Annotated in this window: 94 protein-coding genes, 1 tRNA gene and 2 pseudogenes; 59 read left to right on the forward strand and 38 right to left on the reverse strand. The window is 71.3% G+C overall.

Annotated features, from left to right (window positions below):
* Positions 1–86: 86 nt before the first annotated feature.
* A pseudogene (locus ACZ7N4_RS32905) lies at positions 87–434 on the forward strand (site-specific integrase); the annotation flags it as partial.
* Between the two features lie 878 nt (positions 435–1,312).
* Here ACZ7N4_RS32905 and ACZ7N4_RS32910 read toward each other — a convergent pair.
* Positions 1,313–1,384, reverse strand: a tRNA-Arg gene (locus tag ACZ7N4_RS32910).
* A 166-nt stretch (positions 1,385–1,550) separates the two neighbouring features.
* Here ACZ7N4_RS32910 and ACZ7N4_RS32915 point away from each other — a divergent pair.
* The 25 genes from ACZ7N4_RS32915 (at position 1,551) to ACZ7N4_RS33035 (ending at position 28,490) form a co-directional block, all read left to right on the forward strand.
* Positions 1,551–2,075 (forward strand): response regulator, encoded by a 525-nt coding sequence (locus ACZ7N4_RS32915; RefSeq protein WP_471365895.1) that lies wholly within the window; start codon positions 1,551–1,553, stop codon positions 2,073–2,075.
* Positions 2,076–2,598: 523 nt separating this feature from the next.
* Complete coding sequence (gene nrtL, locus ACZ7N4_RS32920; RefSeq protein WP_471365898.1) at positions 2,599–3,576, forward strand: ArgS-related anticodon-binding protein NrtL; 978 nt, start codon at positions 2,599–2,601, stop codon at positions 3,574–3,576.
* A 52-nt stretch (positions 3,577–3,628) separates the two neighbouring features.
* Positions 3,629–5,020, forward strand: coding sequence for a diaminopimelate decarboxylase (gene lysA, locus ACZ7N4_RS32925; protein WP_471365901.1), 1,392 nt, complete (start codon positions 3,629–3,631; stop codon positions 5,018–5,020).
* A 170-nt stretch (positions 5,021–5,190) separates the two neighbouring features.
* Complete coding sequence (locus ACZ7N4_RS32930; protein WP_471366157.1) at positions 5,191–6,480, forward strand: homoserine dehydrogenase; 1,290 nt, start codon at positions 5,191–5,193, stop codon at positions 6,478–6,480.
* Positions 6,481–6,486: 6 nt separating this feature from the next.
* Positions 6,487–7,545: a threonine synthase gene (thrC, locus tag ACZ7N4_RS32935; RefSeq protein ID WP_471365904.1), complete on the forward strand. Its 1,059-nt coding sequence runs from the start codon at positions 6,487–6,489 to the stop codon at positions 7,543–7,545.
* 237 nt (positions 7,546–7,782) lie between these two features.
* A complete protein-coding gene (thrB, locus tag ACZ7N4_RS32940) occupies positions 7,783–8,712 on the forward strand; it encodes a homoserine kinase (RefSeq protein ID WP_471365906.1) in 930 nt (309 codons plus the stop codon).
* A gap of 406 nt (positions 8,713–9,118) precedes the next feature.
* Positions 9,119–11,110, forward strand: a complete 1,992-nt coding sequence (gene rho / locus ACZ7N4_RS32945; RefSeq protein ID WP_471365908.1) for a transcription termination factor Rho — start codon at positions 9,119–9,121, stop codon at positions 11,108–11,110.
* Positions 11,111–11,509: 399 nt separating this feature from the next.
* A complete protein-coding gene (locus tag ACZ7N4_RS32950) occupies positions 11,510–12,637 on the forward strand; it encodes an LCP family protein (protein WP_471365911.1) in 1,128 nt (375 codons plus the stop codon).
* A 254-nt stretch (positions 12,638–12,891) separates the two neighbouring features.
* Positions 12,892–13,113: a 50S ribosomal protein L31 gene (rpmE, locus tag ACZ7N4_RS32955; protein WP_015657814.1), complete on the forward strand. Its 222-nt coding sequence runs from the start codon at positions 12,892–12,894 to the stop codon at positions 13,111–13,113.
* A 105-nt stretch (positions 13,114–13,218) separates the two neighbouring features.
* Positions 13,219–14,286 (forward strand): peptide chain release factor 1, encoded by a 1,068-nt coding sequence (gene prfA, locus ACZ7N4_RS32960; RefSeq protein WP_471365914.1) that lies wholly within the window; start codon positions 13,219–13,221, stop codon positions 14,284–14,286.
* Between the two features lie 57 nt (positions 14,287–14,343).
* Complete coding sequence (prmC, locus tag ACZ7N4_RS32965) at positions 14,344–15,189, forward strand: peptide chain release factor N(5)-glutamine methyltransferase (RefSeq protein WP_030992246.1); 846 nt, start codon at positions 14,344–14,346, stop codon at positions 15,187–15,189.
* A 52-nt stretch (positions 15,190–15,241) separates the two neighbouring features.
* Positions 15,242–15,889 carry an L-threonylcarbamoyladenylate synthase gene (locus ACZ7N4_RS32970; protein ID WP_471365918.1) on the forward strand — a complete coding sequence of 216 codons (648 nt, stop codon included), beginning with the start codon at positions 15,242–15,244 and terminating at the stop codon, positions 15,887–15,889.
* Between the two features lie 52 nt (positions 15,890–15,941).
* The gene (locus tag ACZ7N4_RS32975; protein WP_467931192.1) at positions 15,942–16,601 is read left to right on the forward strand and encodes an arsenate reductase/protein-tyrosine-phosphatase family protein; all 660 of its coding nucleotides are present in this window, start codon (positions 15,942–15,944) and stop codon (positions 16,599–16,601) included.
* Between the two features lie 100 nt (positions 16,602–16,701).
* A complete protein-coding gene (locus ACZ7N4_RS32980) occupies positions 16,702–17,940 on the forward strand; it encodes a serine hydroxymethyltransferase (RefSeq protein WP_471365922.1) in 1,239 nt (412 codons plus the stop codon).
* Between the two features lie 140 nt (positions 17,941–18,080).
* The gene (locus ACZ7N4_RS32985) at positions 18,081–19,436 is read left to right on the forward strand and encodes an MraY family glycosyltransferase (protein WP_471365925.1); all 1,356 of its coding nucleotides are present in this window, start codon (positions 18,081–18,083) and stop codon (positions 19,434–19,436) included.
* Between the two features lie 665 nt (positions 19,437–20,101).
* Complete coding sequence (locus tag ACZ7N4_RS32990; RefSeq protein WP_471365930.1) at positions 20,102–20,539, forward strand: hypothetical protein; 438 nt, start codon at positions 20,102–20,104, stop codon at positions 20,537–20,539.
* A 273-nt stretch (positions 20,540–20,812) separates the two neighbouring features.
* Entirely contained in the window at positions 20,813–21,583 is a 771-nt protein-coding gene (gene atpB / locus ACZ7N4_RS32995) for a F0F1 ATP synthase subunit A (protein WP_471365934.1), read from the forward strand.
* A 76-nt stretch (positions 21,584–21,659) separates the two neighbouring features.
* Positions 21,660–21,899 (forward strand): ATP synthase F0 subunit C, encoded by a 240-nt coding sequence (atpE, locus tag ACZ7N4_RS33000; protein WP_009190636.1) that lies wholly within the window; start codon positions 21,660–21,662, stop codon positions 21,897–21,899.
* Between the two features lie 39 nt (positions 21,900–21,938).
* The gene (locus ACZ7N4_RS33005; protein WP_471365937.1) at positions 21,939–22,490 is read left to right on the forward strand and encodes a F0F1 ATP synthase subunit B; all 552 of its coding nucleotides are present in this window, start codon (positions 21,939–21,941) and stop codon (positions 22,488–22,490) included.
* Complete coding sequence (locus ACZ7N4_RS33010; protein ID WP_471365940.1) at positions 22,487–23,302, forward strand: F0F1 ATP synthase subunit delta; 816 nt, start codon at positions 22,487–22,489, stop codon at positions 23,300–23,302. Before ACZ7N4_RS33005 ends, ACZ7N4_RS33010 begins: the two co-directional genes overlap by 4 nt.
* Positions 23,303–23,460: 158 nt before the next feature.
* Positions 23,461–25,053 (forward strand): F0F1 ATP synthase subunit alpha, encoded by a 1,593-nt coding sequence (atpA, locus tag ACZ7N4_RS33015; protein ID WP_471365948.1) that lies wholly within the window; start codon positions 23,461–23,463, stop codon positions 25,051–25,053.
* A 21-nt stretch (positions 25,054–25,074) separates the two neighbouring features.
* Positions 25,075–25,992 (forward strand): F0F1 ATP synthase subunit gamma, encoded by a 918-nt coding sequence (locus tag ACZ7N4_RS33020; protein WP_053708321.1) that lies wholly within the window; start codon positions 25,075–25,077, stop codon positions 25,990–25,992.
* Positions 25,992–27,428, forward strand: coding sequence for a F0F1 ATP synthase subunit beta (atpD, locus tag ACZ7N4_RS33025; protein ID WP_471365953.1), 1,437 nt, complete (start codon positions 25,992–25,994; stop codon positions 27,426–27,428). The genes ACZ7N4_RS33020 and atpD overlap by 1 nt, the downstream gene beginning before the upstream one ends.
* 110 nt (positions 27,429–27,538) lie before the next feature.
* Positions 27,539–27,913 (forward strand): F0F1 ATP synthase subunit epsilon, encoded by a 375-nt coding sequence (locus ACZ7N4_RS33030; protein ID WP_471365958.1) that lies wholly within the window; start codon positions 27,539–27,541, stop codon positions 27,911–27,913.
* Positions 27,914–28,043: 130 nt separating this feature from the next.
* The gene (locus ACZ7N4_RS33035) at positions 28,044–28,490 is read left to right on the forward strand and encodes a DUF2550 domain-containing protein (RefSeq protein ID WP_471365962.1); all 447 of its coding nucleotides are present in this window, start codon (positions 28,044–28,046) and stop codon (positions 28,488–28,490) included.
* Between the two features lie 8 nt (positions 28,491–28,498).
* Here ACZ7N4_RS33035 and ACZ7N4_RS33040 read toward each other — a convergent pair whose 3' ends face one another.
* From ACZ7N4_RS33040 to ACZ7N4_RS33050, 3 genes are all read right to left on the reverse strand, one after another.
* The gene (locus tag ACZ7N4_RS33040; RefSeq protein WP_471365965.1) at positions 28,499–30,319 is read right to left on the reverse strand and encodes a glycosyl hydrolase family 18 protein; all 1,821 of its coding nucleotides are present in this window, start codon (positions 30,317–30,319) and stop codon (positions 28,499–28,501) included.
* A gap of 125 nt (positions 30,320–30,444) precedes the next feature.
* Entirely contained in the window at positions 30,445–31,086 is a 642-nt protein-coding gene (locus tag ACZ7N4_RS33045; RefSeq protein WP_471365968.1) for a response regulator, read from the reverse strand.
* Entirely contained in the window at positions 31,083–32,255 is a 1,173-nt protein-coding gene (locus tag ACZ7N4_RS33050) for a sensor histidine kinase (RefSeq protein ID WP_471365970.1), read from the reverse strand. Before ACZ7N4_RS33050 ends, ACZ7N4_RS33045 begins: the two co-directional genes overlap by 4 nt.
* Before the next feature lie 151 nt (positions 32,256–32,406).
* Between ACZ7N4_RS33050 and ACZ7N4_RS33055 the strand changes: the two genes are divergently transcribed.
* On the forward strand, positions 32,407–33,033 hold the full coding sequence (locus ACZ7N4_RS33055; RefSeq protein ID WP_471365973.1) for a hypothetical protein: 627 nt from the start codon (positions 32,407–32,409) through the stop codon (positions 33,031–33,033).
* A complete protein-coding gene (locus tag ACZ7N4_RS33060) occupies positions 33,030–33,533 on the forward strand; it encodes a DinB family protein (protein ID WP_471365975.1) in 504 nt (167 codons plus the stop codon). The genes ACZ7N4_RS33055 and ACZ7N4_RS33060 overlap by 4 nt, the downstream gene beginning before the upstream one ends.
* A gap of 62 nt (positions 33,534–33,595) precedes the next feature.
* On the opposite strand, the gene ACZ7N4_RS33065 is transcribed toward ACZ7N4_RS33060, so the two are convergent.
* Genes ACZ7N4_RS33065 through ACZ7N4_RS33075 form a run of 3 tightly spaced genes read right to left on the reverse strand, consistent with a single transcriptional unit; the run spans position 33,596 to position 35,745 of the window.
* Positions 33,596–34,168, reverse strand: coding sequence for a cob(I)yrinic acid a,c-diamide adenosyltransferase (locus ACZ7N4_RS33065; protein ID WP_471365978.1), 573 nt, complete (start codon positions 34,166–34,168; stop codon positions 33,596–33,598).
* Positions 34,169–34,181: 13 nt separating this feature from the next.
* Positions 34,182–34,931 (reverse strand): ABC transporter permease, encoded by a 750-nt coding sequence (locus ACZ7N4_RS33070; RefSeq protein WP_471365981.1) that lies wholly within the window; start codon positions 34,929–34,931, stop codon positions 34,182–34,184.
* A 28-nt stretch (positions 34,932–34,959) separates the two neighbouring features.
* A complete protein-coding gene (locus ACZ7N4_RS33075; RefSeq protein WP_471365984.1) occupies positions 34,960–35,745 on the reverse strand; it encodes an ABC transporter ATP-binding protein in 786 nt (261 codons plus the stop codon).
* 79 nt (positions 35,746–35,824) lie between these two features.
* Here ACZ7N4_RS33075 and ACZ7N4_RS33080 point away from each other — a divergent pair, with 79 nt between their 5' ends.
* The 4 genes from ACZ7N4_RS33080 (at position 35,825) to ACZ7N4_RS33095 (ending at position 40,766) form a co-directional block, all read left to right on the forward strand.
* Entirely contained in the window at positions 35,825–36,466 is a 642-nt protein-coding gene (locus ACZ7N4_RS33080; protein WP_471365987.1) for a TetR/AcrR family transcriptional regulator, read from the forward strand.
* Between the two features lie 124 nt (positions 36,467–36,590).
* Positions 36,591–37,439: a 3-hydroxyacyl-CoA dehydrogenase family protein gene (locus tag ACZ7N4_RS33085; protein ID WP_471365990.1), complete on the forward strand. Its 849-nt coding sequence runs from the start codon at positions 36,591–36,593 to the stop codon at positions 37,437–37,439.
* Between the two features lie 158 nt (positions 37,440–37,597).
* On the forward strand, positions 37,598–37,921 hold the full coding sequence (locus ACZ7N4_RS33090; RefSeq protein ID WP_014675024.1) for an STAS domain-containing protein: 324 nt from the start codon (positions 37,598–37,600) through the stop codon (positions 37,919–37,921).
* Between the two features lie 229 nt (positions 37,922–38,150).
* On the forward strand, positions 38,151–40,766 hold the full coding sequence (locus tag ACZ7N4_RS33095; protein ID WP_471365993.1) for an ATP-binding protein: 2,616 nt from the start codon (positions 38,151–38,153) through the stop codon (positions 40,764–40,766).
* Between the two features lie 180 nt (positions 40,767–40,946).
* On the opposite strand, the gene nucS is transcribed toward ACZ7N4_RS33095, so the two are convergent.
* Positions 40,947–41,618, reverse strand: coding sequence for an endonuclease NucS (nucS, locus tag ACZ7N4_RS33100; protein ID WP_471365997.1), 672 nt, complete (start codon positions 41,616–41,618; stop codon positions 40,947–40,949).
* 276 nt (positions 41,619–41,894) lie between these two features.
* Here nucS and ACZ7N4_RS33105 point away from each other — a divergent pair, with 276 nt between their 5' ends.
* Positions 41,895–42,287 carry an SCO5389 family protein gene (locus ACZ7N4_RS33105; protein WP_190013271.1) on the forward strand — a complete coding sequence of 131 codons (393 nt, stop codon included), beginning with the start codon at positions 41,895–41,897 and terminating at the stop codon, positions 42,285–42,287.
* Between the two features lie 115 nt (positions 42,288–42,402).
* On the opposite strand, the gene ACZ7N4_RS33110 is transcribed toward ACZ7N4_RS33105, so the two are convergent.
* Positions 42,403–43,431, reverse strand: coding sequence for an LLM class flavin-dependent oxidoreductase (locus ACZ7N4_RS33110; protein ID WP_471366002.1), 1,029 nt, complete (start codon positions 43,429–43,431; stop codon positions 42,403–42,405).
* A 233-nt stretch (positions 43,432–43,664) separates the two neighbouring features.
* Between ACZ7N4_RS33110 and ACZ7N4_RS33115 the strand changes: the two genes are divergently transcribed.
* The gene (locus ACZ7N4_RS33115; RefSeq protein ID WP_471366006.1) at positions 43,665–43,997 is read left to right on the forward strand and encodes an ATP/GTP-binding protein; all 333 of its coding nucleotides are present in this window, start codon (positions 43,665–43,667) and stop codon (positions 43,995–43,997) included.
* A gap of 25 nt (positions 43,998–44,022) precedes the next feature.
* Here ACZ7N4_RS33115 and ACZ7N4_RS33120 read toward each other — a convergent pair whose 3' ends face one another.
* The 7 genes from ACZ7N4_RS33120 to mce form a co-directional block, all read right to left on the reverse strand.
* Positions 44,023–44,907, reverse strand: a complete 885-nt coding sequence (locus tag ACZ7N4_RS33120) for an ABC transporter permease (RefSeq protein WP_471366010.1) — start codon at positions 44,905–44,907, stop codon at positions 44,023–44,025.
* On the reverse strand, positions 44,904–46,286 hold the full coding sequence (locus ACZ7N4_RS33125; protein ID WP_471366015.1) for an ABC transporter ATP-binding protein: 1,383 nt from the start codon (positions 46,284–46,286) through the stop codon (positions 44,904–44,906). Before ACZ7N4_RS33125 ends, ACZ7N4_RS33120 begins: the two co-directional genes overlap by 4 nt.
* A 131-nt stretch (positions 46,287–46,417) precedes the next feature.
* Complete coding sequence (locus ACZ7N4_RS33130) at positions 46,418–47,191, reverse strand: ABC transporter permease (protein WP_471366019.1); 774 nt, start codon at positions 47,189–47,191, stop codon at positions 46,418–46,420.
* A 5-nt stretch (positions 47,192–47,196) separates the two neighbouring features.
* Positions 47,197–48,150 carry an ABC transporter ATP-binding protein gene (locus ACZ7N4_RS33135; protein WP_471366024.1) on the reverse strand — a complete coding sequence of 318 codons (954 nt, stop codon included), beginning with the start codon at positions 48,148–48,150 and terminating at the stop codon, positions 47,197–47,199.
* 671 nt (positions 48,151–48,821) lie between these two features.
* Positions 48,822–49,757 carry a cellulose-binding protein gene (locus ACZ7N4_RS33140; protein WP_471366027.1) on the reverse strand — a complete coding sequence of 312 codons (936 nt, stop codon included), beginning with the start codon at positions 49,755–49,757 and terminating at the stop codon, positions 48,822–48,824.
* A gap of 187 nt (positions 49,758–49,944) precedes the next feature.
* Positions 49,945–54,045, reverse strand: a complete 4,101-nt coding sequence (gene scy / locus ACZ7N4_RS33145) for a polarized growth protein Scy (RefSeq protein WP_471366031.1) — start codon at positions 54,043–54,045, stop codon at positions 49,945–49,947.
* A 205-nt stretch (positions 54,046–54,250) separates the two neighbouring features.
* Positions 54,251–54,691, reverse strand: a complete 441-nt coding sequence (mce, locus tag ACZ7N4_RS33150) for a methylmalonyl-CoA epimerase (RefSeq protein ID WP_471366035.1) — start codon at positions 54,689–54,691, stop codon at positions 54,251–54,253.
* Positions 54,692–54,841: 150 nt separating this feature from the next.
* Here mce and ACZ7N4_RS33155 point away from each other — a divergent pair, with 150 nt between their 5' ends.
* The 3 genes and pseudogenes from ACZ7N4_RS33155 to ACZ7N4_RS33165 all read left to right on the forward strand — a co-directional run bounded on the left by ACZ7N4_RS33155 (position 54,842) and on the right by ACZ7N4_RS33165 (position 58,472).
* Positions 54,842–56,041: an acetyl-CoA C-acetyltransferase gene (locus tag ACZ7N4_RS33155; protein ID WP_471366038.1), complete on the forward strand. Its 1,200-nt coding sequence runs from the start codon at positions 54,842–54,844 to the stop codon at positions 56,039–56,041.
* A 69-nt stretch (positions 56,042–56,110) separates the two neighbouring features.
* Positions 56,111–57,067: a methylmalonyl Co-A mutase-associated GTPase MeaB gene (gene meaB, locus ACZ7N4_RS33160; protein WP_467931504.1), complete on the forward strand. Its 957-nt coding sequence runs from the start codon at positions 56,111–56,113 to the stop codon at positions 57,065–57,067.
* A 147-nt stretch (positions 57,068–57,214) separates the two neighbouring features.
* Positions 57,215–58,472: pseudogene (locus tag ACZ7N4_RS33165) on the forward strand (MFS transporter).
* Here the strand turns inward: ACZ7N4_RS33165 and ACZ7N4_RS33170 are convergent.
* The 4 genes from ACZ7N4_RS33170 to ACZ7N4_RS33185 form a co-directional block, all read right to left on the reverse strand.
* Positions 58,426–58,902 (reverse strand): MarR family winged helix-turn-helix transcriptional regulator, encoded by a 477-nt coding sequence (locus ACZ7N4_RS33170; RefSeq protein ID WP_471366043.1) that lies wholly within the window; start codon positions 58,900–58,902, stop codon positions 58,426–58,428. The pseudogene ACZ7N4_RS33165 and the gene ACZ7N4_RS33170 overlap by 47 nt on opposite strands.
* A 92-nt stretch (positions 58,903–58,994) precedes the next feature.
* Entirely contained in the window at positions 58,995–59,804 is an 810-nt protein-coding gene (locus tag ACZ7N4_RS33175) for an AIM24 family protein (RefSeq protein ID WP_471366046.1), read from the reverse strand.
* On the reverse strand, positions 59,801–60,451 hold the full coding sequence (locus ACZ7N4_RS33180) for an AIM24 family protein (RefSeq protein ID WP_471366049.1): 651 nt from the start codon (positions 60,449–60,451) through the stop codon (positions 59,801–59,803). Before ACZ7N4_RS33180 ends, ACZ7N4_RS33175 begins: the two co-directional genes overlap by 4 nt.
* Position 60,452: 1 nt before the next feature.
* The gene (locus ACZ7N4_RS33185) at positions 60,453–61,085 is read right to left on the reverse strand and encodes an AIM24 family protein (protein WP_471366159.1); all 633 of its coding nucleotides are present in this window, start codon (positions 61,083–61,085) and stop codon (positions 60,453–60,455) included.
* A 153-nt stretch (positions 61,086–61,238) separates the two neighbouring features.
* On the opposite strand from ACZ7N4_RS33185, the gene ACZ7N4_RS33190 reads away from it, so the two are divergent.
* From ACZ7N4_RS33190 to ACZ7N4_RS33225, 8 genes are all read left to right on the forward strand, one after another.
* Positions 61,239–61,589: a DUF3817 domain-containing protein gene (locus tag ACZ7N4_RS33190; protein ID WP_471366054.1), complete on the forward strand. Its 351-nt coding sequence runs from the start codon at positions 61,239–61,241 to the stop codon at positions 61,587–61,589.
* A complete protein-coding gene (locus tag ACZ7N4_RS33195; RefSeq protein WP_356154803.1) occupies positions 61,586–61,879 on the forward strand; it encodes an MTH1187 family thiamine-binding protein in 294 nt (97 codons plus the stop codon). The genes ACZ7N4_RS33190 and ACZ7N4_RS33195 overlap by 4 nt, the downstream gene beginning before the upstream one ends.
* Before the next feature lie 151 nt (positions 61,880–62,030).
* Entirely contained in the window at positions 62,031–62,816 is a 786-nt protein-coding gene (locus ACZ7N4_RS33200) for a hypothetical protein (RefSeq protein ID WP_471366059.1), read from the forward strand.
* A complete protein-coding gene (locus tag ACZ7N4_RS33205; protein ID WP_471366062.1) occupies positions 62,813–63,493 on the forward strand; it encodes a DUF4166 domain-containing protein in 681 nt (226 codons plus the stop codon). The genes ACZ7N4_RS33200 and ACZ7N4_RS33205 overlap by 4 nt, the downstream gene beginning before the upstream one ends.
* On the forward strand, positions 63,490–64,140 hold the full coding sequence (locus ACZ7N4_RS33210; protein ID WP_471366065.1) for a TetR/AcrR family transcriptional regulator: 651 nt from the start codon (positions 63,490–63,492) through the stop codon (positions 64,138–64,140). The genes ACZ7N4_RS33205 and ACZ7N4_RS33210 overlap by 4 nt, the downstream gene beginning before the upstream one ends.
* 102 nt (positions 64,141–64,242) lie before the next feature.
* Positions 64,243–64,752: a MarR family winged helix-turn-helix transcriptional regulator gene (locus tag ACZ7N4_RS33215; protein ID WP_467931492.1), complete on the forward strand. Its 510-nt coding sequence runs from the start codon at positions 64,243–64,245 to the stop codon at positions 64,750–64,752.
* A gap of 43 nt (positions 64,753–64,795) precedes the next feature.
* Positions 64,796–65,134, forward strand: coding sequence for a DUF3817 domain-containing protein (locus ACZ7N4_RS33220; RefSeq protein ID WP_471366069.1), 339 nt, complete (start codon positions 64,796–64,798; stop codon positions 65,132–65,134).
* Between the two features lie 72 nt (positions 65,135–65,206).
* On the forward strand, positions 65,207–66,907 hold the full coding sequence (locus ACZ7N4_RS33225) for an acyl-CoA mutase large subunit family protein (protein ID WP_471366072.1): 1,701 nt from the start codon (positions 65,207–65,209) through the stop codon (positions 66,905–66,907).
* Between the two features lie 115 nt (positions 66,908–67,022).
* Here ACZ7N4_RS33225 and ACZ7N4_RS33230 read toward each other — a convergent pair whose 3' ends face one another.
* Positions 67,023–67,649, reverse strand: a complete 627-nt coding sequence (locus ACZ7N4_RS33230) for a TetR/AcrR family transcriptional regulator (protein WP_471366075.1) — start codon at positions 67,647–67,649, stop codon at positions 67,023–67,025.
* A 208-nt stretch (positions 67,650–67,857) separates the two neighbouring features.
* Between ACZ7N4_RS33230 and ACZ7N4_RS33235 the strand changes: the two genes are divergently transcribed.
* The 4 genes from ACZ7N4_RS33235 to ACZ7N4_RS33250 all read left to right on the forward strand — a co-directional run bounded on the left by ACZ7N4_RS33235 (position 67,858) and on the right by ACZ7N4_RS33250 (position 72,208).
* Positions 67,858–68,829, forward strand: a complete 972-nt coding sequence (locus ACZ7N4_RS33235) for a tetratricopeptide repeat protein (RefSeq protein WP_471366077.1) — start codon at positions 67,858–67,860, stop codon at positions 68,827–68,829.
* A gap of 624 nt (positions 68,830–69,453) precedes the next feature.
* Entirely contained in the window at positions 69,454–70,092 is a 639-nt protein-coding gene (locus ACZ7N4_RS33240) for a DUF6230 family protein (RefSeq protein ID WP_471366080.1), read from the forward strand.
* Positions 70,093–70,209: 117 nt separating this feature from the next.
* A complete protein-coding gene (locus tag ACZ7N4_RS33245; protein WP_471366083.1) occupies positions 70,210–70,767 on the forward strand; it encodes a DUF6114 domain-containing protein in 558 nt (185 codons plus the stop codon).
* Positions 70,757–72,208: a hypothetical protein gene (locus ACZ7N4_RS33250; RefSeq protein ID WP_471366086.1), complete on the forward strand. Its 1,452-nt coding sequence runs from the start codon at positions 70,757–70,759 to the stop codon at positions 72,206–72,208. The genes ACZ7N4_RS33245 and ACZ7N4_RS33250 overlap by 11 nt, the downstream gene beginning before the upstream one ends.
* 97 nt (positions 72,209–72,305) lie before the next feature.
* Here ACZ7N4_RS33250 and pyk read toward each other — a convergent pair whose 3' ends face one another.
* From pyk to pta, 3 genes are all read right to left on the reverse strand, one after another.
* Positions 72,306–73,733 carry a pyruvate kinase gene (pyk, locus tag ACZ7N4_RS33255; RefSeq protein ID WP_471366087.1) on the reverse strand — a complete coding sequence of 476 codons (1,428 nt, stop codon included), beginning with the start codon at positions 73,731–73,733 and terminating at the stop codon, positions 72,306–72,308.
* 84 nt (positions 73,734–73,817) lie between these two features.
* Complete coding sequence (locus ACZ7N4_RS33260; protein ID WP_471366090.1) at positions 73,818–75,029, reverse strand: acetate kinase; 1,212 nt, start codon at positions 75,027–75,029, stop codon at positions 73,818–73,820.
* Positions 75,026–77,146, reverse strand: coding sequence for a phosphate acetyltransferase (pta, locus tag ACZ7N4_RS33265; RefSeq protein WP_471366094.1), 2,121 nt, complete (start codon positions 77,144–77,146; stop codon positions 75,026–75,028). The genes ACZ7N4_RS33260 and pta overlap by 4 nt, the downstream gene beginning before the upstream one ends.
* Positions 77,147–77,347: 201 nt before the next feature.
* Between pta and ACZ7N4_RS33270 the strand changes: the two genes are divergently transcribed.
* Positions 77,348–78,373 carry an ATP-dependent 6-phosphofructokinase gene (locus ACZ7N4_RS33270; protein ID WP_471366097.1) on the forward strand — a complete coding sequence of 342 codons (1,026 nt, stop codon included), beginning with the start codon at positions 77,348–77,350 and terminating at the stop codon, positions 78,371–78,373.
* A 21-nt stretch (positions 78,374–78,394) separates the two neighbouring features.
* Here ACZ7N4_RS33270 and ACZ7N4_RS33275 read toward each other — a convergent pair whose 3' ends face one another.
* The 6 genes from ACZ7N4_RS33275 to ACZ7N4_RS33300 form a co-directional block, all read right to left on the reverse strand.
* On the reverse strand, positions 78,395–79,081 hold the full coding sequence (locus ACZ7N4_RS33275; protein ID WP_471366101.1) for an XRE family transcriptional regulator: 687 nt from the start codon (positions 79,079–79,081) through the stop codon (positions 78,395–78,397).
* Between the two features lie 139 nt (positions 79,082–79,220).
* Positions 79,221–80,048, reverse strand: coding sequence for a carbohydrate ABC transporter permease (locus ACZ7N4_RS33280; protein WP_471366104.1), 828 nt, complete (start codon positions 80,046–80,048; stop codon positions 79,221–79,223).
* Positions 80,048–80,920: a carbohydrate ABC transporter permease gene (locus tag ACZ7N4_RS33285; protein ID WP_471366107.1), complete on the reverse strand. Its 873-nt coding sequence runs from the start codon at positions 80,918–80,920 to the stop codon at positions 80,048–80,050. Before ACZ7N4_RS33285 ends, ACZ7N4_RS33280 begins: the two co-directional genes overlap by 1 nt.
* Positions 80,917–82,284, reverse strand: coding sequence for an extracellular solute-binding protein (locus ACZ7N4_RS33290; RefSeq protein WP_471366110.1), 1,368 nt, complete (start codon positions 82,282–82,284; stop codon positions 80,917–80,919). The genes ACZ7N4_RS33285 and ACZ7N4_RS33290 overlap by 4 nt, the downstream gene beginning before the upstream one ends.
* Before the next feature lie 107 nt (positions 82,285–82,391).
* On the reverse strand, positions 82,392–82,583 hold the full coding sequence (locus tag ACZ7N4_RS33295; RefSeq protein ID WP_471366113.1) for a hypothetical protein: 192 nt from the start codon (positions 82,581–82,583) through the stop codon (positions 82,392–82,394).
* Positions 82,584–82,593: 10 nt separating this feature from the next.
* Positions 82,594–83,445, reverse strand: a complete 852-nt coding sequence (locus ACZ7N4_RS33300; protein WP_471366115.1) for a helix-turn-helix domain-containing protein — start codon at positions 83,443–83,445, stop codon at positions 82,594–82,596.
* Positions 83,446–83,726: 281 nt separating this feature from the next.
* Here ACZ7N4_RS33300 and ACZ7N4_RS33305 point away from each other — a divergent pair, with 281 nt between their 5' ends.
* Positions 83,727–84,227 (forward strand): ATP-binding protein, encoded by a 501-nt coding sequence (locus ACZ7N4_RS33305; protein ID WP_471366118.1) that lies wholly within the window; start codon positions 83,727–83,729, stop codon positions 84,225–84,227.
* Between the two features lie 10 nt (positions 84,228–84,237).
* Here the strand turns inward: ACZ7N4_RS33305 and ACZ7N4_RS33310 are convergent, their stop codons facing one another.
* Complete coding sequence (locus ACZ7N4_RS33310) at positions 84,238–86,163, reverse strand: tetratricopeptide repeat protein (RefSeq protein ID WP_471366162.1); 1,926 nt, start codon at positions 86,161–86,163, stop codon at positions 84,238–84,240.
* Positions 86,164–86,308: 145 nt separating this feature from the next.
* Positions 86,309–87,160 (reverse strand): 5'-methylthioadenosine/S-adenosylhomocysteine nucleosidase family protein, encoded by an 852-nt coding sequence (locus ACZ7N4_RS33315; protein ID WP_471366121.1) that lies wholly within the window; start codon positions 87,158–87,160, stop codon positions 86,309–86,311.
* A 27-nt stretch (positions 87,161–87,187) separates the two neighbouring features.
* Here ACZ7N4_RS33315 and ACZ7N4_RS33320 point away from each other — a divergent pair, with 27 nt between their 5' ends.
* Entirely contained in the window at positions 87,188–87,745 is a 558-nt protein-coding gene (locus ACZ7N4_RS33320; RefSeq protein ID WP_471366124.1) for a hypothetical protein, read from the forward strand.
* 134 nt (positions 87,746–87,879) lie between these two features.
* Complete coding sequence (locus tag ACZ7N4_RS33325) at positions 87,880–89,928, forward strand: tetratricopeptide repeat protein (RefSeq protein ID WP_471366128.1); 2,049 nt, start codon at positions 87,880–87,882, stop codon at positions 89,926–89,928.
* Here the strand turns inward: ACZ7N4_RS33325 and ACZ7N4_RS33330 are convergent.
* Together ACZ7N4_RS33330 and ACZ7N4_RS33335 are read right to left on the reverse strand one after the other, a co-directional pair.
* Positions 89,810–90,502, reverse strand: coding sequence for a response regulator (locus ACZ7N4_RS33330; protein WP_471366131.1), 693 nt, complete (start codon positions 90,500–90,502; stop codon positions 89,810–89,812). The two genes, ACZ7N4_RS33325 and ACZ7N4_RS33330, sit on opposite strands and share 119 nt — an antisense overlap.
* Positions 90,499–92,127, reverse strand: a complete 1,629-nt coding sequence (locus tag ACZ7N4_RS33335) for an ATP-binding protein (RefSeq protein WP_471366134.1) — start codon at positions 92,125–92,127, stop codon at positions 90,499–90,501. The genes ACZ7N4_RS33330 and ACZ7N4_RS33335 overlap by 4 nt, the downstream gene beginning before the upstream one ends.
* A gap of 154 nt (positions 92,128–92,281) precedes the next feature.
* Between ACZ7N4_RS33335 and ACZ7N4_RS33340 the strand changes: the two genes are divergently transcribed.
* Entirely contained in the window at positions 92,282–93,667 is a 1,386-nt protein-coding gene (locus ACZ7N4_RS33340; RefSeq protein ID WP_471366136.1) for a cation:dicarboxylate symporter family transporter, read from the forward strand.
* Positions 93,668–93,794: 127 nt separating this feature from the next.
* Here the strand turns inward: ACZ7N4_RS33340 and ACZ7N4_RS33345 are convergent, their stop codons facing one another.
* Positions 93,795–94,409 carry a TetR/AcrR family transcriptional regulator gene (locus ACZ7N4_RS33345; protein WP_471366138.1) on the reverse strand — a complete coding sequence of 205 codons (615 nt, stop codon included), beginning with the start codon at positions 94,407–94,409 and terminating at the stop codon, positions 93,795–93,797.
* 147 nt (positions 94,410–94,556) lie between these two features.
* Between ACZ7N4_RS33345 and ACZ7N4_RS33350 the strand changes: the two genes are divergently transcribed.
* The 5 genes from ACZ7N4_RS33350 (at position 94,557) to ACZ7N4_RS33370 (ending at position 100,638) form a co-directional block, all read left to right on the forward strand.
* Positions 94,557–96,233, forward strand: coding sequence for an MFS transporter (locus ACZ7N4_RS33350; protein ID WP_471366141.1), 1,677 nt, complete (start codon positions 94,557–94,559; stop codon positions 96,231–96,233).
* Positions 96,234–96,432: 199 nt separating this feature from the next.
* Entirely contained in the window at positions 96,433–97,200 is a 768-nt protein-coding gene (locus ACZ7N4_RS33355) for a DUF2127 domain-containing protein (protein WP_471366145.1), read from the forward strand.
* A 267-nt stretch (positions 97,201–97,467) separates the two neighbouring features.
* Complete coding sequence (locus ACZ7N4_RS33360; protein ID WP_467931455.1) at positions 97,468–97,896, forward strand: MerR family transcriptional regulator; 429 nt, start codon at positions 97,468–97,470, stop codon at positions 97,894–97,896.
* Entirely contained in the window at positions 97,893–98,225 is a 333-nt protein-coding gene (gene trxA, locus ACZ7N4_RS33365; RefSeq protein ID WP_189306060.1) for a thioredoxin, read from the forward strand. The genes ACZ7N4_RS33360 and trxA overlap by 4 nt, the downstream gene beginning before the upstream one ends.
* A 133-nt stretch (positions 98,226–98,358) precedes the next feature.
* Positions 98,359–100,638: a HelD family protein gene (locus tag ACZ7N4_RS33370; protein WP_471366164.1), complete on the forward strand. Its 2,280-nt coding sequence runs from the start codon at positions 98,359–98,361 to the stop codon at positions 100,636–100,638.
* A gap of 198 nt (positions 100,639–100,836) precedes the next feature.
* Here the strand turns inward: ACZ7N4_RS33370 and glgB are convergent, their stop codons facing one another.
* From glgB to ACZ7N4_RS33385, 3 genes are all read right to left on the reverse strand, one after another.
* Positions 100,837–103,092, reverse strand: a complete 2,256-nt coding sequence (gene glgB / locus ACZ7N4_RS33375; RefSeq protein WP_471366149.1) for a 1,4-alpha-glucan branching enzyme — start codon at positions 103,090–103,092, stop codon at positions 100,837–100,839.
* The gene (locus ACZ7N4_RS33380; RefSeq protein ID WP_471366152.1) at positions 103,089–104,483 is read right to left on the reverse strand and encodes a maltokinase N-terminal cap-like domain-containing protein; all 1,395 of its coding nucleotides are present in this window, start codon (positions 104,481–104,483) and stop codon (positions 103,089–103,091) included. Before ACZ7N4_RS33380 ends, glgB begins: the two co-directional genes overlap by 4 nt.
* Before the next feature lie 92 nt (positions 104,484–104,575).
* Positions 104,576–105,091 (reverse strand): alpha-glucosidase C-terminal domain-containing protein (locus ACZ7N4_RS33385; protein ID WP_471366154.1); only part of this gene is annotated, 516 nt, incomplete at its 5' end.

Below are 105,091 nucleotides of genomic sequence, written 5' to 3' on the forward strand. Positions count from 1 at the left end.
GTAGATGTCGCAATCCACACCGAACCCAGAAGGCCCTCACCTGTTCAAGCACCCAGCACGCGTGTCACCAACGTTCCGGGACAACACACCTAGAGGAGTTCGGTACGGCGGAGGACGGGCGGCTCTTCTCCAGTGAGCGGGGCAACGTGGTCGCCGCCTCGTCGTACTCCCGGGCGTGGAAGCAGGCTCGGGAACTCGCGCTCGTGCCCGATCAGGTGGCCACAGTCCTGGCCTTCCGCCCGTACGACCTCCGGCACGCCGGCGTCTCCCAGTGGCTCAGCTCCGGAGTGCCGGCGCCGGAGGTCGCCGCCCGCGCGGGCCACTCGGTGGACGTCCTGCTGAAGATTTACGCCAAGTGCATCGACGGCCAGGAAGAAGAGATGAATGACCGGATCATGCAGGGGCTGAGGGAGGAGGAGTACCGCACGGACTGAGACAAGCACATGATCGTCGAACGGGAGCCCCGGACAGCCTCCTAGACCGGGGCTTCGGTCTGTCCACTCTTCTGCGGGCGGCGCTACATGACCCCCATCCCGCGCTTGGCAAGACGTTTGAATTCCTGGGTGTATGTCTCGATAAGTTCCTTAGTGTCTTGGTGCAGCTCACGTATGGCTGCCTGTACTTCGGGGAGAAGGAGCTCAGCTGAGCGGGACTGGTGAAGTCGTATTTCGTCGTCAACGTAGTCGGCCTTGCGGCGCACGATCCCGGGCATCTCCCACAGTCGAAGCGGATCCGCAACCATGGAGGTCCAGCGTGGTGCAGCCCGGGACATCTGGGGAGCTAAGTCCCGCCATGGCTCGGCGGGCGTCCGACCCGTGAGGGTCGGGGACAACTGGAGTCTCGCCTCGACGAATGGGGCACAGAACGTTGTCAGCTCGTCCTGAAGGCCGTCAACCTTCGCGACGAGCGCTGCCTGGACGCTGTGCCGTCCTGTAAGGCGACCTACCGCGACCGTGGCTGCTGCCCCGGTGATCGCGCCGCCCAAACCAATCAATGCCACTGGTATCTCTGACTGAGCCACCCGCCCCCCTCTGCGCGTGCCGCTGCAATCATGATTGTTCTGGCGGTGCAGCCGTGAATAGACCTTTGTTGAGCTACATCCGTCTTGGTGAGGCCACGCGGAACTCGGGAGTGTGCCGGGACGTCGGCGCAATGCCCGCTGACCTGCCGCTCAGCGCCTTAAGATCAACACGCTATTACAACGTGATCACTAGCAAACGGCTGCTTCCGGCGGCATCCACCTGCACATACGCCAAGACCCCGCACTCAGCGAACTCGCTGATGGCGGGGTCTTTGGGCACTCCGTGCGAAGTGCCCCCGGCAGGATTCGAACCTGCGCACACGGCTCCGGAGGCCGTTGCTCTATCCCCTGAGCTACGGGGGCGTGTCGGCTGCGGAGCTTCTCGCTCGCGGCGACGTGTAGAACATTAGCAGGTCCGCGGGGGTGATCAGGAACCCGTTTCCCGGGGTGTGGGTGGGCGGGTCCCCTGTAGGGGGTGGAAGTGGGGAAAACCCGGACGCGGTGGCCGGGCCGGACCTACTCTCGAGGTGTGCCAGGCGCTCCCGGCCGGGTGCTTGTTGTGGACGACAACAAGGTCATCCGGCAGCTGATCAGGGTCAACCTCGAACTGGAAGGGCTAGAGGTCGTGACCGCGGCCGATGGTGCCGAGTGTCTGGACGTGGTGCACCAGGTGCGGCCCGACGTCGTGACGCTCGACGTCGTCATGCCTCGGCTGGACGGGCTCGGCACCGCCGCCCGGCTCCGGGCCGATCCCCGTACGCGCCACCTGCCCCTCGCGATCATCAGCGCGTGTACGCAGTACGAGGTCGAGACCGGCCTCGATGCCGGTGTGGACGCCTTCCTCGCCAAGCCTTTCGAACCCGCCGAGCTGGTACGGCTGGTGAAGCACCTCATCGAGCGGCGGACCGGGCCGGAGGGGCGCGACGGAGACCAAGGAGAGGAAGACCGGAGCGGGGGAGATCGGAGTGGGGGTGGGGACGGGGACGGTGAGCCCGCTGGTCCAAGCCGTCCCCATGACGACGGCGTCCCCGGCGGCATGCCCTTCGGGGGGTAAGTCGGTCGCCTCCTCGGCCATCCCAGGCCGACACCCCTGGTGGGCCACCAGCCCCCACCGCGGCCCCCCAGTCGGCGTCCTGGTGGGCCAGCCCCCACTCGCGGCCCCCGGCCACCGCGAGCCGACGTCCTGGTGGGCCAGCCCCTACCCGCGGCCCCCGGCCGCCCCCGGCCACCGCGAGCCAGACGTCCTGGTGGGCCAGTTCCCACCCGCGGCCCCCGGCCGCCACCCCGGTCACCCCGAGCCGACGCCCTAGCGAGCCACCAGTTCCCGGGCCGCCCCCAGCCGTCACCACCCCTAGGCACACCACACCCACACCACATCCACCGCAGCCCCGAAGACACCTCAGCCCGATCCTCTACCCACACCCACCCCGGCTCCCGAAGAAACACCACCCCCAGGCACACCCCACCCCCACCGCAGCCCCCGAAGACACCCCAGCCCGCCCCCCACCCACCCCCACCCCACCCCCACCCCACAACCGACTGGCACCCCCACCCCCCACCTCCCCTACGCTTGTCCCGTGACCCCCGTCGAGTTGTCCCGCACCGTGCTGCGCGCGGTGCGTTGTGCTGTCGATGACGGGGAGCTGAGTGTGACCGTGCCCGAGCGGGTCGTGGTGAGGGAGCCGGGGCCCGGGGGGTGTGGGGACTTCGCCACCACCGTCGCGTTGCAGCTGGCCCGGGCGGCCGGGCAGCCGCCGCGGCGGGTCGCCGAGATTCTGCGGGGCCGTCTTGCCGGTGCCGAGGGGATCCGGGACGTCGTCGTCACGGGGGCGGGGTTCCTCAACATCAGTCTTGCGGGCCAGGTCGATCCCGTCGCGGGGCTCGTGCGGGAGATAGGGGAGAAGGGCGCCCGGTACGGGCACGGGGACGCGCTCGCCGGGCAGGTCGTCGCGCTTCGGGTGCCGTACGAGGTGCGGGCCGAGGTGGTCGCCGACGCCGTCGTGCGCCTGGTGGCGGCCCAGGGCGGGCGCGCCACCGTCGAGCACGGTGAGCCCGCCACCCTGCGGCCCGTGCCCGCGCCCGAGGATCCCGCGCCGCTCGGCGCCGATGCCGCCCGGTGGGCCCTGCTCCACCCCGCCCCGCACGACCGGCCCAGGATCACCGCCGATCACCTGGTCCAGCGGGAGGGCAATCCGCTGTTCCGGGTGCGGTACGCGCACGCCCGCGTCCGCTCCGTCAGCCGTAACGCCGGCCGACTGGGGTTCGCCGCCGAGCCGGGGTCCTTGGGGGACGCGAAGACCTCCCTGTACACCCCGCTCGCCGATCACCCTCGCATCCTCGCCGGGGCCGCCATCCACCGTGCCCCGGACCGGCTCGCCCGGCATCTCGTCACCGTCGCCGATGCCGTGCTGCCCCTGCTGCCCTCCGTGCTTCCCGTCGGTGAGGAGAAACCCTCGGCCGCCCACCGGGCCCGGCTGGCGCTTGCCGAAGCCGCCGGGACGGTGCTGGCCGGTGGCCTGTCCCTGCTCGGCATCGACGCACCCGAACATCTCTGAGCGCCCGTGCAGACGCGCCCCGGAGAGAGACAGAGAGTCTGAGAGCCACGTCATGAGCCGTTCCGCCCATCCCGCCGGGCCCCGCCACGCCGACGTCCTGCCCGAGGGGCACTACTCCGCTCCGCCCGCCGACCTCAACGCCCTGGACCCGAAGGTGTGGGCGCAGACCGTCACGCGCGGCGAGGACGGCGCGGTCACGGTCGGCGGGATCCCCGTCGGCCGGCTCGCCGAGGAGTACGGCACCCCCGCCTACATCCTCGACGAGACCGACTTCCGCGCCCGTGCGCGTGCCTGGCGCACCGCGTTCGGTCCGGACGCCGATGTCTTCTACGCGGGCAAGGCCTTCCTCTCCCGGGCCGTCGTGCGGTGGCTGGACGAGGAGGGGCTGAACCTGGACGTCTGCTCCGGTGGTGAACTGGCCACCGCGCTGTCCGCCGGGATGTCCGCCGACCGCATCGCCTTCCACGGCAACAACAAGTCCGCCGAGGAGATCACCCGGGCCGTCGAGGCCGGTGTCGGGCGGATCGTCCTCGACTCCTTCCAGGAGATCGTGCGGGTGGCCCATGCGGCGCAGTCGCTCGGGAAGCGGCAGCGGGTCCAGATCCGGGTCACCGTGGGCGTGGAGGCGCACACCCACGAGTTCATCGCCACCGCCCACGAGGACCAGAAGTTCGGCATCCCGCTCGCCGGCGGGCAGGCCGCCGAGGCCGTGCGGCGGGCCCTGCAGCTCGACGGGCTGGAGCTGATCGGGATCCACTCCCACATCGGGTCGCAGATCTTCGACATGTCCGGCTTCGAGGTCGCCGCCCACCGGGTCGTGGGGCTGCTGAAGGACATCCGGGACGAGCACGGGGTCGAGCTGCCCGAGATCGACCTCGGGGGCGGGCTCGGTATCGCCTACACCAGCGACGACGATCCCCGTGAGCCGCACGAGATCGCCAAGGCGCTCACCGAGATCGTCACGCGCGAGTGCGAGGCCGCCCGGCTGCGGACGCCCCGGATCTCCGTCGAGCCCGGACGCGCCGTCGTCGGGCCGACGGCCTTCACGCTGTACGAGGTCGGCACCGTCAAGCCGCTCGACGGGCTGCGCACCTACGTCTCCGTCGACGGCGGCATGTCGGACAACATCCGCACCGCGCTGTACGACGCCGAGTACAGCGTCGCCCTGGTGTCCCGGACGTCCGACGCCGCGCCCATGCTCGCGCGGGTCGTCGGCAAGCACTGCGAGAGCGGGGACATCGTGGTCAAGGACGCCTTCCTGCCCGCGGACCTGGCACCGGGTGACCTCGTCGCCGTACCGGCCACGGGTGCCTACTGCCGGTCGATGGCCAGCAACTACAACCATGTGCTCCGGCCGCCCGTCGTCGCCGTACGCGACGGCGAGGCCCGGGTGATCGTCCGGCGTGAGACGGAGGAGGATCTGCTGCGTCTCGACGTGGGGTGACCCCCACCTGCCGGAACTCCGGGCGGCGGAAGAGCAGAGTGGAAGATCTGCGGCTTCCGCCCCCGCGGAAATGAAATTGATGTCTCACAATCCGGACGTAGGGTAGAAACTCCCGTCCGGTGAGTGAGACTGGTCCAACCGCAGACGGTATGAGGAAACGAGGTCGGATGATGCGTACGCGTCCGCTGAAGGTGGCGCTGCTGGGCTGTGGGGTTGTCGGCTCAGAGGTGGCGCGCATCATGACGACGCACGCCGACGACCTCGCGGCCCGGATCGGCGCCCCGGTCGAGCTGGCCGGGGTCGCCGTGCGGCGGCCCGGCAAGGTGCGCGAGGGCATCGACCCGAGCCTGGTCACCACCGACGCCACCGCCCTCGTCAAACGGGGGGACATCGACGTCGTCGTCGAGGTCATCGGGGGGATCGAGCCGGCCCGGACGCTCATCACCACCGCCTTCGAGCACGGCGCCTCCGTCGTCTCCGCCAACAAGGCCCTGCTCGCCCAGGACGGGGCCGCCCTGCACGCCGCGGCGGAGCGCAACGGCAAGGACCTCTACTACGAGGCCGCCGTCGCCGGTGCCATCCCGCTGATCCGGCCGCTGCGCGAGTCGCTCGCCGGCGACAAGGTCAACCGGGTGCTCGGCATCGTCAACGGCACCACCAACTTCATCCTCGACAAGATGGACTCCACCGGCGCCGGGTACCAGGAGGCCCTCGACGAGGCCACCGCCCTGGGGTACGCCGAGGCCGACCCGACCGCCGACGTCGAGGGCTTCGACGCCGCCGCCAAGGCCGCCATCCTCGCCGGGATCGCCTTCCACACGCGCGTGCGCCTCGACGACGTCTACCGCGAGGGCATGACCGAGGTCACCGCCGCCGACTTCGCCTCCGCCAAGGAGATGGGCTGCACCATCAAGCTGCTCGCCATCTGCGAGCGGTCGAAGGACGGCACGTCGGTCACCGCGCGGGTGCATCCCGCGATGATCCCGCTCACCCACCCGCTCGCCTCCGTGCGCGGCGCGTACAACGCCGTCTTCGTGGAGAGCGACGCCGCCGGGCAGCTGATGTTCTACGGCCCCGGCGCCGGCGGTTCGCCCACCGCCTCCGCCGTCCTCGGTGACCTCGTCGCCGTCTGCCGCAACCGGCGGGGCGGTGCCACCGGGCCCGGCGAGTCGGCGTACGCCGACCTGACCGTCTCCCCGATGGGCGAGGTCGTCACCCGGTACCACATCAGCCTCGACGTTGCCGACAAACCGGGCGTGCTCGCCCAGGTCGCCACCGTCTTCGCCGAACACGGCGTGTCGATCGACACGGTTCGGCAGCAGGGCAAGGACGGCGAGGCCTCCCTCGTCGTCGTCACCCACCGGGCCTCGGACGCCTCCCTCTCCGGGACCGTCGAGGCACTGCGCAAGCTCGACACCGTGCGGGGTGTCGCCAGCATCATGCGGGTTGAAGGAGAGTAACCAGCAATGACCCACCAGTGGCGCGGAATCATCGAGGAGTACCGGGACAGGCTGCCGGTATCCGACACCACGCCGGTCGTGACGCTCCGCGAGGGCGGCACGCCCCTCGTGCCCGCGCAGGTGCTCTCCGAGCGCACGGGCTGCGAGGTCCACCTGAAGGTGGAGGGCGCGAATCCGACCGGGTCCTTCAAGGACCGCGGTATGACCATGGCCATCAGCAAGGCCAAGGAGGAGGGCGCGAAGGCCGTCATCTGCGCCTCCACCGGCAACACCTCCGCCTCCGCCGCCGCATACGCGGTGCGCGCGGGCATGGTGTCGGCCGTCCTGGTGCCGCAGGGCAAGATCGCCCTCGGCAAGATGGGCCAGGCCCTCGTGCACGGTGCGAAGATCCTCCAGGTCGACGGCAACTTCGACGACTGCCTCACCCTGGCGCGGGGCCTGAGCGAGAACTACCCCGTCGCGCTGGTGAATTCGGTCAACCCGGTGCGGATCGAGGGTCAGAAGACGGCCGCCTTCGAGATCGTGGACATGCTCGGCGACGCGCCCGACATCCACGTCCTCCCGGTCGGCAACGCGGGCAACATCACGGCCTACTGGAAGGGCTACCAGGAGTACGCCGCCGACGGCGTCGCCGGCAGGACCCCCCGCATGTGGGGCTTCCAGGCGTCCGGCAGTGCTCCGATCGTGCGCGGCGAGGTCGTCAAGGACCCCTCCACCATCGCCACCGCCATCCGCATCGGCAACCCGGCCTCCTGGCAGTACGCCCTCCAGGCCCGCGACGAGTCCGGCGGTGCCATCGACGAGGTGACGGACCGTGAGATCCTGCGCGCCTACCGCCTGTTGGCCGCGCAGGAGGGCGTCTTCGTGGAGCCCGCCTCCGCCGCCTCCGTGGCCGGTCTGCTCAAGGCCGCCGAGCAGGGCAAGGTCGACCCGGGCCAGCGCATCGTGTGCACCGTCACCGGCAACGGCCTGAAGGACCCGGACTGGGCCGTCGCCGGCGCCCCGCAGCCGGTCACCGTCCCGGTCGACGCGGCCACCGCGGCCGAGCGTCTGGGTCTCGCCTGAGCGCCCGGCATCGGGGTTCTCCCTGACAGGGAGCACAGGGGGCTTGCGACACGCATCGTGCGCCTCCTGTGCGCCCTATGTCGTCACAGAACCTTCCTTCGATAGGCTGTATCGAAACCCGCCCGCCGCATATGCCCTCGCACGCGGGCGGCACCGCGCCCTCTGCGCGGCCTGAGGGTCTTTCGTACGTATCGAGTGTCTTCGACAGTCACGCAGCTCAAGGAGAGTCAACGAGCGATGGCCGGTCCAGCGTTCCGAGCCGCCGCCGTCCGGGTGCGCGTTCCCGCCACCAGCGCCAACCTCGGTCCGGGCTTCGACGCCCTGGGCCTCGCGCTGGGGCTCTACGACGACGTGGTCGTCCGGGTGGCCGACTCCGGGCTGCACATCGACATCGCGGGCGAGGGCAGCGAGACCCTGCCGCGGGACGAGAGCCACCTCCTCGTCCGTTCCCTGCGCACGGCCTTCGACCTGCTGGGCGGTCAGCCCCGCGGCCTGGAGATCGTCTGCGCCAACCGCATCCCGCACGGCCGGGGCCTCGGTTCCTCCTCGGCCGCCATCTGCGCCGGCATCGTCGCCGCCCGCGCGGTGACCATAGGCGGCGAGGCCCGTCTGGACGACGCCGCCCTGCTGGAACTGGCCACCGAGATCGAGGGTCACCCGGACAACGTGGCCGCCTGTCTGCTCGGCGGCTTCACCCTGTCCTGGATGGAGGCCGGCACCGCCCGGGCCATCAGGATGGAGCCGCACGATTCCATCGTTCCGGTGGTTTTCGTGCCCGGAAAGCCGGTTCTGACCGAGACCGCGCGCGGCCTGCTCCCGCGCACCGTGCCGCACGTCGACGCCGCCGCCAACGCCGGCCGTGCCGCCCTGCTCGTCGAGGCCCTGACCAGGCGTCCCGAGCTGCTGCTGCCGGCCACCGAGGACCGCCTGCACCAGGAGTACCGCGCCCCGGCCATGCCGGACAGCGCCGCGCTGGTGGAGCGGCTGCGCGCCGACGGTATCCCGGCCGTGATCTCGGGCGCCGGGCCGACCGTCATGGCCCTCGCCGACGCCGAAAGCGCCGACAAGGTCTCCCACCTCGCGGGTGAGGGCTGGGCCGCCAACCGGCTGGACATGGACGTCCTGGGAGCGAGCGTGCTGCCGCTCGCGACCCCCACCGTTGATTGACTCCGTACGGTTGCCGGATTTGGAGAGGGGGAATGTTTGTTGGATCCGGTAGTGTTAATCTCAAGTCTGCACCCGACCCCACCATGGCGAGGTGCCTCGTGTCCCCGTCCGGGACAGACATTCTTCCGGGAGCCTCCCGCGCCACTCCGTGTTCCGTACGTCGTACCTGGGCAGTACGTCGTATGCGAGTACTGAGCGGGCCGCCGGGCACGCTTCGGAATCGGTGCGACCACGCCACGTGACACTGGGTGCCACGACTCGCGGAAGCGCCATCACCGCACATTTCTTCCGCCGCTTTGGCGGACCACCGCCCCGGCACGGTTCACAGAAGACAGGACCGTAGCCGGACAGCACAACCGGTCGCCGAGCCAGACAGGCCGACGTCCGCTCCAGGGAAGGACCCTTCGTGAGCGACACCACCGATCTGATGGGCGCACGTGTCGAGGAGACCGCTGCCGCGCCCTCCACGGACGCCTCCGCGCCTGCCACCGGTGCCGGCTCCCGGCGGCGCCGCGGTACCGGCCTCGAGGGCATGGTGCTGGCCGAGCTGCAGCAGGTCGCCTCGGGCCTCGGGATCAGGGGCACCGCGCGGATGCGCAAGAGCCAGCTGATCGAGGTCATCAAGGAGGCGCAGGCCACCGGGGGAGCCCCCGCCGCCAAGGCCGACACCGCCGCCGAGACCAAGCCGAAGCGCCGGGCCACCTCCAAGGCCCGCACCGGCGACGACGCCGAGAAGAAGGCGCCGAAGGCGGCCGAGGCCCCCGCCGAGAAGGCCGTGGCCCAGCAGCAGATCGAGATCCCCGGCCAGCCCGCCTCCGACGACGCCCCCGCCGAGCGCCGTCGCCGCCGCGCCACCGCCGAGGCGGGCAGCCCGGCCGCGGGCAGCGCCGAGACCGTCGCCGCCGAGGCCAAGGCCGAGCCCAAGGCCGAGACGCCCGCACAGCAGCAGTCGCAGCAGCAGGGCGAGGCCAGGGGCGACGCCGGTGACGGCGAGGGCCGTGGCCGCCGGGACCGCCGCGAGCGCGGCCGGGACCGCGACCGCCGCAACAAGGGCGACGACCAGCAGGGCCAGGGCGGCGGCCGCCAGGACCGGCAGCAGCAGGGCCAGCAGCAGGGCGGCGGCCGTCAGGACCGCAACACCGGCCCGCAGGACGACGACGACTTCGAGGGCGGCCGTCGTGGCCGTCGCGGCCGCTACCGCGACCGCCGTGGCCGCCGTGGCCGTGACGAGATCGCCGAGCCGCAGGTCGCCGACGACGACGTCCTGATCCCGGTCGCGGGCATCCTGGACATCCTCGACAACTACGCCTTCATCCGGACCTCCGGCTACCTGCCCGGTCCGAACGACGTGTACGTCTCCCTCGCCCAGGTGCGCAAGAACGGCCTGCGCAAGGGTGACCACGTCACCGGCGCGGTCCGCCAGCCGAAGGAGGGCGAGCGCCGCGAGAAGTTCAACGCGCTGGTCCGCCTCGACTCGGTCAACGGCATGGCCCCCGAACACGGCCGTGGCCGCCCGGAGTTCAACAAGCTGACCCCGCTCTACCCGCAGGACCGCCTCCGCCTGGAGACGGACCCGGGCGTGCTCACCACCCGCATCATCGACCTCGTGTCGCCGATCGGTAAGGGCCAGCGTGGTCTGATCGTGGCCCCGCCGAAGACCGGCAAGACCATGATCATGCAGGCGATCGCCAACGCGATCACCCACAACAACCCCGAGTGCCACCTGATGGTCGTCCTCGTCGACGAGCGTCCGGAAGAGGTCACCGACATGCAGCGGTCGGTCAAGGGCGAGGTCATCTCCTCGACCTTCGACCGTCCGGCCGAGGACCACACGACCGTCGCCGAGCTGGCCATCGAGCGGGCCAAGCGACTGGTCGAGCTGGGCCACGACGTGGTCGTGCTGCTCGACTCGATCACGCGTCTGGGCCGTGCCTACAACCTGGCCGCCCCCGCCTCCGGCCGCATCCTGTCCGGTGGTGTCGACTCCACCGCCCTCTACCCGCCGAAGCGGTTCTTCGGTGCGGCGCGGAACATCGAGGACGGCGGCTCGCTGACCATCCTCGCCACCGCCCTGGTGGACACCGGGTCCCGCATGGACGAGGTGATCTTCGAGGAGTTCAAGGGCACCGGCAACATGGAGCTGAAGCTCGACCGCAAGCTCGCCGACAAGCGCATCTTCCCGGCGGTGGACGTGGACGCGTCCGGCACCCGTAAGGAAGAGATCCTGCTCGGCAACGAGGAGCTGGCCGTCGTCTGGAAGCTCCGCCGCGTCCTGCACGCGCTGGACCAGCAGCAGGCGATCGAGCTGCTTCTCGACAAGATGAAGCAGACCAAGTCGAACGTCGAGTTCCTGATGCAGATCCAGAAGACGACGCCGACGCCCGGCAACGGCGACTGACGTCCGTCCCGGCCCCAGGCACCGGAAGGCCGCCCCCCGTCTCCCCGCGGACGAGGGGCGGCCTTCCGGCTTCCGGCTGAGGGATGGCCTGTACGGGCGTGCCGCCAAGGTCACAGGGACAAGCGGGCCGCAAAGGCCACAAGCGAGAGCTTTGCCACAAGCGCCCGCGCCGGCACCGGTTTCCAGACGTACCACCCGGGGGTGCGAAACCGCAGGTGAGAGCGGTCCGCGCGCACCGGCCGACCACGCACCGTGCGCATCGCCGCACGCGGTGGGCACGGCGCGTCGTGCAACCCTTTTCCGAGTTTCTCCGTCTGACCAGGCGGAGCGACGATGGAGGGTGACGACCGCCCGACCCTGACCACAGGGGGTACCCGACCGCCGAGACCTAGGAGCGATGTGGCCGCCGAGAGCACTCAGCCCGCCATACCCGAGCCGGGCACGGCCCCGCGCCGCCGGGGCAAGGGCCGCCGACGCAAGACCCCCAGCACCGGCCGCAAGGCGCTGCGTGCGACGGCCTGGACGGCCGTGGGCGTGGTCGTCCTCGGTGGAGCCGGCGCCGGGTACCTGTACTTCAAGCTCAACGGCAACCTGCACAGCGTCGACATCAACCAGGCCCTCGGCGCCGACCGGCCCACGAAGATCGACAACGGCTCCGAGAACATCCTGGTCCTCGGCTCGGACACCCGCTCCGGCAAGAACAGGAAGCTCGGCGGCGGCACGGACGACGGCAGCGCCCGCTCGGACACCGCGATGATCGTCCACGTGTACAAGGGCCACAAGCGGGCCAGCGTGGTCTCCATCCCCCGGGACACCCTGGTGGACCGCCCCCTGTGCACGGACACCAAGGGCACCGCCCACCCCGCCGCGTCCGGCGTGATGTTCAACGAGGCGTACTCCACCGGTGGCGCGGCCTGCGCGGTGAAGACCGTCGAGTCGATCACCGGCATCCGCATGGACCATTACCTGGAGGTCGACTTCGAGGGCTTCCAGAGGCTCATCGACGACCTCGGCGGGGTCGAGGTCACGACGACCAAGAGCATCGAGGACCCGCAGAGCCACCTGGACCTGAAGGCCGGCACCCACACGCTCGACGGCGAGCAGGCCCTCGGCCTGGTCCGCACCCGGCACGGCGTGGGCGACGGCTCCGACCTCGGCCGCATCCAGCTCCAGCAGGCCTTCATCAAGGCACTGATCGACCAGGTCAAGCACGTCGGAGTCTTCACGAACCCGAAGAAGCTGTACGACCTCGCCGACACCGCCACCAAGGCCGTCACCACCGACTCCGACCTCGGCTCGGTCAACTCCCTGATCGACTTCGCCGACGGCCTCAAGGGCATCAGCTCGTCCCACATGAAGATGGTCACGATGCCCGTCCAGTACGACCCGGCCAACCCCAACCGCGTTCTGCTGGAGAAGGCCAAGGCCCAGCAGGTCTGGGACGCCCTGAAGAACGACAGGCCGATCCCGAAGTCGGCCACGAAGGGCACGGCCACGGGCGAGGCCAAGGGCGTCGTGACGGGCTGACCGGCTGAACGGCCGACCGGCTGACCGGCTGAACTGCTGACCGGCCGACCGGCCCGAGGGTCGCCGCCGCGCCCCTGACCGAGGGGACCCCCGTACCCCCGCCCGGGCGGCGCCCCGCACCCCGGGAATAGAACAACCGCACCCCCGGTTTGGGAGGATGGCGCCAGTCCTGGCAGACTGGTACGTCGGCTCCGGTTCACGCTCCCGCACCCCGCGGCGGCGACCCGGCGCCCTCCCGGAACCTAGGAGACACCTTGAAGCGCGACATCCACCCCGAGTACGTCGAGACGCAGGTCAGCTGCACCTGTGGCGCGTCGTTCACCACCCGTAGCACCATCGAGTCCGGCACCATCCGGGCCGAGGTCTGCTCCGAGTGCCACCCGTTCTACACGGGCAAGCAGAAGATCCTCGACACCGGTGGCCGTGTGGCCCGCTTCGAGGCCCGCTTCGGCAAGGCTGCCGGCTCCAAGAAGTAGCGAGCCCCAATTCGCCGGTCCACGGCCACGCCCGCCACGGGTGTGCCCGGGACCGGCGTTTTTGGTCGCCCCTCCTTCCCCTCACCGCAGTACAGGAGCCGAAAGATGTTCGAGGCCGTCGAGGAACTCGTCGCCGAGCACGCCGATCTGGAGAAGAAGCTCGCCGACCCGTCGGTCCACGCCGACCAGGCGAACGCGCGCAAGCTGAACAAGCGCTACGCCGAGCTGACCCCGATCGTCGCCACGTACCGCTCCTGGAAGCAGACCGGCGACGACATCGAGACCGCGCGCGAGTTCGCCGCCGACGACTCGGACTTCGCCGCCGAGGTCAAGGACCTGGAGAAGCAGCGCGAGGAGCTGACCGAGAAGCTCCGCCTCCTGCTGGTCCCGCGCGACCCGAGTGACGACAAGGACGTCATCCTGGAGATCAAGGCGGGCGCGGGCGGCGACGAGTCGGCGCTGTTCGCCGGCGACCTGCTGCGCATGTACCTGCGCTACGCCGAGCGCGTCGGCTGGAAGACCGAGATCATCGACGCCACCGAGTCCGAGCTGGGCGGCTACAAGGACGTCCAGGTCGCGGTGAAGACCCGCGGGCAGACCGAGCCCGGCCAGGGCGTCTGGGCCCGGCTGAAGTACGAGGGCGGGGTGCACCGGGTGCAGCGCGTCCCGGCCACCGAGTCCCAGGGCCGTATCCACACCTCCGCCGCCGGTGTCCTCGTCACCCCCGAGGCCGAGGAGGTGGACGTGGAGATCAACCCCAACGACCTCCGCATCGACGTCTACCGCTCCTCCGGCCCGGGCGGCCAGTCCGTCAACACCACCGACTCCGCCGTGCGCATCACGCACATCCCGACCGGAGTCGTCGCCTCCTGCCAGAACGAGAAGAGCCAGCTCCAGAACAAGGAGCAGGCCCTGCGCATCCTGCGCTCCAGGCTGCTCGCCATGGCGCAGGAGGAGGCGGAGCGGGAGGCCGCCGACGCCCGCCGCAGCCAGGTCCGCACCGTCGACCGCTCCGAGAAGATCCGCACCTACAACTTCCCGGAGAACCGCATCTCGGACCACCGGGTCGGCTTCAAGGCGTACAACCTGGACCAGGTCCTGGACGGCGACCTCGACGCGGTCATCCAGGCCTGCGTCGACGCCGACTCGGCGGCGAAGCTCGCCGCCGCGTAAGACACGTACGCACGTACGGGCTCAAGCACGAGCACGAGTACGACACGGAGGACTCGCGTGAACCTGCTGCTCGCGGAGGTGGCCCAGGCCACCCAGCGGCTGGCCGACGCCGGCGTGCCCTCGCCGCGCACCGACGCGGAGGAGCTGGCCGCGTTCGTGCACGGCGTGAAGCGTGGTGAACTGCACTCCGTGAAGGACGCCGACTTCGACGCCCGGTACTGGGAGGTCATCGCCCGGCGCGAGCAGCGCGAGCCGCTGCAGCACATCACCGGGCGGGCCTACTTCCGCTACCTGGAACTGCAGGTCGGCCCCGGGGTGTTCGTGCCCCGGCCGGAGACCGAGTCCGTGGTGGGCTGGGCCATAGACGCCGTACGCGCCATGGACGTGGTCGAGCCCTGCATCGTCGACCTGTGCACCGGCTCCGGCGCCATCGCGCTCGCCCTCGCCCAGGAGGTCCCGCGCTCCCGGGTGCACGCCGTGGAGCTGTCCGAGGACGCCCTGGTGTGGACCCGTAAGAACGTGGCCGGCTCCCGGGTCGACCTGCGCCAGGGCGACGCGCTGACCGCGTTCCCTGACCTCGACGGCCAGGTCGACCTGGTCATCTCCAACCCGCCGTACATCCCGCTCACCGAGTGGGAGTACGTCGCCCCCGAGGCCCGCGACTACGACCCGGAGATGGCGCTGTTCTCCGGCGAGGACGGACTCGACCTCATCCGGGGCATCGAACGCACCGCGCACCGGCTGCTGCGCCCGGGAGGCGTCGTCGTGATCGAGCACGCCGACACCCAGGGCGGCCAGGTGCCGTGGATCTTCACCGAGGAGCGGGGCTGGGCCGACGCGGCCGATCATCCGGACCTCAACAACCGCCCGCGGTTCGCCACCGCCCGCAAGGCGCTGCCGTGAGCACCCCACAGACGTCCACCCCGCAGCACGTGTACGAGGAGGCCAGCTAGTTATGGCACGGCGATACGACACCAACGACGCGACCGACCGCGTGACGGGTCTGCGCGAAGCCGCGTCCGCCGTCCGCCGGGGCGAGCTGGTGGTGCTGCCGACCGACACGGTGTACGGCATCGGCGCCGACGCGTTCTCCTCCGAGGCCGTCACCGAGCTGCTCGACGCCAAGGGCCGGGGCCGCACCATGCCCACCCCCGTCCTCATCGGCTCCCCGAACACCCTGCACGGTCTCGTCACGGACTTCTCCGAGATGGCCTGGGAACTGGTCGACGCGTTCTGGCCGGGCGCGCTGACGCTCGTCGCCAAGCACCAGCCGTCCCTGCAGTGGGACCTCGGCGACACCCGCGGTACGGTCGCCGTCCGCATGCCGCTGCACCCGGTCGCCATCGAGCTGCTCACCGAGGTCGGCCCGATGGCCGTCTCCTCGGCGAATCTCACCGGCCACCCCGCGCCCGAAGACTGCGACGCCGCCCAGGAGATGCTCGGCGACTCCGTCTCCGTCTACCTCGACGGCGGCCCCACCCCGGCCAACGTGCCGTCGTCCATCGTGGACGTCTCGCGCCAGGTGCCGGTGCTGCTGCGCGCCGGCGCGCTCTCCGCGGAGGAGCTGCGCAAGGTCGTACCCGACCTTGAGGTGGCGAATTGACGGCGCCTGAATCCTCCAAGCTCTCGGCTCTGCTCGAGCAGGGGGTGCCCCCATGCGTGGCATAGGCGGCGGGGGTTACAGCGCGGAGGAGACGACGACGTTCGGGTTCCCCCGCGACACCTTCCGCATCCTCCACGTCAGCACCGGCAACGTGTGCCGCTCGCCGATCACCGAGCGGCTGACCCGCCACTTCGTCGCGGAGCGGCTCGGTGTGCTCGGCGGCGGGCTGATCGTGGAGAGCGCCGGCACCTGGGGCCACGAGGGCGCGCCCATGGAGTCCCACGCGGAGACCGTGCTGGCCGAGTTCGGCGCGGACCCCACCGGGTTCACCGGCCGGGAGCTGCTGGACGAGCACGTGATCCGGGCCGACCTGGTGCTGACCGCGACCCGCGACCACCGCGCCCAGGTCATCTCCATGGGGCACTCGGCGGGCCTGCGCACCTTCACCCTGAAGGAGTTCACCCGGCTGGTCCGGGCGATAGATCCGGCCACGCTGCCGCCGCTGGAGGACGGCGTGGTCATGCGGGCCCGGGCGCTGGTGCGCGCGGCGGCGGCCCTGCGCGGCTGGCTGCTCGCCCCGACCGCCGAGGCGGACGAGGTGTACGACCCGTACGGCGCCCCGCTGACCTTCTTCCGGTCCATCGGTGACGAGATACGGGACGCGCTGGATCCGGTGGTGACGGCGCTGACCGGGGTACCGGCGCGCAGGTAACGCGTACGCGATCCGGTGGGAACGGGCGCAGCGACCGCGCGTGCGCCGCTGCCCGGGCCTACATTGGGGATACGTCACCGTCGACCGCCCGGAGCCCGCCATGTCGGTCACCCCCGCCCTCGAGACCGACGTCCTGCGGCGGCAGGACCCGGCGATGGCCGAGATCCTGCTCGGAGAGCTGACGCGGCAGTCGACCACACTCCAGCTGATCGCCGCCGAGAACTTCTGCTCACCGGCCGTGCTGGCGGCCCTCGGCTCCGCGCTCGCCAACAAGTACGCCGAGGGCTACCCCGGCGCCCGGCACCACGGCGGCTGCGAACTGGTCGACGTCGCCGAGCGTGCCGCCGTCGACCGCGCCAGGGCCCTGTTCGGCGCCGAGCACGCCAACGTCCAGGCCCACTCCGGCTCCTCCGCCGTCCTGGCCGCCTACGCCGCCCTGCTGCGCCCCGGGGACACCGTCCTCGCCCTCGGCCTGCCGCACGGCGGCCACCTCACGCACGGCTCCCCGGCGAACTTCTCCGGCCGCTGGTTCGACTTCGTCGGCTACGGCGTGGACGCGGAGACCGGGCTCATCGACCACGACCAGGTCCGCCACCTGGCGCGCAACCACCGGCCGAAGGCCATCGTGTGCGGCTCGATCGCCTACCCCCGCCACATCGACTACGCCTTCTTCCGCGAGGTCGCCGACGAGGTCGGGGCCTATCTGATCGCGGACGCGGCGCACCCGATCGGGCTGGTCGCCGGGGGCGCGGCCCCGAACCCGGTGCCGTACGCCGACATCGTGTGCGCGACCACTCACAAGGTGCTGCGCGGCCCGCGCGGCGGGATGATCCTGTGCGGCACCGAGCTGGCCGAGCGCGTCGACCGGGCCGTCTTTCCCTTCACCCAGGGCGGCGCCCAGATGCACACCATCGCCGCCAAGGCCGTCGCGTTCGGCGAGGCGGCGACGCCGGCGTTCACCGTGTACGCCCATCAGGTGGTCGCCAACGCCCGGGTGCTCGCCGGTCACCTGGCCGCCGAGGGGCTGGTCGTGACCACCGGCGGCACGGACACCCACCTGATCACCGCGGACCCGGCCCCGCTCGGGGTGGAGGGCCGTACCGCGCGCGGCCGGCTCCTCGCGGCCGGTCTGGTGCTGGACTGCTGCGCGCTGCCGCACGGCGACGGCCGCGGCCTGCGCCTGGGCACGGCCGCGGTGACCACCCAGGGCATGGGCGAGCCGGAGATGGTGCGGATCGCGGCGCTGCTTGCGGCCGTGCTGCGCGGCGAGCGGGAGCCGGCCGCGGCGCGGGAGGAGGTGCGCGCACTGACCGGCCAGTTTCCGCCCTATCCCGGCTGAGCGGGGGTGGCCGACGGGGGTGCGCGGCGACGCGTACAGTCACGCGTGCAACCATCGTCGCTACCCGGCAGTCCTCATCCATATGCATCCGTCGCTAGGGTGTGGGGCTGTGATGGCCAGCGAGACCTGTGGGGAAGCCCGTGCGTGAATACCTGCTGACGCTCTGCATCACGGCCGCGGTGACGTATCTGCTGACAGGGCCGGTACGCAAGTTCGCGATCGTGGCCGGGGCGATGCCGGAGATCCGGGCCCGGGACGTGCACCGGGAACCCACTCCGCGTCTCGGCGGTATCGCGATGTTCTTCGGCCTGTGCGCCGGTCTGCTGGTCGCCGACCACCTGACCAACCTCAACGAGGTCTTCGCGAAGTCCAACGAACCGCGGGCACTGCTCTCCGGGGCCGCCCTGATTTGGCTGATCGGCGTCCTGGACGACAAGTTCGAGATCGACGCGCTGATCAAGCTGGGCGGTCAGATGATCGCCGCGGGCGTGATGGTCATGCAGGGTCTGACGATCCTGTGGCTGCCCATCCCGGGCGTCGGCAACGTCGCCCTGACCCAGTGGCAGGGCACGCTCCTGACGGTCGCCCTGGTGGTCATCACGATCAACGCGGTGAACTTCGTGGACGGCCTGGACGGCCTCGCGGCCGGCATGGTGTGCATCGCGGCGGGCGCGTTCTTCCTGTACGCCTACCGGATCTGGTACTCGTACGGCATCGAGGCCGCCGCCCCCGGCACGCTGTTCGCGGCCATCCTGATGGGCATGTGCCTGGGCTTCCTGCCGCACAACATGCACCCCGCCCGGATCTTCATGGGCGACTCGGGCTCGATGCTGATCGGCCTGGTGCTGTCGGCCGGCGCGATCTCGATCACCGGCCAGGTGGACCCGGACGCGCTGAACCTGTACGCGGGTTCGGAGAAGGCGGCGGTCCACCAGACAGTCCCGGTGTACATCCCCCTGCTGCTCCCGCTGACGATCATCGCCGTACCGGCCGCCGACCTGGTGCTGGCGATCGTCCGCCGCACCTGGCGCGGCCAGTCGCCGTTCGCCGCCGACCGCGGGCACCTGCACCACCGCCTGCTGGAGATCGGCCACTCGCACAGCCGGGCCGTGCTGATCATGTACTTCTGGTCGGCGCTGATCGGCTTCGGCGCGCTCGCCTACTCGGTCAACTCGGCGTCGATGTGGATCGTGCTCGGCGTGGTCTTCCTGAGCGCGGTCGGCTTGGTCCTGCTGCTGCTCCCGCGCTTCACCCCGCGCGTGCCGGTGTGGGCGCAGCGGTTCGTGCCGCCGCGGTACCGCAGGCGCGGCCTGGGCGCGGGGACCGCCGTGACGGCGGAGGCCGCCGGGGCTGCTGAGGCCGGAGAGGCCGCGCAGGCCCCGGACCGGGACGAGCGCACCCCCGTGCCGGCGGGCGCCCCGACCGTCAACGGGGCGACGGCGATCAGCGCTCGTTCGCGTTTCGTGGACCATCACGATGACCGGAGCTTCGGATGAGAACCGGGGCCTGGCCTTGCGCCGACCGTCCCCGCCGGGAAGTGGTTGCCACAACAGCCACTTGCCCATGGGCGGGACACGCGGCCGGAGGGCGCCCCACTGACACACGGAGGCCGTGGCCGCGCCGCAGCGGGCGTCGGTCTCCGACGCCCGGGGCCCTTGCACGCCGGTGAAGCCGGGCAAGTCGGCGCTGCTCGCTTCCATGCAGCCGTGGGTTGACTACGACAAGGTCGTGACCTGCTGATGGCGTTGCTCTCGGCGGCTCTCTGAGCCGTGCCCCTCGGCGCCCCCGTGAAGCCTGGACGAGGCCTCACGGGGGCGCCGTGCGTTGCCCGGTCGGGTGGAATGGGCGACGTCTCGCTGACGGGCAAGGTAAGAATCTGACTAGAGCATTGCCAAGTCGTGGGGGAACGAACTCCCCCAATACCAGACAAGTAGGCTCGGTTTTTGCGCAGACGGGCACTGTCACTCTCATGTGTGACAGCCAGCACACCAAGCAGGTAAAGACCTCATCAAATAGTTTGTGATACGGTTCACGAGAACCCCGGATAGAGCCGAAGGACCCCAGTGCGAGGGTCCGATGGTGTGAGGTCTCGATCACTCAGCCCGGGACTACGCTCGTCCATGACGACACCCTGCCCCCTTGTGAAAGCGGAGTTGCCGCCATGCCGTCCAATGACGCCCGGAACCTGCTGCAGATCGCTGTGCCCACAGCGGCTGCAGGTGCGATCGCCGTCGCTGTGAGCGCCGCGGTCGCGGGGGGCAAGGGTGCGCTCGGCGCGGCCGTCGGCACGGTGCTGGCCGTCCTGTTCATGGGGGTCGGCCTCTATGTGCTGCAGTGGACGGCGAAAACGCTCCCGCAGCTGTTTCAGGCGATGGGGCTGATGCTCTACGTCGCCCAGCTGCTGCTCCTCCTGATCTTCGTCGCTGTTTTCAAGGACACCTCTCTCTTCAACGCGAAGACGTTCGCCGTGTCGCTCGTCGTCGCGACCGTCGTGTGGATGGCCGCGCAGGCTCGCGCACATATGAAGGCCAAGATCTTCTACATCGATCCGGACTCCGAGAAGAGCGAGACGCCCGAGAAGACAGGGCCGAAGCCGTGAGGGGTAGGGGCGGGATAAAGGCTTGTGAGATCTCCTGCTATCGTCCGGTGCCAACTGCGGCATCGCGGGCGCGGGCATCTGAGCTGACGCCTGCTCGATCGCGAGGCTCGATGCCCCCCAGCCGCCCCCACATCCGTAACACCAGTCCGGTGCCGATCCGCGGCCGTGCGCCGCGCCGACACAACGAGGTTGCCGTACCCATGCGTCACGCCGAAGGAGCCCGCGGTGAGTGCTGACCAGACCCAGCTCGCCTTTGACTGGAGTTGTCGGATCATGTCCGACAACGGGTGCGGCTTCCCGGCTCCGGGCCTGCAGTCGTTCCTGTTCAAGCCGCTCGCCACGGTCGGGGGCGTCGAGTTCAACAAGGTGATGCTGCTCGCGCTCGTCACCACCCTGCTCGTCGTCCTGTTCTTCTCGGCCGCGTTCGGCAAGGCCAAGGTCGTCCCGGGCAAGCTGCAGATGATCGGCGAGGCCGGCTACGACTTCGTGCGCCGCGGCATCGTGTACGAGACCCTCGGCAAGCGCGAGGGCGAGAAGTGGGTGCCGCTCATGGTCTCCCTCTTCTTCTTCATCTGGATCATGAACATCTGGTCCGTGGTCCCGCTGGCCCAGTTCCCGGTCGCCTCGGTGTTCGCCTTCCCGGTCGTCCTGGCGGCGCTGGTGTGGCTCCTGTGGGTCGGCCTGACCTTCAAGCGGCACGGTTTCGTGGGCTTCTTCAAGAACGTCACGGGCTACGACAAGTCGCTGGGCGCGGTCCTGCCGCTGGTCATGGTCATCGAGTTCCTCTCGAACCTGATCGTCCGCCCGTTCACGCACGCGGTGCGACTCTTCGCCAACATGTTCGCCGGTCACCTGATGCTGGTGATGTTCACCGTCGCCTCCTGGTACCTGCTGAACAGCTGGATGATCCCGGCCGCCGGTGTCTCCTTCGTGATGACCATGGCCATGATCTGCTTCGAGCTTTTCGTTCAGGCCGTCCAGGCGTACGTCTTCGTACTGCTGGCCTGCTCCTACATTCAGGGCGCTCTCGCCGAGCACCACTGAGCCGAACCACCCGCCCCAACCCCCGTCGTCCGGTGGCCAACCCCCACCGGTCCGTAAAAGAGAAGGAAGAAACGGCATGTCCGCTGCCATCGACCTCGCCGCCGGCGTCTCCGGTTCCCTCGGTTCCATCGGCTACGGCCTCGCGGCCATCGGCCCCGGCATCGGCGTCGGCATCATCTTCGGTAACGGCACCCAGGCCCTGGCCCGTCAGCCCGAGGCCGCCGGTCTGATCCGCGCCAACCAGATCCTGGGCTTCGCCTTCTGTGAGGCGCTCGCCCTCATCGGCATCGTTATGCCGTTCGTGTTCGGTCGGTAATCAACCACTCACCGACACGTTACGACGAAAGGCACTGATGTGATCGCCAACCTGGTACAGCTGGCGGCCGAGGAGACGGAGCAGAACCCGCTCATTCCGGCCGGCCCCGAGCTGCTCGTCGGCACCATCGCCTTCGCCATCGTGTTCTTCTTCTTCTGGAAGAAGCTGCTTCCGAACATCAACAAGGTTCTGGAGGAGCGTCGCGCGGCGATCGAAGGCGGCATCGAAGAGGCCGAGGCCATGAAGGTCGAGGCCCAGAGCGTCCTTGACCAGTACAAGGCCCAGCTCGCCGAGGCCCGGCACGAGGCCGCGCGTCTGCGCCAGGAGGCGCAGGAGCAGGGTGCCGCGCTCATCGCCGAGATGCGGGCCGAGGGCCAGCGTCAGCGCGAGGAGATCGTCGCCGCCGGTCACGCTCAGATCGAGGCCGACCGCAAGGCCGCCGCGTCGGCGCTGCGTCAGGACGTCGGCAAGCTCGCCACCGACCTGGCCGGCAAGCTCGTCGGCGAGTCCCTCGAGGACCACGCCCGCCAGAGCCGTGTGATCGACCGCTTCCTCGACGAGCTTGAGGAGAAGGCCGAGGCCACGCGATGAACGGAGCGAGCCGCGAGGCCCTGGCAGCCGCACGTGAGCGTCTCGACGCGCTGACGGACTCCACGTCCGTGGACGCCGTCCGGCTCGCGGACGAGCTGGCGGCCGTCACCGCGCTGCTCGACCGCGAGGCCGGCCTGCGCCGGGTCCTCACCGACCCGGCGCAGCCCGGGGAGGCGAAGGCCCAGCTGGTGCAGCGCCTGATCGGCGGCCAGGTCAGCGGGACCACCGCCGACCTGGTGTCCGGGCTGGCCCGGTCCCGCTGGTCGCAGCCCCGCGACCTGGTGGACGCGCTGGAGGAGCTGGCCGACATCGCCGACCTGACGGCGGCGGAGAAGACCGGCACCCTGGACGACGTCGAGGACGAGCTGTTCCGGTTCGGCCGGATCGTCTCCTCCAGCACCGAGCTGCGCGCCGCGCTCACCGACCGTGCCGCCGGCACCTCGGCCAAGGCCGAGCTGCTGAACCGGCTCCTCGGCGGGCGGGCCAAGCCGGCCACCGAGCGTCTGGTGACGCGCCTCGTCACCGCGCCGCGTGGACGTAGCCTGGAGGCGGGACTGGAGTCCCTGTCCAAGCTCGCCGCCGAGCGCCGGGACCGCATGGTCGCCGTCGTCACCTCGGCGGTGCCGCTGAGCGACGGACAGAAGCAGCGCCTCGGCGCCGCCCTGACCAAGCTCTACGGGCGTCGGATGCACCTCAACCTCGACGTCGACCCGCAGGTCGTCGGCGGCATCCGGGTGCAGGTCGGCGACGAGGTCATCAACGGCTCCATCGCGGACCGGCTGGACGAGGCCGCCCGCCGCATGGCCAGCTAGCAGCAACTCGACAGACCGGTCTTTCGAGACAGTTCGAGAGACGCAGTACGTACTTACGGCCCTGGTTGGGCCGTGCAGAGGATTCACCTCATTCAGGGGGGAGTCCCCATCCCCCCAAAGTGAAACTTCGGGCCCAACAAGGAGAGCAGGGAACCCAGATGGCGGAGCTCACGATCCGGCCGGAGGAGATCCGGGACGCACTGGAGAACTTCGTCCAGTCGTACAAGCCGGACGCGGCCTCGCGCGAGGAGGTCGGTACGGTCACCCTTGCCGGCGACGGCATCGCGAAGGTCGAGGGCCTGCCCTCGGCCATGGCCAACGAACTGCTGAAGTTCGAGGACGGCACCCTCGGCCTCGCGCTGAACCTGGAAGAGCGCGAGATCGGCGCCATCGTCCTCGGTGAGTTCAGCGGCATCGAGGAGGGTCAGCCGGTCACGCGCACCGGTGAGGTCCTCTCCGTCGCGGTCGGCGAGGGCTACCTCGGCCGCGTCGTCGACCCGCTCGGCAACCCGATCGACGGTCTCGGCGAGATCGAGACGTCCGGCCGCCGCGCCCTCGAGCTGCAGGCCCCCACGGTCATGCAGCGCAAGTCGGTGCACGAGCCGATGGAGACCGGCTACAAGGCCGTCGACGCGATGACCCCGATCGGCCGTGGCCAGCGTCAGCTGATCATCGGCGACCGCCAGACCGGCAAGACCGCCCTGGCCGTCGACACGATCATCAACCAGCGCGACAACTGGCGCTCGGGCGACCCGAAGAAGCAGGTCCGCTGCATCTACGTCGCCATCGGCCAGAAGGGCTCCACCATCGCCGGCGTGCGCCGCGCGCTGGAGGAGAACGGCGCCCTGGAGTACACGACCATCGTCGCCGCCCCGGCGTCCGACCCGGCCGGCTTCAAGTACCTGGCGCCGTACACCGGTTCGGCCATCGGCCAGCAGTGGATGTACGAGGGCAAGCACGTCCTCATCATCTTCGACGACCTCTCGAAGCAGGCCGACGCCTACCGCGCCGTGTCCCTGCTGCTGCGCCGCCCGCCGGGCCGTGAAGCCTACCCGGGTGACGTCTTCTACCTGCACTCCCGGCTGCTGGAGCGCTGCGCCAAGCTCTCCGACGACATGGGCGCCGGCTCGATGACCGGTCTGCCGATCGTCGAGACCAAGGCCAACGACGTCTCGGCGTTCATCCCGACCAACGTCATCTCCATCACCGACGGCCAGTGCTTCCTGGAGTCGGACCTGTTCAACGCCGGTCAGCGTCCCGCGCTGAACGTCGGTATCTCCGTCTCGCGAGTCGGTGGTTCCGCCCAGCACAAGGCGATGCGCCAGGTCTCCGGCCGCCTCCGTGTGGACCTCGCCCAGTTCCGTGAGCTGGAGGCGTTCGCCGCCTTCGGTTCCGACCTGGACGCGGCCTCCAAGGCCCAGCTGGAGCGCGGTCAGCGCATGGTCGAGCTGCTGAAGCAGGACCAGTACCAGCCGATGGCCACCGAGGACCAGGTCGTCTCCGTCTGGGCCGGCACCAACGGCCGCATGGACGACGTCCCGGTCGCCGACATCCGCCGCTTCGAGAAGGAGCTGCTGGACTACCTGCACCGCAAGGAGCAGGGTCTGATGACCTCCATCCGCGAGGGCGCCAAGATGTCGAACGACACGATCCAGGCGATCGACGACGCGGTGGCGGAGTTCAAGAAGCAGTTCGAGACCTCGGACGGCAAGCTGCTCGGCGAGGACACTCCTGCCGCTGCCGCCAAGTGACGTAAGGAAGGGACCTGACTCATGGGAGCCCAGCTCCGGGTCTACAAGCGTCGCATCCGATCCGTCACCGCGACCAAGAAGATCACCAAGGCGATGGAGATGATCGCCGCCTCGCGCGTCGTCAAGGCGCAGCGCAAGGTGGCGGCCTCCACGCCGTACGCGACCGAGCTGACGCGCGCGGTCACGGCGGTGGGCACGGGTTCGAACACCAAGCACCCGCTCACCACCGAGGCGGAGAACCCGGCCCGTGCCGCGGTCCTGCTCCTCACGAGCGACCGCGGTCTGGCCGGTGCCTTCAACTCCAACGCCATCAAGGCCGCGGAGCAGCTGACCGAGCGCCTGGAGCGCGAGGGCAAGCAGGTCGACACGTACATCGTCGGCCGGCGCGGTGTGGCCCACTACAACTTCCGTGAGCGCAAGATCGCGGAGTCGTGGACGGGCTTCACCGACGAGCCGACGTACGCGGACGCCAAGAAGGTGGCGGCGCCTCTGATCGAGGCGATCGAGAAGGACACGGCCGAGGGTGGTGTGGACGAACTCCACATCGTCTTCACCGAGTTCGTCTCGATGATGACGCAGACGGCGCTCGACGCCCGGCTGCTGCCGCTGCGCCTCGAAGAGGTCGCCGAGGAGGCTCACCCGAAGGGCGAGATCCTCCCGCTGTACGACTTCGAGCCCTCGGCGGAGGACGTCCTCGACGCCCTGCTGCCGCGCTACGTGGAGAGCCGGATCTACAACGCGCTGCTCCAGTCGGCCGCTTCGAAGCACGCCGCCACGCGGCGCGCGATGAAGTCGGCCACCGACAACGCGGGCGAGCTGATCAACACGCTCTCCCGTCTTGCCAACGCGGCCCGCCAGGCCGAAATCACCCAGGAAATCAGCGAGATCGTCGGTGGCGCGAGCGCCCTGGCCGACGCGACCGCGGGGAGTGACCGATAATGACCACCACTGTTGAGACCGCGACGGCTACGGGCCGCGTCGCCCGGGTCATCGGCCCGGTCGTCGACGTGGAGTTCCCCGTCGACGCGATGCCGGAGATCTACAACGCCCTCCACGTCGAGGTCGCCGACCCGGCCAACGCGGGCGAGAAGAAGATCCTGACCCTGGAGGTCGCCCAGCACCTGGGTGACGGCCTGGTCCGCACCATCTCGATGCAGCCGACCGACGGTCTGGTCCGCCAGGCCCCGGTCACCGACACCGGCGACGGCATCACCGTCCCCGTCGGCGACTTCACCAAGGGCAAGGTGTTCAACACCCTCGGTGAGGTGCTGAACGTCGACGAGTCCTACGAGGGCGAGCGCTGGTCCATCCACCGCAAGGCCCCGAACTTCGACGAGCTCGAGTCGAAGACCGAGATGTTCGAGACCGGCGTCAAGGTCATCGACCTGCTGACCCCGTACGTCAAGGGCGGCAAGATCGGTCTGTTCGGCGGCGCCGGCGTCGGCAAGACGGTGCTCATCCAGGAGATGATCTACCGTGTCGCCAACAACCACGACGGTGTCTCCGTGTTCGCCGGTGTCGGCGAGCGCACCCGTGAGGGCAACGACCTGATCGAGGAGATGTCCGACTCGGGCGTCATCGACAAGACCGCGCTGGTCTTCGGTCAGATGGACGAGCCCCCGGGCACCCGTCTGCGCGTCGCGCTGGCCGGCCTCACCATGGCCGAGTACTTCCGTGACGTCCAGAAGCAGGACGTGCTGTTCTTCATCGACAACATCTTCCGCTTCACGCAGGCCGGCTCCGAGGTCTCCACGCTGCTCGGCCGCATGCCGTCCGCGGTGGGTTACCAGCCGAACCTGGCCGACGAGATGGGTCTCCTCCAGGAGCGCATCACCTCGACCCGCGGTCACTCGATCACCTCGATGCAGGCGATCTACGTCCCCGCCGACGACCTGACCGACCCGGCCCCGGCCACCACCTTCGCCCACCTCGACGCGACGACGGTTCTGTCCCGTCCGATCTCCGAGAAGGGCATCTACCCGGCCGTGGACCCGCTGGACTCCACGTCCCGGATCCTGGACCCGCGCTACATCACGCAGGAGCACTACAACGCGGCCATGCGCGTGAAGACGATCCTGCAGAAGTACAAGGACCTCCAGGACATCATCGCGATCCTCGGTATCGACGAGCTGGGCGAGGAGGACAAGCTCGTCGTCCACCGTGCCCGTCGTGTGGAGCGCTTCCTGTCCCAGAACACCCACGTCGCCAAGCAGTTCACCGGCGTGGACGGTTCGGACGTGCCCCTGGACGAGTCGATCGCCGCGTTCAACGCGATCTGCGACGGCGAGTACGACCACTTCCCGGAGCAGGCGTTCTTCATGTGCGGTGGTCTCGAGGACCTCAAGAAGAACGCGAAGGAGCTGGGCGTCTCCTGAGCCCCGTGCTCGTGTGAGGGGGCGGGTGCGTCCCGCCCCCTCACTCACGCCCTCTAGAATTGACCCCAACACCCGGCACCCCCGCCGGGTGGTGACCCGAGGAGCCACCCTTGGCTGCTGAGCTGCACGTCGAGCTGGTCGCCGCCGACCGCCAGGTCTGGTCCGGCGAGGCCACCCTGGTCGTCGCGCGCACCACGTCCGGCGACATCGGCGTCATGCCCGGTCACCAGCCGCTGCTCGGTGTGCTGGAGTCGGGCCCGGTGACCATCCGTACGAGTGAAGGTGGAACGGTCGTCGCCGCGGTGCACGGCGGTTTCATCTCGTTCGCGGACAACAAGCTCTCGCTGCTGGCCGAGATCGCCGAGCTGTCGGACGAGATCGACATCCAGCGCACGGAGCGGGAGCTGGAGCGCGCGAAGGCGGAGGGCGACGCCGCCGCCGAGCGTCGCGCGGACGTTCGACTGCGTGCCGCGGCGGGGCGCTAGACGCTGCGCGCGATGCGTTGACAGACCTCAGCCGCGGCTGGGACCGGAGCGATCCGGACCCAGCCGCGGCTGAGGCGAATGTGGGTGTTTTTTACGTTCCGTTACCTAGGAGACGAGGAGGTCGGTGCCGATGGTCCTCGCTCTGACTGTGTGCGGGATCGTGGTGGCGCTCGTAGTGGTGGGGCTGTTCCTGTTCGGTCTGCGCCGCAGGCTGATCCAGCGGTCCGGCGGCACCTTCGACTGCTCCCTGCGCTGGGACGTGCCCGAGAAACCGGACGGGGGCGGCAAGGGCTGGTCGTACGGCGTCGCCCGCTACAACGGTGACCGCATCGAGTGGTACCGGGTCTTCTCCTACGCCTTCCGCCCGCGCCGCACCCTGGAGCGGGCGCAGATCGAGGTGGCCGGCCGTCGGCTGCCCGCGGGCGAGGAGGAGCTGGCGCTGCTGTCCGACGCGGTGGTCCTCGCCTGTACCCATCGGGGCATCCGCCTCGAACTCGCCATGAGCGAAGACGCGCTGACCGGATTTCTCGCGTGGCTGGAAGCAGCCCCGCCCGGACAGCGCGTCAATGTCGCCTGAGGGATCTTCTACAGGTTGTCGCTGATCGCGCTCACCAGTTCACCGTTGCCGGTGTCGCCGCTGAACTCCCAGAAGAACGCGCCGCCGAGGCCCTGGCTGTTCGCCCAGGCCATCTTCGACTTGATGGTGGCGGGAGTGTCGTAGGACCACCAGTTGCCGCCGCAGTGCGCGTACGCCGTGCCCGCGACGGTGCCGGTGGCCGGGCAGGACGACTTCAGGACCTTGTAGTCCTCGATGCCCTGCTCGTAGGTGCCGGCCGCGGGTCCCGTGGCCGTGCCGCCCGGGGCGTCCTGGGTGACGCCGGTCCAGCCGCGGCCGTAGAAGCCGATGCCGATGAGCAGCTTCTTCGCGGGTACGCCGATCGCCTTGAACTTGGCCATCGCGTCGGCGGTGGTGAAGCCCGCCTTCGGGATGCCGTCGTACGAGGTGAGCGGGGAGTGCGGGGCCGTCGGGCCCTTGGCGTCCCAGGCACCGAAGAAGTCGTACGTCATCACGTTGTACCAGTCGACGGAGGCGGCGGCGCCCGCGTAGTCGGCGGCCTCGATCTTGCCGCCGGCCGAGCCGTCGGCGGTGACCGCGGCGGTGACCAGGTTGTTCGAACCGAACTTGGCGCGCAGCGCGGACATCAGGTTCTTGTACGCCGCCGCACCGGAGGTGTCACAGGTCAGACCGCAGGCGTTCGGGTACTCCCAGTCGATGTCGATGCCGTCGAAGACGTCGGCCCAGCGCGGGTCCTCGACCAGGTCGTAGCAGGACTGGGCGAAGGCGGCCGGGTTCTTCGCCGCGTCCGCGAAGCCGCCGGACCAGGTCCAGCCGCCGAAGGACCACAGCACCTTGATGTTCGGGTACTTGGCCTTCAGCTGGCGCAGCTGGTTGAAGTTGCCGCGCAGCGGCTGGTCCCAGGTGTCGGCGACGCCGCTGACCGACTGGTCGGCGGTGAAGGCCTTGTCGTAGTCGGCGTAGGAGTCGCCGATCGCGCACTTGCCGCCGGTGACGTTGCCGAAGGCGTAGTTGATGTGCGTGATCTTGGCGGCGGAGCCGGACGTCACCAGGTTCTTGACGTTGTAGTTCCGGCCGTAGATGCCCCACTCGGTGAAGTAGCCGAGCTTGACCTTGTCACCGGTGGGCGGGGGAGTGGTGCCGCCGCCGGTGGTGTGGACCTTGACCGCGCCGCTGACCGGTCCGGTCTGGTCGGCGGTGTCCCGGGCCCGCACGGTGTAGGAGTAGTCGGTGCCGGCGGTCAGACCGGTGTCGGTGTACGACGTGGTGGTGACGGTGGCGACCTTGGTGCCGTCGCGCAGCACGTCGTAGTTCTTGATCCCCTTGTCGTCGGTGGCCGCGCTCCAGCCGAGCTTCACCGAGGTGTCGGTGACGGAGGAGGCGGTGGGGGTGCCCGGGGCGGAGGGGGCCGCGTCTCCCGGGACCGTCGTGCCGTCGCAGCTGTCGCCGTTCAGCTTGCAGTGGGACGGGGCGCCGGGCCCGGAGCCGTTGAAGCCGAAGGAGACGGAGGCGCCGGGGGCGATGGTGCCGTTCCAGCCGACGTTCTTGGCGGTCCAGTGGTCGCCGGAGTTGGTGACCGTGGCGTCCCAGGCCGAGGTGACCTTGGTGCCGGAGGGGAAGTCCCACTCGACGGTCCAGGAGCTGATGGCGCTCGTGCCGGTGTTCTTGACGGTCCACTGGCCGCCGAAACCGCTGCCCCAGTCGCTGGTCTTGGTGAAGGTGGCCGTCGCGTTGGTCGCGGCCTGGGCGGGGCTCGCGAGACCGACCGCGCCGGCCATGGGGAGCAACAGGGTCGCGAATGCCGCCGCGGCTCTGTGTCTGAAGCGCATGCTGCGCCTCCCTCGTCATCGGGGGTGTCAGGGGCATGACTGAGCCTTCATGCCCACGGTGCTGCGAGGGTAGAAAGGTCTGGACCACAGGTCAATAGGTCTGGACCACTTCGGGGCAAGCGGGACTAGAGCCCCAACTCCCGCGCGAGGACCGCCGCTTGTACCCGGCTGCGCAGTTCCAGCTTGGCCAGCAACCGGCTGACGTGCGTCTTCACCGTGCCCTCCGCCATGTCCAGCCGGGCCGCGATCCGGGCGTTGGACAGGCCCTCGCCGACGCAGCCCAGCACCTCCCGCTCCCGACGGGTCAGCCCCTCCAGCACGTCCGGACCGTGCTCCCCGCCCCGCGCCGGGGCCGAGGCGAACTCGGCGATCAGCCGCCGGGTCACGGCCGGCGCGACGATGCCCTCCCCGCGTGCCACCGTCCGCACCGCCTCCAGCAGGTCCCGCGCCTCGGTGTTCTTCAGCAGGAACCCGGCCGCGCCCGCCCGCAGCGCCCCGAAGACGTACTCGTCGAGGTCGAAGGTGGTCAGCACCAGCACGTCGGCGAGCCGCTCCCCGACGATCCGCCGGGTCGCGGAGACCCCGTCCAGCCGGGGCATCTGCACGTCCATCAGCACCAGGTCCGGCCGCAGGCTCCGGGCCAGGGCGAGCGCCCGCTCGCCGTCCGCCGCCTCACCGACCACCTCGATGTCCGGGGCGCTGCCGAGGATCAGCACGAGCCCGGCGCGGACGGCGGACTGGTCCTCGGCGACCAGGACACGGATCATGCGGGATCTCCCTCGGTGAGCGGAAGCGTGGCGTGTACGGCCCACAGACCGTCCCGCGGACCGGCCCGGAAGGTGCCGCCGAGCAGCGCGGCCCGCTCCCGCATCCCGGTCAGGCCGGAGCCGGAGCCGGGCACGCGGGGCGTGTCGCCGGACCGGTAGGGGCTGGACACGCGGATGTCCAGCATCCCGTCGCGCTGCCGGAGGCAGACGCGGACGCGCCCCTTCGCCGCGTGCTTCAGGGCGTTGGTCAGCGACTCCTGCACGATCCGGTAGGCGGCCAGTTCCACCGGGGCCGGCACCGTGCCGTGGCCGGCGTCGAGCGTGACGTCGAGGCCGTTGGCCCGGGCGTTGTCGACCAGGGCGCCGAGGCCGTCCAGGGTGGGGGACGCGGCGGGCTCCCGGTCCCCGGAGCCGTCGCGCAGGATGCCGATCAGCCGGCGCATCTCGGCCAGCGCCTCCACGCTGTTCTCCCGGATGACGGCCAGCGAGTCCCGGGAGGTCCCCGGGTCGTCGAGGGAGAGCGCCGCCGTGGAGTGGATGGCGATGGCCGACAGGTGGCCCGCGACCATGTCGTGCAACTCGCGGGCCATGCGGGCGCGTTCGGTGGTGACGGCCTGGACGCGGTCCGCTTCGGCCAGCAGGGCGGTCTGTTCGGCGCGCAGCCGGGCGGCCTCGGCGGCGTCGCGGTGGTTGCGCACGAGCGCGCCGGTGGCGGCGGGCGCCAGCGCCACCACGCCGATGCCCACTCCGATCAGCAGGCCCTGCGGATCCCGCCAGAGCGCCGCCGGGACCACCCCGCCGAGGACCGTGAGCATCCCGGTGATCCACGGAACGCGGCGGGCGGAGGCCGGGGTGCCGTACAGGACGGCCGCGTACACCAGGTCGGTGTACAGCACGATCGTCACGATGCTGCCGAGCGTCACCGTGTCCCAGAACAGCGCGGCCGTGCCGATCAGCAGGCCGGTGCGCGGCCGGGTGCGGCGCAGCGGTTCGCACGCGGCGGTCACCGCCAGCGGCACCAGCGGCGCCCAGGGCGCGGACCACAGCACCAGCTCGTCCGAGGGCACGCGCGGGTGGATGCCGAGCGCCCACAGCAGCACCCCGCCGAGCAGCCCGCCCACGGCGATGTGCAGGTCGTCGCGGTGCGGGCGGCCGGGGGCGAGGGGCATGCCTCCATCCAACACGGCCGCGTGGCCGTGCGCCTGCACCCGGGGAAGGGGGCGGCACTGCGACTTTCGCTTACGCCGGTCTCCTCTGCGCCGACGACGACACGTGCGGCCCGGGCCGAGAAGCTGGAGGGGTGAGCGAGGGGAGCGAAGCGTGATCGTCGGACTGATCATCGCCTGTGAGGTGGCGTTCTGGGTGCTGCTGGCGGCCGGGCTGGCCTTCCGGTACGCGCTGCGGATGCCGCGCACCGGGCTGGCCCTGCTGTTGTGCGAGCCGCTGCTGGAGATCGTGCTGTTCGCCGTCACCGCGGTCGACCTGCGGAACGGCGCCGAACCCGACTGGCGGCACGGTCTCGCCGCGGTGTACATCGGCTTCACCGTGGGCCTCGGCCACTCCACCGTCAGGTGGGCGGACGCCCGGGTGGCCCACCGCTTCGCCGGCGGCCCGCCGCCCGTGAAGCCCCCCGGGTACGGCATCGCGCGCACCGTGCACGAGTGGCGGGTCGCGGGCCGCTGGATCCTGGCCTCGGTGGTGTCCCTCGCGTTGCTCCAGGGCGCGGTCTGGTACGTCGGCGACGCGGGGGACACCGGCTCGCTCCGGCAGTGGCAGCTGCGCATGCTCTGGCTGATCGGCATCAACGTGGTGATCGCCGCGAGCTACACCCTGTTCCCGAAGCGGGAGCCGCGGTCCGGCGGGGGGCCGGCCGGACCGCCGGTCGAGAACTCCGTCGAAAAGTCCGTCGACAGCGGGGCGGGACCCGGGACATCATCACGGCGATGACACGAACCGACACGCCTCCCGCCTGGGACGAGCGCACCCAGCTGACCACCTTCCTCACCTACGTCCGCGCCACCGCGCGCGCCAAGTGCGAGGAACTCTCCGACGAGGACGCCGTGAAGGCGGTCCTCCCCGGCTCACCGCTGATGACGCTGAGCGGGCTGATCAGCCATCTGCGCTGGGTCGAGTACTACTGGTTCCGGGTCGCCTTCCTGGGGGAGCCGGACGAGGGCCCCTGGACCGAGGAGGACCCCGACCGCGAGATGCGGATCGCCGTCGACATCCCGCTGTCCCGGCTGCTCGACGAGTACGCAGCGGACAGCGCCCGGTACGACGAACTCGTCGCCGCGCACGACCTGGACACCAAGGCACAGGTGAAGCGGGGCGACGGCGACCCGGTGGACCTGCGCTGGATCCTGCTCCACCTCATCGAGGAGACGGCCCGGCACAACGGCCACCTCGACATCCTGCGCGAGCTGATCGACGGCCGGACCGGCGACTAGGCGGAACCGGGCCAGGGCCTCTCTTTTTCGGGTCGACCCCGGCACGATCCGAAGGAGAGGCCCTAGCGCTCCCCGCCCGGCACCCACAGCACGTCACCGGTCTCCCGGTTGGCGCTGCGGGCCAGGATGAACAGCAGGTCGGAGAGGCGGTTGAGGTAGGTGGCGGTGAGCGGGTTCATCGTCTCGCCGTGCGCCTCCAGCGCCGCCCAGGTGGAGCGTTCGGCCCGGCGCACGACCGTGCACGCCTGGTGCAGCAGGGCGGCGCCCGGGGTGCCGCCCGGCAGGATGAAGGAGCGCAGCTTCTCCAGCCGCTCGTTGAAGCGGTCGCAGTCCGCCTCCAGCCGGTCGATGTAGAACTGCTCCACCCTCAGGGGCGGGAACCGCGGGTTCTCCACCACCGGCGTCGAGAGGTCCGCACCCACGTCGAACAGGTCGTTCTGGACGCGAGTGAGGACCGCGACGATCTCCCCGTCCAGACCGCCCAGCGCGATGGCGGTGCCGATCACCGCGTTCGCCTCGTTGGCGTCCGCGTAGGCGGAGATCCGGAGGTCCGTCTTGGGCACCCGGCTCATGTCGCCGAGGCTCGTGGTGCCCTGGTCGCCGGTCCTGGTGTAGATACGCGTCAGATTGACCATACCGCCAGCGTAGTTACGCCCCGGCGGTTCGGAAGACCCGTGTGCCCACCGTCACGGACAGCGCGGTGAAGGCGAGGGCCACCAGGGTGCCGTAGAGCATGTGCGGGGTCGTGTAGTGGCCGACGTACGCGTCCCGGACGGCGTCCACCAGGTAGCGGAACGGGACGAAGTGGGACAGCACGTCCAGCCAGGCGGGGGCCAGGGTCATCGGGAGCATCAGGCCGGACAGCAGCATGGAGGGCATCGACACCATGTTGATCAGCGGACCGAACTCCTGCGGGGTGCGGACCTTCATGCCGAGCGCGTACGACACCGAGGCCAGCGAGAGCGTGAGCAGCGCGACGAAGGCGAAGCCGATCAGGACGCCGGCCAGCGGTGCGCGCAGGCCCATCACCAGCGCGGCCAGCACCAGGAGCACCGCCTGGAAGACGAACACCGTGGCGTCCCGCAGTACCCGGCCGAGCAGCAGGGCGAGCCGGCTGACCGGCGTCACCCGCATCCGCTCCACCACCCCCTGCCCCTTCTCGACGATGACCGCGAACCCGGCGAACAGCGCCCCGAACAGGCCGAGCTGGAGCAGCAGTCCGGGTACCAGCACCTGCCAGGAGCTGCCCTGCCCGCCCAGCGGCAGTCCCGTGAGCAGCGGGCCGAAGAAGAGCAGGTAGAGCAGGGGCGTCAGCACGCCGAAGAGCAGGGCGAAACGGGAGCGCAGGGACTGGCGGAGGTAGCGGCCGTAGACGAGGGCCGTGTCGTGAAGCAGCATCGTGCGGGTCCTGAATCCTTGACGGGTGTCATACGGCGACGGGGGCGGGGCCGGCCGGGGAGGGCCCGTGGCCGGTGATGGCGAGGAAGGTGTCCTGGAGGGTCGCGTCGAGCGAGCCGCAGTGGCGGAGCCTGAGCGCGCTCGGGGTGCCCTCGGCGGCGACCGTCCCGCGGTCCACGATCACCAGCCGGTCGGCGAGGGCGTCGGCCTCGTCCAGGTAGTGGGTGGTCAGGAAGACGGTCGTACCGTGCTCGTCGCGCAGCCGGCGGACCAGCGTCCACAGGTCGGCGCGGCCGGCGGGGTCCAGGCCGGTGGTGGGCTCGTCCAGGAACAGCACCTTCGGGCGGTGGGTGAGCGCCATCGCGATGTCCAGGCGCCGGCGCTGACCGCCGGAGAGCGCGCCGGACTTCCGGTCCAGGAGTGCGGTGAGGTCCAGCTCCTCGGCCAGTTCGGCGGCGCGGGCGACCGCCTCCGCCTTCGGCAGGCGGTACAGCCGGCCCTGGGTGACCAGCTCCTCCCGCACGGTGATCTGCGGATCCACCCCGCCGGACTGGGCGACGTAGCCGCTGGCCCGGCGGACCCCGGCCGGATCGGTGGCGAGGTCGCACCCGGCGACGGTGGCCGCGCCGCCGGTCGGCCTCAGCAGGGTGGTGAGCATGCGCAGGGTGGTCGTCTTGCCGGCGCCGTTGGGGCCGAGGAAGCCGAGGATCTCCCCCTCGTGGACGGTGAGGTCGACGCACCGGACGGCGTCCACGGGTCCGGCTTTCGTCCGGAAGGTGCGGGCGAGGCCCGCCGTGCTGATGACTGCTGCCATGCCCCAAGAAAAACAGAGTCCCTGAAATTTTGCAACGACCCCAACTTTTCAGAGTGCCCAGCAAAGCTAGGATGCGGGCATGGCTGAGGGGCTCAGGGAGCGGAAGAAGAGGCAGACCCGGCAGTACATCTCCGATGTCGCCACCGGGCTGTTCCTGGAGCGCGGTTTCGAGGCGGTGACGGTCGCGGAGATCGCCGAGGCGGCGAACGTCTCGGTCAACACCGTCTACAACTACTTCCCCGCCAAGGAGGACCTCTTCTTCGACCGCTCGGAGGGCGTGACCGACCGGCTCGCCCGGTGGGTGCGGGGCCGGGACGCGGGGGAGTCCGCCGCGCGTGCCGTCCTGCGCGAACTGCGCGGCGAGGCCCAGGCCGTCTCGCCCCGCATCGGCCTGATGGAGGGCTACGACCGCTTCATGCGGGTCATCCGCGAGGCGCCGCCGCTGCGCTCCCGGCTGTGGAGCCTCCAGCAGGAGATGCACGACACCCTGGAGGCGGCCCTGCGCGAGGAGACCGGCGCCGCCGACGGCGACCCCCTCCCCGACCTGATGGCCGGTCAGATCTGCTGGATCCACCAGGCCGTCTTCGTCACCATCGGCCGCGAGATGCTCGCCGGACGCAAACCGGCCGAAGTGTCACGAGAGGTACTCGTCCTCCTGGACGACATCGAGGACCTGTTGAGCGAAAAGGTGCTCAACTACGCCGTCCGAGGCCCGGCGTGACCCCTGCCGGTGTGATGTCCGTCAAATGAGACGTGACGCGCGTTACTTACCGGTCACACAGCGGCGCCGGAGCGCTATGGTCCGCCGAGAGGCAGACCTTTCACCGCGTTCATAGGGAGTCGGAGTGGCACGGAAGCTCGCCGTCATCGGGGCCGGTCTCATGGGATCCGGTATCGCTCAGGTCGCCGCGCAGGCGGGCTGGGACGTGGTTCTGCGGGACGTCACCGACGAGGCACTGAAGCGCGGCACCGACGGCATCAAGGCCTCGTACGACAAGTTCGTCGGCAAGGGCAGGCTGGCGGCCGGGGACGCGGAGGCCGCGCTCGCGCGCATCACCCCGACCACCGACCTGGACGCCGCCGCCGACGCGGACATCGTGGTCGAGGCCGTCTTCGAGAAGCTGGAGGTCAAGCACGAGATCTTCCGCACGCTCGACAAGCTCGTGCGCGAGGACACCGTGCTCGCCTCCAACACCTCCGCCATCCCGATCACCAAGATCGCGGCCGCCACCGAGCACCCCGAGCGGGTCGTCGGCGTGCACTTCTTCTCGCCGGTGCCGATGATGCAGCTCGTCGAGCTGGTCCGCGGCTACAAGACCAGCGACGAAACCCTCGCCACCGCCCGGGAGTTCGCCGAGTCCGTCGGCAAGACCTGCATCGTCGTCAACCGGGACGTCGCCGGCTTCGTCACCACCCGGCTCATCTCCGCCCTCGTGGTCGAGGCGACCAAGCTCTACGAGTCCGGCGTGGCGACCGCCGAGGACATCGACCTCGCCTGCAAGCTCGGCTTCGGCCACGCCATGGGCCCGCTCGCCACCGCCGACCTGACCGGCGTGGACATCCTGCTGCACGCCACGAGCAACATCTACACCGAGTCCCAGGACGAGAAGTTCGCCCCGCCGGAGCTGATGCGCCGGATGGTGGACGCCGGTGACATCGGCCGCAAGAGCGGGCAGGGCTTCTACACCTACTGAGTCACCCCCTCCAGGCACGGACACCCCGGGAGTATCACTCCCGGGGGTGAATTCGGTATCGGTTCGCTTACAAGCAGCAACCGGACCGCCACCCGCACAGTCAGACCGTGCACAGCACCGTCACCGAATACGCCAACCGCACTCAACGGGGAGCGCATATGCACATCAGGGGCGACCACGCCGAGCTGGTCGTCGGGGGCCGCCTCGACGTCCGCAGCGCGGCGGACGCCCGTACGGCCCTGCACTCGGCCGTCGACACCGGAGTCGGCGACCTCGTGCTCGACCTGTCCGAACTGGACTCCTGGGACGCCACCGGACTCGGGGTGATCATGGGGGCCCACCGGCGGGCCGGCCGATGCGGGCGCCGCCTGGTGCTGCGGGGCGTGCCCCCGCAGATGCAGCGCCTGCTGGTCGCCACCCGGCTGCACCGCATCCTCGCCATCGAGGGCGGCATCGGGGTGGAGTCGCTGCCCCGGGTGTGAGGCACCCCTGCCGGGCCGCACGGGGCGCAATCCTCACGAGACCGTGACGTCTCGGACCGTACGCCACCCCGCCCTGTCGGAGATACTGAGCCACGGTTTAGGGTGCGGTCGCCCGCTGCCTCGCAACCCTCGACCCGGCGGGCCCGGACCAGAAGCGACAGCGCGGTGTGCGACAAGGCCGGGAGGGGCCGGAACACGGGCACACGACGCTTTTGGGGGGCTTGAACCCATGGACCCGATCGAGCCGATCGACCCGATCAACGCGGGACCCGAGGAGTACGGCACGGCGCACGGCCGCCGCCCGCCCCGGGACTCCCTCACCTCCGACTTCGCCCCGGGCGCGGCCGCGCCCGCCCGCATGGCCCAGCTCGTCGTGGGCGACCTCCAGCTGACCGTCAACCCCGTCGACGGCAGCGAGATAGAACCCTGCCCCCCGGCCGAACGCCCCGACAGGCCCCGCAAGCGCACCGCCGCCGAGCGCGCCGGGACCGAACGCGCCGCCCGGCCGCCCGTGCCGCCCGGCCCCGCCCAGCCGGTTCTGCCCCTGCTGGAACGCCAGGACGAACGCGAACGCCTGGTCCGCCTCCTCGCCCAGGGGCGCTCGGTCCGCCTCACCGGCCCCGCGGGCTCCGGCCGTACCGCCCTCCTCGACCTGGTCGCCGAGGACTGCCTGGACCTCGCCCCCGACGGCGTGGTCCGCCTCAACGGCCACCACCGCACCGCAGGCGACCTCCTGCACGACCTCTTCCACGCCGTCCACGACGCCCCCCACCACCGCCCCGACCGGGACGAACTGCTCGCCGCTGTCCGGGAGATCGGCGCGGTCGTCGTCCTGGACGACCTGGAGTTCGGCGGCGCCCCCCTGGACGAACTGCGCGACGCCACCCCCGAGTGCGCGTTCCTGTTCGCCGCCACCCCCGACGTGCCCGCGCCCTCCGCCGCGGCCGAGGTGGAGGAGGTCTTCCTGGCCGGCCTCGACCGCAACGCCGGCGTGGAGATCCTGGAGCGCACCGTCGGCCGGGTGCTCACCGAGGACGAGGCCAACTGGGCCGGCGACCTCTGGTTCGAGTCCGAGGGGTTGCCCCTGCGGTTCGTCCAGGCCGGCGCCCTGCTCCGGCAGCGCGACGAACTGCGGGCCAGCACGGGCGCGGTGGACGAGTACGGCGTCTTCGAGGACGTACGCCGGCCGGCGGACCCGCCCGCCGAGCCGGCGGACGACGTTCCGCTGCCCTCCCTCGGCGAGGCCGCGGCCCCCGCGCCGCTGCTCGCCTCCCGGCTCAGCGCCTCCGCCCGGGCCGCCCTCCGCTTCGCGGTCGCCCTCGGCGGCGAGCTGCCCCACCAGGCACACCTGCCCGCACTGGTCGGCGACACCCACGCGGACGCCGCCCTCGGCGAGCTGGCCGGCTGCGGCCTGGTCTCCCCGGTCGGCTCCCGCTACCGGCTCGCGGCCGGGGTGCAGACCCAGCTGGAGGCGGCCGGATACGCCGACGACGCCGACGGCCACGCCGACACCGCCGCCCGGCACTACGCGTGGTGGGCCGGCCACCCCTCGGTCACCCCCGAGCGGGTGTGCGCGGAGGCCGACGCGGTCCTGGCCGCGCTCGCCGCCGTCGTGCCGCGGACGGCCCAGGTCGCCGACGGCGAGGAGAGCAGCGCCGTACGGCTCGCCCGCACGGCCGCGCCCGCCTTCGCCGCGGGGCTCCACTGGAGTGCCTGGGAACGGGCCCTGCGGTCCGGCGCGGAGGCCTCGCGGCTGGCCGGCGATGTACCCGAACAAGCCTATTTCCACCACGAGTTGGGAATCCTCGCGCTCTGCTCCGGACAGCTCGACCGGGCCCGCGCCGAACTGGAGGCCTCGGGCGGGCTGCGCGGCGCCCTCGCCGACAAGCGCGGTGCGGTCGCCGGCCGCCGTGCGCTGGCCCTGCTCGCCGACCGGGCGGGCGAGGCGCCGGGGCTGCCGGGGCCGGCGGAGACACGGCACGAGGAGCCGGCACCGCGCCCGGCCCCGGCCCCGGCGCCCTCCGAGGACACCCTGGTCACGCAGCGGCTTCCGCGGCCGGCGGGCAGCGGCGCCGGCATCCGGCGGGTGGCCCGGCGCAACCTGGTGGCGGCCGGCTCCGGTGCGCTGCTCGCCGCGGTGCTCGGCACGGTCGTCACGCTCGGCATGACCTCCGACCCGGACGGCGACCGCAACCCGGCGGGCAAGGTGGAGGTCAACCCGTCGGCGACCCAGGGCCTGGAGGACGGCGGTCCGGCCTCGGACCCGACCGACACCGGCGACACCGGCTCGGCCGGCGGCCGTCCCACCTCGCCGGGTCCCGACGGCACGTACGGCACGGCGGACGACCCGGCACCGCCCGCCGCCCCCTCCCGCCCGTCGGAGAGCGTCAAGCCCTCCGAGCCCACCAGCCCGTCCGGCTCACCGTCGAAGTCCCCGACACCGGGCGGCTCGACGGGCGGCACGGGCGGTACGACCGGAGGTACGACGGGCGGCTCGTCCGGGGGCGGCACCACGGGCGGCTCGACCGGCGGCACCACGGGCGGCTCCACCACGGGCGGCGGCACGGGTGGGGGCGGCTCGACGGGCGGTACGACCGGCGGTACGACGGGCGGTTCGTCCGGGGGCGGCACCACGGGCGGCTCGACCGGCGGCACCGGCGGCTCGACCACGGGCGGCTCGACCACGGGCGGTTCCACCACGGGAGGCTCGACGGGCGGCGGCACGGGCGGCACCACGAGCGGGGGCGGCACGACGGGCGGTACCACGGGCACCTCCACCGGTGGCACGACAACCGGCGGCACGGACGGTTCCTCCGCGGGGGCGTCGAGCAGCGCGTCGGCGTGAGGCTCCTCCCCGGCGCGGGCGCGTCGAGCGGCACGTGACGACGCCGCCGTGTCCTTCCCGCGTCGCGGCGGGGGGACGCGGACGGCGGTCGGAGGGCAGCGGCCGGCATGGGCACGCTGCCCGGGGGACGCGGCGTCGGCCGAGGAGGCGGTGGCGGTCCGGTGCCGTCCGGGGGCTCGGTCAGAACAGGCGGAGCTTGTCGTCCTCGATGCCGCGCAGGGCGTTGTAGTCCAGGATCTGGCAGTTGATGCCGCGGTCGGTGGCGAGGACGCGGGCCTGGGGCTTGATCTCCTGGGCGGCGAAGACGCCGCGGACCGGCGCCAGATGCGGGTCGCGGTTCAACAGCTCGAGGTACCGGGTGAGTTGCTCGACGCCGTCGATCTCGCCCCGGCGCTTGATCTCCACCGCCACCGTGCGGCCCTCGGCGTCCCGGCAGAGGATGTCCACGGGGCCGATCGCGGTCATGTACTCGCGGCGGATGAGGGTGTACCCCTCGCCCAGCGTCTCGATGCGGTCGGCGAGGAGCTCCTGGAGGTGCGCCTCCACGCCGTCCTTGATCAGACCGGGGTCCACACCCAGTTCGTGCGAGGAGTCGTGGAGGATCTCCTCCATCGTGATGATCAGTTTCTCGCCCCCCTTGTTGACGACGGTCCACACCCCCTCGTCCTCGCCCGTGCCCTCCTTCAGCGTGCAGGGCGGCGACATCCAGTTGAGCGGCTTGTAGGCCCTGTCGTCGGCGTGGATGGAGACGCTGCCGTCCGCCTTGACCAGGATCAGTCGCGGCGCCGAGGGCAGGTGGGCGGTGAGCCGGCCGGCGTAGTCGACCGAGCAGCGGGCAATGACGAGACGCATGGTCGGCAACGCTACTCGACACCCCGCGGTGCTCGCGATCCGCCCGCCCCGCTCCCTGTGGATCGCCCCATTTGTCCCTTGAAACTCTTGTTCATCCCTGGCCGATTGTGGGCGTAACGGGACCGTTCCATATACGCATTCTGCTGGTGTGGTCACCTACCGTTGCCTACCGTAGAGAACGGGAGGTTGCGGCCCCTGTACCGAGCGTGTTCGAAATCGCGAACTCCCCTATCTGTCCGTCAACCCCTGTGCCTCGGGGGTGCGAGAGGAGAACCCATGTCGCTCGACGTCTCACCGGCCCTACTCGAACAGGCCGAGCGAGGCGAGGTCGACGAAGCAGACTTCGTCGACTGCGTCCGGACCTCCCTGCCCTACGCATGGGAGATGATCAGCTCCCTGGTGGCCCAGCTGAAGGTGGACGGCGGACCCTTCGCCGACAACCAGACGCCCCCGCCGGACGAGCAGGCGCGCGGCCAGCTGCTGCGCGCGCTCGCGAGCGACGCCATACGCGGCGCGCTGCAGCGGCACTTCGGTGTACGGCTGGCCTTCCAGAACTGCCACCGTGTGGCGGTGTTCCCGCTGGACGCCTCGGTGGACGAGACGTTGGCCCGCTTCACGTCGGTGCGCAACCAGTTGCTGAACCAGTCGCCGGAGCTGCGGGACTGCTGACGCGCGGTTCCGGCACGGCCGGGACGGACAGCCGTCGGCTTGCCGCTCCACCGTGGGGGAGGTGCATTCAGGACCGGGGCGGCAAGCCCCCCAGGTGGCTTGCGCGGCGGGCCGGTCAGCGCAGCTGGGGCAGCACCTCGGCGCCCAGGCGCCGCAGGTTCTCCTCCGTGGCCGCGAGGTCGCCCGAACCCTCCGTCAGGAGGGCGAAGCGGGAGATGCCGGTCCGCTCCGAGGTGGCCGCGAGCCGGTCGGCGGCCAGCCGCGGGGTGCCCACCGGGTGCAGTCCGCAGAGCAGTTCGGTGTAGGCGTACGGGTCGCGCATCGAGCGCGCCCGTCCGTCCACCGTCACATGGGCCCCGAGTCCCTGCCGCAGCCAGCCCGGCATCGCCTTGGTCAGCGTCTCCACCGCGTCCGTGCGCCGGTCGGCGAGCTGACAGACCCCGGCCGAGACATGGGCGGCCCCCTCGATCTCCCCGGCCGGCCGGCCCGCCGCCCGGGCGCAGTGCCGCCACAGCGCGACCATCTCGGCCTTCTCCTCGTCCCCGACGTGCATGCCGAGGAGCATCGGCAGCCCGCGCTCGGCGGCCAGCCGCACGCTCGCCGGCGAGGTGCAGGCGACGACGACCTCCGGGCCGGGGCTCTCCGTCAGGGCCTCCGAGGGGCGGGGGACGACCGGCACCTCGCGGAAGGAGTACCGCTCGCCGGAGGCCGCCACCGACGGCTCGCCGAGCCAGCGCAGCAGCAGATCGAGCGACTCCGGGAACCCGTGTTCGTACGCCTCCAGGCCCGTGCCGAACACCTCCAGGTCCACCCAGGGACCGCCCCGCCCGACGCCCAGGGTGAACCGGCCGCCACTGGTGACGTGGAGCAGCGCGGCCTGCTCGCCGAGGGCCACCGGGTGGGCCGTGGGCAGTACGCTGACCGCGGTACCTACCCGGATGCGGCGGGTGCGGCCGAGCAGCAGCGCGGCCAGGGTCACCGCGGACGGGCATGTGCCGTACGGCACGAAGTGGTGCTCGGCGAGCCAGACGGCGTCCAGCCCGGACTGCTCGGCGACCTCCGCCGAGCGCACCGCCCGGTGCAGGGCTTCCCCGGGACCCTGGCCCGGGAACTGGGCCGCCAGCACAAAACTTCCTACGTGCATCGCATTTCCTGCTTCCTTGGCTCCGACCCGGAGCTCCCCCACCCGGCATAACCGTCTGACACGTGCCCAGGACACGGCCTGCCCGGAAGGATTTGCGGATTGTCAGCAGAATGGGTCGCCCTGGAGGGGGACTTGGGCGGGTTGGTTCCTTACGCGTATCCGACGCGTACCCCGCACGGCGGCGCGTAGGCTGGATGGAGCCCGTGCTCCCCGTACAGCCCGAGAGGTGTCCCGTGTCCCCGCGCCGCAACCGACCGAAGGCAGCCGGATCACCGGGCCGGAGCGCCGAGGACGACCGCGCCGGCCGGTACGGCGGCTGGCAGTCGACGGAGAGCTGGCTGGGCGAGGAGTGGAGCGTGCGCCATGTCGCCGGGGCCGGCGCGGAGGGCAAGACCTACCGCTGCCCGGGCTGCGACCAGCTGATCCCCTCCGGCGTCCCGCACGTGGTGGCGTGGCCGGAGCACGCGGGTGTCGACGACCGCCGGCACTGGCACAAGGCCTGCTGGAACGCGAAGGACCGCCGCACCACGCGGGTGCAGCGGTCCCGTAACGCGCCGAGGTTCTGAACCGGGGCCTGGGGGGCCGTTACGGCTACACGTCCCGGCTCCGGAGCAGCGCGTACGCGCCCGCGTACACCGCCGCCGTCACACCGATCATGATCCACAGCGGGTCCCAGCCGGACGGCCCGGACTGGCTGAGGGAGTTGGAGTAGAAGACGCTGAGCTGGTTCGGGATCGAGTACTCGAACAGCCACTCACGGAGCTTGTCGAGCGACTCCGAGACCATGAACAGCGCGAGCACCAGCGGGGCGAGCACCACGCCGATCATGATGGTGATCGCGCCCGCGGAGTGCCGGATGACCGAGCCGATGAGCAGCGAGACCAGGCCGAGCAGCGCGATGTAGAGACTGATGCCGACGGTGGCCTTCAGCCACTCCCCGCCGCTGGGCGTACGGGCGCCGGAGTTCTCCAGCATCGACGCCTGCACCATGGCCACGAAGCCGGACGTGACCAGGGTGAAGACGAAGGCCACGGCGCAGAACACGATCGACTTGGCGGCGAGCACCCGGGCCCGGCTGGGGCACGCGGTCATCGTCGTACGGATCATGCCGGTGCCGTACTCCGAGGCCGTGGTCAGCACGCCGAGCGTGATGATGCAGATGCTGCCGAGCAGCAGGCCGAAGAAGCCGAAGGACAGCGGGTTCTCACCGGAGAGGCTGCCGGAGTCGGAGTTGGCCTCGATCAGGGCACCGGCCAGCAGGCCGATCCCGACGACGAGCAGCACGAACACGCCGAGCGTCCACATCGTGGAGCGCACCGACCTGATCTTCGTCCACTCGGAGGCCAGCGCGTGTCCGAGGTGGGTGCGCACGACCGGGATGGGCGAGGTGTAGCCGGGGTACGAGCCGCCGGGCGCCGCCTGCCAGTCGGGCGCGGCGGCCGGGGCCTGCGGCATCGGGGGCTGGTGGGTGCTCATCGGGCGTCCTCGGGCTGGGTCGGGTCGGCGGGGGCGGGAGCCGCGGCGGCGGGGGCGGGAGCCGCGGCGGCGGGGGCGGCCGGGGCCGTGGCGGGGGCCGGGGGAGCGGTGGCGGGCGCGGGCGGCGCCTCCTTCGTCAGGGCCGGCGGCTGCGCCTGCGCCACCGGAGCGGCGGCGGGGACCTGCGCGGGCGGCTGTGCCTGCGGGGCCTGCTGGGGCTGCGCGGGCGGCTGTGCCTGGGGGGCCTGCTGGGGCTGCTGAGCCGGTGCCGTCGGCTGGGCGTAGGGGTTGACCGCCCCCGCCGGGCCGCCGGGCGCCATGCCCGGTGCCGTGCCCGGAGCACCGCCGTACAGCCCTCCGGGCGGCGGCGGGGCGTACCAGCCGGGCTGGCCCTGGCCGGGGACCGGCATGGGCGGCTGGGCTCCGGCCGGCAGCGGCTGCTGGAGGCCCGCCTTCTGGTCGATGGTGGAGCGGTAGTCCACGGCGCCCTGCGTCATCCGCATGTACGCCTCCTCCAGCGAGGCCTGGTGCGGGGACAGCTCCCACAGCCGGACGTCCGCCTCGTGCGCGAGGTCGCTGATGCGGGGCAGCGGCAGCCCGGTCACCCGGAGCGCGCCGTCCTGCTCGGGCAGGACGTGCCCGCCGGCCTCGGTGAGCGCGGAGGTCAGCTTCTCGCGCAGCTGCGGCTCGGTGTCGGGGGTGCGCACCCGGGCGAAGTCGGCCGAGTTGGCCGAGATGAAGTCCTTCACGCTCATGTCGGCGAGCAGCTGTCCGCGCCCGATCACGATGAGGTGGTCGGCGGTCAGCGCCATCTCGCTCATCAGGTGGGAGGAGACGAAGACCGTACGGCCCTCGGCCGCGAGGGCCTTCATCAGGTTGCGGACCCAGAGGATGCCCTCGGGGTCGAGGCCGTTGACCGGCTCGTCGAAGAGCAGCACCTGGGGGTCGCCGAGCAGCGCGGCGGCGATGCCGAGGCGCTGGCCCATGCCGAGGGAGAAACCCTTGGAACGCTTGCGGGCCACGCCCTGGAGACCGACGACGCCGAGCACCTCGTCCACGCGCCGGGCCGGGATGCCCGACAGCTGGGCGAGGCTCAGCAGGTGGTTGCGGGCGCTCCGGCCGCCGTGCACGGCCTTGGCGTCCAGCAGCGCGCCGACCTGGCGGGGGGCGTTGGGCAGGTTGCGGTACGGGTAGCCGCCGATGGTGACCGACCCGGACGTGGGGTTGTCCAGCCCGAGGATCATCCGCATCGTGGTGGACTTGCCCGAGCCGTTCGGCCCGAGGAAGCCGGTCACGGCACCTGGCCGCACCTGGAAGGAAAGGTTGTACACGGCGGTCTTGTCGCCGTAGCGCTTGGTCAGGCCGACAGCCTCGATCATGCTCCGCACCCATCGAAAGGTTCAGGACAGCGGGGCACACGCCCCCGTAAGGGTTAGGAGGATATCGAGGCGCTGACGGTTCCGCTCAAAAGAAAGCAAAGCCAGAGGATCACGGGACGTGACCGTCCGGCCTACTGGGCGTCCCGGCGCCTGAGGAGGACGTAGCCGCCCGCGAGCGCGGCGAGCACCCACAGCGCCATGATCCCGAGCCCGGCCCAGGGGCCGTAGGGCGTGTCGTCGCCCACCCGGGTGACCACCCGCATGATCCGGCTGCCGGCCTGGTCGGGCAGGAAACGGCCGATCTTCTTGGTCGCCTCCACGTTGCCCAGGATGTTCGAGACCAGGAAGAAGAACGGCATCAGGATGCCGAGGGACAGCATCGGCGAGCGCAGCATCGCGGCGACGCCCATGGAGAACGCCGCGATCAGCGCCATGTACAGCCCGCCGCCGACGACCGCCCGCAGCACCCCGGGGTCGCCGAGGGCGGCCCGGTGGGAGCCGAGCATCGCCTGGCCGAGGAGGAAGGCCGCGAAGGCGGTGACCATGCCGACGGCGAGCGCGAGTGCCGTGGCCACCGCGACCTTGCCGAACAGGAAGGCGCCGCGCCGCGGCACCGCGGCCAGGGAGACCCGGATCATGCCGGTGCTGTACTCGGTGGAGACGACCAGCACCCCGAACACGATCATCGCGAGCTGGCCGAGGGTCATGCCCGCGAAACTGATCATCGTGGGATCGAAGGAGAGCCGTTCCCGTGCCGGCATGTTTTCGTACTGACTGTTCGTGAGCGCGGAGACCAGCATCCCGAGGGAGACGGTGACCACCACGGCCAGTGACAGCGCCCACACCGTGGACGCCACCGACCGGATCTTGGTCCACTCGGACCGGATGACCTGTACGGCCGCCATGGTTCTCAGGCCCCCTTCCAGCCGGCGTCCCGGCCCCGCGGGACCGCGGCGGCCCCGGTGTGCGCGTGGTACTCCACGGTCTCGGCCGTCAGCTGCATGAACGCCTCCTCCAGCGAGGCCTGCCGCGGGCTCAGCTCGTGCAGCACGAGCCCGTGCCGCGCGGCCAGCTCCCCGATCCGCCCGGCCTTGTCGCCCTCCACCTCCAGCGCCTCGCCGCCCGCCTCCACGACGGTGATCCCCGCCTGGTGCAGCACGTCGAGGAGCCGCTCCCGGTGCGGCGAGCGGATCCGAACGTACGACCGCGCATTCGCCCGGATGAAGTCGGCCATCGAGGTGTCCGCCAGCAGCCGCCCCCGCCCGATGACCACCAGGTGATCGGCCGTCAGCGCCATCTCGCTCATCAGGTGGCTCGACACGAACACCGTGCGGCCCTCCGCGGCCAGCGACTTCATCAGGTTCCGGATCCAGTGGATGCCCTCCGGGTCCAGCCCGTTCACCGGCTCGTCGAACATCACGATCCGCGGGTCCCCGAGCAGCGCGGCGGCGATCCCGAGCCGCTGCCCCATGCCGTACGAGAACCCCTTGGCCTTCTTCCGCGCCACGGCGGTCAGCCCGACGGTCTCCAGCACCTCGCTGACCCGGGCGGCCGGGATGCCGTTGCTCTGCGCGAGACAGAGCAGGTGGTGGTAGGCGCTCCGGCCGCCGTGCACGGCCTTGGCGTCCAGCAGCGCGCCGACGCACGTCAACGGGTCCCTGAGCCGGGCGTAGGGCGTGCCGTCGATACGGACGTCGCCGGCCGAAGGGTGGTCGAGCCCGAGGATCATCCGCATGGTGGTGGACTTCCCTGCGCCGTTGGGTCCCAGGAACCCCATCACGACGCCCGGTCGCACGGTGAAGGTCAGCCGGTCGACCGCCACCTTGTCGCCGTACCGCTTGGTCAGCCCCTCCAGCTCGATCATGCGGCCACGCTAGGACGGGCCCGGGACGCCTGCCACTCGAGGCCGCCACCGGAGGGGGCGCGCTGGGCTCCAGCCTCTTCGAACGGCGCGGGGGCGTCGAGGGCGGGGGACGTTGACCGGACGGTGGCCTGGACGACGCCACCCGCAGGCAGCGCGGCAGCCGGGTCCCGTCCGGCTTTGTTCACGAGATTGGGTTCTGGCTCAACTTCGCGTGCGTCCACTGCGGTCTGCCAAGACGTGAAGCGAGCAGAAAACTTGGTGGCAGCCATCCGGCCCGTACGAGATGCTGCCAAAGTCCCCGCCGCCGACGAGGACCTGATGCTCCGCGCAGGAGGCGGCGACGACGGCTTCACGGCGCGGCCGGCTCTGTCGGCGGGAACACCCTCGTCGTCGCCACCCGGAAGCCGGGCGGCGACGAAGCCGACCACGTCTCGGCCTGCCTCCCCGGCGACGGACGGCGGCTGTGGCGCACCGGCGTGGACAGCCGGACCGGTATCCACCGGCCCCGGCCGGGTCGCCGTACTCGGGCCGGACGACCGGCCGCGGACCCTCGACACCGTCGACGGGTGACGGCACGAAGGAACCGCCCCTGTACGGCCTGCGTTAGCGACGGCGAAGGGGCGGCGGGAACAGGCCCCACCGCCCCTCAGCGGTCGTACGACTGCCCGGACCTACCGGGACTGCTGGGCCGGAACGCCCCGGGAGATCGGCTCGTCGTCGGTGGACGTGCCGGCCGCGGCCACCGCGGCACCGGTCAGCGTGGCCAGCATCTCGCGGACGTTCGTCAGCTGGGCGTTGATGGAGTCGCGGCGGTTGGTCAGCGCCGCCAGCTCGCGCTCGGATTCCGAACGGATCCGGTCGGCCTTGGCGTTGGCGTCCGCAACGATGTCCTCGGCCTGGCGCTGGGCGGTCTCCACCGTCTGGCGGGCGCGGCGCTCGGCGTCGGTGCGCAGCTTCTCCGCCTCCAGGCGCAGCTGCTCGGCCCGGTGCTCGATCTCGGCGAGCCGCTTCTCGGCCTTCTGCTGACGCGAGGCCAGGTCGCGCTCGGACTGCTCGCGGCGCTTGGCCAGGTTGGTCTCGAAGTCGGCGGCGGCCTGCGCGGCCTTGGCGCGGGTCTCCTCGAAGAGGGCGTCCGCCTCCTCGCGCTTGGACTGCGCGTCCTTCTGCGCCTCGGCGCGCAGCTGGGCCGCGTCCGCCTTGGCCTTCTCGACGATCCGGACGCCCTCGTCCTCGGCCTTGGCCTTGCGCTCGGACGCGTACGACTCGGCGTCGTTGCGGACCTGCTGGGCTGCCGACTCGGCGAGGTCGCGGTGCTGCTCGGCCGCTCGCCGGGCCTCCTCACGCAGCTCCTTGGCCTCTTCCTCGGCCAGCCGCAGGATCTTCTCGACCCGCGCGCCGAGACCCGCGTACGACGGCTCGGCATCCGTGATCTGGGCCTGGGCGTTCTGCGTTTCGAGGTGCAGTTCCTCGATGCGCTTCTCCAGGGCGGTGATGCGGGCGAGAGCGCTGTCACGGTCGGAGACGAGCTTGGAGATACGTTCGTCCACCTGAGCGCGGTCGTATCCACGCCGCACAAGCTCGAAGCCGTAGGGGGAAGTGTCGCTCATGGGGTTCCTGTCGAATGAGACCGGTGAGTGAGGTGATAAGGGGAATCCTAGGGGCCGAAGCGGTGTGTCATCGAGCGGATACGGTTTTGATCTGGAGAATGGCACCCCTTTTGAGTGGCTGACCGTCGGACGGCTTGCCAAGGAGTCGGGCAAAGCCCCCAGAAGACACCGGAACCTACCCCGTGCGCTAGCTCTCTGACGACTTGCCACCCGAACGGGGGGCGCCCACCGTGGCGCCCGCCTTGACCCCGCCGTCCTTGCCGGACGCGGGCGTCTCGAAGGACTCCAGCGCTTCCAGGACGTCCTGGACCCGGGAGATCTCGGCGTTGATGTCCTCGCGCCGGCGCATCAGGATCTCCAGCTCCCGCTTGCCCTCCTCGACCGTGCGCCGGGCCTCGCGGATCGCCTCCGCCTTCAGCTCCTCGGCCTCCTTGATCAGGCTGGCCTTCTTCTGCTCGGCCTCCTTGAGCAGGCCCTCCGCCTTCTTCACGGCGGCGATCCGCACCTTGCCCGCCTCCGAACCGGCGTCCGAGACCAGCTCCTTGGCCTTCGCCTCGGCCTTCGCCAGCTGCTCCTCGGCGGCCTTGATGAGCGCGTCACAGCGGTCGCCGGTGGACTTCATCGTCTCGGCGGCCTCGCGGCGGGCACGCTCGTGCAGCTCCTCGATCTCGCCGGTGATGCGGTCGCGCAGTTCCTCCGCGCGCTGCCGGATCGCGGTGGCGTCCCGGCGGGCGCCGACCAGCAGCTCGTCCGCGTCCGTCCGTGCCTTCTCCACCAGCGAGTTGCCCTCGATGGTGGCCTCGGAGACGATCCGCTCCGCCTCGCTGCGGGCCGCGCCGACCATCGTGTCGGCCTGCGACTCGGCGTCCGCGGTGGTCTTCAGCGCCTGCTTCTGCGCCTCGGTGAGCAGCTTGTCGGCCTCCGCCGTGGTCTCCGTGATGAGCTTGTCGACCTGCTCGGCCGCCTCCGAACGCCGCTTGTTGGCGTCCTTGCGGGCCTCGTCCAGGGTCCGCTCGGCCTCCTCGCGCGCGGAGCCGACGAGCCGTTCGGCCTCCGCCTCCGCGTCCGCCCTGGCGCGCTCCGCCTCGGCCCGCAGCCGCTCGGCGTGCGCCTGTGCGGAACCGACCGTCTCCGCGGCCTCCGCGCGCAGCCGCTCGGCCTCGTCGGTGGCCTCCGCGAGCAGCTGCTCGGCACCCGCGAGCGCCTCGGCACGCACCCGGTCGGCCTCGGCGACGGTCTCGGTCTGGAGCCGCTCGGCCTCGTTGCGGGCCTCGGTGATGAGGGTGTCGGCCTGGGTGGCCGCGTCCGAACGGATGCGGTTGGCGTCCTCGCGGGCCTCCGCGCGGGTACGCGTCGCCGCCTCGTTGGCCTCGGTGAGCGTCTCCGACGCCTCCGTGCGGATCCGCTCCGCCTCGGCGGCGGTCTCCGCCTGGAGCCGCTCCGCCTCCGCGAGCGCCTCGGTGCGCACCCGGTCGGCCTCGGCGACGGTCTCGGTCTGGAGCCGCTCGGCCTCGTTGCGGGCCTCGGTGATGAGGGTGTCGGCCTGGGTGGCCGCGTCCGAACGGATGCGGTTGGCGTCCTCGCGGGCGTCCGCCCGGGTACGGGCCGCCGCCTGGTCCGCCTCGGCCAGCGCGTCCGAGGCCTCGGTGCGCACCCGCTGGGCGTAGTCGCCGGCGTCCGCGCGCAGCCGCTCGGCCTCCGCGATGGCCTCCGCCATCGTCCGCTCGGCCAGCGCCTTGGCGGCCTTGGACTCCTCGTCCGCCTCGCGCCGGATCCGGGTGGCGTCCTCGCCGGCCCGCTCCCGCTCCGCGTAGGCATCGGTGCGGACCCGGTCCGCCTCCTCCTCGGCCTCCCGCTTCGTGCGCTCCGCCGCGTGCTCGGCGGCCGAGCGCAGCCCGGCGATCTCCTCCTGCGCCTGCTCGTGCAGCCCGGCGACGGAGTCCCGGACCTGCTGCGCGTGCTGCTCGGCGGCGGCGACCATCTCGGTGGCCCGCCGGTCGGCCTCCTCCACCAGCCGGGTGGCCTCGGCCTGCGCCTCCTCCACCCGCTTGCGGGCGGACGCCAGCAGCTCCTCGCTCTGCTCCCGGGCCCGCTGCCGCTCCTGGTCGGCCTCCTCGCGGGCCGCGCCGAGGAGTTCCTCGGCCTCGCGGCGGCGCCGGGCGGCCTCCTCCTGCGCGGCGGCCAGCGTCTCGGACGCCTCGGCGCCGAGCCGCTCGGCGGCGGCCTGCGCCTCCGCGCGCACCCGGTCGGCGGTGTCCTGCGCCTCCGCCTTCAGCCGCTCGGCCTCGGCGGCGGCCTCGGACCGCAGCCGTACGGCGACGGCCTCGCCCTCGGCGCGGGAGGCGGACGCGTCGGACGCGGCCTCGGTGCGCAGCCGCTCGGCCTCGGCCTCGGCCTGCTGCCGGAGCGTACGGATCCGGTCGGCGGACTCCGCGCGCAGCCGCTCGGTCTCCTCGGCGGCCTCCTTGCGGATCCGGGCGGCCGCCTCGCGGGCGTCGGTCAGCGCCTGCTCGGCCGACGCCAGCCGTTCCTGCGCCTCCGTCTGCAGCCGCGCCAGCTCCTCGGCGGCCTCGGTACGGCGGGCCGCGACGGCCTTCTCGGTCTCCTCGCGCAGCTCCCGCGCGGCCTTCTCGGCGTCCGCGGCGACCGTCTCCGCCTGCTCGGCGGCCTCGGCGCGCAGCCGCTCGGCCTCCGCGCGGGTGCGCTCCAGGGTCTCCTCGGCCTGCCGGCGCAGGCTCGTGGCGCGCTCGATGGCCTCGGTGCGGACCTTCTCGCTGTCGGCGGTCGCGCTCTGCCGCAGCTCGTCGGCGTCCGCCTTGGCCTTCGCCAGCAGCTCCTCGGCGGACTTGGCCGCCTCCTCGATCTGCGCCACCGCCTCCCGGCGGGCCTCGGCACGGATCGACTCGCCCTCGGCGACCGCGTCGGCGCGCAGCTGCTCGGCCTCGCCGCGCAGCCGGCGGGCCTCCTCCTGCAGCTCGACCGTCTTGGCGCGGTACTCCTTGGTGTCGTCCTTCGCCGCACCCTTGAGCTGCTCGGCGATGTCGTGCGCCTCGGCGCGCAGCCGGTCCGCCTCGGTCTCGGCCTCCGAGCGGATCCGCTCGGCCTCCTCGGCGGCGGCCCTGGTGGTCTTCCGGGCGTCCTCGGACGCCTTGTTGAGGACCTCCTCGGCGGTCCTGGCCGCCTTGGACAGCTGGGTGGCCGTCTCCTCGGCGGTGATCGTGCGGGCCTTCTCGGCGGCCTCGGCGACGATCTTCTCGGCCTCGGCCCGGGCGTCCGCGACCAGCTGCTCGGCCTCGGACCTGGTGTGCTCGGCGTCCTTGGTGGCCTCCTCGACCAGCCGGGCGACCTGCTCCTTGGCGGTGCGCGTGCGGGTCTCGTTGGCGGCCTCGGCGCTCGCGAGGGCCTTGGCGGCGGCCTCCTTCGCCTCGGTGACCACCTTCTCGGCCTCGGCCTGCGCCTTGCGCAGCGCCTCCTCGGCCGCGGTCATCCGCTCCTCGGCGGCCCGGGTCAGCTCGGCGGCCTGCCGCCGGGCGGCGTCCGACTCGGTGACCGTCGTCGTACGCAGCTGCTCGGCGTGCTCGGTGGCCTCCTGGGCCTGCGTGGAGGCGGCGTTCAGCAGCCGCTCGGCGTCCGTGCGGGCCCGGCGCAGGATCTGCTCGGCCTCCGCGCGCGCCGACTCGGCCTCGCTCCGCAGCCGCTCCCGGGCCTCCCGGGTCAGCCGCTCGGCCTCCGCGCGGGCGGCGGCCATCGCCTGCTCGGCCTCCGCGCGGGACTCGTCCAGCAGCCGGCGGGCCTGCTGCTCCGTCCGGGCGCGCAGCTGCTCCGCCCAGGCGACGTTCTCGTTGACGTGCGACTCGACGGTGGCGCGGCGCTCGGCCAGCTCCTGGTCGAGCTGCTGGCGCCGGGTCACCGCCTCCTGGTGCAGCTCGGCCTGGAGCCGGGCGGCCTGCTCGGCGTGCTCCTGGAGGATGCGCTGGGTCTGCGCCCGGGCCTGGCTCAGCTCCCGCTCGGCGTCCTGGCGCAGCTGCTCGGCCTGCATCTGGGCGTTGCGGAGCAACTGCTCGGCCTGGTAGCCGATGTCACCCGCGTCGTAGGCGGGCCGGGTCATGAGGGTGCGCCGCGCCTCGTGCAGCTTGGCGCGCAGCACCTCGACCTGGTAGCCGAGGTCCTCGGCGTGCTGGATCGCCTTCTCGCGCTCGGTCCTCAGCCGCTTCATCTCGGCCTCGAACCGAGAGAGGTGGTCGACGTCAGCCGCCGGCTCTCGCTCCTGGCTCTCGTAGCCCCGCACTGCGCGGTCCCATCCGTCCCCTGGTCAGCTTCTCCAACGAGCCTCGTCCTCCGCCGAACGGGGCCCCCGGGGAATGGTGTCAGATCAACGGCGGAGCACGGGCTGCTGCCCCGACGCACGTCCCCCGAAACCCGGACCCCGGCATGCGACCGTCCCCGTTTCGGGGACGATCGCCCCCAACCCTACCGGCCCTTATGTACGGGGGTCAGTGCTCAGGTGACTCAACCGGGGCCGAAGTGACCAGTTCTGTCAGAACACCATGGCAGTCCTTGGGGTGGAGGAAGGTGATCCGCGACCCCATGGAGCCCCTCCGCGGCTCCTCGTACAGCACCCGGACGCCCTTGCCGCGGATCTCCTCGGAGTCCGCGTCGACGTCCGCCGTGCCGAAGGCGATGTGGTGGACGCCCTCCCCGTTCTTCGCGAGCCACTTGGCGACCGTGGAGTCCTCACGGGTCGGTTCCAGCAGCTGGAGGTAGGAGGCACCGCCGTCCGAGGTCTCGTTGATCCTGAGCATGGCCTCGCGCACGCCCTGTTCCTCGTTGACCTCGGTGTGGAACACCTCGAAGCCGTACGTGGCCCGGTAGAACTCGACGGTCGCGTCGAGGTCGTGGCAGGCGATCCCGATGTGGTCGATTCGCGTCAGCATGAACTCAGTGCAGCGCTCCCGGGGTGGTTACGCAACGTGCGCGCGATCACACCGGCAGGCCGGTGACGCCGTGTCCAACCGCTCAGTACATTCGAAGTAAACCCTCGTTCACTCCTCGGCTGCTCGGCAGCTGGAAGGGGATCGCACCTCATGTCTTCTGGAACGACCAGCTCGGTGATCGTCGCGGGCGCCCGGACGCCCATGGGGCGGCTGCTGGGCTCGCTCAAGTCCTTCTCCGGAGCCGACCTGGGCGGCTTCGCGATCAAGGCCGCCCTCGACCGTGCGGGGATCGGCGGCGACCAGGTGCAGTACGTGATCATGGGCCAGGTCCTGCAGGCCGGCGCGGGCCAGATCCCGGCCCGCCAGGCCGCCGTCAAGGCCGGCATCCCCATGAACGTCCCGGCGCTCACCATCAACAAGGTGTGTCTCTCCGGTCTCGACGCCATCGCCCTCGCGGACCAGCTGATCCGCGCCGGCGAGTTCGACATCATCGTCGCGGGCGGCCAGGAGTCCATGACCAACGCCCCCCACCTGCTGCCCAAGTCCCGCGAGGGCTTCAAGTACGGCGCGGTGCAGATGCTCGACGCGATGGCCCACGACGGCCTGACCGACCCGTGGGAGAACATCCCGATGGGCGAGTCCACCGAGAAGCACAACACCCGCCTCGGCATCAAGCGCCCCGAGCAGGACGAGATCGCCGCGCTGTCCCACCAGCGGGCCGCCGCCGCCCAGAAGAACGGCCTGTTCGAGGCCGAGATCACCCCGGTGGAGATCCCGCAGCGCAAGGGCGACCCGGTGCTGTTCAGCAAGGACGAGGGCATCCGCGGCGACACCACCGTGGAGTCCCTGGGCAAGCTCCGCCCGGCCTTCGCCAAGGACGGCACCATCACCGCCGGCACCTCCTCGCAGATCTCCGACGGCGCCGCCGCGGTCGTCGTGATGAGCAAGGCCAAGGCCGAGGAGCTGGGCCTGACCTGGCTCGCCGAGATCGGCGCGCACGGCAATGTGGCCGGCCCCGACAACTCGCTGCAGTCCCAGCCGTCCAACGCCATCCGGCACGCCCTGAAGAAGGACGGCCTGGACGTCTCCGACCTGGACCTCATCGAGATCAACGAGGCCTTCGCCGCCGTCGCCGTGCAGTCAATGAAGGACCTCGGCGTGTCCACGGAAAAGGTGAACGTCAACGGCGGCGCGATCGCGCTGGGCCACCCGATCGGCATGTCCGGCGCCCGGATCGTGCTCCACTTGGCGCTGGAGCTGAAGCGCCGCGGCGGCGGTGTCGGCGCGGCCGCGCTGTGCGGCGGCGGCGGCCAGGGTGACGCCCTGATCGTGCGGGTACCGAAGGCCTGAGACACCGTAGGCCTGGTCCCGGTACCCCAGGCCTGATTCCGGTACGTCGGTGAAGTGAACGGAGCTGTGATGCAGGACGTCTCCTCTCTGGTGGCCCAGGCCAGGGAAGGCCGGCCGCGGGCCGTGGCCCGGCTGATCTCCCTCGTGGAGGGGGCGTCCCCGCAGCTCAGGGAGGTGATGGCGGCGCTCGCGCCGCTCACCGGGAACGCCTATGTGGTCGGTCTGACCGGCTCGCCCGGCGTCGGCAAGTCCACCTCCACCTCCGCCCTCGTCACCGCCTACCGCAAGCAGGGCAGACGGGTCGGCGTCCTCGCCGTCGATCCCTCGTCCCCGTTCTCCGGCGGCGCCCTGCTCGGCGACCGGGTCCGGATGTCGGACCACGCCTCCGACCCCGGCGTCTACATCCGCTCGATGGCCACCCGCGGCCACCTCGGCGGCCTCGCCTGGGCGGCTCCGCAGGCCATCCGGGTGCTCGACGCGGCGGGCTGCGACGTGATCCTGGTCGAGACGGTCGGCGTGGGCCAGTCGGAGGTGGAGATCGCCTCTCAGGCGGACACCAGCGTGGTCCTGCTGGCCCCCGGCATGGGCGACGGCATCCAGGCGGCGAAGGCCGGCATCCTGGAGATCGGCGACGTGTACGTCGTCAACAAGGCCGACCGGGACGGCGCCGACGCCACCGCCCGCGAGCTGAACCACATGCTGGGCCTGGGCGAGGCCCGCGGCCCCGGCGACTGGCGGCCGCCGATCGTGAAGACGGTCGCGGCCCGCGCCGAGGGCGTCGACGAGGTGGTGGAGGCCCTGGAGAAGCACCGGGCCTGGATGGAGGAGCGCGGTGTCCTCGCCGAGCGCCGCAGAGCCCGCGCGGCCCGCGAAGTGGAGACCATCGCCGTCACCGCGCTGCGCGAACGCATCGGCGACCTGCACGGCGACCGCCGCCTCAGCGCCCTCGCCGAGCGCATCGTCGCCGGCGAACTCGACCCGTACCGCGCGGCCGACGAACTGGTCGCGGGCCTGACACAGGGCTGACCCTGGTCACCCCCGCCGGCGTACTGCTAGCTTGACCGCCATGTTCCTCTCCCAGGCGTAGAGCGCACCCGGGAGCGCGGGGCCGTCGCGAACGGCCACCGCGCCCTTCGGTGTCTCCTCTTCCGCCTCTCCCCGAGGAACCTCCGCGTGTCCACGCACCCTTCGCGGCCCTCGTACGCCGCCGTCCTGCGCGTCCCGCACGCGCGCCGCACCTTCACCGCCGCGCTGGCGGCCCGCCTGTCCTACGGCACCGTCTCCCTCGCCGTCCTGCTGTCCGTCACCCGGGCCACCGGCTCCTGGGCCGTCTCCGGCCTCACGCTGTCCCTGTTCGGGGCGACGACGGTCTTCCTGATGCCGCTGCGGGCCGCCCTGATCGACCGCCCCCACGCCCGGCTCCGCCCACGCGGGGGGACCCCCGGCCGGCCCGCGCCGGGCCCTGCTGACCATGTCCGTGCTCTACGGCGCCCTGCTGACCGTCCTGGCCGCGCTGACCTGGCGTCCCGGGGCACCGACGGCGGCCGTCGCAGCCGCGGCCGCGCTCGCGGGCTGCTGCGCGCCGCCGCTGGGCCCGGTCATGCGCGCCCTGTGGTCCGAACTGGTCGCCGACCGGGCGCTGTTGCAGCGCGCCTACAGCCTGGACGGCGTCGCCGAGGAACTGCTGTACGTCTCCGGCCCGGCCCTCGTCGGCGGGCTCCTGGCCTTCGCCCCGCCCGCCGCCGGCATCCTGCTGAGCGCCGCCCTGAACACGGTCGGCACCTGGGCCTTCGTCACCTCCCCGGTGATGACCGCCCCGCGCCCCGCCGCCCGCGGCGAACGGCAGCCGGCCCCGGTGCGGGACCTGCTGCCGCCGGTCGCGGTCGCCCTGGCCGTGGGGCTCGCCCTCAGCTCCGTGGAACTGCTGGTGATGGCGTTCGCCACCGAACGCTCCCACGATCCCGCCCTGGTCCCCTGGGTCCTCGGCGCGCTCTCGGCGGGCAGCGCGCTGGGCGGTCTGGCCAACGGGGCGCTGCACTGGCGTACGACCGCCCGCGCCCGGCTGTACCGGTTCGCCGCGGCCCTGGGGCTGACGCTGGCGGCAGCGGCCCTCGCCCCCGGTCTGTGGGCCCTCACCGGGGTGATGGCCCTCGCGGGCGCGTTCGTCGCTTTCGCGCTGACCACGGCCTACCTCCTGGCCGACGAGTCGGCGACCGAGGCCACCCGCACCCGGGCCGGGGCCTGGGTGAACATGGCGGTCAACACGGGGAGTTCGGGCGGGGCGATGGCGATGGGCCTGCTGATCGGCCGGGTGCCGCTGGAGGTGTGCTTCCTCCTGGCGGGAGGGGTGGCCGTGCTGCCCGCCGTGGCCGCGGGCCGCGGGCTCAGGGGCGCCCCCGCTGCCCTCTCAGGTGCTCGGCGATCGGTTTGAGCGCCTTGTCGAGTTCCATCAGCGCGTCGGCCGACAGCAGGTCGATGAAGTGCCGCCGGACCGATGACACGTGGTGCGGCGCGACCTTCCGCATCGTCTCCATGCCGTGCTCGGTGAGCACGGCATAAAGCCCCCGCCGGTCCGACTCGCAGTTCTCCCGGCGCACCAGGTTGGCGTTCTCCATGCGCGTGATCTGGTGCGAGAGCCGGCTCTTGGACTGGAGGGTCGCGGAGGCGAGGTCGCTCATCCGCATCCGTACGTCGTCCGACTCGGACAGGTTCACGAGGATCTCGTAGTCGTTCATTGTCAGGCCGAACGGCTGCAGATCCTTTTCGAGCTGGTACGTCAACAGCCTGTTGACCTCCAGGTGGGTGCGCCAGGCGCACTGCTCCGCATCGGTCAGCCAGCGCGTGGCCGTCTCGGTCTCCATGAATGAAGTCTACCTAAGAAGTTGAATGACGAACTACTTCGGGTGGTGTGACAGTGCGCACGCGTTCGACGTCACACTCCGCAGACTACCGCTCACAGCCCGAAGCGACGCTGGAGGTCTCCCAGCTGTCCGGGAAGGCGCGGTGCGCCCGACGATTGCGGACCGTGTCCGCCCGGTGTCGTTCCGCCACCTCCGGGGACCCCCGGTTCGGGCGGAACCGTACCCGTCGCGGCCTCGGCCATGAGGGTCTCCGTCGACTGCAGCAGGACCGTCCCGGCGCCCGCGAACTCGAACTGGTGCTCCTCCCCGGAGACCCCGCCGAAGCCCGTCATCGCACGTAGACCGCCCAGTACACCCGTCAGGTACCCGTGGTCGTAGTGATGGCACGGGGACGGGCAGTCGGCCCACCCGACGAGCGCCTGAGGGTCGACCCGGATCGGAGGTTCCACGAACACCACCGGACCGTTAGATGCGGCCACAAACTTCCCGGTTCCGATAAGGGTCAGAAAACCCGGCACGATCGATTGCTTCAGCGCGAGACTTGGCTGAAAAGCGAGCAGGTTGCCCGCGCGAATGGTCAAGTTCCCGTCGTCCAGGTCGTAGGAGTTGACGTCGAAGGCCCGGTCGGCCAGCAGCATCTTCCCGGAGCCCTCCGCCACCACCCAGTCGCTCGCGTGCAGTGGCGAATGAAAGGAACTCCGGACAAGCCGGTCGAGTCGACCGAGCCCGATGCCGTTGAACTCGATCGCCCCGTAGTAGGCGATCATCTTTCCCTTCTGCAGGAACCACTGCCCGCTCTTCAGCTCCACGCAGAAGGTGTACGGGTTCACGTTGTCGTCGGCGGGCAGGGTCACCGGGTCGTACACGACCGGCCCGGCGCCCGGACTTCCGTAGGTGCTCACAGCTTCTCCTCCGACGCCTGCACGTAGACCGTGCCGTCGCCGCTCAGCTCCAGCTGGAAGGCCTCGCCGGAGCCCCGGCCGACCATCTCGCGCCAGCCCAGCGCGGCGGACAGCTTGGTGCGGACCTCGCCGTGGTGGGCGACGTAGGCCTGGGGGTCGACATGGACCGGGCGCTGCGGGGTGACCGGGATCTCGAAGACGCCGCCGTGCGCCATGACGGCCACCGAGCCGTGCCCCTGGAGGGTCGTGGTGAACAGGCCCTGACCCGTCACCTGCCCCCGCACCATGCCCATGACCCCGCCCTGCGAGCCGAGGAACATCGTGCCCTGCCGCAGCGTGCCCTCGAAGGCCAGCAGCCGGTCCGCCTCGACGTAGAGGGTGTCGCCGGTCAGGGCGATCACATGGACGTGATGGCCGCCGTGCCCGAAGAAGACGGTGCCGCTGCCCTCCACGGTCATCAGCGGTGCCGCCTCGCCGGCCACCCGGCGCCCGATCATGGACATCAGCCCGCCCTGGCCGCCCTGCACGTTGGGTGTGAAGGACACCTCGCCCCGGTAGGCGAGCATCGCCCCGCGCTGGCTGAACAGCCGCTGCCCCGGCGCCACGGTCGCCTCGACCATCTTGGAGTTGATCTCTCGGAAGGTCATCTCACACGTCCCCCGCGATCGTGTTCCGCTCGCTCGGCTGCACGTACACCAGCCCGTCGCCCTCAAAGCGGATCTGGAACGCCTCGCCGCCGCCCTCCCCGAGGAGCGTGCGGAAGGTCACGCCGGACTGGAAGGACTGCCGGACATCGCCCTGGTGCGCCACGTAGGCGCCCGGGTCCACGATCAGCGGGTACTGCGGGCTGACCCGGAGGACGACCGCCGGGCCGTCGGAGAGGATCGCCGCCTGCCCGTGGCCCTCCACGGTCGTCGTGAACAGGCCGTTGCCCTGCGAGGCCCCGCGCAGTCCCGTGAACGTCGTGCCCGTTCTCAGCCCCGCGTCCGTCGCCAGCAGGTTGCCCGCCTCGACGCAGAGCCTGTCGCCCCGGAGGCTGACCAGGTTGATCTCGGACGCCCGGTCCGCGAACCAGCAGGTCCCGTGTCCTTTCACCTCCATCACCGTCATCTGTTCGCCGGTGAGCCGCCGGGTCACCATCCCGCGCAGCCCCTCGCCGCCGCCGCTCAGCTTCTTGAAGGCCATCCGCCCGTCGTACGCGACCATCGAGCCGTTCCTCGCCTTGACGGCGTCCCCGGTCATGTCGACGGCGAGCACCTTGCTCCCTTGGAGTCGGAACATCGCCACGCTGCGAAAGTAGCCGCCGGGCGGGTGGACGGAACAGGGCCCGTGGGTGGATACCCACCCTGAGCGGACCCCTGGGGACGCGGTTTGCCACAATGGGGGAACGCTTGTGCGTGCGTTCACAAACGACTCTCCCACCGAAGGTGAACCGTGGACCTGAAGACAGCCTCCGCCATCCGCCGCCTGCGCCTGATCTCCGTGCCGGAGGGCATCTCCTGGATCGTGCTCGCGACCTGCACGGTCATCAAGTACACGGTGGCCTCCGGCTTCGACGTCGCCCCGGTGCTCGGCCCGATCCACGGCGTGCTGTTCATCCTCTACGTGCTCTTCTGGCTGGACGCCTGGAACCGCACCAAGTGGAACAAGGGCAAGGCCGCCCTCTACTTCGCCTACTCGTTCATCCCCGGCGGCGGTTTCGTCATCGAGCGCGCGCTGCGCCGCGAGTCCGAGGACGCCGTCATCGCCGCCCGCGCCCGCAAGGAAGGGGTCGTGAACGCATGATCGTCGCCTTCTCCGTGACGCCCCTCGGCGTCGGCGAGGACGTGGGGGAGTACGTCGCCGACGCCGTGCGCGTGGTCCGCGAGTCGGGCCTGCCCCACCGCACCGACGCCATGTTCACCTCCGTCGAGGGCGAGTGGGACGAGGTCATGGACGTCGTCAAGCGCGCCGTCGCCGCCGTGGAGGCGCGCGCGCCCCGCGTGTCGCTCGTCCTCAAGGCCGACATCCGGCCCGGCGTGACGGACGGCCTCACCTCGAAGGTCGAGACCGTCGAGCGGTACCTGGCCCGGTAGCGCCGCCCGCCGGCGCTCCGACGGCCAACCCCGGTCCTGAGGGCCGGGGTTTTTCCGTTCCCCTGGTTTGAGCGATCGCTCAAAGTGGTGTACGTTCCGCGCCAGACGATTTGAGCAGTCGCTCAAACACCGTGCTGACGTGGGGGAACACATGGGTCTCTACATAGAGACACGCATCCGCGCCGACCTCGACGAGCTGTGGGCCCGCACCCAGGACCCGGCCCGTCACCAGCGCTGGGACCTGCGCTTCACCGAGATCGCCTACCTCCCGCGCGCGGACGACGAGCCCCAGCGCTTCCGGTACGCCACGCGCGTCCTGCCGTTCCTCACGGTCTCCGGCACCGGCGTCGCCGCCGGAGAGAAGGAGCGCCCCGACGGCACCCGCACCTCCGCCCTGCGCTTCGCCTCCCCGCACCCCCTCTCCCTGATCGCCGAGGGCAGCGGCTACTGGCGCTACGTCCCCGACGCCCGGGGCGTCCGCTTCCTCACCGGCTACGACTACCGCCCCCGCTGGGGAGCCCCCGGCGCCCTCGCCGACCGCCTGCTGTTCCGCCCGCTCGTGGGCTGGGCGACCGCCTGGTCCTTCGACCGGCTGCGGCTCTGGCTGGAGCGGGGCATCAGCCCCGAGCGGGCCCTGGCCAACTGGCTGGCCGAACTGGCACTCCGCGCGCTCCTGCTCGCCGGCTGCCTGGCCGTGCTGCTGCGCGGCTCCCTCCCCGGCCCGCCGGGCCCCCTCGGCGACGCCACGGCCTACCTCTGCCCGCTGCTGCTCGTGGTCGGCGTCTGGTGCGCCCTGTTCAAGGCGCCGCTCGCCGGCACCCCGGCCGCCCGCCGCTGTCTGCGCGCCCCCGCCGGCCGCGTCCGAGCGCCCCGCCTCCTGACGACGCTCCAGCCCCTGCCCCCGGAACTCCGGGCGACCTTGGAGGAGAACGCATGACCTCGATCTTCCAGACCGTGATGGGCCCCGACTTCCACCGCCTCCACCCTGCCCTGCGGCGCCGCTTCTCGGTGGGCCTGGACAGCGGCGAGGCCTGCACCGGCCGGGGCGTGATGGACCGGATCTGGCACGGGCCGGCGTTCGTGAAGCCGTTCCTCGCCCTCGGCGCCACCCGGAACATCCTGGTTCCCCGGGCCGGCCGCCACGTCCCGTTCGTGATCGAGAACGTGCCCTACGCCGACACCTTCGGCCGTGAGACGGTGAGCTTCGTGCGCACCTTCCACCTGCCCGGCCGCGCCCGCCGCTTCGACGCGCAGATGGTGCTCGGCCCCCGGGGCGACCGCGTCCTCGACTACCTCGGCACCCACCAGCACCTCGCGAGCGACCTCCACTTCCGAGCCGAGCCCGACGGCTCCCTGCTCATCCGCTCCGGCGTCCACCGCTTCCGGGAGGGTCCGGTGGACGTCCGCGTCCCCGAGCTGGTCGGCGCCACGGCCGAGGTGCGGGAGGCGTACGACGAGCGGGCCGGGCGCTTCCGCATCCGGGTCCGGGTGGTGAACCGGTACATCGGGCCGCTCTTCGGCTACGAGGGCTCCTTCACCGCGTCGTACACCGACGTCCGCGCGTGCGGGGTGCGGCCCGGGCTGCGGCCGGTGCGGGAGGAGGCGCGCGCATGAGCCCGGAGACCGCGAAGGCGCAGGAGACCAAGACCAGGCTGCTGGAGGGAGCGCTGCGGACGCTCACCGAACAGGGCATCGCCAAGACCTCGGCCCGGACGGTGGCGGCGGCGGCCGGCGTCAACCAGGCGCTCGTCTTCTACCACTTCGGATCCGTGGACGAGCTGCTGGCGGCGGCCTGCCGGTACGGCGCGGAGAAGGCCGTGGGCCGGTACCGGGAGCGGCTCGCCACGGTGGGCTCGCTCTCCGAGCTCCTCGCGGTCGGGCGCGAGATCCACGAGCGCGAGCGGGCCGGGGGACAGGTGGCGCTGCTCGGACAGCTGCTGGCCGGCGCGCCGACCCATCCGGCGCTGGGGCCGGCCACGGCGGCCGGGCTCGACCTGTGGATCACCGAGATCGAGCAGGTGCTCGGGCGGGTGCTCACGGCGACGCCGTTCGGGGAGTTCGCCGACCCGGCGGGGCTGGCGCGGGCCGTGGCGGCGTCCTTCGTGGGGATCGAGCTGTACGAGGGGGTGGACGAGGCGGGGGCGCACGCGGCGCTGGACGCGCTGGAACAGCTGGGGGCGCTGGTGGCCGCGGTGGAGTCCCTGGGGCCGGTCGCCCAGCGCGCCGTCCGCCACCACCTGCGGCGCCGCGGACGCCCCTGACGGCCGGGGCCCAGCCCCCGTGGCGCGCCTCCGTGACCGCCCGGAGACCGAAAGGCGAGACGGAGCTGACCGGCATATGACCGGCCGGTAGGGTCTGATGACGTGCCGAAGCCTCTCAGCCTTCCGTTCGACCCCATCGCCCGTGCCGACGAGCTCTGGAAGCAGCGCTGGGGAAACGTGCCGCCCATGGCCGCGATCACCTCGATCATGCGGGCCCAGCAGATCCTGCTCGCCGAGGTGGACGCGGTGGTCAAGCCGTACGGGCTGACGTTCGCCCGCTACGAGGCGCTGGTGCTGCTCACCTTCTCCAAGGCCGGTGAGCTGCCGATGTCCAAGATCGGTGAGCGGCTGATGGTGCACCCCACGTCCGTGACGAACACCGTGGACCGGCTGGTCAGGTCGGGGCTGGTCGCCAAGCGGCCCAATCCCAACGACGGGCGCGGCACGCTCGCCGTCATCACCGACAAGGGCCGCGAGGTGGTCGACGCGGCCACCCGCGACCTGATGGCCATGGACTTCGGTCTCGGGGTGTACGACGCGGAGGAGTGCCGGGAGATCTTCGCGATGCTCCGTCCGCTGCGGATCGCGGCACACGACTTCGAGGAGCAGTGACCCCGGGCAAGATCTCCCGGAACGGGTGGTTACGCTCGTCTCCATGAAAAAAAGCGTGCTGACCCGCTACCGCGTCATGGCCTACACCACCGGCGTGCTGCTGGTGCTGCTCTGCCTGAGCATGATCGCGAAGTACGGGCTGGACGTCGACGGTGCCGCCGACTTCACCCGGGTCGTCGCCATCGCCCACGGCTGGCTGTACGTCCTCTACCTGATCTTCGCGTTCGACCTGGGCTCCAAGGCCAAGATGCCGGTCGGCCGCCAGCTGTGGGTGCTGCTCGCGGGGACGATCCCCACCGCCGCCTTCTTCGTGGAGCGGAAGATCAGCCGCGAGCTGGAGGCCCGGGTCGCCGACGAGGCGCCGGCCGTCGCCAAGGTCTAGCGGACACCGCCGTACGGACGTGCGGCGGTCTGCCATCGACATTTACTAGGACGTCCAAGTAAATTCGAGGGTATGGACGCTCACGCCATCGAGGAGGGCCGCCGACGCTGGCAGGCCCGCTACGACGCCGCGCGCAAGCGCGACGCGGACTTCACCACGCTCTCCGGCGACCCCGTGGAGCCGGTGTACGGGCCCCGACCGGGCGACACGTACGAGGGATTCGAGCGGATCGGCTGGCCCGGGGAGTACCCCTTCACGCGCGGGCTCCATCCGACCGGCTACCGCGGCCGCACCTGGACGATCCGGCAGTTCGCCGGGTTCGGCAACGCCGAGCAGACCAACGAGCGGTACAAGATGATCCTCGCCGCCGGCGGCGGGGGCCTGTCCGTCGCCTTCGACATGCCGACGCTCATGGGACGGGACTCCGACGATCCCCGTTCGCTCGGCGAGGTCGGGCACTGCGGGGTCGCCATCGACTCGGCCGCCGACATGGAGGTGCTGTTCAAGGACATCCCGCTGGGGGACGTCACCACCTCCATGACCATCAGCGGGCCGGCCGTGCCCGTCTTCTGCATGTACCTGGTCGCCGCCGAGCGGCAGGGCGTCGACCCGGGAGTGCTCAACGGGACCCTCCAGACCGACATATTCAAGGAGTACATCGCCCAGAAGGAGTGGCTCTTCCAGCCCGAGCCGCATCTGCGGCTGATCGGCGACCTGATGGAGCACTGCGCGGCGGGCATCCCCGCGTACAAACCGCTGTCCGTCTCCGGCTACCACATCCGCGAGGCCGGGGCGACGGCGGCGCAGGAGCTGGCGTACACGCTGGCGGACGGGTTCGGGTACGTCGAGCTGGGGCTCAGCCGCGGTCTGGACGTCGACGTCTTCGCACCCGGGCTGTCCTTCTTCTTCGACGCGCACGTCGACTTCTTCGAGGAGATCGCGAAGTTCCGGGCGGCCCGCAGGATCTGGGCCCGGTGGATGCGGGACGTGTACGGGGCGAAGAGCGACAAGGCGCAGTGGCTGCGGTTCCACACGCAGACCGCGGGTGTCTCGCTGACCGCGCAGCAGCCGTACAACAACGTGGTGCGTACGGCGGTGGAGGCGCTGGCCGCCGTGCTCGGCGGGACCAACTCGCTGCACACCAACGCCCTGGACGAGACCCTGGCGCTGCCGAGCGAGCAGGCCGCGGAGATCGCGCTGCGCACGCAGCAGGTGCTGATGGAGGAGACCGGGGTCGCCAACGTGGCCGATCCGCTGGGCGGGGCCTGGTACGTCGAGCAGCTGACGGACCGGATCGAGGCCGACGCGGAGAAGATCTTCGAGCAGATCAGGGAACGGGGCCTGCGGGCTCACCCGGACGGGCGTCACCCGATCGGGCCTATCACGTCCGGGATCCTGCGCGGGATCGAGGACGGCTGGTTCACCGGGGAGATCGCGGAGTCCGCGTTCCGGTACCAGCAGGCGCTGGAGAAGGGCGAGAAGCGGGTCGTCGGCGTCAACGTCCACACCGGGTCCGTCACCGGTGACCTGGAGATCCTGCGGGTCAGCCACGAGGTGGAGCGGGACCAGGTGCGGGTGCTCGCCGAGCGGAAGGCGGCCCGGGACGAGGCGGCGGTGCGGGCGGCGCTGGACGGGATGCTCGCCGCCGCGCGGTCCGGGGCCAACATGATCGAGCCGATGCTGGACGCCGTGCGGGCCGAGGCGACGCTGGGCGAGATCTGCGGCGTGCTGCGGGACGAGTGGGGGGTGTACACGGAACCCGCCGGTTTCTAGACGCCTCCCCGGATTCCGAGGCGCCTCCCCGGATTCCGAGGCGCCTCCCCGGATTCCGAGGCGGCTCCGCGGATGGCCGGGCGGCTCCGCGGAGCCCCGGGCGGTTCCCGGATTCCTAGGCGGTTCCGGCGGACGAGGTCAGGCCCAGCAGCAGGACCCGGGTGAAGCCGCGCACCCACTCCTCGTCCGCCGGTTTGCCGCTGACCAGGGTGCGGTGGACCACCGCGCCCGCCACCACGTCGAAGATGAGGTCACCCGTCCGGGCGGCCTCGGCGGGGTCCTGTTCCTGGGGGAGTTCGCCGCGCCGCTGGGCCCGGGCGCGGCCCGCCAGCACCAGGCGCATCTGCCGGTCCACGATGGAGGCGCGGATGCGTTCGCGCAGCGCGTCGTCGCGGGTGGCCTCGGCGACCACCGCCATCAGGCCGCTCTTGGCCTCCGGGCGGGCCAGGATGGCCGCGAACTGCAGCACGACACCCTCGATGTCGGCGGCGAGGCTGCCGCGGTCGGGCAGTTCCAGCTCGTCGAAGAGTTCCGCGACGGCGTCCACGACCAGTTCGTTCTTGCCGGCCCAGCGCCGGTAGAGCGTCGTCTTCGCAACCCCGGCCCGGGTGGCGACGTCTCCCAGGGTGAGTTTCGACCAGCCGAGTTCGACGAGAGCCTCGCGGGTAGCGGCCAGGATCGCGGTGTCCGCCGCGGCGCTGCGCGGGCGCCCGGTACGGCTGGCGGGGGTGCGGCTCTGCATTCCCCGACCATAACCGGCGGGATCTGTACGGTCGTGAGGGAGATCACCGGGGTGTGGTGTCGCGCGGTGCCCTCCGGGTATTACGCTACGGGTCGTAGCGAAAGCTCGTGTGGGACGTACACGGGCGACAACCGCACGGCGTGGGTGGGGACCCGGCGCCGCACATCGCTTTTTTCACTCAGGCGCGGGATCGGGGGAGGATAGACGCATGCAGCCACGGAACATGTCCATGAGCGGTGTCGTCGACCTCGCCGCGGTCAAGGCGGCCCAGGAGGCCAAGACCAAGGCCGAGCAGGCACGCGCCGAAGCCGCCCGCCAGGGCGGGACGGGGGCCGTCTCCCCGGCCGATCTCGTCATCGACGTCGACGAGGCGGGGTTCGAGCGGGAGATCCTGCAGCGCTCCGCCGAAGTCCCCGTCGTCATCGACTTCTGGGCCGAGTGGTGTCAGCCCTGCAAGCAGCTGAGCCCGGTCCTGGAGCGGCTGGCCGTCGAGTACGACGGGCGCTTCCTCCTCGCCAAGATCGATGTCGACGCCAACCCGATGCTGATGCAGCAGTTCGGGATCCAGGGTGTCCCGGCCGTGTTCGCCGTCGTGGCCGGACAGGCCTTGCCGCTGTTCCAGGGGGCGGCCCCCGAACAGCAGATCCGGCAGACCCTGGACCAGCTGGTGCAGGTCGCCGAGCAGCGCTTCGGGCTGACCGGCCTGACCGTCGACCCGGACGCCGAGCCGGGCGGTGCCGCGCCGGCCGCGGCGACCGAGGGGCCGTACGACGCGTTGCTGAACGCCGCCGCGCAGGCACTGGACGCCGGTGACCTCGCCGGGGCCGTCCAGGCGTACAAGAACGTGCTGGCCGACGACCCGGGCCACCCGGAGGCCAAGCTGGGCCTGGCGCAGGCCGAGCTGCTCCAGCGGGTGCAGGGCATGGACCCGCAGAAGGTGCGCCGGGAGGCCGCCGAGAACCCGAAGGACAGCGCGGCGCAGATCGCCGCCGCCGACCTGGACCTGGTGGGCGGGCACGTCGAGGACGCCTTCGGGCGGCTGATCGACACCGTGCAGCGCACGGCGGGCGACGACCGGGACGCCGTACGGCTCCGGCTGCTGGAGCTGTTCGAGGTCGTGGGTCAGGACGATCCGCGGGTGGTGGGCGCGCGCAGGGCGCTCGCGCGGGCCCTGTTCTGACCAGTCACTAAACGCCACGGCTTGTGATGCCGGGGTGAAAGGTTTGCCGACGCGGCGCCACAGCGACCGCGCTTTGCCAAATCTTGGTAAACGCGGTCGCTGTTACTGCGAGTAAATCGAGGCCGTTGGTCTGTCTGGATTCGTCCAGGGATCAACGGCTTTGCTTTGCCCTTCGACGCCACCGAGCGTTGCACTCCGAGACCGGCCGGTCGTCCTCCGGTTATCCGGCCGTTACTAGCCAGTAACGAACCCCCTTGTGTCCGGGCCGAGAATGCACCACGATCGGCGACGCTCGGTCCATTCCCGTACCCCGGCAGCCGGCCGGGTCACCGGGAGACTGTGGGTCCCCACCGAGCAGAGCCGGCGGCAGTGGCGCCGGCTCTAGGGCAGGGGGGTCTTCGCCGGCCGGTGAAGCCTGTCCAGCAAGGTTGTGCGTGATGCGTGTCAGGCGCGACCAGTGGTTGTCGCTCGGGGGTGATCGCCGGTGATTCGGGCGCGGTTCGCGCCGCCGAGCGCGGGCGCTCTCCTTCCCGAGGACGTAGCACTTCTCCCATCCCTGCCCGGTGGAGCCGCCGTCTGGGGGCGAGTCCGGGCCAGGAGATGTACGTCCGAGAAGGAGGAAATATGGAGTCCCAGGTGCGTGGCGGGACCAGATGGAAGCGGTTCGCTGTGGTCATGGTGCCCAGCGTCGCCGCTACGGCCGCGATAGGTGTCGCCCTCGCGCAGGGTGCTCTCGCCGCCTCGTTCAGCGTTTCCGGTCAGTCGTTCAAGGTGTCGGCGGACCAGCTGGTCGGTACCGGCTTCGCGCAGTACGGCGCGATCGACAGCGGCTACACGATGGACGGCAAGAAGACGGCGCACCCGGTGGCCGTCTCGGCGTTCAAGCACGCGGAGATCACCAACCTGTGCCAGTCCGTGGTCACGCCCGACGTGCCGATCTTCGGCAACGTCAGCCTGATCCTGCGGGCCGGCGGCGACGGTGCCGAGAAGGTCCAGGCCGACAACATCTACATCGACGTTGCCGACCTCGCCGCCGACGCGACGTTCGACAACATCGACATCGGTGTGGCCGCCAAGGACGCCTCCAAGGGTCCGGGCATGAAGGGCGGCAGCGAGCAGTCCAACCCGTGGGGCTTCGCGCAGCAGGCCGACAAGGCCACGCTGAAGAACGTGAAGCAGACGGCGTGGGCGACCACCGCCGGCACCTTCAAGCTCAGCGGCCTGAAGATGTCGCTGTCGACGGGTGTCAAGGAGTGCTTCTAAGCACTCGCTGACGGGCGGGGGAGCCGGTGGCGCCCCCGCCCGTCCACACTCCGGCCGCGTCCTCACGCGCGGCACACATCACCACCACAGCAACGCCGCACCAGGGAGCTGTTTTCCATGAGCGCCGAGACCCCTGCCGCCGAGCCCGGCCAGTTCACCCGCCGGAGGCTGCAGTTCCGCGCCTGGCGGGGCACGCGTCCGTTCTGGGCCGGTCTGTTCGTCATGCTCGGCGGCTTTCTCATCCTGTACTTCCCGTACGCCCACGTGCAGCTGGGCCACATCTCGATGACGATGGGGACGCCCGGCGGCTCCAGTTCCCTGATCATCGGCGGACTGCTCTTCGTCCTCGGGATCATCCTCTGGTTCCAGCAGCACATCCGGGTGTTCGGGGGCGTCGCGGCGATCCTGCTGGCGCTGGTGTCTCTCCCGCTGTCCAACGTCGGCGGCTTCATCGTGGGCTTCCTGTGCGCGCTGACCGGCGGGGCGATGGCCATCGCCTGGGCGCCGGGCGCGTCCGCGCAACCGCAGCCGCCGGCCGGGCCGGTACCGGCCCAGGGCGGTTCGCCCGCCGCGGCGCCCCAGCCGGAGCAGCGCGTGTACGGACTGGACAAGCCGAACGACCTGTCAGGAACGAACCCGGCCAACGGGGCGAACGGGAGGCACAGTGCCGGCTGACGAGGTGACCCGCGGGACCGACGTGGACGGGTCCCGCGCGAGAACCGGGCCCCGCCACGCGGCCCCCAGGAAGCCGCTGTTCACCAGGTTCCACATGCCGGCCGGCAAGGCCATAGCCTCCGTGGCGATGCCCACCGCGGTGCTCATGGGCATGGGCTTCACGTCCACGCTCGCCCTCGCCGACAACAACGGCAGCCCGTCCCCGTCGACGTCGGCGAAGAGCCTGACGGCCGACGAGTACAAGGACTGCGTCAAGGCGCTGGGCGACGACAAGGACGCCTCGGCCTCGCCGTCTCCGTCCGCGTCGCCGAGCACGTCGGCCTCGCCGTCGCAGACCGCCGGGACCGGCAAGACGGAGGAGGGCGGCTCCTCTTCGTCGGGTTCGGAGCCGGGCTCGGGTTCGGGTTCGGGTTCCGACGGCTCCGGCGACAAGAAGACGTCCGAGACGACCGCCCCCTCTGACTCCGGCTCCTCCGGCTCCGAGACGGGTTCGTCCGGCTCCTCCGGCTCCGACTCCGGTTCCTCCGGGTCGGGTTCCGGCTCCGGTGACACGACCACGCCGTCGCAGCCGCAGACCCAGAGCGGCGGCGGGGGCGTCCTGGACACCATCGGCGACACGATCGGTGACATCCTCACCGGTGGTGGTGGCAAGGACACGGACTCCGGCACGTCGACGCGGACCGCGACGCCCACACCGACCGCCTCCGCGTCGTCCTCGCCCACGGACACCTCGTCCGGCGGTGGCAAGGACGCGGGCGGCGGCGCCTCCGACACCGTGAAGGACACGGCCGGGAAGGCCACGGACACGGCGGGGAAGGCCACGGACACGGCCGGGAAGACCTCGGACACGGTGAAGGACACCACCGGCACCGTCTCCAAGACCGGTGAGGACACCGCCGGGACGGCCGGGGACGCGACCGCGTCGGCCACGCCGAGCCCGTCCGCGAGCGAGTCCGCCTCCGCCGAGGACTGCCCGCTGGCCACGGACGACGAGGGCGGCGTCGACAACAAGGTCCTGGTGGCGGACGACCCCTGGTACCTGAACGCCAGCTCCCTGCTCCTCAAGGGCGCCGACTACCAGGGCATAGTCAAGGTGAGGACGGCGGGCGGCACCACGAAGAAGGTGCTGAAGTACGTCATCTCCGGCGGCACGGACATCGGCGACCTGCACCAGACGGTGAACGACAAGCAGGCGGACAAGACCTACCACGTCCAGGCGGCCAAGGGCTCGACGTCCACCATCACCGGCGGCGACACGGTGATGTACACCGAGAGCATCTCGGGCAACCTGTTCGGGCTGATCCCGGTGACGTTCAGCCCCGACAGCCCGCCCCCGCTGAACATCCCGCTGATCTACTTCACCCACGTCAAGGTGGTCCAGGCGGCGCAGTTCGGCGGCAACCTGCACGTGCCCGGCATGCACGTGTACACGACCGACTGAGCGGTCGTACAAGCCGGTTCGGGAGCCGCACACCACCGAGGGCGCCCCCTGTCGAAGGGGGCGCCCTCGGTGTCGTTCAGGGCCCGTGCGGGACGGGTCAGCCGCTCTGGCCGCCCAGGTGGTGGACGCGGAGCATGTTGGTGGTGCCGGGGACCCCGGGGGGCGAACCGGCGGTGATGATGACGGTGTCGCCCGGGCTGAAGCGGCCGAGCCGGGCGATCTCCTGGTCCACCAGGTCGACCATCTCGTCCGTGGTGTTCACGAACGGGACGACGTGCGACTCCACGCCCCAGCTGAGGGTGAGCTGGTTGCGGGTGCCCTCGTCCGTGGTGAACGCGATGATCGGCTGGATCGCGCGGTAGCGGGACAGCCGGCGGGCGGTGTCACCGGACTGCGTGAAGGCGATCAGGCCCTTGCCGCCGAGGAAGTCGGCGATCTCGGCGGCGGCGCGGGCCACCGAACCGCCCTGCGTGCGCGGCTTCTTGCCCGGCACCAGCGGCTGCAGACCCTTGGAGAGCAGCTCCTGCTCGGCCGCGGTGACGATCTTCGACATGGTCTTGACCGTCTCGACCGGGTAGGCGCCCACGCTGGACTCGGCCGACAGCATGACCGCGTCGGCGCCGTCCAGGATCGCGTTGGCGACGTCGGAGGCCTCGGCGCGGGTCGGGCGGGAGTTGGTGATCATCGACTCCATCATCTGGGTCGCGACGATCACCGGCTTGGCGTTGCGCCGGCACAGCTCGATCAGGCGCTTCTGCACCATGGGGACCTTTTCGAGCGGGTACTCGACGGCCAGGTCGCCACGGGCGACCATCACGGCGTCGAACGCCGCGACGACGTCCTCCATGTTCTCCACCGCCTGCGGCTTCTCCACCTTGGCGATGACGGGGACGCGGCGGCCCTCCTCGTCCATCACGCGGTGGACGTCCTGCACGTCCTTGGCGTCACGGACGAAGGACAGCGCGACCATGTCGCAGCCCATGCGGAGGGCGAAGCGCAGGTCCTCGACGTCCTTCTCGCTCAGCGCGGGCACGTTGACGGCCGCGCCGGGCAGGTTGATGCCCTTGTGGTCGGAGACGACACCGCCCTCGATCACGATCGTCCTCACCCGCGGGCCCTCGACGTCCAGGACCTTCAGCTCGACGTTGCCGTCGTTGATCAGGACCTGGTCACCGCGCGAGACGTCGCCCGGCAGCCCCTTGTACGTCGTGCCGCAGATGTGCTTGTCGCCCGGCACGTCCTCGGTCGTGATGACGAACTCGTCACCGCGTTCCAGCTCGACCGGACCCTCGGCGAAGGTCTCCAGGCGGATCTTCGGACCCTGCAGGTCGGCGAGGACGCCGATGGGACGGCCGGTCTCCTTGGAGGCGGCCCGGACGCGGTCGTACCGCGCCTGGTGCTCGGCGTGGGTGCCGTGGCTGAAGTTGAAGCGGGCTACGTTCATGCCCGCCTCGATCAGGGCGACGAGCATCTCGTGGGAGTCGACCGCGGGGCCGAGAGTACAGACGATTTTCGAACGGCGCATGGGGCGATCCTATCGGTTTGTTTCGCTACGGAATATTCCGTCTGGCGGAAGATACAAATGAGTGCCACACCGCTCAGGTGCTATTCAGTTGTTCTTTCCGACCAGTGCGTAGGTCTGCGTCGCGATCTCCAGTTCTTCGTCCGTCGGCACCACGGCGACCGCGACCCGGGCGGACTCCGGCGAAATGAGCCGCGGTTCGCCGCCGCGCACGGCGTTTCGCTCCGGGTCGACCCCCAGGCCCAGCCCCTCCAGGCCCGCGATCGCCGCCTCCCGCACCTCGGCGGCGTTCTCGCCGACCCCGGCGGTGAAGGCCACCGCGTCCACGGTGCCGAGCACCGCGTAATAGGCGCCGATGTACTTCCTGAGCCGGTGAATGTAAATGTCGAAGGCGAGTGCGGCCTCTTCGTCACCCTCGTCGATCCGGCGGCGGATCTCCCGCATGTCGTTGTCCCCGCACAGACCGAACAGGCCGCTCCTCTTGTTGAGAAGAGTGTCGATCTCGTCCATGGACATATCGCCAACCCGGGCCAAATGGAAGATGACGGCGGGGTCCACATCACCGGAGCGCGTACCCATCACGAGTCCCTCCAAAGGCGTCAGCCCCATGGAGGTGTCCACGCACCGGCCCTTCTCGACCGCGGACGCCGAGGCGCCGTTGCCCAGGTGCAGCACGATCACGTTGACCTCGGACGGTTCCTTGCCCAGCAGCCGCGCGGTCTCCCGCGCGACGTAGGCGTGCGAGGTGCCGTGGAAGCCGTAGCGGCGGATGCGGTGCCGGTCGGCGATCTTCGGGTCGATCGCGTAGCGCGCCGCGGACTCCGGCATCGACGTGTGGAACGCGGTGTCGAAGACGGCGACCTGGGGCAGGTCGGGGCGCAGCCCCTGCGCGGTGCGGATGCCGGTCAGGTTGGCCGGGTTGTGCAGCGGGGCGACCGGGATCAGCCGCTCGATCTCGGTGAGCACCTCGTCGTCGATGACGGTGGGCTCGGTGAAGAACATCCCGCCGTGCACCACGCGGTGGCCGATCGCGGCCAGCTCCGGGGAGTCCAGGCCCAGTCCGTCCCGGCTCAGCTCCTCGGCGACCGCCTTGAGGGCGGCCTCGTGGTCGGCGATCGGACCGGTGTGCTCGCGGGTGTCTCCGCTGGTGAGGCAGGTGTGCTTGAGCCTGGAGGTCTGCTCGCCGATGCGCTCGACCAGGCCCACCGCGAGCCGGGTGTTGTCCCGCATGTCCAGCAGCTGGTACTTCACCGACGAGGAGCCGGAGTTGAGGACGAGGACACGGGTGGGGGAGGTCACTGCTGGGACGCCTTCTCGCTGGGGGACGGGGTGCCGCCGGGGGACGGGGCGGGGTTCTGGGCCTGGATCGCCGTGATGGCGACGGTGGAGACGATGTCCTGGACGAGGGCGCCCCGGGACAGGTCGTTGACCGGCTTGCGCAGACCCTGCAGGACCGGGCCGACGGCGATCGCGCCGGCCGAACGCTGCACGGCCTTGTAGGTGTTGTTGCCGGTGTTGAGGTCGGGGAAGATCAGTACGGTGGCCTGGCCGGCGACGTCCGAGCCGGGCAGCTTGGTCGCGGCGATGGACGGCTCCACCGCCGCGTCGTACTGGATCGGGCCCTCGATCTTCAGATCCGGCCGGCGCGCGCGGACCAGCTCGGTGGCCTCGCGCACCTTGTCCACGTCGGCGCCCGAACCGGACGTCCCCGTGGAGTACGACAGCATCGCGATCCGCGGCTCCACGCCGAACTGCGCGGCCGTCGTCGCCGACTGGACGGCGATGTCCGCGAGCTGCTCGGCGTTCGGGTCCGGGTTGACCGCGCAGTCGCCGTAGACCAGCACCTTGTCGGCCAGGCACATGAAGAACACCGACGAGACGATGGACGCCTCGGGCTTGGTCTTGATGATCTCGAAGGCGGGCCGGATGGTGGCCGCCGTGGAGTGCACCGAGCCGGACACCATGCCGTCGGCCAGGCCCTCCTGGACCATCAGGGTGCCGAAGTAGTTCACGTCGGAGACGACGTCGTAGGCCAGCTCGACGGTGACGCCCTTGTGGGCGCGCAGCGCCGCGTACTTCTCCGCGAAGGCGTCGCGCAGCTCGGAGGTGGCCGGGTCGATCAGCCGGCTGTCGCCGAGGTCGATGCCGAGGTCGGCGGCCTTCTTGCGGATCCGGTCGGCCGGGCCGAGCAGGGTCAGGTCGCACACGCCCCGGCGCAGCAGCACCTCGGCCGCGTGCAGCACCCGCTCCTCGGTGCCCTCGGGGAGGACGACCCGGCGCTTGTCGGCGCGGGCCTGCTCCAGCAGCTTGTGCTCGAACATCATCGGGGTGACCCGGCCGCTGCTCGGCGCGGAGACCCGGCGGGCCAGGTCGGCGGTGTCGGTGTACCGCTCGAACAGGCCGAGCGCGGTCTCCGCCTTGCGCGGGGTGGCCGCGGTCATCTTCCCCTCCATGGAGAAGAGCTGCTCGGCGGTGGGGAAGCTGTTGCCGGAGACGGAGAGCACCGGCGTGCCGGGAGCGAGGCGGGCGGCGAGGGTGAGGATCTCCTCGCTCGGCACCTCGTTCAGGGTGAGCAGCACACCGGCGATCGGCGGGGTGCCGGCGCTGTGCGCGGCGAGCGAGCCCACCACCAGGTCGGCGCGGTCGCCGGGGGTGACGACCAGGCAGCCGGGGGTCAGGGCGCCCAGGAAGTTCGGCAGCATGGCGCCGCCGAAGACGAAGCCGAGGGCGTCCCGGGCGAGCCCGGAGTCGTCGCCGAGCAGCACCTTGGCGCCGAGCGCCTGGGATATCTGGGCGACCGTCGGCGCGGACAGGGCGGGCTCGTCGGGCAGGACGTACGTCGGCACCGGCAGCCGGCTGGCGAGCCGCTCGGCGATCTCGTCGCGGTCCTCGCGGGCCACCCGGTTGGCGACCATGGCGAGCACGTCGCAGCCGAGCCCGTCGTAGGCGCGGTAGGCGTTGCGGGTCTCGGCCAGCACGGACTCGGCGGGCTGCCTGCGGCCCCCGACCACCGGGATCACGGAGGCGCCGAACTCGTTGGCGAGCCGGGCGTTGAGGGACAGCTCGTCGGGCAGCTGGGTGCCGGCGTAGTCGGTGCCGAGGACGAGGACGACGTCGTAGTCCCGGGCCACCAAGTGGAAGCGGTCGACCAGGGCGGAGACCAGTTCGTCGGTGCCCTGCTCGGCCTGGAGCGCGGAGGCCTGGTGGTAGTCCATGCCGTAGACCGTCGCCGGGTCCTGCGAGAGGCGGTAACGCGACCGCAGCAGCTCGAACAGGCGGTCGGGGCCGTCGTGGACGAGCGGACGGAACACACCCACCCGGTCGACCTGCCGCGTCAGGAGTTCCATGACCCCCAGCTCCACGACCTGGCGGCCGTCACCGCGGTCGATCCCGGTGACGTACACGCTGCGCGTCACGTGTCCACTCCGTTCCTCATATCGCTCTGTCGCTTCTGTCGCGTCTTCGGCATAAAAATCACCCACCGAGGTGAGTGGAACCCTCTTGACAATACCCCCGCCGACGGATAAGGCGCCCGTCAAGGCTTCACCGGTCCGGCGGACGTGAAACAATCGACACCGGCTCACCGGTACACGACAGCGAGCAGGAGACACAGCACGATGCGCATCGGAGTTCTCACCGCAGGCGGCGACTGCCCCGGCCTGAACGCCGTGATCCGGTCGGTCGTGCACCGGGCGGTGGCGCAGTACGGCGACGAGGTCATCGGCTTCGAGGACGGCTACCGGGGCCTGCTGGACCGCCACTACCGCACCCTCGACCTGGACGCGGTCAGCGGCATCCTGGCCCGTGGCGGCACCATCCTCGGCTCCTCCCGGCTGGAGCGGGACCGGCTGCGCGAGGCCTGCGAGGGCGCGGCCGACATGGTCGAGGAGTTCGGCATCGACGCCCTGATCCCGATCGGCGGCGAGGGCACCCTGACCGCGGCCCGCATGCTCTCCGACGCGGGCCTCCCGGTCGTCGGCGTCCCCAAGACCATCGACAACGACATCTCCTCCACCGACCGCACCTTCGGCTTCGACACCGCCGTCGGCGTGGCGACGGAGGCCATGGACCGCCTGAAGACCACCGCCGAGTCCCACCAGCGCGTCATGGTCGTCGAGGTCATGGGCCGGCACGCCGGCTGGATCGCGCTGGAGTCCGGGATGGCCGCCGGCGCCCACGGCATCTGCCTGCCCGAGCGCCCCTTCGACCCCGCCGACCTGGTCAAGATGGTCGAGGAGCGCTTCGCCCGCGGCAAGAAGTTCGCCGTCGTCTGCGTCGCCGAGGGCGCCCACCCCGCCGAGGGCACCATGGACTACGGCAAGGGCGAGATCGACCAGTACGGCCACGAGCGCTTCCAGGGCATCGGCACCGCCCTCGCCTACGAGCTGGAGCGGCGCCTCGGCAAGGAGGCCAAGCCGGTCATCCTCGGACACATCCAGCGCGGCGGCGTCCCCACCGCCTACGACCGTGTCCTCGCCACCCGCTTCGGCTGGCACGCCGTCGAGGCCGCGCACCGCGGCGAGTTCGGCAGGATGACCGCGCTGCGCGGCACCGACATCGTGATGGTGCCGCTCGCGGAGGCGGTCACCGAGCTGAAGACGGTCCCGAAGGACCGGATGGACGAGGCCGAGTCGGTCTTCTAGGACTCCTCCGCCAGGGTCGCCTCAGGTCCGCTCCTCCACCGCCGCCCAGAAGTTCTCCACGATCCGGTCGAGGAACTCCTGGCCGGACCGGCTGGCACTCCTGCTGCCGCCGCCCCAGCTGAGGGTGGCGGCCATGTGCCCCTGGTAGTCCTGGTGCAGTTCCTGGAGCGCCCCTTCGAGGACATCCGTCTCCACCGGGGCCAGTTTCCGCACCGGCCGCACGTACGCCTGCCAGCGGGTGGTCACCGCGCTGTGCAGCAGCTCGGCCAGCTTCGCCTCACGGCCGGTGACGGCGACGAAGTCGGGCAGGGCGAGGTCCAGGATCCGCGCGAGCGCGGCCGACTGGCGCTCGTTGCCCTTCCACTGCCCGCTCTCCTCCGTCCGCAGGTACGCGCGCAGCTCCATGCCGACGGCGTGGGCGACGTCCTCGGGCGCGACGGACCGGGCGATGCGGTGCTCGCGCAGGGTCTGCGGGCGGCCGAGGAGTTCGCCCGGGGAACACCACAGCACGCCGGCGAGCGCGGTCAGTTCGGGATTGCTCGGGGCGGTGACACCGCGTTCCCAGGCGATCACCAGATCGGGTGTGACGTACGGCAGCCCGTACGAGGCCCGCAGGCCGTAGGCGACGTGCTCGGGACCCATGCCGAGCGCGGCGCGCAGCCGGCGGGCCGCCGGGGCGTTGAACGGAGGAGCTGAGGGTTGGCGCACCCGGCACAAGCTAGGGGGGCCCCGACGGGATGGCTACGGTCCGTTCGGACAGGATCACGGATTGTCGGAACGTACGGGTTGATCGCGCGTAACAGGCTGACACTCCGTGTCACCCGTCGTGACCTGGTGTTACTTCCGGTCACCCCTTGACCGCGCCGCCCAGCGCGAACCCGCCGCCCAGCCGCCGTGCCACCAGGACGTACAGAAGGAGCACCGGTGTCGAGTAGATCACGGAGAACGCGGCGAGCTGGCCGTACGCCACCATGCCCCGGTTGCCGAAGAAGTCGTTGATGCTCACCGAGGCCGGCATCCGGTCCGGGGTGAGCAGCAGCATGAACGGGACGAAGAAGTTCCCCCACATCATCACGAACGAGAACACGGTCACCACGGCGAGCCCCGGCCCCATCAGCGGCAGCACGATCCGTACCAGGGACTGCGGCGCCGAGGCTCTGTCCGTCCAGGCCGCCTCCTCCAGCTCCCTCGGCACGCCGTCCATGAAGTTCTTCGTCAGCCAGATCGCGAACGGCAGCTGCGAGGCGGCGAAGAAGAGGATCGTGCCCTGGAAGGTGTCGATGAGGTTCACCCGGACGAACAGGGCGTACACCGGCACCATGACCGCCGTGACGGGCAGGCTCGTCGCGAACAGGATCGTCAGCAGGAACGGCCGGTTCAGCCGGGACCGGAACCGGGACAGCGGATAGGCGGCGAGGGCGGCGCACCCCACGGTCAGCGCCGTGGCGCCCCCGCACAGGAGCAGGCTGTTGAACAGCGGGGTGTAGGTGACGTCCGGGGTCAGGACCGCCCGGAAGTTGTGCAGGGTGAGGCCGTCCGGGACCCTGACCCGGAGCCCGGCGTGCGGGTCCACGGCCGACAGCAGCACCCAGGCCAGCGGCAGCGCGAAGGCGGCGGCCACGGCCAGCAGCGACAGATCGGCGGCGAGCCGCCGGGCGGAACGCCTCCTGGCCATCAGACCTCCGTCCGCAGCAGCCGCAGGTAGACGACGGAGAACAGCGAGCCGACGACCAGCAGGAGCAGGGCGACCGCGGTGGCGTACCCGATCATGCTGTTCTGGAAGGCCTCTTCGTACATGAACAGCGGCAGCGTCTGGCTCCGGTCGCCGGGGCCGCCCCGCGTCATCACCCAGATCAGCCCGAAGACGGAGAGCGTCTGAAGGGTGTTGAGCATGAGGTTGGTGCCGATGGAGCGCCGGATCATCGGCAGCGTGATGTGCCACAGCCGCCGCCACCCGCCGGCCCCGTCCACCTCGGCGGCCTCCGTGATCTCGGCGGGGATCTCGTCCAGCGCGGCGGAGTACACGAGCATCGAGAACGCCGTCCCGCGCCAGACGTTGGCGAAGGACACGGCGAGGATCGGCAGCGTGAACAGCCAGTTCTGCCGCGGCAGATGCAGCAGGTCCAGGACCGCGTTCAGGGTGCCCTCGCGCCGGAAGAACGCGTACAGCAGGAAACCCGCGACGACCTCCGGCAGCACCCAGGCGGTGACGACGACGGCGCCGGTGAGCGTGCGGACGGGCTTCGAGGCACGCTTCATGAGCGCGGCCAGCGCCAGTCCGAGCGTGTTCTGCCCGACCAGCGAGGACACCACCGTGAACACCAGCGTCAGCCAGACCGCGTTCAGGAACGCGTCGTCCCGGAAGGCCCGGCGGAAGTTGGCGAGGCCGACGAAGGAGGAGTGGGCCTGCCCGGTCAGCTGGAGGTCGGTGAAGGCGATCCAGACGCAGTAGGCGATCGGCCCGGCGAGGAAGAGGAGCAGCAGGACGACGGCGGGGGCGAGGGGGAGCGCCCTGACGGTCCGGGCGGCCCGGTGTCCGCGCCTCACTTCTCGACCACTTGGCCGCCGGTGACGTCCTTCACCGTGGCGTCGTAGCCGCTCGCCGCCTCCGCCACGGACAGATCACCGGTCGTGACCCCCTCCATGGCCTCCTGCACGGCGGTCGACACCTTCGGGTAAGCCGGGAACGCGGGCCGGTAGTGCGTGCTCGCGACCAGATCGGTGAAGAACTTGATGCCGGGCTGGGCGCGTACGTAGGCCGGATCGGCGGCGACGTCCTTCCGCACGGCGATCCCGGAGTTGGCGATGTACCACTTGCGGGCGTTGTCCTTCGTCTGCATCGTCCGGACGAACTGGAAGGCGAGGTCCGGGTTGCCCGCCTTGGCCGGAACGGCCCAGGTCCAGCCGCCGGACATGCTCACCTTGCCGGGCGCCTGCCCGTGCTGGGTGGGCATGGCGGCGAGCCCCAGCCGCTTCGACCACTCCGGCCACGCGTGCCCGCTGCCCGGCAGCCAGGCCTGCGGCAGCCAGGAGCCGTCGAGCGCGATGCCGAGTTTCCCCTCGGGGAGCAGCTCGCCGTTGACCGTGGTGTTGAAGTTCGGGTCGAGGGCGTCGGAGACGTCGGGGCCGAGCTTGTCCTTGTAGACGGTCTCGACGAAGCGGAGGGAGTCCTCGAAGGCCTGCGACCCCGTGATCCACTTCTTGCTTCCGCTGTCGTAGAGCGGATCGTGGGTACCGTCGCCGGTGCCGTACAGGAGCATCTCGAAGCCCTGCATGGTGGCCCGTTCACCGGCCGGCTTGCCGGTGTAGACGTTGAGCGGGACGACGCCGGGGACCTTGCGCTTGATGGTCCGGGCGGCGTCGAGGATGTCGTCCCAGCTCCTCGGCTGCCAGTCGCCGGGCAGCCCCGCCTTGGCGAACACCCGCTTGTCGAACCAGAGCCCGCGGGTGTCGGTCCCGTCCGGAACGCCGTACGTCTTCCCGTCCTCGCCCCTGGCCGCCGCCTTCGCGGTGTCGATGAACTGTCCCCAGTCCGGCCACTTCGCGAGGTACGGGTCGAGCGGCTTCAGGTACCCGCTGGTGATGTCGGAGTTGATGAGGAAGGTGTCCTCGTAGACCAGGTCCGGCGCGGTGCGCGGCGACCGCAGCATCTGCTGGAGCTTGGTGTAGTACTCCGCATCCGGCGCCTTGATCGGCACGAACTGCACTTTCTTGCCGGGGTGTTCGTGCTCGAACTGCTTCCTGATCCCGGCGAGGTAGGTGTCCATCACCTTCACGGAGTTGTCGGTGGACTGCTTGTACGACACCTTGATCGTGTCCGGGTCGCCGCCGGATCCGCCACCGCAGGCGGTGAGGGCGGTGGCGGCGAGGGCGAGGGCGGCGAGGGTGGCGGCGGTGGGGCGCACGGGCATGACCTCCTGAGCGCACGTGGGGGTGGCGCGGAGATTGCTGCCGTGTGAAGGTAAGAGGAGTGGTCTAGTCAGGTCAATGCGCGTGCGCGGTATTGGCCACCGGTGGGCTACAGGAGGTGGTCCGCCTTGCCGGCCTTGATTTCGCGGATGAGGGCGCGGAGGGCTTCGCGGGAGTCGGTGAGGTAGTGGTCTTCCTGGCCGGCGACGGCGATGTAGGCGTTGCCTTGGGGGTCGGTGCCTATGCGGAAGCAGTTGGCGCCTTCGCCGCAGAAGGGCTTTTCCCAGTTGACTTCGGTCATGGTGGCTCTCCTAGAGGTCTTGGGCCAGGGCGCGGATGAAATCGCGCGAGGCGGCCGGTGCGAGCGCCAGGGCTTGCGCGGCGTCCAGTTGGGCCCGGTACTTGTCGAGTTGAACTTCCGAGTCGATGAACTCCGGGCCGTGCGTGCTGTCGAGCTCCACGGTGTCGAGGCGGGGGACGGCACCCTCGGCGTAGACGACGGACTGCCCAGCCCCTGGGAAGCCGCCCGCCTTGAACGGGATGACCCGCAGGGTCACGGTCTCGCGCTCGGACATGTGCAGCAGGTGTTCAAGCTGGCGCCGCGCGACTGAGGGACCGCCGAACTCCATGCGGAGGGCGGCCTCGTGAAGGATCACGTCGAGCGTCGGAGGGGTCGGGCGGTCGAGTACCTGCTGCCGGTCGATCCGGTGGGCGACGCGCACGTCGACCTCGTCCGAGGAAAGGCGTGGGATCACTGCTTCGAAGACGGCGCGCGCGTGGTCCTCGGTCTGGAGCAGCCCCGGCAGGTGCACGGTGACGGCGATGCGCAGACGCGTGGCGTGCCACTCCATCTCGGCGATGTCCAGGAAAGCGTCCCGGAGTTGTTCCCGGTACGCCTCCCACCACCCCTTCTGCCGCCCGCCGGCCATGGAGGCTAGGGCATCGACCAGGGCCTGGTCCGCGCAACGGTAGTTGCCCGCGAGGGTGCGGACGCGTTCGGCACTGATGCCGGAACGCCCCGACTCCATGTTCGGCACGTTCGTGCGCGGGACGCCCAGAAGTGTGGCGGCTTGCTCTGTGGTGATCCCGGCCGCGACACGCAACCTGCGCAACTCGGCACCGAGCCGACGCTGACGCTCCGTCGGGGCGCTCCTCGGTGGCATCCGTCCTCCCGTTCGGTGTGACGGTGACAGTCTGCCGCCGGTGCGACTGGTCGGTCCAACGTGACTTCCGTGAAGAGTAGTACGTGTACTCCTATTTTCCTCTACAGTCGGTGATGAGTCGCTTACACCCCGACGCCGTCGGAAGCGCATCGCGCGAGCCTGCCCGCGTTCTCCTCTCCTGGGAGGGGTGGGCCCGCGCCAGGGAGACAAGCCACCGGCCGCCGGTCGAGTCGTCGGCTCATCCGGCACCACACCCACCTGTACCTGTCGAAGGAGTCGCCGTGTCCGCACGGGTCACCGTCTCGGCCTGCCCGCTCTCCACCGGCGAGCCGCAGGCACCGCCGCCGTCCCCCGCCGCACTGGCCTACAGCCTCACGCTGCCGGCCGAGCCGACCAGTCCCCGCGTCGCCCGCGCCGCCGCCGAAGTCGTCCTGCGGACCCACGGCCTCGCCGACATGACGGACGCGGTGGCCCAGGTCGTCGGCGAACTCGTCGCCTGCGCGTGGAAGTTCACGCCCGACAGCGAGGTGTACGTGTCCCTGCGCCACCGGGACGGCGACGTACGCGTCATCGTCTACGACGGCCACCCCCGGCACACCCACCCCCGGCTGGCGGCGGCCTGCGACACACGGAGGCGGGCGGCGCTGCGGGTGCTCGGGTGCGTGGTGCGGGCGTGTGAAGGGGAATGGGGGTTCGGGGAGGCGCGGGAACCCGGAGGCGGGACGCGGATGTGGGCGGTGGTGCCTTGGCGGGGGGCTCGGGGGTATGCGGGGGTGGGGTGAGGTGGGGGTGTCAGTCCGGTAGTTCGGCGGCGCGGGCGCGGGCCTGGGCGGCCTGGTCAGGGGCGTTGGCGCGGGTGAAGGCGTCGGCGGCCTGGAGGTAGGCGGCGCGGGCTTCGGCGGGGCGGTGGGCGATCTTGTGGGCGAGGGCCAGGTTGTGGAAGGTCAATCCATCGCCGTACCAGTCCTCGAACTCCTGACGGTATCCGAGGGACTTGACGTACGCCTTGATCGCCTCTTCCACCCGACCCGCCTCCCGCAAGGCGATGCCGAGGTTGTTCCACCCCATGGCCTCACCGTGGCGGTTCCCGACGGTCTGGTACAGGCCGAGGGCCCGTGTATGGGCGTCGATCGCCTCTTCCACCCGGGCCGCCCTCACCAGGGTGATGCCCAGGTTGTTCCATGCGCTGGCTTCATCGCGGGGTTTCCCGGCGGCCTGGAACAGGTCGCGGGCCCGGGTGAGGGCGTCGATGGCCTCTTCCGCTCGGCCCGCCTGCCGCAGGGCGAGGCCGAGGTTGTTCCATGCGCTGGCTTCATCGCGGGGTTTCCCGGCGGCCTGGAACAGGTCGCGGGCCCGGGTGAGGGCGTCGATGGCCTCTTCCGCTCGGCCCGACTCCCGCAGGGCGATGCCGAGGCTGTGCCACGCGATGGCCTCGCCCAGCTGGTCCCCCCTGAGGCGGGCGGCCTTCCGTGCCACCTTCGCCACTATGATCCAGTCGTCGAAGTACCGCCGCCAGAGCAGGTACTCCCCCAGACACTGGGCCAGCCTCACCGCCGCGTTCGCGAACCGCTCCTCCCGCCCCCACTCCACCGCAGCCACCAGACCCGCCCGCTCCCCGTCCAGCCACGCCAAAGCCTGGCCCCGCTCCGCGAACCGTTCCGACTCCTCCATCCCCGGCAGCCACCGCAACCGGTCGTCGGCCGCATCCGCCCACCGCCAGTAGAAGTCCAGCACCCGTTCCCGCGCCGTCTCCGCCTCCTCCCGCAACCCCGCGTCCCCCGTCACCACACGGGCCCCGAACCCCCGCACCAAGTCGTGCAACCGCCACCGCACTGCGGAAGCCGCCCCGCCTCGTACCGGCGCGACGAAATGGGTGGCGGCCAGGTCCTCCAGCAGCGACAGCACGGTCTCCGTGCCGAGGCCCGCGAGAGCCGCGACCGCCTCCGTCCCGGTCTCCGCGCCCGGAGCCAGGCAGAGCAGACGTAGCAGGCGAGCCTGATCCGGCGGCAACCGGCGATATGAGGTCTCCAGTACCGGGCGCAGGACAAGCGAGCGCCCGTACAGGTCTGTTCCAGGACTGCCGTGGTCGAGGACCGCGGTCGCATCTCCGGCGTCCCGAATCTCGGTCACCACGGACGAGATGTCCCGATGGCGGCGCCGGCGCAGCATGCCGGCCGCGATCTGCAGCGCCAGGGGGAGGTGGCCACAGAGGTCCGTCAGTGCACGCAGTGCAGAGGGTTCCCGTACCGGGCGGTCGTCACGTTCGTCGGTGCCGTGCAGGGCACGGGTCACCAGGGCGACCGAGTCTTCGGGATCGAGCGTCTCAAGGTCGATCAGGCGTACGGGAAGGGCGTCGGGACGGTCCCGGGAGGTGATGAGCACCCGGTGCCGGTCCGTACCGGGCAGCAGAGGCACGTACTGGGACGGGTCCGACGCGTTGTCCAGGATCAGCAGCATCCGGTCCCTCCGTTCGGCGAGGAGCGCACGGTAGGCGTCGTACTGGCGCTCGGTCGTCGGCGGCAGATCCTGCTCCCGTACGCCGAGCGCGTCGAGCAGCGCCAGCACCGCCTGGTCGGCCGTGGCCGGGTCGTCGTCGTACCCGCGCAGGTCCACGAAGAGCGTCCCGCCCGGGAACCAGCCCTTCGCTCTGGCTCGGTGCGCCGCCTCCACTGCTAGCGCCGTCTTGCCGATGCCACCCATGCCGGTGACGGCGAAGATGAGGAGCGGGGGAGCGGCCTCGCCGTCTTCACCGGGTGCGAGATGGGGGAGCAGGCGGTCCAGCTCCGCCGAGCGGCCGGTGAAGCCGAGGGGGCGGGGCGGCAGGGTGGCGGTCGCGCGCGGGACCGGGCCGTGGACCGTGCCCTTACCGCTCTCCGACCTGCTTGCCGATGACCGTTCCGTAGAAGGTCCCGCCCCGGAAGTCGATGTGGTCGCCGTCCCCGTGGCGTGCTTGGGGCCCCTCCTCGGAGTCGCCGGAACCCCCGCCCCCGCGGCGGTACTTGTGCAGCACCGCCACCGCGACGGCGGCGGCCTGAGCCGCCGCCCGCTCCTGCGAGCCGCCCTTGTCGGCCGCCGCCTTCCCCGCGTCGGCGTGGTCGCTGATGCCACGGATGACCAGGGCGTCCCGGCCCTCCAGGTGGGCCGCGTGGGCCGCTCCCGAGCCCTCCATCTCGAACGCGACGGCGTCGTTGTACCGCTCGCGGACGTGCCGGGCGACCTCGGACTCCGCGTGGGCGAGCACCACGTCTCCCGTGGCGATCGGCTTGAAGTGGGCCCGGACGTCGGGCATGTCCCGTACGGCGGCACGTGCGGCCGAGAGCAGGGCGTGGGAGCCGTGCCAGGCCTCGGGCCGGTCCAGCAGCCCCTCGGGGGTGACCTTGCCCCCGTGGATGCCGTACACCTTCGTGCCCACCACCACGTCCCCCAGGACGATGTCCTCCTTGAGGCCGCCGGCCACACCGACGAAGAGGACCGCCCGGGGGCGCAGCCAGCCTATGAGGGAGGAAGTGAGCGCGGCGGTGTTGCGGGAACCCTCGCCCAGCTCGGCGGCGGCCACCCGCCACGACGTACCTCGCAGGCGACCCACCTCCACGAAGGTCCCGTTGTCGGGGTGGGACCGTTCCTCACGGTCCTCGATATACGCCCGTACGGCCGCGTATTCCAGCGCGAGCGCGGTCAGGACCAGAACGGTGGGTCGAGTCTCCGGCACACTCATAAGGTACTGCCGGGGGAAGGGGTTCGCGTGCCGGAACGAGATGTCACCGTGGGGCAGTTGCTGCTCACCGAGTACCAGACCGTCAAGGACGAGCAGAAGACACGGATCGGCTTCCGGGACAACCTGCTGTACGTCACCCTCACCGTCGTGGCCGCCGTCATCGCCGCCGCGGCGCAGGCCAGGCAGACGGCGATGCTGCTCGCGCTGCCGCCGGTGTGTGTCGTCCTCGGCTGGACGTACCTGGTCAACGACCAGAAGATCTCCGCGATCGGGGCGTACGTGCGGGGCGAGCTGGCACCCCGGCTCGCCGTGCTGGTCCAGGCCGAGGGGGGCGAGGTGTTCCGCTGGGAGACCGCGCACCGGGGGGACGCCCGGCGTGTCTCCCGCAAGGTCGTGCAGTGCGTGGTGGACCTGCTGGCCTTCTGCGTGGTGCCGTTGAGCGCGCTCGTCGTGTACTGGGCGGGGGGTGACCTCTCGGCCGGGCTGGTGGCGGTGTCCGTGCTGGAGGGGGTCGCGGTCGCGGGGCTGGGGGTGTGCGTCGTGCTGTACGCCGTGCCGTTCGGGGTGGGGGGCGGGGCCGGGTGAGCGATCACGTCGAGTTCCGGGGCGGGGACTTCCGCGGGCCCGTCATCGGGAAGGCGGAGTACCGGCAGCAGGCGCCGGCGCCTACGGCCTTGGACGCGCTTCCGCCGCCGGCCGCGGGATTCACCGGCCGGGACGTGGAGTTGGCCCGGCTGCGTGCCGCACTGGACCCTGCGGGCTCAGGTCGGCAGCAGGCCGTCCTCGTCACCGCCGTCTCCGGGCTGGGCGGCATCGGCAAGACGGCACTGGCGGTGCAGGCGGCGTACGCGGCGCGGGAGGCCGGGTGGTTTCCGGGCGGCGTGCTGTTCGTGGATCTGCACGGGTACGACGATGCTCCGGTCACGGCGGACCAGGCGTTGCAGTCCCTGCTGCGGGCGCTGGGCGTGGAGCCGGAGCACATTCCGGCTACGGCGGACGAACGGGCCGCGCTGTACCGGTCGGTGCTGGCCGAGCGGGAGGCGGTGCTGATCGTCGCCGACAACGCGTCGTCCCCGGAACAGGTGCGGCCGTTGCTGCCCGGTGGCGGGCTGCACAGGGTGCTTGTGACGTCGCGGGACCGGTTGGCTCAACTCACGGCCCGGCTGGTGCCCTTGGGCCTGTTGACGTCTCGGGCGGCGTACGACCTCCTTGATTGCGCGCTGCGGATCGCCGACCCGGCGGACAGCCGGGTGGTGGCGGAGCCGGAGGCGGTGGCACAGCTGGCCGGATTGTGCGGACACCTTCCACTGGCACTCCAGATCGCGGCGGCGCTCCTCGCGGAGGATTCCGGCAGATCAGTGGCGGAACTCGCCGACGAGCTGGCCACCTCGTACGACCGGCTCGTCGCCCTGGACGATGGCGAGCGCAGTGTGCGCGCGGCATTCGACCTGTCGTACCGGCGACTTCCTGCGGACGAGGCACGGTTGCTGCGTCTGCTTGCCCTCGCACCGGGACCCGACGTGAGCGAGGAGGTGGCGGCCGTAATGGCCGGGGCGGACGCCCCTCCCCTGCGGCAACTGAAGGCGCTGGCCCGCGCTCACCTTCTGGAGCGGGTACGCGGGCGATGGCGCCTGCACGACCTCGTGCGGGCGTTCTGCGCGGGGGTGACGGCGCGTACGGCCGAGATGTGCGAAGAGGGTGATGCCGCACGGGAGCGGGTTCTGGCTAGCTACTGCCGGTGGGCGTACGCGGCCGACGACCGCTTGCGGTGGTTGCCGGGGCACGTGCAGCCCGACGGCTTCGGCGATCATGCGCAGGCGCTCGCGTGGCTGAACACGGAGCGGGCGTCGCTCGTGGAGGCCGTGCTGTGGGGGCGGGAGGAGCGCTACGCGGCCGGGGCGGTGGTTCTGGCGCAGTGTCTGGCGATATACCTGGAGTGGGGGCGGCACTTCGACGACTGGTTCATCGTCAGCCGCACCGCTCAGGAGGCAGCCCGCCGCATCGGGAATCGCCTGGGCGAGGGCCTGGCGTGGACCAGCCTCGGGTGCGCCCTGCGTTACATGGGTCGTTTGCACGAGGCGGTCGACGCGCACCTGCACGCCCGCGACATCTTTCAAGCCGTCGGGGACCGTGTGCACGAGTGCGCGCTGTTGAACAACCTGGGTCTCGCGTTGCGTGACGTCGGCCGAGTGGAAGAGGCGGTCGAGGCGCACAAGCGTGACCGTGACCTGTGCCGCGCTGACGGCGACCAGCACGGCGAGGCCATCGCCTGGACGAGTCTCGGCCGCGCCCTGGAAGCCGCGGGTCGCAGTGCGGAAGCGATCGACGCGCTCATGCGGGCCCGGGAGCTGTTCCGGACCCTCGGGGACCGCCGCTCCGAAGCCGTGACATGGTTCAACCTGGCCGACACCCTGCGGGAGACGGCCCGGGCGCCGGAGGCGATCGAGGCGTTCCGCACGGCTCTGTCGCTCTACCGGGAGAGCAAGGATTGGTACTGGGTCGCCAGGACCAACGCACGCCTGGCCGAGATGTACATGGAAGCCAGCCAGTTCTCCCGCGCCGGCTCCCATTGCCTTCAAGCCGCCGACGCCTACACCCGTGCCAACGCTCCCCAGGAGGCCGCCGAAGCCCGCGCCGCCGCCGCCGCTCTCACCCCCCTTGAGAAACCCACCGATATACCAGCTCAGGCCTTCCGACCTGCCCATACAACGGACTCCGCCCAGCCCTCCCCGCATCCACCAGATGCTCCAGATACCGCCGCGCGGTGATCCGTGAGATCCCCACCGCCTCGGCAACCCCGGCCGCCGTGAGCCCTTCCTCCGCCTCTCGCAGAGCGAACGTCACCCGTTCCAGCGTCGGCCCGCTGAGCCCCTTCGGCAGCGCCGCAGGCGTCGGTGCCCGCAGGGTCGCCAACGCGCGGTCCACCTCGTCCTGGCCGCTCGCCTCGCCCGCCGCCGCGTGGAACTCGGCGTACCGCACCAGGCGGTCCCTCAGCGTCGCGAAAGTGAAGGGTTTGAGGACGTACTGGACGACGCCCAGGGAGACGCCCTCCCGCACCACCGCCAGATCCCGCGCCGAGGTCACCGCTATCACGTCGGCGTGGTATCCGGCGGCCCGCAGGGAGCGAGCCAGTTGCAGGCCGTGCACGTCCGGCAGGTGGAGGTCCAGCAGCAGCAGGTCCACGGCCGTACGGTCCAGGACGCGGCGCGCCTCCGCGCCCGTGTGCGCCTTTCCGACCGCGACGAATCCCGGGACCCGGCCGACGTACATCACGTGTGCGTCGGCGGCCACCGGGTCGTCCTCGACCACGAGGACGCGGATGGGCTGCTGCCCGCTCGTCATCTGCCGTCACCCGCCGACGTGCGCAACGGCAACCGCACCTCGAACACCGCTCCGCCCTCGCCGTCCTCGCCGGACTCCGTCACCGTCAACGTCCCCCCGTGGCGGTTCACCGCCTGGCGGACCAGGGCCAGCCCGAGTCCCCGCCCGCCCGGTCCGGCCGGCTTGGTGGAGAACCCCCGCTGGAATACCAGGTCGGCGTGGGCCGGGTCGACCCCCGGGCCGGTGTCCGAGACGCGCAGGACCACCTCGGCGGCCGTGGCGTACGCCGTCACGGTCACCCGGGCGCGGGCGCTGCCCTGTGCCGCGTCCACCGCGTTGTCGATCAGGTTGCCGAGGATCGTCACCAGGTCGCGGGCGGACAGGTCGTGGGGCAGTACGCCGTCGTCCAGGCGGCTGTCCGGTGAGACCACCAGCTCCACGCCCCGCTCGTTCGCCTGGGCGGTCTTGCCGAGCAGCAGCGCGGCCAGTACGGGCTCGCGGACCGCCGCCACCACCTGGTCGGTCAGGGCCTGCGCCAGTTCCAGCTCGGCCGTGGCGAACTCCACCGCCTCCTCGGCCCGGCCCAGCTCGATCAGGGAGACCACCGTGTGGAGGCGGTTCGCGGCCTCGTGCGCCTGGGAGCGCAGGGCCTGGGTGAAGCCCCGCTCCGAGTCCAACTCGCCCATCAGGGATTGGAGTTCCGTTACGTCGCGGAGGGTGGCGACCGTCCCCCGGCGTTCGCCTCCCGACACCGGGGAGGTGTTCACCACCAGGACCCGGGAGGCCGTCAGGTGCACCTCGTCCACCCGGGGCTCGGAGGAGAGCAGGGCGCCCGTCAGCGGGGCCGGCAGGCCGAGGTCGGCGACCGAGCGGCCGACCGTCTCCTCCTCCGGACCGACGCCCAGGAGCTCCCGGCCGCCGTCGTTGATCAGCGCCACCCGGTACTGGCCGTCCAGCATCAGCAGCCCTTCCCGGACCGCGTGCAGCGCCGCCTGGTGGTAGTCGTGCATCCGGCTCAGCTCGGTGGCGTTCATGCCGTGGGTGTGACGGCGCAGCCGGGCGTTGATCACGTACGTGCCGACCGCGCCCAGCAGCAGGGCCACGGCGGCCACTCCGAGCAGGGTCGTGAGCTGGTCCTGGGCGCGGGCGCTGATCGTCTCCACCTTGATGCCGGCGCTCACCAGGCCGGTGATCCGGCCGTGGTCGGTGACGGGGGTCACCGCGCGGACGGACGGGCCGAGCGTGCCGGTGTAGGTCTCGGTGAAGGTGCGGCCGTGCAGGGCGGGGCCGATGGTGCCGAGGAAGCGCTTGCCGATCTGGTTCCGGTCGGGGTGGGTCCAGCGGATGCCGGACGGGTTCATGATCGTGACGAAGTCGACGTTCGCGTCCCGTACGACCTGGAGGGCGTACGGCTCCAGCCGGGCCGTGGGATCGGGGGCGCGGATCGCCGCGCGGACCGAGGGGGAGTCGGCGATCGACCGGGCCACCGCCGTGGCCTGCCGGGCGGCGGAGTCCTCGGCCTGCCGCTGGTCACTGACGTAGGTGAAGAGCGCGTACCCGGCCACGACCACCGCGATGAGCACGGCCTGCATGGCGAACAGCTGGCCGGCCAGGCTGCGGGCTCGGGGGAAGGCGGGGACGCGCATGTCAGCAGTGTGCCTCTCCGGCCAAGCGTGAACTAAATGAACGGAAGGGTGACCGCCCTCACAGGGCGGGAGATAGTCACGGCATACCCCAACAACGCCCGGACGTGAGCCGCACGCCGGTTGTTCGCCGACGAAGACGTCAAGGAGGGCAGTCGTGGCCGCCAGCACTGCCGACACGGCACCTGCCGCACCCCGCGTGAAGCGGGACCGGACCCATTACCTGTACATCGCCGTCATCGTGGCGGTCGCGCTCGGCATCGCCGTGGGTCTCATCTGGCCCGACGCGGCGGTGGAGCTGAAGCCGCTGGGCACCGGGTTCGTGAACCTGATCAAGATGATGATCTCGCCGATCATCTTCTGCACGATCGTGCTCGGTATCGGTTCCGTGCGGAAGGCCGCCAAGGTCGGTGCCGTCGGCGGGATCGCCCTCGGCTACTTCCTCGTGATGTCGCTCGTCGCGCTCGCCATCGGCCTCGTCGTCGGCAACGTGCTGCACCCCGGCGACGGGCTGCACCTCACCAACGCCCTCAAGGCCACCGGGCACGACCAGGTGTCCTCCGAGGCGCTGCCGCCCGTCGACTTCGTGCTGTCGATCATCCCGACCACGTTCGTCTCCGCCTTCACCCAGCAGCAGGTGCTCCAGACCCTGCTGGTGGCCCTGCTCGCCGGGTTCGCGCTCCAGGCCATGGGTTCCGCCGGACAGCCGGTGCTGCGCGGCATCGAGCACATCCAGCGGCTGGTGTTCCGCATCCTGTCCATGGTGATGTGGGCCGCGCCCATCGGTGCGTTCGGCGCCATCGCGGCGGTGACCGGCTCGGCCGGCATCGACGCGCTCAAGAGCCTCGCCGTGCTGATGCTCGGCTTCTACGTCACCTGCTTCCTGTTCGTCTTCGTCGTCCTCGGCGCGCTGCTGCGGATCGTCGCGGGTCTGAACGTCTTCTCCCTCTTCAAGTACCTCGGCCGGGAGTTCCTGCTGATCCTGTCGACCTCGTCGTCGGAGTCCGCGCTGCCCCGCCTGATCGCCAAGATGGAGCACCTGGGCGTCAGCCGGCCGGTCGTCGGCATCACCGTGCCGACCGGGTACTCCTTCAACCTCGACGGCACGATGATCTACATGACCATGGCGTCGCTGTACATCGCGGACGCGCTGGGCACGCCGATGTCGGTCGGTGAGCAGATCCCGCTGCTGCTCTTCCTGCTGCTGGCGTCCAAGGGCGCGGCCGGCGTCAGCGGCGCGGGGCTCGCCACCCTGGCCGGCGGTCTCCAGTCGCACAAGCCCGCGCTGGTCGACGGCGTCGGTCTGATCGTCGGCATCGACCGGTTCATGAGCGAGGCCCGGGCGCTGACGAACTTCGCGGGCAACGCGGTGGCGACGGTGCTCGTGGGCACGTGGACCAAGGAGATCGACACGGTCCGGGCGCGCGGGGTGCTGGCCGGGGAGCTGCCGTTCGACGAGACCACGCTGGTGGACGAGGGCCGTCCGGCGGTGGACGAGGCCCCCGGGGCGCGGGAGGGCGGGAAGGAACTCGCCAAGGCCTGAGCCACCCCGAGTTCCGGACGTCCGGCCCCGCCTGAACCCGGGCCGGGCGTCCGGTACCGCCGCCGGGCGGCCGAGGGTACCCCTGTACCCCGGCCGCCCGGCTCCGTTTCCGCCGGTGACCTTCCGGCTACGACACCTCGGCCACCAGCTCGGCGGCCCGTGAGGCGGGTACGCCCGCCGCGGTCAGTACGGCGACCGTGGCGGAGCGGCCCGCCTCCTCCGCTGCCAGGAGGCCGTCGTTCACCGCCTCCGTCACCGCGAACAGCATCTGCTCGACCACGTATGCGAGGGCCGGCGCGGGCAGCGGGGAGACGAAGGCGCCCTCGTCCAGTCCGCGCCCGAGGAGGCGGACCTTGTCGTCGCGCAGCGGGGCGAGGCGGTCGCGGATGCCCTGCACGGTGACCGTGCGCTGGGCCAGGGCGATCAGCAGCCGGTAGCGGTCGGCGACCGGCCACAGGGCGAGCACCGAGCGGGCCAGCGCCTCCGCCGGGTCGGTCACACCGGCGCGGGCCCGCGCGTCCGCGTCCGCCAGCGCCGCCACGGCCCCGTCGACCAGGGTGCTGATCAGCGCCTCCCGGTTGGGGAAGTGGCCGTACACCGTCCGTCGTACGACGCCCGCGGCGCGCGCGATCTGGTCCATGGAGGCGTCGGGATCGCGCAGCAGTTCGGCGAGGGCGACGTCGAGGATGCGGCGTCGGTTGGCGTCGGCGCGGCTGCTGTTACCCGTGGTCATGGCGGTCATTCTGCCTCCCCGTGGTCTCTCGACGCCCTCCCGGGCGGCCCCGGTCGACTTGCACAGAGATGTGCAACGGACGTACATTGCACATGGTTGTGCAATTGCATGCCACTGTGCAAGTCCTGTCGCGTACCGAGGAAGGCGATCCCTGCCATGCGACTCGTCATGACCGATCCGGTCGAGAGGACGGACCGGCCCTACACCCGGCGCTGGTGGGCGCTGCTGGTGCTCTGCCTGAGCCTGCTGATCATCGTGATGGCGAACACCGCCCTCACGGTCGCGGCGCCCGACATGACCCGGGACCTCGGGCTCTCCAGCGCCGACCTCCAGTGGGTGATCGACGGCTACACCGTCCCGTACGCGGCGCTGATGCTGCTGCTCGGCGCGATCGGCGACAAGTACAGCCGGCGCGGCGCGCTCGTCCTCGGCCTGGTGGTGTTCGGCGGCGGGGCCGTCTTCGGCTACCTCGCCGACACCTCCGCGACCGTCATCGCGGCCCGCGCCGTGATGGGCGTCGGAGCGGCACTGATCATGCCGGCCACGCTGTCGCTGCTCGCCGCGACCTTCCCGCGCGCCGAGCGGGCCAAGGCGATCACCCTGTGGACCGCCACCGCCGGGCTCGCCATCGCCGCCGGGCCGGTGGTCGCCGGCGCCCTGCTGCGCGACCACGGGTGGGCCTCGACCTTCCTGATCAACGTGCCCATCGCGGCCGTCGCCATCGTCGGCGCCCTCGTCCTGGTCCCGCCGTCCAAGGCCGGCCACCACGACCGCATCGACTACGTCGGCGGACTGCTGTCGGTGATCTGGACCGGCGCGCTCATCTACATGATCATCGAGGGTCCGCACTTCGGATGGGGCGCCAAGGCGGTGACCGCGGCCGTGGTCGCCGGGGTGGGCCTGGTCGCCTTCGTCGGCTGGGAGCTGCGCCACCCGCGCCCGATCCTGGACGTGCGCCGCTTCACCGGCCGCCGGTTCGCCGGCTCCAACCTCGCCGTCGCCCTGTTCTTCCTCGCCGTCTTCGGCGCCTTCTACTACCTCACCCAGCACCTGCAGTTCGTCCTCGGCTACGACGCCCTGGAGACCGGTGTGCGCATGCTGCCGCTCGCCGGTGCCGTCTTCGCCGGCTCGGCGCTGACCGGCTGGCTCACCCCGCGGGTCGGCATGAAGTGGACCGTCAGCGCGGGCATGGTCGGCGGTACGGTCGCCCTCGCCCTGCTCACCCGGGTGGACGCGGGCTCCGCCTACGGCGACTTCGTGGCGCCCCTGGTCATCCTGGGTCTCGCCATCGGCCTCGCCCTCTCGCCCTGCACCGACGCGATCATGGGTGCGTTCCCGGAGTCCGAGCTGGGCGTCGGCGGCGCCGTCAACGACACCTCGCTGGAGCTGGGCGGCTCGCTCGGCATCGCCATCCTCGGCTCGCTGCTCGCCACCTCCTACGGCGACCACCTCTCCGACGCCACCGCCGGCAGCAGGCTCCCGGCGAGCGCCCTGGACACCGCGCAGGACTCGGTCGGCGCGGGGTACGCCGTCGCGCACGGCATCGGCGAGAAGGCCCAGCAGGCCGCCGCGCAGGCCCAGCAGGCGGGGGACCCGCAGCAGGCCGCGCAGCTCAAGCAGCAGGCGACCGAACTGGCCGCCGGCGCCCGGCAGATGGCCGACGCGGTGGGCTCCGCCTTCTCCGACGCGGTCGCCCACACCAGCCTGGTCGGCGCGGTGATCCTCGGCATCGGCACGGTCCTGGTGGCCTTCCTGCTGCCGCGCCGCGAGGCCCTGGCCCCGGAACCGGCGAAGACGGAGGAGCGGGAACCGGCGGACAGCACCGCCGGCTGACGCCCCCCGGCCCTCCCGCACGGGCCGCGGCCCGCCCGGTCCACGAGCCCGGACGGCCCGCGGCCCGGCGCGCTGCGTCCCCGGCCCGGGTGCCCGGCACGGCCGCACCCCAGTAACGTGCCGTACCGATCAACCGGAACGGCATGTTCGAGTCCGGCGTCAGTACATGTGTGTCAGTGACTACGTGGAGGCACGGGGGATGAAGATCGACTGGGACCGGCGGACCTGCGCGCGCAAGGGACATGTGACCTACGCGCCCGACGATCCCCGGCTGCGCATCCGGCTGCACGCCCGGACCCCGCTCGGGGACGTCTGGCGGTGCCTGCGCTGCGGTGACTTCGCGCTCGGCGAGCCGCGCGGCTCGGGACCGGCCGCCGACGCCCCGTTGGTGCCGCGCGGCAAGGTGCTCCGGGACCTGTTCGTCCTGCGCTTCCTCGCCGTCGAGCGGGCCGTGCGCGGGGTGTTCATCGTGCTGGTCGCGGTCGCCGTGTGGAAGTTCAGCAACAGCCGGGACGCGGTGCGCCGCCTGTTCGAGGAGTACCTCGACGTCTTCCGCCCGGTCTTCCGGCACTTCCACTACGACCTCGACCACTCCCCGGTCGTCGGCTCCCTCCAGAAGGCCTTCGGCTACCAGCACTCCACGCTGCTCCTGGTGGCCGCCCTGCTGCTGGCCTACGCGCTGATCGAGATCGTCGAGGCGGTCGGCCTGTGGTACGCCAAGCGCTGGGCGGAGTACCTGACGGTCGTCGCCACGGCCGCCTTCCTCCCGCTGGAGATCTACGAACTCACCGAGCACGTCAGCTGGCTGAAGATCGCCACGCTGGTGCTGAACATCCTCGCGGTCCTCTACATCGCCCTCACCAAGCGCCTCTTCGGCCTGCGCGGCGGCCGCCGCCGGTTCGAGGAGGAACGGCACAGCGCCTCCCTGATGGAGGTCGAGGAGTCGGCGGGGCTGGTCGACGCCTAGGGCCTCTCTTCCGGATCCTGCCGGGGTCGCGGGGTCCGGCACGCACGTCTGCGGCGTTGTCGTCGGTTGTCGACTCGCACTCGACGTCGCTCGCGCGGGGGACCCCCATCGCGTCGACGCCCTCCTCCGCCTTGCGGCTGCACACGCCGGACCCCGCTCGGGTCGGCCGACAGGCACCGTCTCCGCAGCCGGCCTGATCCGGAAGAGAGGCCCTGGCGGCGCCGCGGTCTTGCCTTGACGTCGGCGTCAAGCCGTACCGTCGGGTGCATGCGAATCGGCGAGCTGGCCGCGCGGGCCGGAACCACGACACGCACCCTGCGGTACTACGAGTCGCGAGGGCTGCTGCCGGCCCGGCGGGACGGCAACGGACACCGTACGTACGACGAGAGCGACCTCCGGCTGCTGCGGCAGATCCGCACGCTGCAGGACTTCGGGTTCGACCTGGAGGAGACCCGGCCGTTCGTGGAGTGCCTGCGGGCCGGGCACCCGGAGGGCGACTCCTGTCCGGCCGCGCTCGTGGTCTACCGGCGCAAGCTGGCCGAGCTGGACGCGCTCATCGGACAGCTGACGGCGGTGCGCGAGACGGTCGCGGGGCAGTTGGCGCGGGCCGAGCGGGCGCGGGACGAACTGGCCGTCGAGGCGCTGGTTCCGGGAGGTCCGGAGCCGTTGTGCGAACTGGGAGGGCAGGAACGGTGACGAAGGCGGCGGGTGTACCCGAGGTGGGGGACGCGGACTTCGACAAGGAGGTACTGGCATCGGAACTGCCGGTGCTGGTGGAGTTCACGGCGGACTGGTGTCCGCCGTGCCGGCAGATGGCGCCGGTGCTCAGCGCCCTCGCCGCGGAGGAGGGCGAGCGGCTGAAGGTCGTCCAGCTGGACGTGGACCACAACCCGGAGACCACGAACGCGTACAAGGTGCTGTCGATGCCGACGTTCATGGTGTTCCAGGGCGGTGAGCCCGTGAAGTCGATGGTGGGGGCACGGCCCAAGCGGCGCCTGCTGGAGGAGCTGGCCGACGTGCTGTAAAGCGACCCCGTTCGCAGAGAATCCCCCGGGCAATTGCGCCCGGGGGATTCCTGTGCGTATATTCAATGATTCGTGACTTCATTTCGGCGAGCCGTGCATGAGAGCCACGAATGACGTTTACTGAGCACAGTATATCCGGGCGGGAGCGGAATTGTCAAACACCGAATTTCCAGACGATGAAATCCGGCACGAACAGGAATTCATCGACGGACTGTACGCGCGCGTGGACGTGCTGCGCGGCGAGACCGAGACCTCCGTCGCGGACGCGCTCGCCCAGGGCGACAAGCCCATGCAGGCCCGGCTGGAGCGGGACATCCTGGTCGCCGAGCGCTCGGGACTGCTCGCCGCGCTGAACGCCGTGGACGGCTCGCTCTGCTTCGGCCGGATCGACCTCGCCGACGGCACCAGGCACCACATCGGCCGGATCGGGCTGCGCGAGGACGACACCGAGCACACTCCGGTCCTCGTCGACTGGCGGGCGGACGTCGCCCGCCCCTTCTACCTGGCCACCGGCCACACCCCGATGGGCCTGCGCCGCCGCCGGCACATCGCCACCGAGGGCCGTACCGTCACCTCCCTGCACGACGAGATCCTCGACCTCGGTGACGCCACCCGCACCGGGCACGAGGATCACAACGGCGACGCCGTGCTGCTCGCCGCCCTGAACTCGGCCCGCACCGGTCGGATGAGCGACATCGTGCAGACCATCCAGGCCGACCAGGACCGCATCATCCGGGCACCGCACCGGGGCGTGCTGGTCGTCGAGGGCGGCCCCGGCACCGGCAAGACGGCGGTCGCCCTGCACCGCGCGGCCTACCTGCTGTACGAGCACCGGGAGCTGCTGGCCCGCCGCGCGGTCCTCATCGTCGGCCCGAACCCGGCCTTCCTCGGCTACATCGGCGAGGTGCTGCCCTCCCTCGGCGAGACCGGCGTCCTGCTGGCCACCGTCGGTGAACTGTTCCCCGGCGTGAAGGCCACCGCCGTCGACAGCCCCGAGGCCGCCGCCGTCAAGGGCCGCGCCGGCATGGCCGACGTGCTCGCCGCCGTCGTACGCGACCGGCAGGCGCTGCCCGACCCGGTCATCGCGATCGAGCACGACCGCGAGGTGCTCATGCTGGACGAGGGCCTGGTCGGTGTCGCCCGGACACGCACCCGCGCCGCCAGGCTGCCGCACAACGTCGCCCGCGAGCACTTCGAGGGGCACATCCTCAACACGCTCACCGAGCTGTACGCCGAGCGTGTCGGCACCGACCCCTACGACGGCAGCAGCCTGCTCGACGCCTCCGACATCACCCAGATCCGCGACGAACTCGCCGAGAACCCGGAGGTCTGGGACGCCATCGACCAGCTGTGGCCCCGGATCACCCCGCAGCGGCTGGTCGCCGACCTCCTCGCCGAGCCGGACGGCTACCTGCCGAAGGAGGACGCCGACGCGATCCGCCGCCCGGTGACCCGCGCCTGGACCGTCGCCGACGTGCCCCTGCTGGACGAGGCGGCCGAACTCCTCGGCGAGGACGACCGACTGGCCAGGGCCCGCGCCGAACACGAGCGCGAGACCCAGGTCGCCTACGCGCAGGGCGTGCTGGACGTCTCCTACGCCTCCCGGACGTACGAGTTCGAGGACAAGGAGGCCGACGACCCGGACGCCTCCGAGGTCCTGTCCGCGCACGACATCATCGACGCCGAGCGGTTCGCCGAGCGGCAGGAGGAGGCCGACCACCGCAGCGCCGCCGAGCGGGCCGCCGCCGACCGCACCTGGGCGTTCGGGCACATCATCGTGGACGAGGCGCAGGAGCTGTCGCCGATGGCCTGGCGGCTGCTGATGCGGCGCTGCCCAACCCGCTCGATGACGCTGGTCGGCGACCCCGCCCAGACGGCGGAGGCGGCCGGCGTCGGCTCCTGGGCGGACATCCTCGCCCCCTATGTCGAGGACCGCTGGGAGCACACCCGCCTCGGCGTCAACTACCGCACCCCCACCGAGATCATGGACCTCGCGGCGGCCGTGGTCCGCGCCGGCGACCCGGACTTCCGGCCGCCCAGCTCGGTGCGGTCGACGGGGGTACGGCCCTGGGTGCGCCGGGTCCCGGACGACCTGCCCGGCGCGGTCGCCAAGGCGGTCGCCGAACTCACCCCGGCGGAGGGCCGGCTCGCGGTGATCGCCCCGCGCGCCCTGCACCGCTCCCTGGCCGCGCACCTGGACGGCGTCACGGCCGGCGGCGAACCCGACCTGACCCGGACGGTCGTCCTGCTCGACCCCCGCCAGTCCAAGGGCCTCGAATTCGACTCCGTCCTGGTGGTCGAGCCGGGCGCCTACGGCACGAGCGACCTGTACGTGGCCCTGACCCGGGCGACCCAGCAGCTCGGGGTGGTGCACACGGGGGAGCTGCCGCCGGGCCTGGCCGACGCGGAGTGACCGGGGGGCGGGCGTCCGGGGGCTGCCGACCCCGGACGCCACCGCTGCCCACCCCTACGGAGTGCCGGGCGTCTTCCGCGGGTCCATGCCCCGCGTCGACGTCAGCCCCTTCCCCACGACCGACCGCCGCATGTCCGCCCCCTCCGCCCCACCGGCGCCCGAGCCCAGCCGCAGGCCGGGCGGACGGCAGAAGGCAGGTCAGGCGGGGCGCAGCCACACCGTCGCGAGTGGGGGCAGGGTCAGCCGGATGCTCGCCGGGCGGCCGTGCCACGGGTGCGGCTCGGGCTTGACGACGTCCGGATGGGTGACACCGCTGCCGCCGTAGCGGGCCGCGTCCGTGTTCAGGACCTCCACCCAGGCCGGCACCTCCTCCGGCACCCCCAGCCGGTAGTCGTGGCGGACCACCGGGGACAGGTGGGAGACCGCGAGCAGCGGGGTGCCCTCGGCGTCGTGGCGCAGGAACGCGAAGACGTTGTCCTCCGCCGCGTCCCCGGTGACCCACTCGAAGCCCGCCGGGTCGGTGTCCCGCTGCCACAGCGCCGGAGCCGACCGGTACACCGCGTTCAGGTCCCGCACGAGGTCCCGCACGCCCCGGTGGTCCGCCTCCGCGCCGTACTCCGGGTCCAGCAGCCACCAGTCCGGGCCGCGCACCTCGGACCACTCGGCGCCCTGCGCGAACTCCTGTCCCATGAAGAGCAGTTGCTTGCCCGGATGGGCCCACATGAAGCCCAGGTAGGCGCGCAGGCCGGCGCGCTGCTGCCACCAGTCGCCCGGCATCTTCGAGACCAGGGACCCCTTGCCGTGCACGACCTCGTCGTGGGAGATCGGCAGGACGTAGTTCTCGCTGTACGCGTACACCATCGAGAAGGTCATCTCGTGGTGGTGGTACTTGCGGTGGACCGGCTCGTGGGACATGTACTGCAGCGAGTCGTGCATCCAGCCCATGTTCCACTTCAGCCCGAAGCCCAGACCGCCGAAGCCGCTCGGGCCCCTGTGGTGGGTGGGCCGGGTCACACCGTCCCAGGCGGTGGACTCCTCGGCGACGGTCACCACGCCCGGGCAGCGCCGGTACACGGTGGCGTTCATCTCCTGGAGGAACGCCACCGCGTCCAGGTTCTCCCGGCCGCCGTGCTCGTTCGGCCTCCACTGGCCCGGTTCGCGCGAGTAGTCCAGGTAGAGCATCGAGGCGACCGCGTCCACCCGCAGCCCGTCGATGTGGAACTCCTCGCACCAGTACACGGCGTTCGCGACGAGGAAGTTGCGCACCTCGCGCCGGCCGAAGTCGAACTCCAGCGTGCCCCAGTCGGGATGGGCGGCCCGCAGCGGGTCGTGGTGCTCGTACAGCGGACGCCCGTCGAACGCGGCGAGCGCCCAGTCGTCGCGCGGGAAGTGCGCCGGCACCCAGTCCATCAGCACCCCTATGCCGGCCTGGTGCAGCCGGTCCACCAGGTACTTGAAGTCGTCGGGGGTGCCGAGGCGGGCCGTCGGGGCGTAGAAACCGGTGACCTGGTACCCCCAGGAGCCGCCGAAGGGGTGCTCGGCGACCGGCATCAGCTCGACGTGGGTGAAGCCCATCTCGCGGACGTAGGCTGGGAGTTCCTCGGCCAGCTGGCGGTAGGTCAGCCCAGGACGCCAGGACGGCAGGTGCACCTCGTACACCGAGAAGGGCGCCTCGTGCACCGGGGTGTCCGCCCGGTGCGCCAGCCACTCGGCGTCGCCCCACTCGTGGTGCGAGGCGTGCACGACCGAGGAGGTGGCGGGCGGGACCTCGGTACGGCGGGCCAGGGGGTCGGCGCGCAGGGTGCGCGAGCCGTCCGGCCGGGTGATCTCGAACTTGTACAGCTCGCCCTCGCCGATCCCCGGCACGAACAGCTCCCACACGCCGGTGCCGCCGAGCGAGCGCATCGGGAACGCGGTGCCGTCCCAGAAGTTGAAACCGCCCGTGACCCGCACGCCCCGCGCGTTCGGCGCCCACACCGCGAACCGGGTCCCCGTCACCCCCTGGTGGGTGGTCACGTGCGCGCCGAGCGCCTGCCACAGCTGTTCGTGCCGGCCCTCCCCGATCAGATGCAGGTCCAGCTCGCCGAGGGCGGGCAGGAAGCGGTAGGCGTCCTCGGTCTCGTGCACCGTGCCGTCGTACGTCACCAGCAGCCGGTAGACGGGATCCTCGGTGAGCGGCAGCAGACCGGAGAAGAAGCCGTCACCGTCGTCGTGCAGCTCCGCCCGCAGGTCGCCCGCGGTCACGGTGACCGCCTGCGCGTGGGGGCGGAAGGCACGGAAGGCGACCCCGCCCGGGACCGGGTGCGCGCCCAGCACGGAGTGCGGGTCGTGGTGGGTGCCGTGCAGCAGCCGTTCCCGGTCGCCCGCGTCGAGGGCCGGGGACAGGGCGGCCTCCACGGCCGGCGCCGGAGCCTGCGCGGGGACCCCGGTCTTCTTCTTGGCCTTCGGGCTCACGGACGAACCTCCTGGTCGGGCAGGGAGAGCCGGTGTACCGCGCTCAGCGGCACGGGCAGCCAGTCGGGGCGGTGCCGGGCCTCGTAGACGACCTCGTAGACCGCCTTGTCGGTCTCGAAGGCCCGCAGCAGCACCGGGTCGGTACGCGGATCGCGGCCGGCCACCTCCGCGTACCCGGAGCAGTAGGCGGCCCGGCAGACGCGCGCCCAGTCCGGGGCGGGCGGGGTCGCCGAGTGGGCCGCGTAGTCGAAGGAGCGGAGCATCCCCGCGATGTCCCGCGCCGGCGGCTGCGGCATGCGCCGCTCGGCCAGCGGCCGGGCCGGCTCGCCCTCGAAGTCGATCAGTGACCAGCCCCCGGACGGCGAGCGCAGGCACTGCCCCAGGTGCAGGTCGCCGTGCACCCGCTGCGCGGTCCAGGTGCGGCCCTCGGCGGCGAGCGAGCCCAGCGCCCGGTACGCCGAGCGCAGCCCGTCCTCGTACGGCCGCAGCGCCGGAACCGCCTGCACGGCCGCCGCCAGCCGCTCGGTCATGCCGTCCACCAGCAGTTCCAGCTGGGCGCGGCCGAGGGTGACCGTGGGCAGCGCCCGGGCGAGCGCGGTGTGCACCTCGGCGGTGGCCCGGCCCAGCTCCCGGGCCTCGGCGGCGAAGTCCTCGCCCTTGGCCAGCTCGCGCAGCGCCAGTTCCCAGCCGTCGGCGGCACCGCTCACAAACGGCTGCAGCACGGCCAGGACGTACGACTCCCCGCCCACCTCGGCGTGCAGCCAGGCCGTCGGCGCGGGCACCCGGGGGCAGCCCTCGCGGGCCAGGGCGAGGGGTATCTCCAGATCGGGGTTGACGCCGGGCACGACCCGGCGCAGCAACTTGAGAATGAACGTATCTCCATAGACGACCGACGAGTTGGACTGCTCGGCGGTCATCAGCCGGGGCACCAGCCCCGCCCGGATGTCCCGCGCGGGGTCCCGTTCGAAGCGCAGCCCGCCGATGCGGGCCCGGCTGCGCAGGGCCTCCAGCAGTACGTCGGCGGGCCGGGGGTCGTACAGGGCCTCGTACACCGTGCGTCCGGTGAGCGGGCCCTTCGTCACATGTCCGATCAGCGCGGGCGCCAGCCGTGGTGGCAGCGCCTCGCGCACGCCTATGAGGAGCTGGTAGCAGTCGCCGGGATGCGGCGGCGCGCCCGGCGCGGCGGGCTGGTGGACGCGCAGCAGCAGGTGGTACAGGCCCAGCCGGCCGTCGGGAGGCAGCAGTTCGGTGACGGACACGGGGCTGAACCCGCTGATCGGGCGCCCCTTGCCCGCGAACCAGCGCTGCCGGGGCAGCCAGGCGCGCAGCAGGGGGTCGAGCGAGGTGAGCAGTGAACCGGTGGTGCCGGAAGAGATGACCGTTTCCGCCATGGGCGTCAGTCCTTTCCCCGGAGGTCGTCGGGGTGTTACTGATGCGTGCCCCGGGTGGGGCGGTGAAAACGCCGCACCGCCCCACCGGGCCGCTATACGGGTTCCCGGCGCAGCCGGAACCAGTAGAAACCGTGTCCCGCGAGGGTGAGCAGGTACGGCAGTTCGCCGATCGCCGGGAACCGGACCCCGCCGAACAGCTCGACGGGGTGCCGGCCGCCGAACCGGCTCAGGTCCAGCTCGGTCGGCTGGGCGAAGCGGGAGAAGTTGTGGACGCACAGCACGAGGTCGTCCTCGTACTCGCGCAGGAAGGCGAGGACCGCCGGGTTCGACGACGGCAACTCGGTGTAGGAGCCCAGTCCGAAGGCGAGGTTCTGCTTGCGGATCTCGATCATGCGGCGGGTCCAGTGCAGCAGCGACGAGGGCGAGGACATCGACGCCTCGACGTTCGTCACCTGGTAGCCGTAGACCGGGTCCATGATCGTGGGCAGGAAGAGGCGTCCCGGGTCGCAGGACGAGAAGCCGGCGTTGCGGTCGGGCGTCCACTGCATGGGGGTGCGGACGGCGTCCCGGTCGCCGAGCCAGATGTTGTCGCCCATGCCGATCTCGTC

It is taken from the genome of Streptomyces sp. NPDC107654, from assembly GCF_055639035.1.

Coding starts and splice junctions, on each gene's coding strand:
- lysA (WP_471365901.1), top strand. CDS start 3,629: ATGAGCCGTTCCGCCCATCCCGCCGGGCCCCGCCACGCCGACGTCCTG.
- ACZ7N4_RS32930 (WP_471366157.1), top strand. CDS start 5,191: ATGCGTACGCGTCCGCTGAAGGTGGCGCTGCTGGGCTGTGGGGTTGTC.
- thrC (WP_471365904.1), top strand. CDS start 6,487: ATGACCCACCAGTGGCGCGGAATCATCGAGGAGTACCGGGACAGGCTG.
- thrB (WP_471365906.1), top strand. CDS start 7,783: ATGGCCGGTCCAGCGTTCCGAGCCGCCGCCGTCCGGGTGCGCGTTCCC.
- prfA (WP_471365914.1), top strand. CDS start 13,219: ATGTTCGAGGCCGTCGAGGAACTCGTCGCCGAGCACGCCGATCTGGAG.
- ACZ7N4_RS32970 (WP_471365918.1), top strand. CDS start 15,242: ATGGCACGGCGATACGACACCAACGACGCGACCGACCGCGTGACGGGT.
- ACZ7N4_RS32975 (WP_467931192.1), top strand. CDS start 15,942: ATGCGTGGCATAGGCGGCGGGGGTTACAGCGCGGAGGAGACGACGACG.
- ACZ7N4_RS32980 (WP_471365922.1), top strand. CDS start 16,702: ATGTCGGTCACCCCCGCCCTCGAGACCGACGTCCTGCGGCGGCAGGAC.
- ACZ7N4_RS32990 (WP_471365930.1), top strand. CDS start 20,102: ATGCCGTCCAATGACGCCCGGAACCTGCTGCAGATCGCTGTGCCCACA.
- atpB (WP_471365934.1), top strand. CDS start 20,813: ATGTCCGACAACGGGTGCGGCTTCCCGGCTCCGGGCCTGCAGTCGTTC.
- atpE (WP_009190636.1), top strand. CDS start 21,660: ATGTCCGCTGCCATCGACCTCGCCGCCGGCGTCTCCGGTTCCCTCGGT.
- ACZ7N4_RS33010 (WP_471365940.1), top strand. CDS start 22,487: ATGAACGGAGCGAGCCGCGAGGCCCTGGCAGCCGCACGTGAGCGTCTC.
- atpA (WP_471365948.1), top strand. CDS start 23,461: ATGGCGGAGCTCACGATCCGGCCGGAGGAGATCCGGGACGCACTGGAG.
- ACZ7N4_RS33020 (WP_053708321.1), top strand. CDS start 25,075: ATGGGAGCCCAGCTCCGGGTCTACAAGCGTCGCATCCGATCCGTCACC.
- atpD (WP_471365953.1), top strand. CDS start 25,992: ATGACCACCACTGTTGAGACCGCGACGGCTACGGGCCGCGTCGCCCGG.
- ACZ7N4_RS33035 (WP_471365962.1), top strand. CDS start 28,044: ATGGTCCTCGCTCTGACTGTGTGCGGGATCGTGGTGGCGCTCGTAGTG.
- ACZ7N4_RS33040 (WP_471365965.1), bottom strand. CDS start 30,319: ATGCGCTTCAGACACAGAGCCGCGGCGGCATTCGCGACCCTGTTGCTC.
- ACZ7N4_RS33045 (WP_471365968.1), bottom strand. CDS start 31,086: ATGATCCGTGTCCTGGTCGCCGAGGACCAGTCCGCCGTCCGCGCCGGG.
- ACZ7N4_RS33050 (WP_471365970.1), bottom strand. CDS start 32,255: ATGCCCCTCGCCCCCGGCCGCCCGCACCGCGACGACCTGCACATCGCC.
- ACZ7N4_RS33060 (WP_471365975.1), top strand. CDS start 33,030: ATGACACGAACCGACACGCCTCCCGCCTGGGACGAGCGCACCCAGCTG.
- ACZ7N4_RS33065 (WP_471365978.1), bottom strand. CDS start 34,168: ATGGTCAATCTGACGCGTATCTACACCAGGACCGGCGACCAGGGCACC.
- ACZ7N4_RS33070 (WP_471365981.1), bottom strand. CDS start 34,931: ATGCTGCTTCACGACACGGCCCTCGTCTACGGCCGCTACCTCCGCCAG.
- ACZ7N4_RS33075 (WP_471365984.1), bottom strand. CDS start 35,745: ATGGCAGCAGTCATCAGCACGGCGGGCCTCGCCCGCACCTTCCGGACG.
- ACZ7N4_RS33080 (WP_471365987.1), top strand. CDS start 35,825: ATGGCTGAGGGGCTCAGGGAGCGGAAGAAGAGGCAGACCCGGCAGTAC.
- ACZ7N4_RS33090 (WP_014675024.1), top strand. CDS start 37,598: ATGCACATCAGGGGCGACCACGCCGAGCTGGTCGTCGGGGGCCGCCTC.
- ACZ7N4_RS33095 (WP_471365993.1), top strand. CDS start 38,151: ATGGACCCGATCGAGCCGATCGACCCGATCAACGCGGGACCCGAGGAG.
- nucS (WP_471365997.1), bottom strand. CDS start 41,618: ATGCGTCTCGTCATTGCCCGCTGCTCGGTCGACTACGCCGGCCGGCTC.
- ACZ7N4_RS33105 (WP_190013271.1), top strand. CDS start 41,895: ATGTCGCTCGACGTCTCACCGGCCCTACTCGAACAGGCCGAGCGAGGC.
- ACZ7N4_RS33110 (WP_471366002.1), bottom strand. CDS start 43,431: ATGCACGTAGGAAGTTTTGTGCTGGCGGCCCAGTTCCCGGGCCAGGGT.
- ACZ7N4_RS33120 (WP_471366010.1), bottom strand. CDS start 44,907: ATGAGCACCCACCAGCCCCCGATGCCGCAGGCCCCGGCCGCCGCGCCC.
- ACZ7N4_RS33125 (WP_471366015.1), bottom strand. CDS start 46,286: ATGATCGAGGCTGTCGGCCTGACCAAGCGCTACGGCGACAAGACCGCC.
- ACZ7N4_RS33130 (WP_471366019.1), bottom strand. CDS start 47,191: ATGGCGGCCGTACAGGTCATCCGGTCCGAGTGGACCAAGATCCGGTCG.
- ACZ7N4_RS33135 (WP_471366024.1), bottom strand. CDS start 48,150: ATGATCGAGCTGGAGGGGCTGACCAAGCGGTACGGCGACAAGGTGGCG.
- ACZ7N4_RS33140 (WP_471366027.1), bottom strand. CDS start 49,757: ATGAGCGACACTTCCCCCTACGGCTTCGAGCTTGTGCGGCGTGGATAC.
- mce (WP_471366035.1), bottom strand. CDS start 54,691: ATGCTGACGCGAATCGACCACATCGGGATCGCCTGCCACGACCTCGAC.
- ACZ7N4_RS33155 (WP_471366038.1), top strand. CDS start 54,842: ATGTCTTCTGGAACGACCAGCTCGGTGATCGTCGCGGGCGCCCGGACG.
- meaB (WP_467931504.1), top strand. CDS start 56,111: ATGCAGGACGTCTCCTCTCTGGTGGCCCAGGCCAGGGAAGGCCGGCCG.
- ACZ7N4_RS33170 (WP_471366043.1), bottom strand. CDS start 58,902: ATGGAGACCGAGACGGCCACGCGCTGGCTGACCGATGCGGAGCAGTGC.
- ACZ7N4_RS33180 (WP_471366049.1), bottom strand. CDS start 60,451: ATGACCTTCCGAGAGATCAACTCCAAGATGGTCGAGGCGACCGTGGCG.
- ACZ7N4_RS33185 (WP_471366159.1), bottom strand. CDS start 61,085: ATGTTCCGACTCCAAGGGAGCAAGGTGCTCGCCGTCGACATGACCGGG.
- ACZ7N4_RS33195 (WP_356154803.1), top strand. CDS start 61,586: ATGATCGTCGCCTTCTCCGTGACGCCCCTCGGCGTCGGCGAGGACGTG.
- ACZ7N4_RS33200 (WP_471366059.1), top strand. CDS start 62,031: ATGGGTCTCTACATAGAGACACGCATCCGCGCCGACCTCGACGAGCTG.
- ACZ7N4_RS33205 (WP_471366062.1), top strand. CDS start 62,813: ATGACCTCGATCTTCCAGACCGTGATGGGCCCCGACTTCCACCGCCTC.
- ACZ7N4_RS33210 (WP_471366065.1), top strand. CDS start 63,490: ATGAGCCCGGAGACCGCGAAGGCGCAGGAGACCAAGACCAGGCTGCTG.
- ACZ7N4_RS33220 (WP_471366069.1), top strand. CDS start 64,796: ATGAAAAAAAGCGTGCTGACCCGCTACCGCGTCATGGCCTACACCACC.
- ACZ7N4_RS33225 (WP_471366072.1), top strand. CDS start 65,207: ATGGACGCTCACGCCATCGAGGAGGGCCGCCGACGCTGGCAGGCCCGC.
- ACZ7N4_RS33230 (WP_471366075.1), bottom strand. CDS start 67,649: ATGCAGAGCCGCACCCCCGCCAGCCGTACCGGGCGCCCGCGCAGCGCC.
- ACZ7N4_RS33235 (WP_471366077.1), top strand. CDS start 67,858: ATGCAGCCACGGAACATGTCCATGAGCGGTGTCGTCGACCTCGCCGCG.
- ACZ7N4_RS33240 (WP_471366080.1), top strand. CDS start 69,454: ATGGAGTCCCAGGTGCGTGGCGGGACCAGATGGAAGCGGTTCGCTGTG.
- ACZ7N4_RS33245 (WP_471366083.1), top strand. CDS start 70,210: ATGAGCGCCGAGACCCCTGCCGCCGAGCCCGGCCAGTTCACCCGCCGG.
- pyk (WP_471366087.1), bottom strand. CDS start 73,733: ATGCGCCGTTCGAAAATCGTCTGTACTCTCGGCCCCGCGGTCGACTCC.
- ACZ7N4_RS33270 (WP_471366097.1), top strand. CDS start 77,348: ATGCGCATCGGAGTTCTCACCGCAGGCGGCGACTGCCCCGGCCTGAAC.
- ACZ7N4_RS33280 (WP_471366104.1), bottom strand. CDS start 80,048: ATGGCCAGGAGGCGTTCCGCCCGGCGGCTCGCCGCCGATCTGTCGCTG.
- ACZ7N4_RS33290 (WP_471366110.1), bottom strand. CDS start 82,284: ATGCCCGTGCGCCCCACCGCCGCCACCCTCGCCGCCCTCGCCCTCGCC.
- ACZ7N4_RS33295 (WP_471366113.1), bottom strand. CDS start 82,583: ATGACCGAAGTCAACTGGGAAAAGCCCTTCTGCGGCGAAGGCGCCAAC.
- ACZ7N4_RS33300 (WP_471366115.1), bottom strand. CDS start 83,445: ATGCCACCGAGGAGCGCCCCGACGGAGCGTCAGCGTCGGCTCGGTGCC.
- ACZ7N4_RS33315 (WP_471366121.1), bottom strand. CDS start 87,160: ATGAGTGTGCCGGAGACTCGACCCACCGTTCTGGTCCTGACCGCGCTC.
- ACZ7N4_RS33330 (WP_471366131.1), bottom strand. CDS start 90,502: ATGACGAGCGGGCAGCAGCCCATCCGCGTCCTCGTGGTCGAGGACGAC.
- ACZ7N4_RS33335 (WP_471366134.1), bottom strand. CDS start 92,127: ATGCGCGTCCCCGCCTTCCCCCGAGCCCGCAGCCTGGCCGGCCAGCTG.
- ACZ7N4_RS33345 (WP_471366138.1), bottom strand. CDS start 94,409: ATGACCGCCATGACCACGGGTAACAGCAGCCGCGCCGACGCCAACCGA.
- ACZ7N4_RS33350 (WP_471366141.1), top strand. CDS start 94,557: ATGCGACTCGTCATGACCGATCCGGTCGAGAGGACGGACCGGCCCTAC.
- ACZ7N4_RS33355 (WP_471366145.1), top strand. CDS start 96,433: ATGAAGATCGACTGGGACCGGCGGACCTGCGCGCGCAAGGGACATGTG.
- ACZ7N4_RS33360 (WP_467931455.1), top strand. CDS start 97,468: ATGCGAATCGGCGAGCTGGCCGCGCGGGCCGGAACCACGACACGCACC.
- ACZ7N4_RS33380 (WP_471366152.1), bottom strand. CDS start 104,483: ATGGCGGAAACGGTCATCTCTTCCGGCACCACCGGTTCACTGCTCACC.